Source organism: Streptomyces sp. QH1-20, assembly GCF_041283565.1.
Classification (GTDB): domain Bacteria; phylum Actinomycetota; class Actinomycetes; order Streptomycetales; family Streptomycetaceae; genus Streptomyces; species Streptomyces syringius.
In genome coordinates this window covers 5,830,001-5,945,343 of record NZ_CP166299.1, presented here as the reverse complement: position 1 = coordinate 5,945,343, position 115,343 = coordinate 5,830,001, and the positions used below count along the sequence as shown (strand labels likewise).

The window sequence follows — 115,343 nt, the reverse complement described above, 5'->3', positions numbered from 1 at the left end:
GCCCCCGCCGGCCGCCGGCATGACGGTCGTCGCGTCCGCGTCGCCCTCGGACCTGCCGTTTCGCCCTTCGCCGTCCGCTCGGTCGGTCGCGTTCCTGATGGCCCGGTCCGCGTGCCGCAGGGGGACCTGGCGCAGCCTCGGCTTCGCCGCCTGGACCGTCGCCTCGGTGATTTTCTCGCCGGTTCGCTTGAACAAGTGCTGGAAGATCGTGCCACCGGTGGTGGCGACCACGCTGACGACACCGGCACCGATAATCGTCCCGTATACACCGAGCTTGCCCGCGAGCAGCGCGGCGACGCACGCCGCGAGGGCGCTGCCGGCTACCTGCGCGACGCTCAGCTCCAGACGCTTGTTCTTCGGTTTTGCCTCGCTTTCGCCTTTGTCGTCCATCTCCAGCCTCTGTGTAGCCCTTTCATTCCTTCTGACAGACAGGACAGACTTCCGAGCGTAACGAACAGTTCCGATTCGGGCGATTGTGTGAACCTCACCACCTATGGGACAGCCGTACACACGAAGGGGCGCACTCAACTCCCTTGCCGGGGGTGAACTTCGATGGCGCGCCGATCCACCTCCAGTGGCCCGAATGGAGTACTGTGGCGAGCCCTGGCCCCGATTTATCCCGTCCGGCTGCCCGGGCCCAACGGGAGGGGCCCAGGCGGCACTCGCCCCGTCAACTCGGCAATGTTGTGGCAGGCTGCACCCGGGCAGGCCACACTCGACTAGCGGAAGCAGCGACGCACGTGACGTCGGCAGGCACCACCCGGGAGGTCCCCATGCCCGAACTGCGTGTCGTGGCCGTCTCCAACGACGGCACACGGCTGGTGCTCAAGGCTGCGGACAGCACGGAGTACACGCTTCCCATCGACGAGCGCCTGCGCGCCGCGGTGCGCAACGACCGTGCCCGTCTGGGACAGATCGAGATCGAGGTGGAGAGCCATCTCCGCCCCCGAGACATCCAGGCCCGTATACGTGCGGGCGCCTCCGCCGAGGAGGTCGCGCAGCTCGCCGGCATCCCGGTCGAGCGAGTCCGGCGCTTCGAGGGCCCTGTGCTGGCCGAGCGCGCGTTCATGGCCGAGCGGGCCCGCAAGACACCCGTCCGCCGCCCCGGCGAGAACACCGGCCCGCAGCTCGGTGAGGCCGTGGCGGAGCGGATGTCCCTGCGCGGGGCCGAGAAGGACACCGCGCAGTGGGACTCGTGGCGCCGCGACGACGGCACCTGGGAAGTCCTCCTCGTCTATCGCGTGGCCGGTGAGCCGCGCGCCGCGAGCTGGACGTACGACCCGCCCCGACGGATCGTCCAGGCGATGGACGACGAGGCACGGGCCCTCATCGGCGAGACCGATGACACGCCCGAGCCGAGCTTCCCGTTCGTCCCGCGCATCGCCCGGCTGCCCCGCGACCGACCGCTGGACCGGTCGCTGGACCGCCAGCAGTCCCCGCCGCCGTCGGACGCGGACGCCGAGTCCCCGGCCGAGGAGACGGTCAAGGAGCGGGACACCCTGACGAGCCTGCTCGAAGCGGTGCCCAGCTTCCGTGGCGACATGGTGGTGCCCGAGGCACCGTCGGTGGCTCCCGCGGTCCCGGCCGAGGGACCGCCCGACGAGGCGGAGGCCGCCGAGCCGCCCGCACCGGCGGCGAGCGCCGGCGCCGCGTACGCGGACGTGCTGATGCCCCGGTCGGTGGCCGGCCACCGGGACCGGCTGACCGGCACCACGGACCGTCAGGCGGAGGCGGACGGCGTCCGGCCGGGCCGCCGGGCGGCGGTACCCAGCTGGGACGAGATCGTCTTCGGCACCCGCCGCAAGAAACAGGAGTGAGCCCACTGCGGTGAGCCGCCGTCATCTCCCCCACCGAAGCGGGGGAGATGACGGCGGCTCACGCGCTCGCTCACCCACATGGCCGCCGTCCGATCGGTTCGTTTCCCGACGGATTCCGCGATCCACTTTCGCGATCGCCCAGGCCTATTTTCAGCCAACGGCCCGGGAGGCGGTCAGCCCGGCTGAGGGCCCGTCGCCACCGGGCGGCTGCCGTCCGCCGTCCACTCGCTCCAGGAGCCGACGTACAGCGCCGCCGGGATCCCGGCGACTGCCAGGGCCAGCACCTGCTGCGCCGCCGACACACCCGAGCCGCAGTAGACGCCCACCTCCGTGCCCGGCGTGGCGCCCAGCGCCGCGAACCGCCGGCTGAGCACCGCGGCGGGGTGGAAGCGGCCGTCCTCGGCAGCGTTCTCGCTCGTCGGGGCGGACACCGCGCCGGGGATGTGGCCGGCGACCCGGTCGATCGGCTCGACCTCGCCCCGGTAGCGCTCCCCCGCCCGGGCGTCCAGCAGCAGGCCCCGCCCGGCCAGCGCCGCCGCGCCGTCCGCGTCGAGGAGGATCGGGCGCGCACCGGGCTCGGGGACGAAGTCGCCCTCCGTCGCCGCCGGGATCTCCTTCGTCAGCGAACCGCCCCGGCTCGTCCAGGCGGCGAGCCCGCCGTCGAGCACCCGTACGGCCGGGTGTCCCGTCCAGCGCAGCAGCCACCAGGCGCGAGCCGCCGCCCAGCCCAACCCGCCGTCGTAGACGACGACCTCACGGTCCCGGCTCACCCCGGCCCGCCGCATCGCCGCCCCGAACGCGTCGATGTCCGGCAGCGGGTGCCGGCCCCGCTCCCCCGGTGCCCCGGCGAGCTCGGCGTCCAGGTCCACATAGACGGCGCCGGGCAGATGCCCGGCCTCGTACTCCGGGCGGCCGGAAGGCCGGCCGTGCTGCCAGCGGATGTCCAAAAGGGTCGGCGGCCGTTCTCCGGCCGCTGCGCTCACGAGTTGGTCTGCGGTGATGATGGCGTCCATGGCCGCCATTCTGGCGTAGTCGGCATTGCGCCGAATGGCCCTCTGGCCAGACCGCGCGAAGCTGATCGATACTGGACGCCCCTGACGCCGAAACGGATGCGCGGCTCGAAATCGGGCATTCTCCTGCGGGAACCCGGGGAATCCGGCGCGGCCGGGGGGTACGTCACCACAGGTGGTGCAAGCATCTGGTCGGGCCCCGTCCCATCCAGAGCGCCACCGACCGGCGCGGGCGCGCGGCCACCACGATGGTCCGAGGAGAGAGTGACGATGACCGAGGTATGGGGGTCCCCCCAGCAGAGCAAGGGGGAGGCTCGGCACACCCCAGGCACCCCATGCTGGACAAGCCTCCTGGTGCACGATCTGGAGGCTATCCAGGACTTCTACAGTGGTCTGTTCGGCTGGAGCTACTACAGCCCCGGACCACGCCAACTGGGCCCGTACGTCCGTGCGACGATCGACGGCCGCGATGTGGCCGGGATCGGCGAACTGCTGCCCGACCGCCGGCTGTCGACCACCTGGACGACCTATCTCGCCAGCGACGACGCGGACGCGAGCGCGGAGTGGATCCGCTGTTCCGGCGGCACGGTGGGCGTGGGCCCGCTGACCGCGGAGGACGCGGGGCGGCTGGTGCTCGCCTCCGACCCGGCGGGCGCGCCCTTCGGCGTCTGGCAGGGCCAGGAGCTGGTGGGCCCCGCGCTGGTGGGCGTGCCGGGCACGCCGGTCTGGCATGAGCTGATCACCTATGAGACCGCCGCCGTCGTGAAGTTCTACCAGGCCCTCTTCGGCTACGAGACGGTGTCGGCCGACCCGTTGGACACCGACTACCTCACCCTGCTCGTGGACGGCCGTCCGGTCGCCGCGATCCACGGCGTGGGGGCCGCCCTGCCGCGCCGCCGGGGCCCGCACTGGATGACGTACTTCGAGGTGGCGGACACCGATGCCGCCGCCCGGCGGGCGGACGAGCTCGGCGGCCGGGTGCTGCTGCCGCCTCAGGAGGGGCGGACCGGCCGGGTGGCCACGGTCGCGGACCCGGAGGGGGCCGTCCTCACACTCCTACGGACGACGCGTTAGCGCTCTCGTCCACGGGGTCCAGCGGCAGGACGTCGGGCGACAGGGCCGCGGCGCGGGCCGCGGCGGCCGTCAGCCGACGGCGGTGGTGACGGCGGCACAGCACCTCGTAACCCACCACGGTCTCCGGCTGGTTGACGTCGCCCACGACGACCTGCGCGCCTTCGACGACCATCTGTCCGCCGACCGTACGGGCGTTGTGGGTGGCACGCGCGCCGCACCAGCAGAGCGCCTCGACCTGGAGGACCTCTATCCGGTCGGCGAGTTCGACCAGGCGCTGGGAGCCGGGGAAGAGCCGGGTGCGGAAGTCGGTGGTGATACCGAAGGCGAAGACGTCGAGTTCGAGGTCGTCGACGATGCGGGCCAGCTGGTCGACCTGCTCCGGGGCGAGGAACTGCGCCTCGTCGGCGATGACGTAGTCCGCGCGGCCGCCGGCGGAGATGTGACCGACGATGTGCGCGTAGAAGTCGAAGCCCTCGCCCGCCTCGACGGAGTCGGTGACCAGACCGAGCCGGGAGGAGAGCTTTCCCTCACCCGCGCGGTCGTTCTTCGTGTAGATCATCCCTTGGAGCCCGCGGGTCGAGCGGTTGTGCTCGATCTGCAGAGCGAGGGTGCTCTTTCCGCAGTCCATGGTTCCGGAGAAGAACACCAGCTCGGGCATGGGAAAGCCAATGCCTTTCATTTGTCTCGGTCGTCGGCGGGCGGGGCGGTGCGGCGGGTCGGGGCTCGGGGGCGTACGGCGCGCGTGCGTACGGCTCAGGTACGTACTTCGAGGAGCGGCACGAGCTGCTCGACGGGCGTCATGGAACCGTGCAGACCGACCATCGCGGATTCGTTCGGCTCGGTCTCGGACGCGACGATCGCGATGTCGTCGCGGGCCGCGGCGACGACATCGCCGATCCGGGCGTACACCCGGTCGTCGACGCCCTCACCGGGCGGTCCGAACCAGCCGGCCTCGATGGCCTCGTCACGACCCGCCACCCACATCTGCTCGCCGAGCACCTCACGCCACACGGCGAGCACATCGTTGGCAGCGCCGGGCACGGCGTACACATGGCGGGCCCGGGCCTCGCCGCCGAGCAGGGCGACCCCGGCGCGCAGCTCCCAGTCCTCGTCGAAGTCGATGCGCGACTCCGGGTCGAAGGGGATGTCGATCATGCCGTGGTCGGCGGTGACGTACAGCGCCGAGCGGGGCGGCAGCTGCTCCGCGAGCCGCTGGGCGAGCCGGTCCACGTACATCAACTGGCCGCGCCACTCGTCGGAGTCGACGCCGAAGCGGTGGCCCTTGCCGTCGACCTCGCTGTAGTAGGTGTAGACGAGCGAGCGGTCGGCGGCGGCGAGCCGGTCGGCCGCGAGGTCCATCCGGTCCTCGCCGGAGAGCCGGCCGTGGAAGGTGCCGCCGCTCAGTGCGATCTTCGTCAGCGGGGTGTGCTGGAAGTCGGGCGCGGAGACCTGGCAGGTGTGCACCCCCGCGGCGTCCGCGAGTTGGAAGACGGTCGGGTACGGCTGCCAGACGTGCGGGTCGGTCCACGGCCGCCAGCGGAGCTGGTTCATCAGCTGCCCGGTGGCGGGGTCGGCGACGGTGTAGCCCGGCAGGCCGTGGGCCCCGGGCGGCAGCCCGGTGCCCACCGAGGCCAGTGAGGTGGCGGTGGTCGACGGGAAGCCCGCGGTCATGGGCTCGCCGGTGCCGTTCATGGACGTACCGAGCAAGGAGTGCAGGAAGGGCGCTTCCGCCGGGTGGGCGCGCAGCAGCTCCCAGCCCAGACCGTCGATGAGGAAGACACAGACCCGGTCGGCGGACGCCAGGTCCATGCCGGCGGGAAGACCGGGGACGCCCATGCCGGACGCGATGGTGGGCAGCAGATCGGCGAGCGAGCCGGTGCCGTAGCGCGGGAGCGGGGCGGAGCGGGGGTCGAGCGGGGCGGGCTCGTGCCAGGCGGAGCCCGCCGTCGTCAGGTGTGTCATCAGCGGGCGGTGGCCGCGGTCGCCTCGGAGAGCGCCTGGGCGAAGGCCAGGGTCTGGCGGACGGTGTCCGGACCGTCGCCCGCCTCGCTGACGCGCAGGCTCAGGTCGTCGGCGGTCGACGAGCCGGTGTAGCCGTGGTCGGCGTCGCAGTTGGGGTCGCCGCAGGCGGCGGGCTCCAGGTCGATCCGGGAGACCGCGCCCCAGCCGATGGTGAGGACGACCTCGCGCGGCAGGGTGCCGGGGGTGTACGACTCGGGGTTGGCGACGACGCGGCTGAGCACCACCGAGGAGATCCGGCCGATCTTCACGGACTCGGTCGAGGTGGTGGCGTACGGGGAGGGCGACGTGGCGTCGGCGGCCTGCTCGTCGGTGTGGCTGACGATGAAGCGCGTGCCGGTCAGGACGAGGACCGTGACATGGCGGCGGACCTCGTTCGAATCGAAGGTCGTCTCCTGGTGGACCAGGTACGAGGCGATCGGCTCCCCGCCCACGGCGGCCTCCACCGCCTCGGCCACGAGGGCCGGGTAGTAGCCGCTGCGCTCGATCGCCGCGCGCAGCCCCTGGGTCGTCGTACCGGTCTTCGCCATACGCCCATCCTACGGGGCGTACGGGGTCGCCTTGGCGCTTGGCCTCAGCGGCCCCTTGGCCCGAGGTCCACGGCTGTGGGCCGTCCTGCCGTCCGGCACCGCCGCGCGGTGCGGGTGCACACCCGCACCGCCTCAATACGCGGGCAGGCTGCGCGGGCCGAGGTCGGTGCGGGCCGGGGGCGGGGCGAGGCGCAGGGACGCCCCGAGCACATGGACGCCGTGCGGGGCGACGATCACGGGCTCCAGGTCGGCGCCCACGACCTCGGGGTGGTCGTCCACCAGGCGCGAGACGCGCAGCAGCAGCTCCTCGAGGGCTCCGGTGTCCACGGGGGCGGAGCCGCGCCAGCCGAAGAGCAGCGGCGCGGTACGGATCGAGCGGATCAGCTCGGCGACGTCCCGGTCGGTCGCCGGGACGAGGCGGTGGGCCGTGTCGCCGAGCAGCAGGGACGGCGCCCCCGCCAGCCCGAAGGAGAGCACCGCGCCGGCCGCCGGGTCGATCGCGGCCCGTACGACCGTGTCGACGCCGCGGGGGGCCATCGACTGCACCACCAGCCGGGTCTCCTCGGGCTTGCCGAGCAGCTCGGTCAACTCCGCGTAGGCCCTGCGCAGTTCCCCTTCGCCGCCCAGATCGAGCCGGACGCCGCCGAGGTCGGCGCGGTGGCGCAGGTGCGGGGCGGTGGGCTTGAGCGCCACGGGGAACCCGAGCCGGTGTGCCGCGCGGACGGCGCTGTCGGGGTCGGGCGCGGGCAGGGCGGGCAGCACGGCGATCCCGTACCGGGCGAGCAGCCGCTGGGTGTCGGCGGCGGACAGGGTGACGGCCCGGGCACCGCCGGGCGGCGAGGAGGCCGCGCCGTGGGCGGTCAGCAGCACGTCGATGTCGGCGGCCGCGCCGGCCTCGTCGATGTCGTCGTACTCGGGCACCCGGCCGGGCTCCGCGAGCTGCCGCCGCCATCGGGCGTACCGCGCGGCCTCGGCCAGTGCCCGGACGGCGCGCTCGGCCGCGGGGTAGGCGGGTATGCGCACGGCGGGCGCGCTGTCGGCGGGGCCGGGCGTCCGCTCCGGCTCCCCGGGGAGCACGGCGGGGGCGGCCGCCAGCGCCTCGGCGAGGCCCTCGATCTCCAGGTGGACGACGGTGACGGGCTTGGCGGCCGGGGACTGCGCGACGGCTTCCCGCAGGGCGGTGGCGAGATCGGCGGCGGAGGTGTCGCCCACCCAGGGGATCGCGGTGACCACCACCGCGTCGCTCCCGCCGTCCGCCAGGGCCTCGGCGAGGGCCGCGCGGAAGTCGGCGGGGCCCGCGGCCGTGGTGAGGTCGCGCGGGGGCAGCGGGCGCAGGCCTTCCGTGAGGCAGGCGTCGTAGGTGAGGAGGGCCAGCGACTCGGAATTGCCGAGGATGGCCACGCGGGGGCCCGCGGGCAGCGGCTGGGAGGCGAGGAGCAGCCCGGCGTCGGCGAGCTCGGTGACCGTGTCGACGCGTATGACGCCCGCCTGCCGCAGCAGGTCGGAGACGGTGGCGTCGGGGATGCGGGTGGTGGGGACGGCGTGCCCGGTGGGGGCCGCGCCGCCGTGGCGGGCGCCCTTGACGACGACGACCGGCTTACGGGCCGCGGTGCGCTTGGCGAGGCGGGTGAACTTCCGGGGGTTGCCGATCGATTCCAGGTACATGAGGGCGACGTCGGTGTCCGGGTCGTCGTGCCAGTACTGGAGGAAGTCGTTGCCGGAGACGTCGGCGCGGTTTCCCGCGGAGACGAAGGTGGAGACGCCGACCAGCCCGGCGGCGCGCCGGTGCAGCCCGGAGAGCAGGGCGATGCCGATCGCGCCGGACTGGCTGAACAGCCCGAGCCGCCCGGCAGCGGGCAGCTCGGGCGACAGGGAGGCGTTGAGCCGGACGCCCTCGGCGGTGTTGATGAGGCCGAAGGCGTTGGGGCCGATGATGCGCATGCCGTACGAGCGGGCCTGGCGGACCAGCTCGCGCTGGCGGGCGCGGCCGTCGGGGCCGCTCTCGGCGTATCCGGCGGAGAGGACGACGAGGCCCTGCACGCCGTGCTCGCCGCACTCGGCGACGACGGACGGCACCGCGGCGGCGGGCACGGCGACGACGGCGAGGTCGACGGGGTCGGTGATGTCGAGGACCGAGCGGTGGGCGGGGACGCCCTCGGGTTCGAGGACGGAAAGCCCTTCGGGGAAGGCCCGGTTGACCGCGTGCGCGCGGCCCGTGAAGCCGCCCGCCAGCACATTGCGCAGGACGGTGCGGCCCATGCCGCCCGCCTGGCGGCCCGTGCCGATGACGGCGACGGAGCCGGGGGCGAGGAGGCGCTGGACGGAGCGGGCCTCGGCGCGCTGCTCACGGGCCCGCTGGACGGCGAGGGACCGGTCGGTGGGCTCGAGGTCCAGCTCGAGCCGGACGACGCCGTCCTCGAAGCTGCGCTTCTGGGTGTAGCCCGCGTCCGTGAACACCTTGATCATCTTGGTGTTGGCGGGCAGCACCTCGGCGGCGAAGCGCCGGATGGAGCGCTCGCGCGCGACGGCCGCGATGTGTTCGAGCAGGGCGGAGGCGACACCGCGGCCCTGGTGGGCGTCCTGGACGAGGAAGGCGACCTCGGCCTCGTCGGCGGGGGCGGTGGCGGGCATGCCCCGGGCGTCGATGCGGTCGTAGCGGACGGTGGCGATGAACTCGCCCCCGACGGTGGCGGCCAGGCCCACCCGGTCGACGTAGTCGTGGTGGGTGAATCGGTGCACGTCCCGGTCGGAGAGCCGGGGGTAGGGGGCGAAGAAGCGGTAGTACTTCGACTCGTCCGACACCTGTTCGTAGAAGCTGACCAGGCGGCCCGCGTCGTCGGAGGTGATGGGGCGGACCTGGGCGGTGCCGCCGTCGCGCAGCACGACGTCGGCTTCCCAGTGGGTCGGGTACGCGTGCTCGGACGGCGTCTGCATGGGGTCAGCGTACGACCGGGCACCGACAGCGGTCCCGGCTCACCCCCCTGTGGCGAGGGCGGGGTGGGGCTGTTGTCACCCGGGAGGCGGCCGGGTGTCGTCCGGGATGCGAGAGAGGTGTCGCCCGCGGTGTCGTGGGGAGCACCACACCGGAGCACCGCCACCCCCGTGAGACACTGGTCTAGACAACCAATAGCGACTTGAAGGGCAACACCATGGTTGAGCGCCGCGTCAACGTCGGCTGGGCCGAGGGCCTGCACGCCCGCCCCGCGTCGATCTTCGTCCGTGCCGCGACGGCCGCCGGCGTCCCCGTGACGATCGCCAAGGCCGACGGCAGCCCCGTCAACGCCGCGTCGATGCTGGCCGTGCTGGGCCTGGGCGCCCAGGGCGGCGAGGAGATCGTCCTCGCCACCGAGGCGGAAGGCGCCGAGGCCGCGCTCGACCGTCTGGCCAAGCTGGTCGCCGAGGGGCTCGAGGAGCTCCCGGAGACCGTCTGATTCACCGCGCATCGCGCCCGGCGGGGCCGCGGCGGCCGATCGAGGCCGTCGCGGCCCCGCTCTTTTGCCGGTGCGGACCCGTTTGTTTTGCGCGGGCGCACGGGATCCGAGGCCGCACCCGGAAATACCCGCCGCTCGCTCTCGACGGCGCTTTGAATAGCGGATTCTTGTTAAGAGCGGGCGCTCACCGTGTTTACGGATTGTTTCGGATTTCTCACTCTCCCGGCCCGCCCCACGCTCACCGGCCGCCGCAGCCGGTATTCACCCGGCGGCCGGCCGGCCCGCGCCTCGGCCAGCGCCCGGGCCCGCTCCGCGTCGCCCCGGGCGACGGCGTCGACGAGGGCCCCGTGGACCTCCCAGACCTCGACGGGCCGCAGCGGGGTCTCCGGTGCGTAGACCCAGGCGATCTTGAGTCGTAGCTGAGTGAGCAGGGCGGCGAGGCTGGGGCTGCCGGAGGCCTGGGCGAGGGTCTCGTCGAACCAGTCGCCCAGAGGGCGCAGTTCCGCCGTACGACCGCCCCGGGCGCGCTCCTGCCCCAGCCTGACCAGTCCGCGCAGCACCTTCAGATGGGCCTCCGTGCGGCGCTGGGCGGCACGTGCGGCGCCGAGCGGCTCCAGCAGGGCGCGGACGTCGAGGAGATCGGCGGCCTCCCGCTCACTGGGCTCGGCGACACAGGCCCCGGCGTGCCGGCGGGTGGTCACGAACCCCTCGGAGGCGAGGGTGCGCAGGGCCTCGCGCACCGGCACCCGGGAGACGCCGTAACGGCGGGCCAGTAACTCCTCGATGAGCCGGCTGCCGGGCGGGTGGACCCCGGAGACGATGTCGTCGCGGATCGCCGCGCACACGGCGTGCGCGGAAATGCGGCTGCCTTCTCGCGCTGCTTCGCCATTGCCGGTCACGTAGGGCCCCGCATCAGTGAACCTCCGCCTTAATCCCCGCGAAACGCGGCCGATTGACGACTGTTCGGCGACTCTATGGCAATAGCCATGGATTTCCGATGGGAGCCGGGAATCCATGGCTATTTTTTGGCCAACGGGCCGGTGGATACGCCCGGTCGACGCACGTTGGGGCCCAACGCGAAGGCCCCGGCAGGAGCCGGGGCCTTCGCGTTGGCGATGAGTGCGGGGGCTTTGGCCCCGGACGCGTCGATCAGACGCTGACGCCGTGCGCGCGCAGGTAGGCGACGGGGTCGATGTCGGAGCCGTAGTCGGCACCCGTACGGGCCTCGAAGTGCAGGTGCGGGCCGGTGACGTTGCCCGTGGAGCCGGAGATGCCGATCTGCTGCCCCGCGGTGACCGCCTGGCCGGCGCTGACGCTGATCGAGGAGAGGTGGCCGTACTGCGTGTAGGTGCCGTCGTTGTGCTTGATGACGACGTTGTTGCCGTACGCACCGCCCCAGCCGGCCTCGACGACCGTGCCGGCGCCCACGGACTGCACCGTGGAACCCTCGGCGGCGTGGAAGTCGACGCCGGTGTGGCTGCCGGAGGACCACAGGCCGCTGGAGGCCTTGTAGGAGGTGGAGACGTAACTGCCGTCGATCGGGGAGACGTAGGCGTTGAGGCGCTTGCGCTCCTCGTCGCGGGCGGCGCGCTCCTTCTCGGCGCGCTCGGCCTCGGCCTTGCGCTTGGCCTCGTCCGCGCGCTGCTTGGCGTCCGCGGCCTTCTGCTTCGCGTCGGCCTCCGCCTTCAGCCGCGCCTCGGCCTCGTAGGCGGCGCTCTGCTGGGTGTCGGCCTGGGCGTCGATCCGGTCGGCCGTCTCGTCACCCATGACGACGGCCTGGGTGAGGCCGGTGTCCTGGACGCGCGGGGCGTCGTCGGTGGCGGCGATCGCCGGAGCGGCGAAGCCGGCGACCACACCGGTGGCGGTGAGCGTGGCGATGCCCGCCACGTTCGCGCTCACACGGACGGCGCGGCTCGGACGACGATGCTTGCCAGTGGCACCTATGAACGCCATGGGTGTGGCCATTCCTTTCCTTCCTTCTCGCCTACCGGGTTAGCTGACGGGTTCGGAGCAGGAAGGTCTCCTACGGCTCCCTCCGGGAAGGGACCCGATTCACCCCAGGGACTGTGGGTCCCCGGCTCCCCTGGCTCGCGCCATTGGGGACTCGGCGATGACTGACCGGTGCCGCGGATGCGACTCACATCTGACGGTCAGCCGGACTGACGCTAATCGGGGTGCGTTTCGATCGACAAACAGAACCGAGGTTTTGTGTCGTACGCCACACGCCAGACATGCAACCTCTCCTTCAAAACGGACATAAGGGAGGCACGCGAGCCCCGTTGGTCTCGCGTGCCTCCCTTATGCGCTTATCCACGGACCAGTTGGCCGGGCCATGCGGACGCTGCCGGAGCGAGCCGGCCGTGACCGGCCATCGCTCCGACGTGCCGTCAGCCCTGGACGACCGTCACCGCTCCGATGCCCAGCGCCTTGACCGGCTCCAGGATCTCCGAGGCGTCACCGACGAGAACCGTCACGAGGCGGTCGGCCGGGAACGCGCTCACGACGGCCGCGGTGGCCTCCACGGTGCCCGTCTCCGCGAGGCGCTCGTACAGCCGCGCCTGGAAGTCGTCGGGCAGGTGCTGCTCGACCTGGTCGGCGAGCGTGCCCGCGACGGCGGCGGCCGTCTCGTACTTGAGCGGGGCGACGCCCACGAGGTTCTGCACGGCGACGTCGCGCTCGGCGTCGGTCAGCCCCTCGGCGGCCAGGGTGCGCAGCACGGTCCACAGGTCGGCCAGCGCCGGGCCGGTGGACGCGGTGTCGACCGAGCCGCTGATGGCGAGCATCGCGGCGCCGGTGCCGTCGGGCGCCGAGCGGAGCACCTGGCCGAAGGAGCGCACGCCGTAGGTGTAGCCCTTCTCCTCGCGCAGGACGCGGTCCAGGCGGGAGGTGAGGGTGCCGCCGAGGCAGTACGTGCCGAGCACCTGGGCGGGCCAGACGCGGTCGTGCCGGTCGCCGCCGATCCGGCCGATGAGGAGCTGGGTCTGCACCGCTCCGGGGCGGTCGACGATCACGACGCGCCCGGAGTCGTCCGCGGTGATCGGCGGTACCGGCCGGGGTTCGGCGGCGGAGCCGGTCCACGCGCCGAGGGACTCGGCCAGCGCCTTGTCGAGGTCGACGCCGGTGAAGTCGCCGACGACCACGGCGGTCGCCGTGGCGGGGCGGACGTGCGCCTCGTAGAAGGCGCGGACGGCGGCGGCGTCGATGCGCTCGACGGTCTCCTCGGTGCCCTGGCGGGGGCGGGACATCCGCGACTCGGCGGGGAAGAGCTCCTTGGAGAGCGCCACGGCGGCCCGGCGGGCGGGGTTGGCCAGCTCGTGCGGGATCTCGTCCAGCCGGTTGCGGACGAGGCGCTCGACCTCGCCCTCGGGGAACGCGGGGGCGCGCAGGGCGTCGGCGAGCAGGCCGAGCGCCTTGGACAGCCGGGAGGCCGGGACCTCCAGCGAGACCCGGACGCCGGGGTGGTCGGCATGCGCGTCGAGGGTGGCCCCGCAGCGCTCCAGCTCGGCCGTGAACTCCTCGGCGGTGTGCTTGTCGGTGCCCTCGGACAGGGCACGCGCCATGATCGTGGCGACGCCGTCGAGGCCCTGCGGCTCGGCGTCCAGGGGCGCCGCGAGGTTGATCTCGACGGCGACGACCTGCTGGCCGGGGCGGTGGCAGCGCAGCACGGTGAGGCCGTTGGGCAGCTCACCGCGCTCGGGGGCCGGGAAGGCCCACGGGGTGGCCTCGCCGGGCTGCGGCCGGGGGTGGAACTCCATCGAAGGGCCTGCGGTCTGCGTGCTGCTCGCGGGTGCGGCGTCGCTCACTGGGCCGTCTCGCTTTCCGTTGCGTTTCCTGCGTTCTCGTCGGCCTCGGGGGCGGTCGGCTCGTACACCAGCACGGCGCGGTTGTCGGGACGCAGCCGGGCCGCGGCGACCTCCCGCACCTCCTCGGCGGTGATGTCCAGGACCCGGTCGACCGCACTGAGAGCGAGCTGCGGGTCGCCGAACAGGACCGCGTAGCGGCACAGTTCGTCCGCGCGGCCGCTGACGGTGGCGAGCCGGTCCAGCCACTCGCGCTCCAGCTGGGCCTGGGCGCGCTCCATCTCCTCCGGGGTCGGCCCCTCGGCGGCGAAGCGGGCCAGCTCCTCGTCGACGGCGGTCTCGATGTCGGGGACCTCGACGCCGCCGGACGTCTTGACGTCCAGCCAGCCGAGCGAGGGGGCGCCGGCGAGCCGCAGCAGGCCGAAGCCGGCGGCGACGGCGGTGCGGTCGTGGCGGACCAGGCGGTTGTGGAGCCGGGAGGACTCGCCGCCACCGAGGACGGTGAGGGCGAGGTCGGCGGCGTCGGCCTCACGGGTGCCGTCGTGCGGCAGACGGTAGGCGGCCATCAGGGCGCGGGAGGGGACCTCCTCGCGCACGACCTCGCGCAGCTGCTCGCCGATGACGTCGGGAAGGCTGCCGTCGCGCGGCGGCTGCTTGCCGTCGTGGGCGGGGATGGAGCCGAAGTACTTCTCGATCCAGGCGAGCGTCTGCTCGGTGTCGATGTCGCCGACGACCGACAGGACGGCGTTGCCCGGCGCGTAGTACGTGCGGAAGAAGGCGCGCGCGTCCTCCAGGGAGGCGGCGTCCAGGTCGGCCATCGAGCCGATCGGGGTGTGGTGGTACGGGTGGCCGTCGGGGTAGGCCATGGCCGTCAGCTTCTCGAACGCGGTGCCGTAGGGCACGTTGTCGTAGCGCTGGCGGCGCTCGTTCTTGACGACGTCGCGCTGGTTCTCCATCGACTCCTCGTCGAGGGCGGTCAGCAGCGAGCCCATCCGGTCGGCCTCGAGCCACAGCGCCAGCTCCACCTGGTGGGCCGGCATGGTCTCGAAATAATTGGTGCGCTCGAAGCTGGTGGTGCCGTTGAGCGAACCGCCCGCGCCCTGCACCAGCTCGAAGTGGCCGTTGCCCTTGACCTGCGCCGAGCCCTGGAACATGAGGTGCTCGAAGAGGTGGGCGAGGCCGGTACGGCCCTTGACTTCGTGGCGCGAGCCGACGTCGTACCAGAGGCAGACCGCGGCGACCGGGGTCAGATGGTCCTCGGAGAGCACCACCCGCAGGCCGTTGGCCAGGCGGTGCTCGGTCGCTGTCAGGCCGCCGGTACCGGCCTGTTGCGTGGCCGTGTGACCCATGGGCATGTACGTCCCTTCGATCGCTGGAAAAATCTCGCGCCGCCTCGCGGCGTCCGCCGCGGCGACTAGCGTGATGAACAGTTCTGTCACTGTATGCAAGCGCGCTGACATCTGGCGAAGTTCCCGTCACGGTGCGCTCTTACGGACGGGTCGCGGTCGGCGTTGTCAGTGGCGCGGTCCACAATGGTCGGCGTCAGACCCCCCACCTCGGCAATCGATCGAAGGAGCCGCAGCCGCGATGGCCCGCCGCAGCACGAAGACCCCGCCGCCGGACGACTTCGAGGAGCGCATCCTCGACATCGACGTCGTCGACGAGATGCAGGGCTCCTTCCTCGAGTACGCCTACTCGGTCATCTACTCGCGCGCTCTGCCCGATGCCCGCGACGGGCTCAAGCCCGTCCAGCGCCGCATCCTCTTCCAGATGAACGACATGGGGCTGCGCCCCGAGCGTTCGTATGTGAAGTGCGCCCGCGTCGTCGGCGAGGTGATGGGCAAGCTCCACCCGCACGGCGACGCGTCCATCTACGACGCCCTGGTCCGCATGGCGCAGCCGTTCTCCATGCGCGTGCCGCTGGTCGACGGGCACGGCAACTTCGGTTCGCTGGGCAACGACGACCCGCCCGCCGCGATGCGGTACACCGAAGCCCGCATGGCGGCGACGACGTCGCTGATGACGGAGTCCATCGACGAGGACACCGTCGACTTCACGCCGAATTACGACGGCAGCGAGCAGGAGCCGGTGGCCCTCCCGGCCGCCTATCCGAACCTGCTGGTCAACGGCGCGACCGGCATCGCGGTCGGCATGGCGACGAACATGCCGCCGCACAATCTGGGCGAGGTCGTCGCCGCCGCCCGGCACCTGATCAAGCACCCGGGCGCCGACCTCGACACCCTGATGCGGTTCGTCCCGGGTCCGGACCTGCCCACGGGCGGCCGGATCGTCGGGCTGAGCGGCATCCGGGACGCCTACGAGACCGGCCGCGGCACCTTCAAGATCCGTGCGACCGTCGCCGTGGAGAACGTGACGGCCCGCCGCAAGGGCATCGTCGTGACCGAACTCCCCTTCACGGTGGGTCCGGAAAAGGTGATCGCCAAGATCAAGGACCTGGTCGGCTCGAAGAAGCTCCAGGGCATCGCCGACGTCAAGGACCTCACCGACCGCTCCCACGGTCTGCGCCTGGTCATCGAGGTGAAGAACGGCTTCAACCCGGAGGCCGTGCTCGAGCAGCTCTACAAGCTGACGCCGATGGAGGAGTCCTTCGGCATCAACAACGTCGCGCTGGTGGACGGCCAGCCGTTGACGCTGGGCCTCAAGGAGCTGCTGGAGGTCTATGTCGACCACCGCTTCGAGGTCGTGCGCCGTCGCAGCGAGTTCCGTCGCGGCAAGCGGCAGGACCGGTTGCACCTGGTCGAGGGCCTGCTGGTGGCCCTCATCGACATCGACGAGGTCATCCGAATCATTCGATCGAGTGAGAACGCGGCGCAGGCCAAGGAGTCACTCGTCGCACGCTTCTCGCTCTCCGAGGTGCAGACGCAGTACATCCTCGACACCCCGCTGCGCCGTCTGACGAAGTTCGACCGCGTCGAGCTGGAGTCGGAGCGGGACCGGCTCACCACCGAGATCGAGGAGCTGACCCGGATCCTGGAGTCCGACGCCGAGCTGCGCAAGCTCGTCTCGGGCGAACTGGCGGACGTGGCGAAGAAGTTCGGCACCGACCGTCGCACGGTGCTGCTGCAGTCGGCGGGCTCGCCGGTCTCCGCGGTGCCGCTGGAGGTCGCGGACGACCCGTGCCGGGTGCTGCTGTCCTCGACCGGGCTGCTGGCCCGTACGGCCAGCGCCGAGCCGTTCGCGCACGAGAGCGACCACGGCGAGGTCAAGCGCGTCAAGCACGATGTGATCGTCTCGGCGGTCCCGGCGACCGCGCGGGCGGACGTGGGGGCGGTCACCTCGGCCGGGCGGCTGCTGCGGCTGCCGGTGATCGATCTGCCGCAGCTCCCGGAGACGGCGTCGGCGCCGAATCTGTCGGGCGGCGCGCCGGTCTCGGAGTTCCTGTCGCTGGAGGACGGCGAGCGGATCGTCTGCCTCACCACCTTGGACGAGTCCTCACCGGGGCTCGCGATCGGCACGGAGCAGGGCGTCGTCAAGCGCGTGGTCCCGGACTATCCGGCCAACAAGGACGAGCTGGAGGTCATCGGCCTCAAGGACGGTGACCGGGTCGTCGGCGCCGTGGAGCTGCGTACGGGCGAGGAGGACCTGGTCTTCATCACGGACGACGCCCAGTTGCTGCGCTATCCGGCCGGGCAGGTCCGGCCGCAGGGCCGGCCCGCGGGCGGCATGGCGGGGATCAAGCTCTCCGACGGGGCGAAGGTGATCTCTTTCACGGCCATCGACCCAGCGGGCGACGCCGTGGTGTTCACCGTGGCGGGCGCGCGCGGCACGCTGCTCGGCGCCTCGGAGACGACGGCGAAGATGACGCCGTTCGACCAGTACCCCCGAAAGGGGCGGGCCACGGGCGGCGTGCGCTGCCAGCGGTTCCTCAAGGGCGAGGACTGCCTGGTGCTGGCCTGGGCGGGCGCGTCGCCGGCCCGCGCCGCGAACGCGGCGGGAACCCCCGCCGAGCTGCCGGACCTCGACCCGCGCCGCGACGGCTCCGGCGTGGCGCTGGCGAAGCCGGTGGCCGTCGTGGCGGGGCCGGTGTAGCGGCCGGTCAGCCCTGCGCGTACCGCAGGACGCCCCACATGCCGTGCTCGTCGGCGGTGGCGGCGTCCTGCGGACCGGTCTCCCGGCAGGTCTCCAGCTCGCGCCGGAGCGCCTCGGCGTCGATGCCCGAGCCGATCAGCACCAGCTGGGTGAGGCGCTGCGCGCCGCGCGCCCAGGGCGCCGGGTAGAAGCGCAGGAAGCGGCCGACGGCGTGCACGGCGTACCGGTTGCGCGGGTCGGCCGCCCCGAAGTGGACGTAGCCCTTGATCCGGTAGAGCCCGTCGGGGCGGTTGTCGAGGAACGCCATGAGCCGGCGCGGGTTCATGGGCTCCTCGGCGGTGAAGGAGGCGCTGTCGTAGGCGGCGTGCAGATGCGCCGTGCGGTGGTGACGGCCGTGGCAGTCGTGCCCGTCGTGGCAGTCGTGCGGGTGGTCCTCGCCGCCGGTGTCGTCCCCGGTCCCGTTCTCGGCGTCGTACAGGTCCTCGAAGGAGAGCTGGCCGATCGTCTCGGCCTTGGGCTTACGGTCGAAGAACAGCTCGGGGTCGACCCGGCCGTGCGAGGCGGGGATGACGGCCGTGCCCTCGCACAGTCCGCCGAGCGTCTCCCGCACCCGGCCCAGCTCCGCCTCGGCCACCCGGTCGGCCTTGTTCAGCACGACGAGGTCGGCGAGGGCGAGGTGCCGGTCGATCTCGGGATGCCGGTCCCTGGTGGCGTCGAACTCCGCCGCGTCGACGACCTCGACCAGCCCGCCGTAGACGATGTGCGGGTTCTCGCTGGCGAGGACCATCCGGACCAGTTCCTGCGGCTCGGCCAGCCCGCTCGCCTCGATGACGATGACGTCCAGCCGGGCCGAGGGCCGGGTGAGCTTCTCCAGGAAGACGTCCAGCTCGCTCGCGTCGACGGCGCAGCACAGGCAACCGTTGCCGAGCGAGACGGTCGAGTCGACCTGCCCGGCGATCGCCATGGCGTCGATCTCGATGGAGCCGAAGTCGTTGACGATCGCACCGATCCGGGTGCCGCCGCTGTGTCGCAGCAGATGGTTGAGCAGGGTGGTCTTCCCGGAGCCCAGGAAGCCCGCGAGGACGACGACCGGGATCTGCGGACCCGCGGGCCGGGCGGTGCCACCGGCCGTGGGGGACCCGATCGGGTGATCCATACCGGCGGCGTCCGCCGTGTTCTCCTCGTGGGCCGGGTCGTTCGCCGTGCTGTCCGTACTGGCCGTGCTGTTCAAGGGGGTGGCGCCTCCATCACGCGTAGGGAGCGGCGGTGTCCGGCTTCCGCGCCGGGCGACTGCTCCGTACGCGGTCCGGGCACCGTTCACCCGCCCCAGGATATGAGCGTGCCGGACGGTCCGGGCCGGCAGCCGGTCCCCCGGCCCGCCAGGGCCCGTTCCGGCCCGTGCGCGCCGGGCGTCCCGGTGGTCGTATGCGTCAACACGGGCGGGCCGTCGCGCAACCCCACCCCGGGTCAGGTTAGGCTTACCTTCGTGAGCACGTGCGCTACCGCATCCCGCCTCCTGACCGAGCCGCTGGCCGGCACCGCCGCCACCGCGCCGACGTGGCTGCTGCTCGAGCAGCCCGGCCCGTGGGGTACGGACGCCCTCACCTCCAGCCACCTCGACCCCGTCGTCGGCCGGGCGCTCGACGCCGCCGCCGAGGGCACCGGCGTGCGGATCGCGCTGATCCGCCGCCCCGGGCGGCACGCCGACTGCCACGAACCGACCACGCAGCGGGTCTTCGTCGCCCACACCGCGCCGGGCCGTTCCTGGATCCGCACGACCGGTATCACCGACCCCGCGCGGCTGACGGAGCTGGACTTCGCCGCCCTCGGGGCGGGTGAGCACGGCGGGCTCTGGGAGCCCTACGCCGGGGACCCCCTCGCACTGGTGTGCACCAACGGCAAGCGTGACCGCTGCTGCGCCCTGCTCGGCCGCCCCCTCGCCGCCGAGCTGACCGCGTCCGGCGGGCTGGAGGTCTGGGAGGTCACCCACATCGGCGGGCACCGGTTCGCGCCGACCCTCTTCGTCCTGCCCTACGGGTACGCCTACGGGCGGGCGACCGCGCACGGCGTGAAGAACGCCCTCGCGGCGGCCCGGGACGGCCGCATCGCCATCGAGGACTGCCGGGGCCGCTCGGCCTGGGAGCGCCCCGCCCAGGCCGCCGACCTGGCAGTGCGGGAGCTGACCGGCGAGGAGGACGCGGACGCGCTGGACGTGGTGCGGACCGAAGGCGCCGCGCCGCTGTGGTTCGTGACCGTCGGCCACACCGACGGCCGCGCCTGGCGGGTCACCGTCGCGCAGGGCGCCGCCGAGCCGCCGCGGCCGGAGAGCTGCGGCAGGGCGCTCGGCAGCCCGGCCCGGATGGACGTGCTGTCGATCGACCGGCTGTCCTCGTGCGACGCCGCGCCGTCCCCCGCGGCCCGGGCGGGCTCGCCGTTGACCCTGTCCGTCAGCCGGCCTTCCTGACGAACTCGGTGGTGTAGGTCTGCTCCAGGTCCACCGAGGCGTTCTTCAGGCCGGGGTCGAAGGACTTGAGCACCGTGTGGACGGTCCTCGGCCCGTCGGCGGGCATCACGCCGTCCTCGGTGAACATCGGCAGCGTGCTCTCGATCGCGCGGACGTAGAGTTCCTTGCCGCCCTTGGCGTAGTCGGCGGGCATCTTGTCGGCGATCTCCTGGGGGGTGTGCGCCGCCATCCACTTGAGGGTCCTGACCATGGCGTTGGCGAGCTTCTGGACGGTCTCCTTGTGGCTCTGCACCCAACTGGTGTTCATGTAGAGGCTCGACGCGGGGTAGAGCCCGCCGAGCGCGGCCCGGGACCCCTCGGGGGTGCGCATGTCGACGAGGACCTTGCCGAGGCCCTGGGCGAGGACCTGTGCGACGGTCGGTTCGGTGGTCATGCCGCCGTCGATCGAGCCCCGCTGGAGCGCCGAGACGAAGGTCCGGCCCGCGCCGACGGCCACGGGGGTGATCTCGCTGACCTTCACCCCGTTCTTGACCGCCAGGTACTTCGTGAGGAAGTCGGTGGAGGAGCCGAGCCCGGTGACCCCGAGCTTGCGGCCCTTGAAGTCCCTGGGCGAGGTGACGTGGGCCGCGGCCTTCGTCGAGACGATCTCCACCTCCCCCGGCGTCCGGGCCAGTTGGACGACGGACTGCACCCGCTTGCCCTTCGCCTGGAGGTCGAGGGTGTGGTCGTAGAAGCCGACCACGCCCTGGACGTCGCCGGAGACGAGTGCGGTGGTGGCCTGCACGCCCGCGGGTTCGCTCAGGAGCTTGACGGTCACTCCCTCGTCCTGGAAGTAGCCCAGGCGCTGGGTGAGCACCGCCGGCAGGTAGACGACCTTGTCCAGGCCGCCGACCATGATCTTCACGGTGTCGCCCTTGACCGCCTCCCTGCGCCCGCCCGCCCCGTCCGACGACGATTCGTCGGCACAGCCGGCCAGAGCGAGACACAGCGCCCCCGCGACGAGCGTCGCGGAGACTTGGGTGAGCTTGCCGAACGTACGCATCATCGGTTCCTTTTGGTCAGGAGTGACGGTCGTGGCCGCCGGGGCATCGCCCGGGCTGCCGCTGTCCATCCGTCCGCCTCCGGCGTCGGCTCCTCCCTCCCGCGGTCACGGGCGGGGCCGGCACGGGCTGGAGGGTAGGTGTGGCCTGTGACACAGGGGCAGGCTTATGAGCAATCCGGGACTTGAGTGCAGAAACCCTGTTCTGCTCGTTTTGCTCGCGCTACCACAACGAATGCGACACGGGGGCTGGGCCGGGGGGCGGGGTCCCGCTACGTTCGACGCGGCCCACCGGTGCAGACCGCTGAAGCCGCAGCCCTGCTCCGCTACGGGGCGACGACACGAAAGGGACAACACACATGCGCCCCCGGTGGCCCCGCCGCGTCTTCGCCCAGGTCCTCCTCGTCCAACTGCTGCTCACCACCGGCGTCACCACGCTCGCCGCGGGCCTCTTCCTCGCGCCGCTCGGCTCCCAGCTGGACGACCAGGCCGAGCACCGGGCGCTGGCCATCGCGCAGACCACCGCCGCCCAGCCCGGTCTCGCCCGCGATCTGCTGTCCCATCGGCCGGCCCCCGGCGGCCCGGTGCAGGCCGGGGCCGAGCGCGTCCGGCGGGCCACCGGCGCGAGCTATGTCGTGGTGGTCGACAACCGGGGCATCCGCTACTCCCACACCACCCCCTCCGAGATCGGCCGGCACGTCAGCACCGACCCGGGCCCGGCCCTGACCGGGCGCGAGTGGACGGGCATCGAGCGCGGCACCCTCGGCCGCTCCGCGCGCGGCAAGGTGCCGCTGCGCGACCAGCGGGGTGACATCGTCGGCGCCGTCTCCGTGGGCATCGCCTACGGCAGCGTGCGCGCGCTGCTGCTGGACGCCGTGCCCGGGGTGCTGATGTACGCGGGCGCCGCGCTCGGCGTGGGCGCACTGGCCGCGGGCGCCGTCTCCTGGCGGCTGCGCAAGCGCACGCACGGCATCGAGCTCTCCGAGATATCCGCCCTGCTCGACGAGCGTGAGGCCATGCTGCACGGCATCCGCGAGGGGGTGCTCGCCCTCGACCGGCGCGGGCGGGTGCGGCTGGTCAACGACGAGGCGCAGCGGCTGCTCGGACTCGGCCCGGAGGCCACCGGACGCCCGCTCGACGACGTCCTGCCGCCCGGCCGGACCACCGATGTGCTGGCCGGCCGGGTCGCGGGGGCCGACCTGCTCACCGTCTGGGGCGGCCGGGTCCTGGTCGCCAACCGGATGGAGACGGCCGACGGCGGAGCGGTGGCGACGCTGCGCGACCGCACCGAGCTGGAGCTCCTCGGCCGGGAGCTGGACGGCATCCGGGGGCTGACCGAGGCGCTGCGCGCCCAGGACCACGAGCACGCCAACCAGCTGCACACCATCGTCGGACTGCTGGAACTGGGCCTGCACGAGGAGGCCGTGGCGTTCGTCGCGGAGGTCAGCGGCGCGCACCGGGCCACGGCCGAACAGGTCACCGAGCGGGTGCGCGAGCCGATGGTCAGCGCCCTGCTGGTGGGCAAGAGCGCGGTCGCGGCGGAACGGGGGGTGGCGCTGCGGCTGAGCGAGGCCACTCATCTGCCCCCGCGCGTGGTGGACTCGCGGGACCTGGTCACCGTGCTCGGCAATCTCGTGGACAACGCCCTGGACGCCGCCGGGACCGTACGCGACGGCGCGGCCGGCGGCCGGCCGGCCGCCGAGCCCTTCGTGGAGGTGGAGCTGCGGGCGGAGGGCTCCACGGTCGTCCTGCGGGTCTCGGACAACGGCCCGGGCGTCCCCGAAGGGGCCGCGGAGCTGGTGTTCACCGACGGCTGGTCCACCAAGGAGCCGCCCGCGCACCGCCGCCGCGGCCTCGGCCTCTCGCTCGTACGGCGGCTGGCCGAGCGGTACGGCGGCTCGGCCCGGGTGGGCGAACGGGACGGTGGCGGGGCGGTGTTCACGGTGGAGCTGCCGGAGGCCTTGCTGGAACTCGAAGGAGCGCGGCGGTGAGCCCGGTGACCGCGGTGACGGGGACCCATCACAGACGAAGAGCGAAGGGGTGAACCAGTGATCGAAGTCCTGGTCGTGGACGACGACTTCCGTATCGCCGAGATCAACGCCGCGTATGTCGCGCGCGTTCCCGGCTTCCATGTCGTGGCCAAGGCCCATCACGCGGCACAGGCCCTGGCCATGCTGGAGCGCGGAGGTATCGATCTGGTGCTGCTGGACCACTATCTGCCGGACGAGACGGGGCTCTCCCTGGTCCGCCGGATGCGGCAGCACGGCCACCTCACCGACGTGATCATGGTGACCGCCGCCCGTGACATCGCGACCGTGCAGACGGCGATGCGCTACGGCGCCCTGCAGTACCTGGTCAAGCCGTTCGCCTTCCCGGCGCTGCGGGTGAAGCTGGAGGCCTACGCACAGCTGCGCCGGACCCTCGACGACGCCGAGGAGGCGGGGCAGGACCAGGTGGACCGGATCTTCGGCACGCTGCGCACCGCCGCGACCGCCGCTCCCCTGCCCAAGGGCCACTCCGCGCCGACCGCCGAGCTGATCCGCCAGGTGCTCTCGGCCGCGGCGTGTCCCCTGTCGGCACACGAGGTCGCGGAGCGCTCGGGGCTCAGCCGCTCCACGGCGCAGCGGTACCTCAAGCGGCTGGAGGAGTCGGGCAGGCTCAGTCTCACCCTCCGGTACGGCGAGACGGGCCGCCCGGAGCACCGTTACGCGTGGGCGGCCCGCTGACCCGGCACCGGGCGGGCGCCCGCTCAGGCCGCCCCGGCGCCCGTCAGTGAGCGCACCTCGGCCTCGGCGTGGCCGGCCTCGTCGGCGGGTTCGGGTGAGGTGAGGGTGCCGAGCCAGCCGGCCAGGAAGCCGAGCGGCACGGAGACCAGGCCCGGGTTCTCCAGCGGGAACAGGGCGAAGTCGAGGCCGGGGAAGACCGCCCCCGGGCCGCCGGAGACGACCGGGGAGAGGACGACGAGTGCCAGGGCGGGGACGAGGCCCCCGTAGACGGACCAGACGGCGCCGCGCGTGGTGAACCGCCGCCAGAAGAGCGAATAGAGCAGCACCGGAAGGTTTGCGGAGGCGGCGACGGCAAAGGCGAGACCCACCAGGAACGCGACGTTGAGGTTCTGGGCGAGCAGCGCGAGGCCGATGGCCACCGCGCCGGTGGCGACCGCCGCGAGGCGTGCGACCGCGACCTCGCCGAGTGCCCCGCGGCCCGTCCGACGGCTCAGCGTGGCGTAGAGGTCGTGGGCGACGGACGCGGAGGAGGCGAGGGTGACCCCAGCGACGACCGCGAGGATGGTGGCGAAGGCGACGGCCGCGACGACGGCGAAGAAAATCGTTCCGCCGGTGGAGCCCGCACCGCCGCCGAGGTCGAGGGCGAGCAGCGGTACGGCCGTGTTCCCGGACGGGCCGGCGGCGCGCACGGCGTCGGTGCCGAGGACGGCCGCGGCTCCGAAGCCGAGGACGATCGTCATCAGATAGAAGCCGCCGATGAGGCCGATCGACCAGACGACCGACCGGCGGGCGGCGCGGGCGGTCGGTACGGTGGAGAAGCGCGAGAGGATGTGCGGGAGCCCGGCGGTGCCGAGGACCAGCGCGAGACCGAGGCTGATGAAGTCCAGTCGGGCCGTCCAGTCGCCGCCGTATTTCAAACCCGGCGCGAGGAAGTCCCGGCCGTGACCGCTGCGGTCGGCGGCCGTGGTGAGCAGGGCCGAGATGTCGCCGTGGAAGCGGATCAGTACGAGCGTGGTCAGCGCGATCGTGCCGCCCATCAGCAGGACGGCCTTGACGATCTGGATCCAGGTGGTGGCCCGCATGCCGCCGAGGGTGACGTAGAGGACCATCAGGGCACCGACGCCGATGACCGTCCAGGTGCGGGCCCGGCCGCCCGGGCCGCCCAGCAGCAGCGCCATCAGGCTGCCGGCCCCGACCATCTGGGCGACCAGGTAGACGACCGAGACGGTGACGGAGGAGATGCCCGCTGCCGTCCTGACCCGCGGTTCGCCCATCCGGGCGGCCAGGACGTCGGCGAGGGTGAACCGGCCGCAGTTGCGGACGAGTTCGGCGACGAGGAACAGCACGACGAGCCAGGCGACGAGGAAGCCGACGGAGTAGAGCATGCCGTCGTAGCCGTAGAGGGCGATGAGGCCGGAGATGCCGAGGAAGGAGGCGGCGGACATGTAGTCACCGGCGATGGCGAAACCGTTCTCCATGGGCGAGAACATCCGGCCGCCCGCGTAGAACTCCTCGGGTGAGCCCCGCCGCACCCGCCCGGCCCAGGCGCTGATGGCGAGGGTGACCACGACGATGACGCTGAACAGGCCCAGCGCCAGGCCCTGATGCGTGCCGGTCAACGCGTTTCCCCCCGCGCCGGCGGGACCGGGCCGTCCGCCCGCGCCGGGCGCTGCCGGGTCTCCAGCGCCACCGCCCAGCGCAGCTCCAGGGCCGCCGGGTCGCGGCGCAGCCGGGCGTGCCGGGCGTAGGCCCAGGTGAGCAGGAAGGTCGTGGCGAACTGGCCGAGCCCGAGGAGCATCGCGACATTGAGCGCGCCGGCCACGGGCCGGGCCATCAGGGCCGGGGCGGTGGTCGCCAGCACCAGATAACCGAGGTACCAGCCGAGGAAGGCGACGGTCACGGGGAAGGCGAACGCTCGGTAGCGGCCGCGCACGTCACGGAAGGCGGCACTGCGCTGGACCTCCCGGTAGACGCCCGAGGGATCGCGCGCGGCGCCCCGGTCCTCCTGGGGTGCGGGCGGCTCGCACGGCGTGGGGTCACCCTTCAGGCGAACCGTTCCGGCATCGCCTTCGTCGTCGTTCTCCACCGAACTCTCCTTGGTCGCCGCCCTCGTTGGCCGGGGCCCAAGAATGGCCAGAACACGGAGATCCGGATCCCCTCAATACCAGGACGTTCACCCCATCAGGTGACGGGGGCACCACGTGACGCGCCTCCGGCCGGAGAAAGAATCTCCGGCCGGAGGCGCAGTGGGCTGACGGCCCGCCCGGGTCAGGCGTCGATGCGCGAGCGGTCCAGGGTGGCGGCGGAGTTGGTGATGAACTCCTTGCGGGGCGCGACCTCATTGCCCATCAGCAGGTCGAAGGCGCGCTCGGCCGCCTCCAGGTCGCTGATGTTGATCCGGCGCAGGGTGCGGTGACGGGGGTCCATCGTGGTCTCCGCGAGCTGGTCGGCGTCCATCTCGCCGAGGCCCTTGTAGCGCTGGATGCCGTCCTTGTACGGCACCTTCTTGCGGTCCAGGTCCATCAGCGTCTGGCGCAGCTCGCTGTCGGAGTAGGTGTAGATGTATTTGTCCTGCCCCTTCTTGGGGCGGGTCAGCTCGATCCGGTGGAGCGGGGGAACGGCGGAGAAGACCCGGCCCTCCTCGACCATCGGCCGCATGTAGCGCTGGAAGAGCGTGAGCAGCAGACAGCGGATGTGCGCGCCGTCGACATCGGCGTCGGCGAGGAAGATGACCTTCCCGTACCGCGCGGCGTCGATGTCGAAGGTCCGGCCGGACCCGGCTCCTATCACCTGGATGATCGCGCCGCACTCGGCGTTCTTGAGCATGTCGGAGACCGACGACTTCTGGACATTGAGGATCTTGCCGCGGATCGGCAGCAAGGCCTGGAATTCGGAGTTCCGGGCCAGCTTGGCCGTGCCCAGCGCCGAGTCGCCCTCGACGATGAACAGCTCGCTGCGCTCGACGTCGTCACTGCGGCAGTCGGCGAGCTTGGCCGGCAGCGAGGAGGACTCCAGGGCGGTCTTCCGCCGCTGGGCCTCCTTGTGCTGCCGGGCGGCGATGCGGGTGCGGGCCGCGGCGACGACCTTCTCCAGGACGGCGCGCGCCTGCTGCTTGGCGTCGCGCTTGGTGGAGGCCAGGAACGCCTTGAGCTCCTTGGCGACCACGTTCGCCACGATCCGCGAGGCGGCCGAGGTGCCCAGGACCTCCTTGGTCTGTCCCTCGAACTGCGGCTCGGCCAGCCGGACGGTCACGACCGCGGTGAGCCCCTCCATGGCGTCGTCCTTGACGACGTCGTCCTCGGCGACCCGCAGCAGCTTGGACGAGCGCAGGACCTCGTTGACGGTCTTGGTGATCGAACGCTCGAATCCGGCCACATGCGTGCCGCCCTTGGGGGTGGCGATGATGTTGACGAAGGACTTCACGTTCGACTCGTAGCCGGTGCCCCAGCGCAGGGCGATGTCCACCCCGAGTTCGCGGGTGACCTCGGTGGGGGTCATGTGGCCGCGGTCGTCGAGGACCGGCACGGTCTCCTTGAAGGTGCCCTGCCCGGTCAGCCGGAGCACGTCGCAGACAGCCTTGTCCTGTGCGAGGTACTCGCAGAACTCGCTGATGCCCCCGTCGTAGCGGAAGGTCTCCTCGGTGGCGGTCTCGCTCTCGATCCCCCGCTCGTCGCGGACGACGATGGTCAGCCCCGGCACGAGGAACGCGGTCTGCCGGGCCCGCCCGTAGAGGTTCTCCAGGGAGAGCTTGGCGTCCTTGAGGAAGATCTGGCGGTCCGCCCAGTAGCGGACCCGGGTGCCGGTGCGGGTCTTGGGGACCTTCTTGCCCTTGAGGAGGCCGTTGGCCGGGTCGAAGGGCGCGTCCGGACCGGATTCGGTGAAGATGCCGGGGACGCCGCGCCGGAAGCTGATCGCGTGCGTTCTGCTGTTGCGGTCGACCTCGACGTCCAGGCGGGCGGAGAGCGCGTTGACGACGGACGCGCCGACGCCGTGCAGACCGCCGGAGGCCGCGTACGAGCCGCCGCCGAACTTTCCGCCGGCGTGCAGCTTGGTCATCACGACCTCGATGCCGGACAGCCCGGTCTTGGGCTCGACGTCCACGGGGATGCCGCGGCCGTTGTCCCGCACCTCCACCGAGCCGTCCTCGTGGAGGATCACCTCGATGCGGTCGCAGTATCCGCCGAGGGCCTCGTCGACGGAGTTGTCGATGATTTCCCAGAGGCAGTGCATCAGACCGCGGCTGTCGGTGGAGCCGATATACATTCCGGGGCGCTTGCGGACGGCTTCGAGACCCTCGAGGACGAGCAGGTGCCGCGCGGTGTAGTTGGATCCGTCCCGGTCTGCCCCGGTCAGCAACGCAGTGGACGGCACGGACGTTTCGGCGGTCACGCGGTTCGCTCCTCGCTGAATTTCTGTACTGGCCCGGGTACGGGCACAGTGGTGGCTCGGTCGCCGTTCAGAGGGTACCGAGGCCTGGTAGAGCCTTTGTGCCGCCACCCACGGGAGCGCCCATGCTAGTCCAGCTTCGCTCACCTGTTCGATACCCCGATGGAGTGACGTGCACATCACGTTCCCTTGGAGGCATGAACCATTTAGGCTCCGGGCACGTCCTCAAGAACAACCCGGCAAGCCGGCCGGGTGGACGAAAGACCCCCAGCGACGTGAAACCGTAAGCCCACGCAATACGGCTCATTCGCCGCCAACCGTCAAGATCCGGCCCACTCGGAAGGAACTTTCGAGGAAAAGCCACGAGCGGGAACGTTTTCGGCCTGGTTGGATGTTGACCCTGGTACGACAGCTCGTCGAGCTAGAGAAGAGGCGACGTGACTACTGTTCTGACCCCCGCGAGCCCGCTGACGGCCGCTGACCGCTGCGACCGGTGCGGCGCTCAGGCTTACCTGCGCGTCGTTCTCATGAGCGGCGGTGAACTGCTCTTCTGCGCTCACCATGGGCGCAAGTTCGAGCCAGAACTCAAGAAGATCGCCGCGGAGATACAGGACGAGACGGAGCGGCTGACCGCTGCCCCGGCGTCCGCGTCCGATGAGGACCGCTGAGTCCGCAGCGGATAGCTGACACATCGCATCCCACGACGAGCGAGGTCCGGCCATCCAGGGCCGGGCAGCCGCGGGCGGCCACCCCCACGGGGGAGGCCGCCCGCTCTCGTGCGTCCGGACACCCTCCGGGCACCCGCCCCGGCCGGGGGACGGGGATCGTGCGGCGCCAGGAGGCTCACTGCGGCCCCCGTTCGATCAGGCCCGTACCCTGCGGCGCGACGTCACCCGCAGGCCGCCAGGGCGGCCGTGAGGCGGCTTGCCGGGCGATCCGCGGCGGGAGCTGCGGGCCGGTCCGCAGCCGCACCTGCCGGGCACCCTCCGGAGGGGGTGCCGACTGAGCCTGCGGCGACGCCTGCTGGACCGGCTGCGGCGGGACCTGCTGGATCTGCTGGGCCGGCTGCGTCGTCGTCGGCGACAGGACGGGCGTCACCACCGCCGGCACGGCCGACGACGCGCCCTGCGGTGCGGCACCGCCCTTGTGGGCCGCCACCAGCGGCGCGACCGCCGACATCCGCGTGTACACACCGGGGTGCCCGGGCTGGGCGCAACCGCTCCCCCAGGACACCAGCCCGACCAGCTTTCCCCTGGCCACGAGCGGCCCGCCGCTGTCCCCCTGACAGGCGTCCCGCCCGCCTTCCGGCCGTCCCGCGCACAGCATCGAGGCCCGCCGGTACGCACCCTCCGGGCCGCCCGGATACGCCTGCTCGCAGAAGAGGTCGTCCAGGACGAACACGCCGGCCGCGCGCAATGTCTGCGCGTAGGTGCCGTTGCCGAGCATGTCGCCCCAGCCGTACACCTTGGCCGGCGTGCCGGGCCGATAGGCCGCGTCACCGGCCTGCGCCAGAGCGATCGGAGAATTCACCGGGGCCTGTTCCGCCAGAGTGAGTACGGCGACGTCCCCGGCGTTGGTCGCCGCGTCGAACGCGGGGTTGACCCAGGTGTCCCGCAGCGCCACCTCGGCGCCGCTCCCGCCGCGCAGATCACCGCGTCCCACGATGACCCGGAGGTCCTTCGCCTCGCCCACGTCGACGCCGAGCACCTCGTGACTGAGGCAGTGCGCCGCGGTGACGACCGTCGTACGGCTCACCAGGACCCCGCCGCAGAACTGCCCCGATCTCGCGGCACCGAACCGCTCACGGCTCGCCAGAGCGACCGCCCAGGGCGCCTCGGAGGCATTGACGGGCTGCCCTCCGATGACCACCCGGTCCGCGACAGCCGGACCGGGGGCCGCCAGCAGCAGCGCGACCGCGCCGGCGAGCGGGTAGCTCAGTGCACGCATACAGTTTCTCTCCTGACCCTGCGAAGTTGGTCGCATACACAGGGTCAAGCCGAATGGCATTCGGCGCATCCGGAAGAAAGACCGGTCGGCCGGAAAGCGCGGCGGTCCTGGCGGAGGAAAATGCCGCGAGGCCCGGCCCCTCTTCCGGGGTACCGGGCCTCGCGGCATTCGTTCCGCATTCCACCCGGCGCCCCGAGAAGGGGCCGGGTGGAGGGGGACGGATTAGTCCAGGTAGTCGCGCAGGACCTGCGAACGCGACGGGTGACGCAGCTTGGACATCGTCTTCGACTCGATCTGACGGATGCGCTCACGCGTCACGCCGTAGACCTTGCCGATCTCGTCGAGCGTCTTCGGCTGACCGTCGGTGAGGCCGAAGCGCATGGAGACCACGCCCGCCTCGCGCTCGCTGAGCGTGTCCAGGACGGAGTGCAGCTGCTCCTGAAGGAGCGTGAAGCTGACCGCGTCGGCCGGCACGACCGCCTCGGAGTCCTCGATGAGGTCACCGAACTCGCTGTCGCCGTCCTCACCCAGGGGGGTGTGGAGGGAGATCGGCTCACGGCCGTACTTCTGGACCTCGATGACCTTCTCGGGGGTCATGTCGAGCTCCTTGGCCAGCTCCTCCGGGGTGGGCTCGCGGCCCAGGTCCTGGAGCATCTGGCGTTGGACACGCGCGAGCTTGTTGATGACCTCGACCATGTGCACCGGGATACGGATGGTGCGGGCCTGGTCGGCCATCGCGCGCGTGATCGCCTGGCGGATCCACCAGGTCGCGTAGGTCGAGAACTTGTAACCCTTGGTGTAGTCGAACTTCTCGACCGCGCGGATCAGACCGAGGTTGCCTTCCTGGATGAGGTCCAGGAAGAGCATGCCGCGACCGGTGTAGCGCTTGGCCAGCGAGACCACCAGACGGAGGTTGGCCTCCAGGAGGTGGTTCTTGGCGCGGCGGCCGTCCTCGGCGATGATCTCCAGCTCACGCTTGAGCTTCGGCGCGAGCTTGTCGGAGTTCGCCAGCTTGTCCTCGGCGAACAGGCCGGCCTCGATGCGCTTGGCGAGCTCGACCTCCTGCTCGGCGTTGAGGAGGGGGACCTTGCCGATCTGCTTGAGGTAGTCCTTGACCGGGTCGGCCGTGGCACCGGCCACCGCGACCTGCTGCGCGGGGGCGTCGTCCTCGTCGTCGTCGGAGAGGACGAAGCCCTTGTTCTCGCCGGTCTCGTCCTCTTCGTCACCCTTGCCCGGGGTGGGGGTCTCCTCGACGATCTCGTCGTCGAGAAGCTCGTCGGCGTCCTTCTTGGAGGCGGTCTTCTTGGCCGCCGTCTTCTTGGCGGTGGCCTTCTTCGCCACCGTCTTCTTGGCCGTCGCCTTCTTGGCGGCGGTCTTCTTGGCGGGCGCGCCCATGGTCTCGTCACCCTCGTCGTCGCCGTACGCGCCACCCTGGGCGGACGTGACGGACGCGGAGGACGTGGACCTGGCCGTGACCGTCTTGGACGAGACGGCCTTGGTGGCGGTGCGCTTCGCCGGGCTCTTCGCTGCGACGCTCTTGCGGGTGCGCTTGGGCGCCTCTGCGGCACTGACCATCAGCGTCACACCCTCCTCGTCGAGGACCTGGTTGAGGCTGCGCAGAACATTCTTCCACTGGGTTGGCGGAATCTGGTCAGCCTCGAAGGCCCGACGCACGTCGTCGCCGGCGATCTGCCCCTCGGCCTTTCCCTGCTCGATGAGCGCCATCAGAGACTCGGATTCGGCGATCTCCGGCGGGAGCGTACGGGATGTGCTGGCCGACACGAACAACCTCTCGGAACGATGGAAACGGCTTCCGGCCCCGTCCGTAGCGGACCGGAGCCGACGACCGCCGGCAAGGATGAACCGACGGCGCGGGCGGGAGTGCAGAGCAACACAGCGCCTCGATCGAGGCCCGTATTCCCTCCGCGTCTGCCACCTCTTTAGTCATCGCGCTTCGCCGGACAGCGTTACGCCCAATCCTCGTGGCCCGAGTCACACCCCATACCGGAGCGAATAACCACTTAATTGGGCAGATCGCCCGGTTCCGTCGCGTCCCATCCCGGGGCCGGACCCGCGCCGGCCCTCCGCGAGGCCGCCCACCCGGCTCGCACGCACGGTCGTACGCGCGAGCCGCCACCGCGGCCCCGCGCGTACGGATCCGGCCGTACGACCCAGCCCGTACGGCCCCGTCCGTACGGCCCCGGTCCCGCGATCAGTGCTCGCGCGGGGCGGGCACCACGCGCTCGACGTCGGGGTGGGTGACGAGCAGCTGACGCATCGCGGCCTCCGCCCCGGCGGCGTCGCCCGCGCCCACGGCGTCCACGATCCGCAGGTGCTGGCTGACTCCGGTCTCGGTGGGGCGGTCGCAGCCGCTGACCGGGGCGCCCGAGACGTGCAGGGCGGCGGAGACGATGCCCGAGAGGTGCTCGAGCATGCGGTTGCCCGCGACCTGGAGGAGGAGGGAGTGGAACTCGGCGTCGGCGCGGGAGAAGGTGAGGGAGTCACCCTGGGCCAGCGCGTGGCCCATGATCTCGGCCATGTCGGCGAGGCGCTGCTGGACGTCCTCGCGCCCGTGTCCGGCCGCGAGCCGGGCGGCGAGCGGCTCGATGGTCCAGCGCAGCTCGCACAGCTCGCGGCGCTGGTCTTCCCGCTGGGGCCCGAAGGCCCGCCATTCGATGATGTCCGGGTCGAGGAGGTTCCAGTCGCTGACGGGGCGGACGCGGGTGCCGACGTTGGGCCGGGCGCTGACCAGACCCTTCGCTTCGAGGACGCGCAGGGACTCACGGACGACGGTCCGGGAGACCTCGAAGCGCTGCCCGATCTCCTCCGGGACGAGCGGGCGGTCGGCGCCCAGGTCGCCGGAGACGATCATCTGGCCCAGCTGTTGGACGAGCTGGCCGTGCAGCCCTCGGCCACGGCTGCCGGCCGCGCGGCGGCCGGCCCGGCTCAGCTCCGCGTCGCCGTCCCAGGCGGACGACGCCCCGCGGTCGACCCCGGGGGCCTCCGCGTAGGAGTAACGGTCAAGCTCGCCCGATCCTGCGAGGCCGGAGTCGGCGGGGCGAGCCGCGGTCATCATGGTGTGCGCAAGGGTACTCACGCATCCTTTGTCGGCGACACGTTGAGAGCCCTTGAGGTCTTTGGTGAAAAGCACACGAAAGGGTGATCGCGCATTACCTCACAATTGACGCTCAATCGGACGGAATCGGGCACTCTTCCCGAGAGGGCGAGTGCGGAGCGTGACGACAATTTGGCCGAGGCCGGGACGTGACCGCCCGGCATGATTACGGGGCGTGATCCCTCTGCGGGGGCGCGGGGCGGCGCGACGGCCGGGGCGACGGAGCGAGGCCTTTACCACGCGCGCCCGGTGCGGCAACTCGAGCGGGCCGACTGCCTCCGGAGCGGCTGACGCTTCCCGGCGGGCGATCGCCTCCGGCGCTCTCCCGCCGCCTCCGGCCACCTCCCACCGGAGCCGACCGGCCGGGCAGCGACCCCGCCGCCCGCCGCTCAACGCGGCCTGCCGCGGAACACGGTGAGCACGTACGCCCCCAGGAGAACCGCGAAGGACAGGGCCAGCGCCCAGCCGACGGGCTGGGACATCAGCCGCAGGGCCGCGGAGAGCGCCTGGTCCACCCCGGACGGCCACTGCACCAGGGCCGTCGCACGCAACCGCCCCGGGAGACCGATCAGGGAACGGGCCGTCGGATGGCTGAGCACCCCGCCCAGGACGGGCATCACGAGGGTGGGCACCGCGAGCACCGCCACCAGCCCGAGGGCGGTGGACCGGAACACCCCCGCGGCGAGCAGGCCGGCCCACGCACAGCCGAGGGTGAGCCCGGCCCAGCCGAGGAGCGTGAGGGCCCAGTCGGCCGGGAGGGCGACGGTCGGGTCTCCGAAGAGCAGCCTCAGGACCGCCGCGTCGAGGCCGAGGGAGACGAAGGCGAGCAGCAGGGCGGCCGTCGCCGTGACCGCGAGCTTGGCGGCGAGCAGCCCGAGGCGGCGGGGGACGGTGCCCTGGTCCGGCGCCAGCGCCGGGTAGCGGAACTCCTGACCGTAGGCGAGCGCCCCGAGCAGTCCCGCGCCGAAGGCGGCCGGAGGGAGTGGCAGCAGCGTCGGCCAGCCGGTCAGCAGGCGCAGCGCCGTGGTGCCGCTGGTGCGGGCGAGCAGCACGGAGGTCACGAGCGAGGCGGCGAGGGCGACGGCGCCGATGATCCAGCCGGTCCGCACGCCCGTGGCGCGGCGCAGCTCGTAGAGCAGCGGCCAGACGGGGCCGGGGGCGGGCAGCCTGGGCTGGAGGCGCGCCTGGGAGCGGGAGGTCGGCACGGGTGGGAGCGGGGGGCCGGCACCGGCGGCGGGTTCCGCGGCGGGGGCCGCGCCGGGCGCCGCTTCGGGTCCCCCGGCGGCCGCGGGGTCCGTGGGGCCGGGGCGGCGGCCGTCGGCACGGTGCAGGGGGGACACGGGGCCGGTGTCCCCGATCTCGTCGGCCAGGCGGTGCACGAGGATGCCGTGGCGGTAGGCGGTCTCACCGACGGCGGCGCAGCTGCTGCCGTAGACGCTGATCCGGCTGCCGCCCTCGTGCGTCACCTCCACGGAGGGTCCGTCGGGGGACGCGCGCACCACGTCGGCTTCGACGGTGAGGACGTGGGCGAGGCGGCTCGCGAAGGGCGAGTGGACGGCGACCCGGGGGCGCAGCCGGGTGCGGGCGAAGGCCGCGGCCTCCTGGTCGGCGACGAGCCGGCCCCGCTCGACGGTGACGACCTGGTCGCCGATGCGGGCCGCCTCCCGGGGGTCGCCGGAGGTGACGAGGACGGCACCGCCCTGGGCGGCGTAGCCGCGCAGCATGCCGTGCAGCCAGGCCGTCTCACGCGGCGAGAGGCCTTCGGCGGGTTCGTCGAGCAGCAGGGTGTGCGGGTCGCCGAGGAGGGCCGCGGCGAGGCCGAGACGGCGGTCCATGCCGAGGGAGAACTCGCCGATGCGCTGGTCGGCGAGGCCGCTGAGCCCGACGACCTCGAGGACGTCGTCGGCGCGCTCCGCGGGGACCCCGGCGGCGGCGCTGAGCATCCGCAGATGACCGCGGGCGGTACGGGCGGGGTGGCCGGGGACGTCGCCGAGCAGGACGCCGATCTCGCGGGTGGGGTGGGCGACCCTGTCGAGCGTGCGGCCGCGGAAGAGCGCGACCCCGCGCCCGGGGTCGAGCCGCAGCATGAGCCGCAGCGCGCTGGTCTTGCCCGCCCCGGGCTCGCCGAGCAGAACGGTGACCCGGCCGGGGCGGGCCTCGAAGGTGAGGTCGTTGACGGCGGGAGGGTGGTTGCGGCGGGGGGCGCTGGTCAGCCCGATGGCCTGGATCATGGCTTCTCCCGCAGGGCGTGAGACGGCTCGGCGCTGACACCCTGGGCTGCGGGGCGCGCGGAACGCTGGACGTACCGCAGCACCGTAACCCGATATGCCCGATTTGCTACGTACTGTAGGCATTTCCCGGTAGTCGTGTCCCACCCGGGACAGGGGCTACGGGCGCGCGACGTATCCCGCGACGGCGCACGGCGGCGGGGCAGGCAGAGGAGACTGACGGCAGCCGCCGCGGGCGACGGTCGGTCCGGGCTTCGCCTATGCCTCGGGTCGCAGCATCGGCGGGTTCAGCAGCGTGGCTCCGCCCGCCCGGAAGAGCTGTGCGGGGCGGCCGCCCTGACGGGTCGTCGTCCCGCCGGTGGGCACCAGGAAGCCGGGGGTGCCGGTGACCTTGCGGTGGAAGTTCCGCGGATCCAGGGCGACGCCCCACACCGCCTCGTAGACCCGGCGCAGCTCGCCGACGGTGAATTCCTGCGGGCAGAAGGCGGTGGCCAGCGAGGAGTACTCGATCTTGGAGCGGGCCCGCTCCACCCCGTCGGCAAGGATGCGGGCATGGTCGAAGGCGAGCGGCGCGGTCAGCTCCCCGTCGCGGCCGTAGCCGTCCTCCTGGTCCAGCAGGTCTCCCACGGGGGCCCACCGCACGCTGCGCGCGTCGCCGCCGGCGCGCGGGGCGGGCAGATCCGGCGCGAGGGCGAGGTGCGCCACGCTGACGACCCGCATCCGGGGGTCGCGCTTGGGGTCGCCGTAGGTGGCGAGCTGTTCGAGGTGCGCGGCGTTCGGGGGGATGGGCCCGGCCGGGTCGTGGGCATGCAGCCCGGTCTCCTCGGCCAGCTCACGGGCCGCCGCGGTCGCCAGGTCCTCGTCCCCCCTGACGAACCCGCCCGGCAGCGCCCAGCGCCCCTGGTAGGGGGGCTCGCCTCGACGGACGGCCAGCGCGCACAGCGCGTGGCGCCGCACGGTGAGCACGACCAGGTCGACGGTGACGGCGAAGGGCGGAAAGGCCGACGGGTCGTAGGGCATGAAGCGATCATAGTCGTCTGCTTGACGATAAACAGGGTCTTGTTCACTGTTCACCAACGACCCTTCGGACAGCCTGGCCCGCACCCGCGCTCACACCCCCAGTTGAAGACCGTCGGCGGCTTCCTCGACCATGCCGAGGCCGAGTCTGCTGATCCGCACGGCGAACGGCTGGTCGGCGACCCGCAGTCCGGTGAACCGCAGGGCGCCCAGCGGCGCGGTCCGTGGCGGGCGGACCGCCACGCTTCCCGCCGGCACGTCGGGGCGCACCCCGGCGAGAGTGGTCAGGAGCTGGACCGCGCCCGCCGCCGCGACTGCCGCGGGGCGGCAGGCCGCCGGATGCGGCAGTGGCACGCTGCCGGTCGTGCGCTGCTCCCCCGCGTACATCTCCGGCAGTCGGTATCCGAAGGCCTCGGCAGCATCGAGGGTGCCTCGCAGCAACCCGCCTGCTTCCTTCTCGAAACCTGCGACCGCCAGCCCGGCCACGGCCACGGCCGTCTCATGGACCCGCACGGCCCCGCTGCGGTGCCCGAAGGGATTGTGGCCAGGCTCCTTCGCCCCGAGGCTGCGCAGCCCCCAGCCCGAGTCGAGCGCCGGCCCGCCGAGCAGTCTGGCCAGCTGCTCGGTCTGCACCTTGTCGAGCAGCCCCGGGGCGTACTCACCGGCTCCGAGCAGGCCCGTGTCGAGCAGATGCGCGGCGGCGCACCCCAGCTGCGGTATCCGCCGGCCGTCCGGCGTCCGGGCCGCGACGGGGCGGCCGCCGCCCGGGTCCTCGGCCCAGAAATCGTCCCGGAAGCAGCGCCGCAGCTCGCCCGCCCAGTCCCGCCAGCGCTCCGCGCCGGGACGGCCGTACGCCTCCAGGAGGTCCGCGCCGAGCAGCGCGGCACGGTGCGCGTGCGCCTGCGTCTCGCAGCGGTACGGCCCGCCCGGCACGGGGTCCGCGAGGTAGCGGCCCTCCCCCACCGCCGTGCGCAGCCACCCCAGGCACCGCTCGGCGGTCGGCAGCAGGGCCTCGGTCTCCCGCTCGGCCAGCCCCCATCGCCGGGCCTCGGCGAGGACCACGGGGAACAGCAAGGTCGCCTCGACGCCCGTGCACCCGGGCGGCAGGTGCGCTCCCGCGTGCCGCAGCGCCCCGGGGATGCGGCCGCCGTCGCCATGCGGGCCGGGCAGTTGCGCGCGGGCCAGGGTGCGCAGCGTCCCCGCGGCGAGGCGCACCCCCAGGGGCAGGGTCATCCGGGCCGCCCACAGCGCCTCGGCCGGAGCGAGGTGACCGCAGCGCCAGGGGACGCCCGCGGCGAGGTGGACGTCGGCGGGCTGCCCCGGATCGCGGACCAACAGCGCGCGGAGATCGTCGAGACTGGCTTCCAGCAGGGCCGCCGCCCGCGGGTCGTCCCCCTCCGCCGCCGCCTCGCCCCAGGGCGCGGTGCCGCCGCGGCCCCGGGGGGCCGTGGCCCCGGTCGCCCGTGCACGTCCGGGCACATCCAGCGTGACGCGGAGCTCGATGCTCCGAGTGCCGCCGGGCGGCAGCTCCAGCTCCCAGCACAGCAGGCCGGCCGAGGCGAGGGAGTCCCCGGGCGCCGGGTCGGCGGTGACCATCACCTGGGTCCCCGCCGCCGACCAGCGCAGTCCGCCGGCGTGCACCGCGGCGGGGACCTCGGGTCCGGCCAGGCCCGAGGCGACCGCACCGAGCTCGGCGAGATCGGTACCCAGTGATACCTCGACACCCAGCTTCAGGGCCCGCGCGGCCGTGCTGCGCAGGGTGATCCGCTCGCATCCCTCGGCGTCCCGCAGCCGCTCGACGGTGACGGCCGGGTCGGGCCCCGCGTCGGCGACGGTCCGTACGGTGCCCACGAAGCGGGCCCGGGCGGCGGCGAGCAGCCGCCCCTGCACGGGCACCGGTTCGGCTCCGGCGACCCGAACCCGGCAGCGCGCCAGCAGCCGCCGCCCCGCGCGGTAGAAGCCGTCGAGTCCGTGCCCGGTCAGCTGTCCGTCCTCACCGGAGATCGCGAGAGCGGGCAGCGCCACACAGATCAGTGCGTTGTGCACGGGCTGCGGCCCTTGAGCACGCGCCGGGCGCGGGGTGGGGGGCGGGCGTCGTGTAGAGGCGGGGTTCGTGGCCGGGCCGGGGGTCGGGCTCGGGGTCAAGGTCGGATGACCATGGGGGACATTGCCGTGCATGTGTCTGCGCTCCCTGTGGACGTCGCGACCGGGCGACGGTCGGCTGCGGGGCCACCCAGGTGAACGGCGCGGGGGCCACGTAGGTCACGGGCCCCCGCCCCCACACGCTGGATCACTGTCGACCACGGGTCCCTCGGGGCCCGTTCCGCCGTCGCACCCGCGCCTTGCCGGCGGGCCCGTTCGCTCCGCCCGGGCCGGTGGGGCGGACACTCCCGGCGTTCCTGAGGGGGCCGGCCGCCCGGTCACCCGGACCGGCTTCGGCCGTGCCGGTGAGGGGCGGGCGCCGGCGCCGCCTGACCCGGGGCGCCCACTCCACGCCCCGGGCGTCACCTTCCGCGTCCGCGCTCCGGGCCCGGTCCGCTTCGGCGTGCGCGGCGGCGTGGACGGCACGGTCGGCGCGCTCGCGGCGCAGGCAGCGGCGCAGCGGCTCCGGGTCCATTCCCTCGTTGCAGGCGCGCTGCAGGAGCTGGGCGAAGAGATAGTCGGGGTCGGCCGCCAGGGCGCGGCTCAACGCGACCCGGGCCTCCGGCTGATCGCCGGTGGACCAGGCGACCCAGCCGGCGAGGGTGAGCGGCGCGGCCGCGTGCTCGACGTACGAGGACACACAGCGCCGGGCGAGGGCGCGCCAGAGGCGCAGCACCGTGGGCGCGAGGGGGCCCTCCATCCATTCCGCCGCCTGGTCCCGGGTGGCGCGGTCCTGGAGCCCGAGGATGATCGCGGCGGCTTCGTCATGGGCGAGGAGGGCGTCGTCCTGGGCGTCCGCCTCCGGCCGCCGGGCGTCCGGCGGGGCGGCGTGGAGTCGGTCCAGCACCAGCCGCGCCAGGCCCATCGTCTCCTCGCGGACCGTCTCGCAGTCCGTGCCGCGGAGGATGCGGGGCACGAGCTCGACGGCCGCGGCGTCCAGTGCCCGCTCCTGTTCCTCGGCCGGGGGGCCGGTGAGCGGGGCGAGCCGGGCTTCCATCTGGCGCAGGGACCCGCGCACCTGGATGCCGGCGTAGGCGGCGGCCGCCGCCATGACCGAGGTGCCGGGCACGGCCAGCGGCGTGCCTTCCGGCGGACAGCAGCGGGTGTCGGGGCAGCAGTAGGACCAGAAGCGGCCGTCGGAGATGCACAACGCCTCGTACACGGGCACGTCCAGCCCTCCGCACGCGAGGCGCAGGCATTGGGCAAGCGGACGCAGCCGCTCCATCACATCCCGCGCGGTCTCCCCGGGCCCGGGGTCCTGGCAGAGGAACAGGACGATGCCGTCGGGCCGGGCGCCGCGCTTGCTGCTGCCCGTGATGAGCGTCTCGGCGAGCTGGGTGCTGACCTCCGGCCATTCCTCGCGGGTCCGCGGAATGCCGAGCCTGAGCCGGCCGCCGAAGCGGCCGCGCTCGCCGTGCAGCGCGACCATGACGACGCTGTCGTCCGGAAAGAAGCCGAGGAGGTACGGCAGGGCGTCGGCCAGCTCGGCCGGGCTGCGGAGGCTGATCTGCTCCTGCGCCGGCACGGTGGGCGCGCCGGACGTGGTGGCGGAGGCGGCGGACGGGGTGGACGGGCGGGCTGATTCATCGCGCTTGGTCATGGCCCGAGACTCCCGCGGACTTGTCAGGGTTCGCCAGGCCTGTGGATAACTCCCGCATATTGTCCTACTAATCCTGTGGACAGTGTCGGAAGGGTTCCCGGTCCTTCAACGGGCTTCACCAGGCCTCGGGCGCTGCCAACCCTCCGCGTTCTCCACAGATCCCCGGTCCCGTTCGCGCATTGTCAGTGGGCTCGTGTTGCATGGGGGCATGAGCAACGAAGATCTCCGCGTCTCGGCCGACACCGTCCTGGCCCGCCTCGTCGGCGACAGCACGGGCACGGCGAAGCTCCGTGAGGATCAGTGGCGCGCGATCGAGGCGCTGGTCGCGGAGCATCGCCGCGCGCTCGTCGTGCAGCGCACCGGCTGGGGCAAGTCGGCCGTCTACTTCGTCGCCACCGCGCTGCTGCGCGAGCGCGGCAGCGGCCCGACGGTCATCGTCTCCCCGCTGCTCGCCCTGATGCGCAACCAGGTGGAGGCCGCCGCGCGGGCCGGGATCCACGCGCGCACGATCAACTCCGCCAATGTCGAGGAATGGGACACCGTCCAGGCCGAGATCGCCGCGGGCGAGGTCGACGTGCTGCTCGTGAGCCCCGAGCGGCTCAACAACCCCGACTTCCGCGATCAGGTGCTGCCCAAGCTCGCCGCCGCCACCGGCCTGCTCGTCGTCGACGAGGCCCACTGCATCTCCGACTGGGGCCACGACTTCCGGCCCGACTACCGCCGGCTGCGCACCATGCTGGCCGAGCTGCCCCCGGGCGTGCCCGTCCTCGCCACGACCGCCACCGCCAACGCCCGGGTCACCGCCGACGTCGCCGAGCAGTTGGGAACGGGCGAGGGCGCCGCTCAAACGCTCGTGCTGCGTGGCCCGCTGGACCGGGAGAGCCTGAGCCTCGGCGTCCTGCGGCTCCCCGACGCCGCCCACCGGCTGGCCTGGCTCGCCGACCACCTCGACGAGCTGCCGGGCTCCGGCATCATCTACACCCTCACGGTCGCCGCCGCCGAGGAGGTGACGGCCTTCCTGCGCCGACGCGGGCACACGGTCTCCTCCTACACCGGAAAGACGGAGAACGCCGACCGGCAGCAGGCCGAGGAGGATCTGCTCGCCAACCGGGTCAAGGCGCTCGTCGCCACCTCCGCGCTGGGCATGGGCTTCGACAAGCCCGACCTCGGTTTCGTGGTCCACCTGGGCTCGCCGTCCTCCCCCATCGCCTACTACCAGCAGGTGGGCCGCGCCGGCCGCGGCGTCAAGCACGCCGAAGTCCTGCTGCTCCCGGGCCGTGAGGACGAGGCGATCTGGAAGTACTTCGCCTCGCTCGCCTTCCCTCCGGAGGATCAGGTGCGCCGCACGCTGGACGTGCTGGCCGCCTCGGACCGGCCCGTGTCCCTTCCCGCCCTGGAGCCGCAGGTCGAGCTGCGGCGCTCCCGCCTGGAGACCATGCTCAAGGTCCTCGACGTGGACGGCGCCGTGCACCGCGTCAAGGGAGGCTGGACCGCGACCGGCCGGCCGTGGGCCTACGACGGCGAGCGGTACGCGTGGGTCGCGCGACAGCGCGAGGCCGAGCAGCAGGCCATGCGGGACTACGCCACCACGACCGAGTGCCGGATGGAGTTCCTGCGCCGCCAGTTGGACGACGAGCAGGCGGCCCCCTGCGGGCGTTGTGACAACTGCGTGGGCGCGCGGTTCACGGCCGAGGTCTCCAGCGTGGCGCTGGACGCCTCCCGCGGCGAACTGGGGCGCCCCGGTGTGGAGGTCGAGCCGCGGCGGATGTGGCCGACGGGCATGGCCGCCGTCGGCGTGGATCTCAAGGGCCGTATTCCGGCGGGCGAGCAGGCCGCCACCGGGCGGGCGCTCGGGCGGCTCTCCGACATCGGCTGGGGCAACCGGCTGCGACCGCTGCTCGCCCCGCAGACGCCGGACAGTCGGATTCCGGACGATGTGGCGGACGCGGTGGTGACCGTGCTGGCCGACTGGGCCAAGGGGCCCGGCGGTTGGGCGTCCGGCGCCCCCGACGCCCCTGCCCGTCCGGTGGGCGTCGTCACCCTCGCCTCCCGCACCCGCCCCCAGCTGATCGGGTCCCTCGGCCACCACATCGCCACGATCGGCCGGATGCCCCTGCTGGGCTCCGTCGAATACCGGGACGCGGCCACGGACACCCGGCTGCCGCGCACCAACAGCGCGCAGCGCCTGCGGGCGCTCGACGGGGCCCTGACGGTGCCCCCCGCGCTCGCCCAGGCGCTCGCGTCGGCGGACGGGCCGGTGCTGCTCGTCGATGACATGGCCGACACCGGGTGGACCCTCGCCGTGGCCGCGCGGCTGCTGCGCCGGGCCGGTGCCAAGGAGGTGTTCCCGCTGGTCCTGGCGGTTCAGGGGTGAACCGCCGCCGTCCGCGCGGCACACGGCGGGAATATAGGCGACGGACCGCCGGATAACGGTCGCCGACGCCAAGTGATCGTTGCCCGGTGACTGGTACAGCCGCGAGAATCGGTACCGGCTCCCGCTCCCGCTTCCACGGCTTCGCCGCGGACGGTTGTCGTGGTGCGCGCCCGTGCCTGACGCCCCACCGAGCCGTGGGCGCGCAGACGAAGGGAGAATCGTGGCCTTCGGTTTCGCCGCACCGCCGTCCGCCGATTCCGCTTCCCGGCTGGCGCGGCTGCTCGAGCCCGCCGAGTGGGCCGCTGCCGGGATCCCGCTGCTGCGCGATCCGCGTGAAGTCGTCACCGGGCTGTACACCCGCCACGCGCCGACACCGTCGACGGCCGTCATCGCCGTCCTGGACCCGGACGAACGCCTCGCGGCCAGCGCTTCCCTCGTCAGACAGCCGGCCGCGGTCGACGGATGGGAGCTCCGCAACGCCCTCCTCACCCGACTGCGCCAGGTGATCCCGCACGATCTGCGCCGCAGGACTCCGATCCGCACCGCCGTACTGCTCTACTGCCGTGAGGGCAGGGGCCATTGGACCGAGGAGGACGGCGCGTGGATGTGGGGACTGCGTGACGCATGCACGCTGCACGGGCTGCGCTGCGGCGCGTACATCACCCTGACGCGCGACGGGTGGCGGGTCCTCGGGGAGGGCCGTGCCGGGCGTCGACCACGCTCTCCGGCCCACGCGGCGGCACCCCTGAGCTCCGGCGGCGGAGCACCCGAGGCGCACCGCTACACGGCGGCCCGCTGAACGGCACGGCCGCGCGGGGCGGGGCCGCCCGGTCCACCCGGCGACGCGCCCGCTCCTCCGCGAGGACGGGACGCGAACACGGGATCCGTCGGCCACCGGCGCCTCCTCGACGGGGCGGGTGGCCGACGGGATCGAACGCTAGATGCCCGTGGAGAGAAGGGCGTTGACCCGCTGCGGGTCACCGCAGACGATCAGCAACGCACCGGCGCGAGCCATTGCCGCGGGCAGTGCGCCGGTCACCGCGGCGTCCGTGCCGCCGTTGACGGCGACGACCACGACCGGGCGGGTCGTGGCACGGTCCGCGTCGGCACCCGCGTAGAAGACATCGTCTCCGGCGTCGTGCTGCGCCCAGTACGACGCCTCGCCGAAGGACAGCTCGTGCGCTGCCCAGGGGTGCGGGTCGCCGGTGGTGAGCACCAGGATCTCGCCGGGCGCGCGACCGGTGTCGAGCAGCAGGTCGACGGCTTCGTCCGCCGCGTCCAGGGCGCCCTGCGCCGAGGCGGGGATCAGCTGGATCTGCGGGGTGGCCGCCGGGGCGGGCCGCGGGGCCCGTGCCGGTATCGAGGCGGCGGCCGGGGCGTCCGCCACCGTCTCGCGCGGGCTGCGCGGGGCGGGCACGGGTGCGCGGTTCGAGCCGGGGTTTCCGGGTCGCGCCGGGACCGGGCGGGGGCCGGGGCCAGGGACGGGTCGGGGGGTCTGCGTGGTCCGGCCGGCGGTCGGAACTGCGCGGGGACCCGGGACACTCTCGTGAATCTGAGGCTCCTCGGGGATGAGAGGCATGAGTTGATGTTTATCAAACGCCGGTGCGGGTCGCATCGGCGGGTGGCCGTAGGGGCCGCTCAGAAGTCGAAGCCGATCTGGCCTCCGGCCTCCAAGGCGACGGTTTCGGGGCTGATGCGCGGCCGTTTGAGGTGCTGCCACCGCGGCAGCGCGTCCAAGTAGGCCCAGGACATCCGGTGGTACGGAGTCGGGCCCAGCTCCTCCAGAGCGGCCCGGTGCACCGGCGAGGGGTATCCGGCGTTGTCACCGAAGCCGAAGTCCGCGTGGACGGCGCCCAGTTCGGCCATCATCGCGTCGCGCCGGACCTTGGCGATCACGGAGGCCGCGGCGACGACCACACAGGACTGGTCGCCCTTGATGACCGTACGGACCTTCCAGGGGTCGCCGAGGTAGTCGTGCTTGCCGTCGAGGATCACCGCGTCGGGCCGCACCGGCAGCGCGTCCAGAGCGCGGCACGCGGCCAGTCGCAGGGCCGCCGTCATCCCCAGCTCGTCGATCTCCTGAGGGGAGGCGTCACCGAGGGCGTGAGCGGTCACCCAGCTCTCCAGCTGCTGGGCGAGCGCGGTGCGCCGCTTGGGCGTCAGGAGCTTGGAGTCGGTGAGGCCGTCCGGCGGCCGGCGCAGCCCCGTGACGGCCGCGCAGACGGTGACCGGACCGGCCCAGGCGCCCCGGCCGACCTCGTCGACACCGGCGACGATCTTGGCTCCGGTCGTGGCGCGGAGCGAGCGCTCGACGCTGTGGGTAGGCGGTTCGTACGGCATGACGCTGTAAGCGTACGCCCCGGGGGCGGCACGCGGTGCGCCGCCCCCACTACCGCCCGTCAGCTCAGCGCGCGGCGGCCGGCAGCCAGTCGGGCAGGTCCTCGGTCCGGTGCAGCCAGTCGGCGGGCGGGGCGCCGCCCACCCCGGCCGCGACCACGCCGCCGGCGATCGCACAGGTGGTGTCCACGTCGCCGCCCGCCTGCGCGGTCGTCCAGAACACCTCCTCGAAGGAGCCGAGATGGCGGGCCGCCGCCCACAGCGCGAAGGGCACCGTGTCGTGGGCGCTGGTGCGCCGTCCGCAGCCGAGGACGGCCGCGACGGTGGTCGCGTCCCCGTAGTCGAGCATGTCGCGGGCGCGGCGCAGCCCCGCCTGCACGGCGCTGCGGGGCACCAGGGCGATCACACCGTCCAGCAGGGCGCCGGGGTCGACGGAGCCCGCCGGGTCGGCGGCGATCGCCGCGGCGGCGGCCACGGCCATGGACCCGGCGACCGCCTCGCGGTGCTGGTGGGTGGTGTAGGCCGAGATCTCGGCCTGGTGCGTGGCCTGCTCGGGGTCGTCCGCGTACCAGGCGCCCAGCGGGGCGATGCGCATGGCCGCGCCGTTGCCCCAGGAGCCCTGGCCCTGGAACAGCGCGGCGGCCAGCTCACGCCAGTCGCCGCCCTCCCTGATCAGCCGCAGCATCCGGTTGACCGCCGGACCGTAGCCGCGGTCGAAGTCGTGGTGCTGCGCGAAGGAGCGCGCGAGGGCGTCCTGGTCGATGCGGCCGTGCTCGGCGAGGACGGCCAGCACGGAGCAGGCCATCTCGGTGTCGTCGGTCCACTGCCAGGGGGCGGGCGGCAGCTCGCGACGCTTGAGGGACGGATAGTTGTCGGGGACGAAGAACTGGGAGCCGAGGGCGTCGCCCACGGCCAGCCCTCGCAGGCTCCCCAGGGCTCGGTGGAATCGGTCAGCGGTCATCGCAGCGAACTCTAACCGGTGAAGCCGTACGATTCGGGGGTGCACCAGCGCTCGAACGGCCGGTCCAGGTGATACCGGCCGTCGGGGCCGAGCAGCAGGGCGCGGCTCTCGGCGTTGCCCGGATTCGACAGGCATTCGAACTCGGCGACGGTCCAGTGCAGCCAGCGCATGCAGAACAGCCTCATGGTCAGGCCGTGCGTGACGATCAGGACGTTCGGCGGGTGCGCCGGGTCCTCGAAACTGCGCCAGAGGCTCTCCAGGAAGGCGCCCACCCGGTCGTAGACGTCCGCGCCCGATTCACCCTGGGCGAATCGGTAGAAGAAGTGCCCGTAGGCGTCGCGGTAGACCTTCTGCTTGCGTACGTCCTCGCGCTCCTGCCAGTTTCCCCAGTCCTGCTCGCGCAGCCGCGGCTCCTCACGGACCCGGACGAGGCGCGGGTCGAGCCCGAGGGCCTGGAAGGTCTGGTGGGTGCGGCGGTAGGGGGAGACATAGGCGGAGACCCGCTCGTCGCCGAAGAGCTCACGCAGCCGCACCCCGGCCTCCTCGGCCTGCTTGCGGCCCCTCTCGGTCAGGGACAGGGCATGGTCGGGTTCCCGTTCGTAGACGGTGTCGTCGACATTTCCTTCCGACTCTCCGTGTCGGATGAGAACGATGCGCCGGGGCCGTGACATGCCGCCACCCTAGATCGAGTACTGGCCACCCGCCCCGTCGAGGGGGCGGCGCTCCGGGAATCGGCAGGGACTCCGGAGCGCACAGCCCCGCGGGGGCCGCGCAGTATGTGACCGGCCCCGGAGCGGCCGGGACCGGGCGGTCACACCGTCCAGGACGGTTCTATCGCGACGATGTCGCCCGTGATGGCGGCCACGTCCGCCTCGGTCTGCGCCCGCAGGGCGAGCCGCTCCACCCGCTCGGTCCGGTACTTGCCGTGTTCGGCCTCGGAGTTCCACATCGACAGCACCAGGAATTCCTGGCCGGGCGCCTCGCCGAACACACCGCGCAGCATTCCCGGTGATCCGGCCATCGCCGGATTCCACACCTTCTCCTGCATGTGTGTGAAGTGCTCCACCCGGTCCGCGCGGATCCGGCAGTGGGCGAAGCGCACCACGTCAGCGTCGGAGAACTGCGGCCGGAAACCCACCTTCACGTCGAAGCGGTGCTCGAACAGCCTGACCTGGATGTCCTTGAACGTGCCGACCTGGGAGGCCGCCAGTCTGTCGTGCGAGCGCGCCATGAACGAGTCGTAGAAGGCGCGGCTCTCCCAGAAGCCGAAGAGGTGCGCCACATGCGGACGCCCACGGCTCCAGCCGCCGCCCTGCCCCCGGAATCCGGGCTCACCGAGCAACCCCGCCCATTTCCGCTGCCCCCGCTCGAACCCTCGGCGGTCCACCACGGTGCAGCGAATCCACTTGACCAGCACCGCGCCATCGTACGGCCCCGGCAGTGGCGCGTATCACGTACCGGAGGAGTACACCCGCGCGAGCGTCTCGGCGTCCGCCGCGCTCAGCTCGATCCGGAACTCCCGCGCCAGCACATCCGGCAACTCCTCCACCCCGACCTCGCACGTGTCACGCGAGCCGTCGGCGCGAGCGCGCGTCAGGACCCTGCCGACCAGATTCCGCCGGTGATCGGACTCCGTCTGCTGCACTACGGGCCGGGAGACGAAGGGTGAGCGCGGGTGCGTCGAGATGTAGTGGTTCATGACGGCGTAGTCGACGGGAAACCGCTCCTCCGGGCCGAACGCGTAGAGGTCGAACCAACCCTCCGGGTGGAGCGTGCGAAGGACGCGTACGTCCTTCTGTTCACGCGCGATTCCAAACGTCCAGTCTCCCTGGCGCTCGCGTATCCCGTCCCGGAACGCCAGCGGCTCCAGCAGCCCCTCGCCGCCGAACCCGACGTCGCACAGCCACTGCTCGCCGTCGGCCTCGACCTTGAGCGCCATATGGGTGGTGGCGCGTCGGCTGTCGCTGCCCATGCGGACCCGTGCCCCGAGCCCGGTGAAGGAGAAGCCGATGCGGTCGAGAGCGGCGGCCAGCAGCAGGTTCTGCTCGTAGCAGTAGCCCCCGCGGCGGCGCGTGACCATCTTGTCCTGCAGCGCCGGGACGTCGAGCAGGACGGGGCGGCCGAGCAGGATCTCCAGGTTCTCGAAGGGGAAGGCGGCCACATGCGCCCGGTGCACCGCCCGGAGCGTCGTCAGGTCCGCCCGCGGTGTGCCGGTGAATCCGATGCGTGCCAGGTAGCCGTCGAGGTCCAGCTCGTCGCCGCCCCACAAGGACTCGCCCATACCGCCGCTCACTCCTCTTGCCTGGTCGTCCGGCCAGTATTCATGATCGGAAATGACCGCTGACGATCGGCCCGGGTCGGAAGTGCCCAGCAGTCCCCGGCATGCCGAAGGGGAGCCGGCACCGGGCCGGCTCCCCTTCGGTTCAGGCGATCGTCAGCTGCAGCCGCTGGTCGAGCCGCAGCCCTCGCAGAGGTAGCAGCTGCCCGCGCGGCGCATCTTCGTGCCACAGGAGAAGCACAGCGGCGCGTCCGCGTTCAGGCCGAGCTGCATCTCCACCAGCTCGGTGGAGTTGTGGACCTGCTTCGGGGCCGGGACGACGGCCGCCGGCTGCGCCGGGGTCTCCGCCTTCGGGGCCTCGATGTGCCGCGGCGCGGACTGCGCCAGGCCCTCGACGTCGACATCGTCGTCGGACGGCTCGTACGAGCCGGTGTCCAGGTGACGCTGGCGCTCCTCGGCGGAGTGGATGCCCAGCGCCGAGCGCGTCTCGAAGGGCAGGAAGTCCAGCGCCAGGCGGCGGAAGATGTAGTCGACGATCGACTGCGCCATCCGCACGTCCGGGTCGTCCGTCATGCCGGCCGGCTCGAAGCGCATGTTCGTGAACTTCGAGACGTACGTCTCCAGCGGGACGCCGTACTGCAGACCGACCGAGACGGCGATCGAGAAGGCGTCCATCATGCCCGCGAGGGTCGAACCCTGCTTGGACATCTTGAGGAAGACCTCACCGAGACCGTCATCCGGGTAGGAGTTGGCGGTCATGTAGCCCTCGGCGCCACCCACGGTGAAGGAGGTGGTGATGCCCGGACGGCCCTTGGGCAGCCGCTTGCGGACCGGACGGTACTCGACGACCTTCTCCGCGGCGGGGGCGACGGCCTCGGGGGCCTTCGCCGCCTCCTTCTCCTTCTTCTTGGCGGAGAGCGGCTGGCCGACCTTGCAGTTGTCGCGGTAGATCGCGAGCGCCTTCAGACCGAGCTTCCAGCCCTCGAAGTAGACCTCCTCGACCTCCTCGACGGTCGCGGACTCCGGCAGGTTCACGGTCTTGGAGATCGCACCCGACAGGAACGGCTGCGCGGCGGCCATCATGCGCACGTGGCCCATGGCGGAGATCGCGCGCTCGCCCATGGCGCAGTCGAAGACCTCGTAGTGCTCGGTCCGCAGGCCCGGGGCGTCGATCACGTTGCCGTGCTCGGCGATGTGGGCGACGATCGCCTCGACCTGCTCCGGCTGGTAGCCGAGGCGCTTGAGCGCCTTGGGGACCGTGTTGTTCACGATCTGCATCGAGCCGCCGCCGACGAGCTTCTTGAACTTGACCAGGGCCAGGTCAGGCTCGACGCCCGTGGTGTCGCAGTCCATCATCAGGCCGATGGTGCCGGTGGGGGCGAGCACCGAGGCCTGGGCGTTGCGGAAGCCGTTCTGCCCGCCGAGGCGGACGACGTCCTGCCACGCCTCGGTCGCCGCGGCCCAGACCGGGGTGTCCAGGTCGTCCACGCGCTTGGCGGCGCCGTTGGCGTCCGCGTGCTGCTTCATGACGCGCTGGTGGGCGTCCGCGTTGCGGGCGTAGCCGTCGTACGGGCCGACGACCGCGGCCAGCTCGGCGGAGCGGCGGTAGGAGGTGCCGGTCATCAGCGAGGTGATGGCACCGGCGAGCGCGCGGCCGCCGTCGCTGTCGTACGCGTGGCCGGTGGCCATCAGCAGGGCGCCGAGGTTGGCGTAGCCGATGCCCAGCTGGCGGAAGGCGCGGGTCGTCTCGCCGATCTTCTCGGTCGGGAAGTCGGCGAAGCAGATGGAGATGTCCATCGCCGTGATGACCAGCTCGACGACCTTGGCGAAGCGCTCGGCGTCGAACGACTGGTTGCCCTGGTCGTCGTCGCTCAGGAACTTCATGAGGTTGAGCGAGGCGAGGTTGCACGAGGAGTTGTCCAGGTGCATGTACTCGGAGCACGGGTTGGACGCGGTGATCCGGCCCGTCTCCGGCGAGGTGTGCCAGTGGTTGATCGTGTCGTCGTACTGGATGCCCGGGTCGGCGCAGGCCCAGGCCGCCTCGGCCATCTTGCGGAAGAGACCCTTGGCGTCGATCTCCTCGATGACCTCACCGGTCATCCGGCCGCGCAGACCGAACTTCGAGCCGGCCTCGACGGCCTTCATGAACTCGTCGTTCACCCGGACGGAGTTGTTGGCGTTCTGGTACTGGACGGACGTGATGTCGTCGCCGCCCAGGTCCATGTCGAAGCCGGCGTCGCGCAGGGCGCGGACCTTCTCCTCTTCCTTCACCTTGGTCTCGATGAAGGCCTCGACGTCCGGGTGGTCGACGTCCAGGACGACCATCTTGGCCGCGCGACGGGTGGCGCCGCCCGACTTGATGGTGCCGGCGGAAGCGTCGGCGCCGCGCATGAAGGAGACCGGGCCGGAGGCGTTGCCGCCGGAGGAGAGCAGCTCCTTGGAGGAGCGGATGCGGGAGAGGTTCAGGCCGGCGCCGGAGCCGCCCTTGAAGATCATCCCCTCTTCCTTGTACCAGTCGAGGATCGACTCCATGGAGTCGTCGACGGAGAGGATGAAGCAGGCGGAGACCTGCTGCGGCTGGGCGGTGCCGACGTTGAACCAGACCGGGGAGTTGAAGCTGAAGACCTGGTGCAGCAGGGCGTAGGTCAGCTCGTGGTCGAAGATCTCGGCGTCCGCCGGGGAGGCGAAGTAACCGTGCTCCTCACCGGCCTTGCGGTAGGTGCGCACCACTCGGTCGATGAGCTGCTTGAGGCTCGACTCACGGTCCGGGGAGCCGACCGCGCCACGGAAGTACTTGCTCGTGACAATGTTGACCGCGTTCACCGACCAGGAGTCGGGGAACTCGACGCCACGCTGCTCGAAGTTGATCGAGCCGTCGCGCCAGTTGGTCATGACGACGTCACGACGCTCCCAGACCACCTCGTCGTAGGGGTGGACGCCGGGAGTGGTGTGAATGCGCTCGATGCGCAGACCCTTGGCACCCTTGTTTCCCTTGGAGCGGGAACCTCGTGCCGGGCCGCTCGTCGTCTCTGTCATGCCGCCTCCCTCTACGGGCAAAACGCCCTAATGCGCCCAATTCTTCCGTGGCGCGATGTGTGTCTTCCACCCGTGCGCGCGGGGCGCGCCGGGCTGATCCTGTGTTGGTCGCCGCTGCTAGTCGGCGGCCGCGGCGGGCGCGGGAACGTCGACGTCCTCGCCGCGGCCGACGGCGTCTGTCGCGGGCCGCTGCTCGCGGAGCTCCGCGACGGCGGCCTCGAAGTCCTCCAGCGAGTCGAAGGCCTGGTACACGGACGCGAACCGCAGATACGCGACCAGGTCGAGGTCCTTGAGCGGGCCGAGTATGGCGAGGCCGACGTCATGCGTGGAGAGCTCGGCGCTGCCCGTGGCACGCACCGCCTCTTCGACACGCTGGCCGAGCTGGGCCAGGGCGTCCTCGGTGACCGGGCGCCCCTGGCAGGCCTTGCGCACACCGGAGATGACCTTGTTGCGGCTGAAGGGCTCGGTGACCCCGCTCCGCTTGATCACCATGAGTGACGCGGTCTCCACGGTCGTGAAGCGACGGGAGCAGTCGGGGCACTGGCGGCGCCTGCGGATCGAACAACCGTCATCGGTGGTCCGACTGTCGACGACCCGGCTGTCGGGGTGCCTGCAGAAGGGGCAGTGCATGGCTCTCCACCCTCCTTCACCCTCGAGGAACCTCGAAAAAAGCTGTACACGATCTTCGGCTTCGGCGGGCCTCGTACAGGCCTCGTGAAGCAGCCCCCAGCATAGGCGATGGCCGCGACCGGAATGCACCAGGGCCACCTGCGGACCACTACTGGTGGGTGGCCGTCGCCATCAAACCACTAGATCTGGTGCCTGGCAGGCAAGCGCGCCGAGCGCGTGTCGCACCGCGGAGGACCGGCGCCGACACCGCCGGACAGGGCCCGGGGCGCGCGGAAGCGGCCCCGGACGAGCCCCCACGGGTCCACGAATGGCACACTGGCACCGGCGCACGGAACCGGCACCGGACGCCCTGGATCCGTCCAGGGCCGAGCCGTGCCGGGGGCGCCACGGCACAGGTCCGGAGCCCGACGACCGACGGCACTTTGGGACGCATTGCCCGGTCCGGCGATCCACGCGCCATCCGGTGGCCTTCGCACCGAAGGCTACCGCAATGGGCGAATTGATCTCCGCCTGTACACCTTCCCGTCTGATCACGTCAGGTAATCTGCGATATTTCACTCGAACGTGTGTTTGGCGCAACCTTTCGAAAGCAACTACCGTTGTCCAGCTAGGGAGAACATCTCGAGAGGGGCCGACGTGACCACCACCGCAGACAGCGCCACCATCACCGCCCAGGACCGCTCCCAGAGCCGACTCGACCAGGCACACCCGATGAATGACGCAGCCATGAACGCCGAGGGGCAGAAGCCGGCCCGCTCACTCCCGGGACGCCCACCAGGAATCCGGGCGGACAGCTCCGGGCTCACCGACCGGCAACGCCGCGTGATCGAGGTCATCCGGGACTCGGTCCAGCGCCGCGGCTACCCACCGTCCATGCGAGAGATCGGCCAGGCGGTGGGGCTCTCCAGCACCTCTTCCGTGGCCCATCAGCTGATGGCCCTGGAGCGCAAGGGATTCCTGCGACGGGATCCGCACCGTCCCCGGGCCTATGAGGTGCGCGGCTCCGACCAGCCGAGCTCCCAGCCGACCGACACGACCGGCAAGCCCGCCGCGTCGTACGTCCCCCTGGTCGGCCGGATCGCCGCCGGCGGTCCGATCCTCGCCGAGGAGTCCGTCGAGGACGTCTTCCCCCTCCCCCGCCAACTGGTGGGCGACGGCGAGCTGTTCGTGCTGAAGGTGGTCGGCGATTCCATGATCGAAGCCGCCATCTGTGACGGCGACTGGGTCACGGTGCGTCGTCAGCCCGTCGCGGAGAACGGCGATATCGTGGCCGCGATGCTCGACGGCGAGGCGACCGTCAAGCGCTTCAAGCGCGAGGACGGCCATGTGTGGCTGCTGCCGCACAACGCCGCCTACCAGCCCATTCCCGGTGACGAGGCCACCATCCTCGGCAAGGTCGTGGCGGTGCTGCGGCGGGTGTGAGTCCGCGAAGACCGGGCCCCGGAACCACTGCGCCGGTTCCGGGGCCCTGCTGTGTGCGCTCGCGCCCCGGCCTTCTCGGCCCGCGCTCCTACTTCTCGGCCGCCTTCGCCGCGGCGTCGATGGCCGCCAGTGAGCGGCGCGCCTGGTTACGGTCCGTGGTGTACCAGAAGTCCGGCATCGTGGCGCGCAGGAAGCTGCCGTAGCGCGCCGTGGCCAGCCGCGGGTCGAGCACCGCGACCACGCCACGGTCACCCGAGGCCCGTACGAGCCGGCCGGCCCCCTGTGCCATCAGCAGCGCGGCGTGCGTCGCCGCGACGGCCATGAAGCCATTGCCGCCCGCCTCTTCCACGGCCTTCTGCCGGGCGCTCATCAGCGGGTCGTCGGGGCGCGGGAAGGGCACCCGGTCCATGACGACGAGCTGGCAGTTCACCCCCGGCACATCGACGCCCTGCCACAGCGACAGCGTGCCGAACAGACATGTGCGGGCGTCGGCGGCGAAGGTCCGGATCAGCTCTCCCAGCGTCTCCTCGCCCTGGAGCAGGATCGGCAGATCGAGCCGGCCCCGCAGCTCCTCGGCCGCGGCCTTCGCGGCCCGCATGGAGGAGAACAGCCCGAGCGTCCGGCCGCCCGCTGCCTCCATCAGCTCGGCCAGCTCGTCCAGCATGTCGCTCCGGCTGCCCTCCCTGCCGGGCTGGGACAGATGCTTGGCGACGTAGAGGATGCCCTGCTTGGGGTAGTCGAACGGGGAGCCGACGTCCACGCCCTTCCACTGGGGGAGGTCGTCGCCCTCGATGCCCTCGGGGGCGAGGCCCAGGGAGGCACCGACGCCGTTGAAGTCGCCGCCGATCTTGAGCGTGGCCGAGGTGAGCACCACGGACCGCTCATTGAAGAGCTTCTCGCGCAGCAGACCGGAGACCGACAGCGGCGCGACGCGCAGGGACGCGCCGAAGCGGTCATGGCGCTCGTACCAGACGACGTCGTACTCGGAGCCCTCCACGATGCGCTCGGCCACCCCGTGAATGCTCTCCACGGCAGCCAGGGCCTGCTTACGGACCGCGTCCTCGTCCTGGACGGATTTGTCGCGGGTGTCGCCGATCGCCGAGATCACCGTGCGGGAGGCGTCGCGGAGTGCCATGAGGGCGTAGCCGAGGTCCTCCGGGATCTCCTCCAGTCTCCCGGGCAGGGCCAGCTCCATCAGCCGCTCGAAACTCTCGGCGGCGGTCTGCAGCGCGTCGGCGGCCTTCTCGTCGACGAGCTTGGCGGCCCGCCGCACAGCCCGGTTGACCTGGCCGGGAGTGAGCTCGCCGGTGGCGACGCCGGTGACCCGGGAGACCAGCTCATGGGCCTCGTCGACGATCAGCACCTCGTGGCTGGGGAGCACCGGGGCGCCCTCGATCGCGTCGATGGCGAGCAGGGCGTGGTTGGTGACCACGACGTCGGCGAGCTTGGCGCGCTCACGGGCCGCCTCGGCGAAGCACTCCGCGCCGTATGCGCACTTCGAAGCACCGAGGCACTCCCGGGAGGTGACCGAGACCTGGGACCACGCGCGGTCCGAGACGCCGGGCGTCAGATCGTCCCGGTCGCCGGTCTCGGTCTCGTCCGACCAGTCGCGCAGCCGCAGCAGGTCCTTGCCGAGCTTGCTGGACGGCGCCGCCGCCTCGAAGGGGTCAAACAACCCCTCCTCCTCTTCCTGCGGCACTCCTTCGTGGAGCCGGTGCAGGCACAGGTAATTCGACCGGCCCTTGAGCATGGCGAACTGCGGACGGCGGCGCAGCAGCGGATGCAGGGCGTCGACGGTCCGCGGAAGATCACGCTCGACGAGCTGGCGCTGGAGCGCGAGCGTCGCGGTCGCGACGACGACCCGCTCGCCGTGGGCGAGGGCAGGCACCAGATAGCCCAGGGACTTTCCGGTGCCGGTGCCGGCCTGCACGAGCAGATGGGTGTTGTCGTCGATGGCTTCGGCGATGGCTTCGGCCATGGTGACCTGGCCGGGGCGCTCACTGCCCCCGACGGCGGTGACGGCGGCGTGCAGCAGGTCGGCGAGGGAGGAGGAGGCAGTCATAGCTCTTCCAGCCTAAGGGGCGGCACTGACATCACCGTCCTCACGGAGTACGGAGTGAACGGAACCCTCATACGGCACGGCACGGCGCCCGCTTCACAGGACGTCGCGCAGGGAGCGGTCGCGGATCATCAGGGCCACGCGCTTGTCGGGCAGGTCGACTTCAGCGGTCAGCCGGAAGCCCGCGCCGAGGAAGGCGGCGACGCAGGGGGTGTTGCGCAGATCGGGCTCGGCGACGACCCGGCCGCAGGACGGCCGGTGGTCCAGGACGAGGTCGGCGACGGTGCGCAGCAAGGTCGTGCCCAGGCCCCGGCCCCGGTCGGCGACCTTGCCGATGAGCAGGTGCAGCCCCGTGTCGTGCGGCCGGGCCGGGTAATAGCGGGCGAGGGGATCGAGGTCGGCGCGATAGACCTCCCAGTAACTCATGGGCACCCCGTCGAGCACGCCGAGGCAGGGCACGCTGCGTCCGTCGCCGTCGAGCTGGGTGCGCAGATGGTCCTCGCTCGCGCTGTCGGGGCCGGCCAGGCCCCAGAAGGCCGCGACGGCCGGGTCGTTCATCCAGCGGGCGACGAGTCGCAGGTCGCGCTCGATCCGGACCGGTACGAGCTGGAAGGCGCCGGCGGGGGTGTCGACGGGGCCCCAGCCGGCGAGGCCGTCCAGCAGGTCGGGGTCCCGGGAGACGGGCGCCTCGGGGCGGTCGTAGGCGATGAGTTCGACGAATTCGTCGGAATGGCGCAGGTCGAGGGTGTCGGGGCCGGAGTCCGTGTCGGTATGGGCGTCAATGGGCGGCACAGCGTCGCTCTCCTCCTGGATGCCCCCGTGACTAGGTCCCCCCTGGGCCCCCTGAATCCCCTGGGCCTCATGGCTCTCTTCGCTCCCAGTAGCCCCACTGTCCTCAGGACTCCCGGGGCCCTCGGCGATCCTCCGTATCTCGACCGCCGCGGAGGCCCGCTGAGCCCCGTTCACCCCCGGGCCGGGGCGCTCGCCGCTCATCCGGCGGAGGTGACAAGGGGATTGGTGACGGTGACGTAGACGGATTGCGTGTCGACCGGGCCGACGAGTTCGTCGAGCCCGTGCAGCCGGGTCAGCAGGTTGGCCTTGCAGCTGAGAGTGGGGGACTCGAGCAGATGGGCCGCCAGGGGGGAGGGGTGGGAGGTGCGGCCCTCGCCCTTCGTCCTGGCGGCCCCCTGGAGGAAGCGGCGGAGCGCGGCCAGCAGGATCCGCTCGTCGGCCAGGCGCTGTGCGCCGAACGCGCCGATCAGACCGAGGATGTTGTTGATGCCGAGGTAGTAGGCGAACCGCTCGTCGGCGATGTCGTCGTCCACGAAGGTCTCGCTCTGCGCACCGATACCGGGGAGCCCGCGCTCGAGTGCCGGACGGTGGGACTCCCGGAAGTAGTAGCCCTGGTTGTCGCGGAACCGTCCGCCGACCGGCCAGCCGTCCCGGTCCAGCAGGACGAGGATGTTCTGCTGGTGCGCCTCCAGGGCGATGCCCGCCTCGCCGTCCAGCCAGAGCACGGGCCGTACGACCGCCTCCAGATAGCGCAGGAACCACTCCGCGGAGACCGCCCCGGCGGGCCGGCCGGTGCGCAGGGCGAGCCCCGCGACGATGTCGGCGAGCCGGGAGCCCATGGCCGAGCGCCCGTCCTGCCCACCTCGGTCCGGCCAGGGGCGCGGGGAGAGGAGGCCGGCCAGGCATACGGCGTCGTCGCCGGGGCCGAAGGGGTTGTGCCGGATGACGACGTCGAGGCCGGGCAGCGGTGTGCCGTCGGGCGCGTCGACCGCGAGCCAGGCCGGGTCGCGGACGATGTCGAAGCCGAGGCCGCCCGGGCAGGCCGCCCGCCAGCGCTCGGCGAGGCCGCTGCGCAGCAGGCGGTGCACCTCGACCCCGCGGTGCAGCTCCTTGCGGAGGTTCTCCCGGCGGCTGTTGGTGATGCGCACGCCGAGGGAGAGCTTCAGCATCGCGAGCGCACCGGAGCGGTAGACCGTCCGTACGGAGGAGGTCGGGGACCAGGGCTCGCCGCAGGGGCCGAGGTCGTGGAGCAGCCCGGCGTCGAACAGCCCGGCCACGCCGGGGCGGTTGCGGAGGTCGCGTGCCTGCCAGGGGTGCAGCGGCAGGGGCACCGTGTCCGTGGGGAGCCGCAGGTGGGGGCCGGCGAGCCGGGTGGCCAGGGCGGCGGCCTCCACGGCCCGGCCCCGCTCGGTCCACGCGGAGTCCGTGGCCAGCACGGAGCGGTGGACGGCCAGCCAGTGCAGGGGGAAGGAGCCCCGCATCTCCGGGGAGTAGAGCGGTGCCTCGGTTTCGGAGAAGCCTTCGCGGCTCTTGGGCGCGGGGTGCAGGGGATGCCCGAGGACGAGCGCCTGCTCGCCGTAGAGGAAGAGGTCTCCCCCGTCCGGGTCGGCGGGCCGGGCGCGCCGGTCGGCGACGAACGCGGCGGTGCGGCGGGCGGAGTCGGCGACCCGCCCGACGAGGTCGCCGCTGTCCCCGAGGGGCGGCCCGCCCTCGCGCGCGGCACGGTGGGCGACCTCGCGGCCGAGGAGGGCGGCGAGCGTGACGGCGTCGACGGACGGGGTGTCGGCGGGAGCGTCCGCCGACACGGGCGGGCCGAAGCGGTGCCAGCCGACGGCGGACCAGTGGACGACGGGGACGAGGAGGGCCGTACCGCTCGCGGGGAGCGGGATGTGCAGGGTGGGGCCGTCGGGGTGGGTGGCATCGGTCTCGCGCACCCAGCAGCGGAGCAGATTCTCCACGGTGGCGGCGTCACCGGCGACCCGCGGGTCGGGGTGCTCCAGCGGGTCGGCTCCGGCGGGGCGGCCGGGGTCCGGGATCACGCCGGGGCGGCCGCTCTGGTGCGGCACCGCGGGGACGTTTTCCTGCCGCGGGCCGGCTGCGCGGCCCTGGCCGGCAGTGGACGCATCGGTGTCGGGGGATGCGTTCATGCGCTGTGCGGCGTGCACCTCGGCGGTCAGGCCGGGAATGCGGCGCCTGCCTCCTTCGGCGTACTGGGGTGGTTCGACGGGCTGGGGTGCGAGGTGGTGCCGCGGGGAGGCGGCGCGCCCGGCGTCGCCCACCCGCCGGGGCTGCCCGGCGCACCGGCGTTCCCCGACGGGCCGCGAAACCTCGGGGTTCCGGGTCGCTCCAGGGGGCCGGGGCCGGGGTCCCGCTGGTGCGCGCCGTGCGAGACGGCCGCGACGGCGCCGGCGAAGCGGTCGAGCACCGCGTCCGCCTGCTCGTCCGTGATGGTCAGGGGTGGCAGCAGCCGGATCACGCTCGCGTACCGGCCGCCCAGTCCGACGATCAGACCGCGCCGTAGGCACTCGCGGCGCACCGCGGCGGCCGCCGCGGGTGCGGCCGCCAGTGGCGGACGGCTGCCTCCGGCGGCCGGGCCGGGCGCCCCGGGGTCGACGAACTCCACTCCGATCATCAGTCCGCGCCCGCGTACCTCCCCGATGTGGCCGCACTCCCCCGCCATCGCGCTCAGCCCGGCCAGCATCCGCTCGCCCAGCGCCGCGGCGCGCTCGGGGAGACGGTTCTCCCGGACGTACTTCAGCGTCGCGGCGCCCGCCGCCATGGCGAGCTGGTTGCCCTGGAAGGCCCCCGCGCGGTCGCCGGTCCGGCCGGCGTCCAGCTCCTCGCGGTGGACGATGGCGGCGAGCGGGAGGCTGCCGCCGATGGCGTCGGACAGGACCATGACATCGGGGACGACGCCGCTGTGCTCGACGGCCCAGAACGCGCCGGTCCGGCCCACCCCGGTGTGCGTCTCGTCGGCGATCAGCGCGATGCCGTGGGCCGCGGTCAACTCCCGCATCCGGCGCAGCCATCCGTCCGGCGCGGGGATCACCCCGCCCTCGCCCAGGACGGGTTCGACGAGCATCGCGGCCGGGCCGTCCCTCCGGCTCCCGCGGTGCTCCAGCAGGCTCTCCGCCCGGTCGGCCGCCAGCCGGGCGCCGTCCGCGCCGCCGGCCCCGAACGGACAGCGGTAGTCCTGCGGGTAGGGGAGCCGGATCACGCTCCCGCCCGGCGCGCCCGCGGCGATCTTGTCGTGGGCGCCGGTGAAGGCAAGCAGCCCGGTGCGCCCGGTGGCCTTCCGTACGAGCCCCAGCGCGGCCCGCACCGCGTCGGTGCCGGCCGGGCCGCAGAAGCGGATCCGCGCCGACCCGGCCCAGGCGCGCGGCAGCGTGGCGGACAGCTCCTCGGTGAAGGCGTCCCGCACGGGGGTGGCCTGGTCCATGACGTGCAGCGGCGCACCGGAGTCAAGGACGGAACGGATGGCTTCGAGCACGACCGGGTGGTTGTGCCCGAGCGCCAGCGAGCCCGCTCCGGAGAGGCAGTCCAGATAGCGTCGGCCGTCGGCGCCCTCGACGGTCAGCCCACGGGCGCGCACCGGCACGACGGGCAGCGAGCGGGGGTAGGTGCGGGCCGCGGATTCGCGGGCGGGCTGCCGTCGGGGGACCTCCTCGCGCGCCGACGGCCCCACGGGCGGTAGCTGGGTCAAGGCCACGGCTCTGGGTCCTCCTGCTGAACGCTGGTCGGCTGTCCCCCGTACGTACCAACGACGCCGCGGGCCACGGAACACGGCCCGAATCCAAGATCCTTCACGGCGGAACCAGGGACCCGCGATCATCCGTCTTCCACCACACCGGGCATAGTGTGGGGCCGCGCCCCGTCGCTGGGGCGGTGCATGACAAGTTCATCAGTGCCCGTGCCAACGGACGCATCGGCGCGCGACCGACGGGCGCTTTTCATGACAAGCAGAGATCAACCAGGGGGAGTCCACTCCATGTCACCCATACGCCGGCCGGCCTTGGCGGCCGCCGCTCTCACCGCCGCTCTGGCGCTGACCGCCACCGCCTGCGGGCCGTCCGACGACAAGGCCGCGGGCGGCGACACCAAGCCGAGTGCGACCGCGAGCCAGGCGAGCGACGACCTCCCCAGTCTGCCCAAGGGCATCCCCACGCAGGACCTGGAGAAGTGGAAGCAGAAGTGGAAGGAGGGGGCCTGGAAGAACTGGGACAAGGACCAGTGGATGCGTGAGGCCCGCGACTTCATCAACCCGATGATCAAGGAACACTGGAAGCCCGGCAACATGAAGGACGCCCGGGCCGGCGACAAGACGCTCGCGACCCAGGGCGCTCCGGGCACGGTCCCGGGCTCGGGCAGCAGCGACCAGGGCGTCACCGACCCGGAGCCGAGGCCGGTCACCGCGAAGGCCGTCAAGCTCCCCTACCGCCAGAACGCGGCCCCGGTCGGCAAGGTGTTCTTCGACGGTCCGCAGGGGCACATGGTCTGCTCCGCGACCGTCGTCAAGGACCCGGCCCACCCGGGCAAGTCCAACATGGTGTGGACCGCGGGTCACTGCGTGCACGCCGGACAGAAGGGCGGCTGGTACCGCAACATCGCCTTCGTCCCGTCGTACAACGACAAGGGTCTGCCCGCCTCGCAGGTCAACAGCGCGCCGATGCAGGACGTCGCCCCGTACGGCGTGTGGTGGGCGAACTGGGCGCAGACGTCCTCGCAGTGGATCGCGCAGGGCGCGGAGAGCGGTGGCGCGGGTGCGCCGTACGACTTCGCCGTGCTGCACGTCAAGCAGGAGACCCCCACGGGCAAGTCCCTGGAGGAGACGGTCGGCAACGCCCTCCCAGTCGACTTCAGCACCCCGCAGGTGAAGTCCATCCAGTCCATGGGTGCCTGGGGCTACCCGGCCGCGGCGCCGTTCGACGGTCAGAAGATGTACGACTGCATCGACCGGCCCGGCCGGCTCACCCTGCAGCCCGCGCAGCCGACCATGTACCGCATCGGCTGCACCATGACCGGTGGTTCGTCCGGCGGCGGCTGGTTCGCCAAGGGCGCCGACGGCAAGCTGGCGCTCGTCTCCAACACCTCGATCGGCCCGGCCGGCAACACCTGGCTGGCGGGTCCGCGCCTGGGCCCGGAGGCGAAGGGCGTCTACGAGGCGCTCAGCCGGAAGTTCGCCAATCAGTAGTCCGCGGCACCGCAGCGCGAAGGCCCGCCCCCGACGGTGTCGGGGGCGGGCCTTCGCTTTCGCCTGCGGAAAACGCCTCGCGTCAGCCGCGCGCGGCCGGTACGAACCGCTGGAGCTCGGCGGCGAGTTCCTCGTGGACGCGCGCCTTGAGCAGGGTGCCCTCCGGGGTGTGCTCCTCGGAGATCACCTCGCCGTCGGCGTGGGCCCGCGCGATCAGGGCACCGTGCGTGTAGGGCACGAGCGCCTCGATCTCGACGGCGGGCCGCGGCAGCTCGACGTCGATCAGCGCGAGCAGCTCCGCGATGCCCTCGCCGGTCCGCGCGGACACGGCGATCGAGTGCTTCTCGACCCGCAGCAGCCGCTGGAGGACCAGCGGATCGGCGGCGTCCGCCTTGTTGATCACTACGATCTCGGGCACGTCGACCGCGCCCACCTCGCGGATCACCTCGCGCACGGCGGCCAGCTGCTCCTCCGGCGCCGGGTGCGCGCCGTCCACCACGTGCAGGATCAGGTCGGAGTCCCCGACCTCCTCCATGGTGGAGCGGAACGCCTCGACGAGGTGGTGCGGCAGATGCCGGACGAACCCGACGGTGTCGGCGAGGGTGTAGAGCCGCCCGCTGGGCGTCTCGGCCCGGCGCACGGTCGGGTCCAGAGTGGCGAACAGGGCGTTCTCCACCAGGACACCCGCACCGGTGAGCCGGTTGAGCAGCGAGGACTTGCCCGCGTTGGTGTATCCGGCGATGGCCACCGAGGGGACCTTGTTGCGCCGGCGTTCCTGGCGCTTGATGTCCCGGCCGGTCTTCATCTCCGCGATCTCCCGGCGCATCTTCGCCATCTTCTCGCGGATACGGCGCCGGTCGGTCTCGATCTTGGTCTCGCCGGGACCACGGGTGGCCATGCCGCCACCGCCGCCGCCACCCATCTGCCGGGACAGCGAGGCACCCCAGCCGCGCAGGCGCGGGAGCATGTACTGCATCTGCGCGAGAGCGACCTGCGCCTTGCCCTCTCGGGACTTGGCGTGCTGGGCGAAGATGTCCAGGATGAGGGCGGTCCGGTCGACCACCTTCACCTTGACGACGTCCTCGAGGGCGATGAGCTGGCCGGGGCTGAGCTCGCCGTCACAGACAACGGTGTCGGCGCCGCTCTCCAGGACGATGTCGCGCAGCTCCCGCGCCTTGCCGGAGCCGATGAAGGTGGCCGGGTCCGGCTTGTCGCGGCGCTGGACGACACCGTCGAGGACGAGGGCGCCCGCGGTCTCCGCGAGCGCGGCCAGCTCCGCGAGGGAGTTGTCCGCGTCCTGGGCCGTGCCGGACGTCCAGACGCCGACCAGCACCACGCGCTCCAGGCGCAGCTGCCGGTACTCGACCTCGGTGACGTCCTCCAGCTCGGTGGAGAGACCCGCCACCCGGCGCAGTGCCGCGCGCTCGGAGCGGTCGTACTGATCGCCGTCTCGCTCCCCGTCGATCTCGTGGCTCCAGGCGACGTCCTCTTCCATCAGGGCGTCGGCCCGAAGGCTCTCCGGGAGGCTCTGCCGGTCCTGGTCCTGCGGAAGGGAAGAAGAGGAGGTCATTTGATCCTTTGCATCGTTGGGAAGTGCGGGCCCCGAGGTGTGGGGCCGCACCGTCGACAACGTCTGCGGGGCCCCGGAGATTCCCGGGGCCGGCAGCCTCGCCGACCCGTTGATGGTCCCATGCCGCCGCCGGGGCGTCACTCGGGTTTCTTGGCGGTCTTCCAGGTGGGGTGGCCCGGCATGGGCGGCGTCTTGGCCTCGTACAGCCAGGCGTGCAGGAACGGCTTCAGGTCCTGGCCGGAGATCTTGGAGGCGAGGGCGACGAAGTCGGCGGTGGTCGCGGTGGTGTCCCGGTGTCCGGCGACCCATGCGCGCTCCAGGCGGTCGAAGGCGGGTGCGCCGATCTTCTGCCGGAGGGCGTAGAGCACGAGGGCGGAGCCGTCGTAGACGACGGGCCGGAAGATGCTGATCTTCTTGCCCGGCACCGGGGCCTTGATCGCGGCGGGCGGACCGCCGTCGGCGCGCCAGGCGTCGGACTGCTCGTAGGCGAGGCGCATCCGGTCGACGAGCGGCTTGTCGGACTTCTCCTGGGCGTACAGCGCCTCGTACCAGGTGGCGTGGCCCTCGTTCAGCCAGAGGTCGGACCAGGTGCGGGGGCTGACGCTGTTGCCGAACCACTGATGGGCCAGCTCGTGCACCATGACCGCGTCGACGTACCAGGAGGGGAACGCGGCGTTCGTGAACAGGCCGCGCTCGAAGAGGGAGAGGGTCTGCGTCTCCAGCTCGAATCCGGTCGAGGCGTCGGCGATCAGCACGCCGTAGTTCTCGAAGGGGTACCTGCCGACCTTCTTCTCCATCCAGGCGAGGTGGCCGGGCGTCCTCGCCGTCCACTTCCGCAGCTGCTGCCGGTCGGCGGCGGGCACCACGTCCCGGATGGGCAGGCCGTGCGGGCCGGTGCGGGTCAGCACGGCGGAGCGGCCGATGGAGACCTGGGCGAGCTCGGTGGCCATGGGGTGGCCGGTGCGGTAGCTCCAGGAGGTGACCGCTCCCCTGGCTCTGCGCCCGGCGGGCAGCCCGTTGGCGACCACCGTCAGGTCCTTGGGCGCGGTGACGTGGAAGGTGAAGCGGGCCTTGTCCGAGGGGTGGTCGCTGCCGGGGAAGACCCGGTGGCCCGCGTCGGCCTGGTTGGCCATGACCAGCCCGTCCCCGGTGCGGACCCAGCCGCCGTCCCCGCTGCCGCGCGGATCACTGGTGTGCCGGACGGTCACGGTGAAGCCTCCGCCGCGCGGCAGGGCGACCCGCGGGGTGACGACCAGGTCTTCCTTGGCAGTCGCGAAGTCGGCCTGCAGGCCGTTGACCTCGACCGAGCCGACCGCGCCGTGGGTGAAGTCCAGATTGAAGCTGTCCAGGTCCGCGGTGGCCTCGGCCTCGATGACCGTGACGGCGTCGAGCGGCTTGTCGTTGCCGTGGTAGACGAAGCTGATGTCATAGGCGGCGATATCGAAGCCGGGGTTGCCGAGCTCCGGGAAGAGCCGGTCGCCGATCCCCCGTGCGGTGGGTGACGGCGGCGGGGCGGCTGCCCCGAGCAGGAGGGCCGCGACGGCGGCGGTCAGGGCTGCGCGGCGGCGTACGGACCGCCGGGGCTTCGGGGGACGTGCCCCGGGTGTGTGCGGCATGCGTCCACCGCTATCAGCGCGGAAGTCGCCGCGAGTGGCGCCACGGCACTTTCCCACCCGTACGAGCGGCCCGAAGGGCCGTACGGAGTGCCACCCCCGCCGGAGAGCCGCCCGCTCGGCCCAGCCGGCTCGTCACAGGGGCGCGGCCGCCACCGGCCGGCCGGCCCGCTCGACGTCGTAGACCCCCGGGACCCGCCGCATCGCGCGCATCAGCTCGGGCAGCCGCGCGGCGTCGGACAGCTGGAGCGTGTACGTATGGCGCACGCGCTGCTCGTGGGGCGGCTCGACGGCGGCCGAGATCACCGCCGCGCCCTCCGCGGCGATGGCCTCGGTCAGATCGGCGAGCAGATGCGGCCTGCTGAAGGACTCGGCGCGCAGGGTGACGCGGTAGTCACGAGCGCCCGCGCCGTCCGTGGACCGCCACCGCACGCCGACCGGGTCGCGCCCGGAGGTGACCATGCGGTCCACCGCGGGGCACTGGGCGCGGTGCACGGTCACGGCGCCGCCGCGCACGGTGAAGCCGGTGACCTCATCGGGCGGCACGGGCGTGCAGCAGCCGGCGAGGCGCACGTTGGCAGCCGCCAGACCGGCCTGCTCGGCGACGACGACGGGCCCCGCCGGGGCCGGGCCGACGGCCTTGGCGGCGGGCCGGGGCGGGCCCGGGGCGGGCGGGGCGGGCGGGGCCGTGGGCGGGGTGCCGGGGTCGGGCGTGGGGTGGGTGGCCAGCCAGCGGCCGATGGCGATCCGCGCGGCCGGGGTACGGGCGTGCTCCAGCCACTCCGGGGACGGTCCGGAGACGGTGTCGTGGGACATCAGCAGCTGGAGCGTGTCGCCGTCGCGCAGGACCGTGCTGAGCGTCGCCAGCCGGCCGTTGACGCGGGCGCCGATACAGCCGTGCGCGCCGTCGCCGTACTGGGCGTAGGCCGCGTCGACACAGCTCGCGCCCGCCGGGAGGCCGATCGTGCCGCCGTCGGCGCGGAAGACGGTGACCTCCCGGTCCTGGGCCAGCTCGTCACGGAGCGAGGTCCAGAAGGTGTCGGGGTCGGGGGTGGCGCGCTGCCACTCCAGGAGCCGGGAGAGCCAGCCGGGCCGGGTGGGGTCGACGCGCTCGCCGTCCGGGGCGTCGGGGGTCTCCGGGCCGGCGTAGGGATTGCCGAGGGCGATCACCCCGGCCTCGGCGACCCGGTGCATCTGGTGGGTGCGGATGAGGACTTCGGCGGCCTGGCCGTCCTCGCCCGCGACGGCGGTGTGCAGCGACTGGTAGAGGTTGAACTTCGGTACGGCGATGAAGTCCTTGAACTCCGAGATGAACGGGGTGAAGCAGGTGTGCAGCTCGCCCAGGACCGCGTAGCAGTCCGCGTCCTCGGTGACGAGGACGAGCAGCCGGCCCAGATCCGAGCCGGACGGCTCGCCGCGCTTGAGCCGGACCCGGTGCACGGAGACGAAGTGCCGCGGCCGGACGAGGACTTCGGCGGTGATGCCGGCTTCCCGCAGCACCGAGCGCACCCGGGCGGCGGTCGCCTGCAGGGGGTCGGTGCGGGTGGCGTGCGCGAGAACGAGGTCGCGGGTGCGGGCGTACTCCTCGGGGTGGAGGATCGCGAAGACCAGGTCCTCCAGCTCGGTCTTGAGGGCCTGCACGCCCAGCCGCTCGGCCAGCGGGATCAGCACATCGCGGGTGACCTTGGCGATGCGGACCTGTTTCTCGGGGCGCATCACGCCGAGCGTGCGCATGTTGTGCAGCCGGTCGGCGAGCTTGATGGACATCACACGGACGTCGTTTCCGGTGGCCACGAGCATCTTGCGGAAGGTCTCGGGCTCGGCCGCGGCGCCGTAGTCGACCTTCTCCAGTTTGGTGACGCCGTCGACGAGGAAGCGGATCTCCTCGCCGAACTGCTCCCGCACCTGATCGAGGGTCACCTCGGTGTCCTCGACGGTGTCGTGGAGGAGGGAGGCCGTCAAGGTCGTCGTCTCGGCGCCCAGTTCGGCGAGGATCAGGGTCACGGCGAGGGGGTGCGTGATGTACGGCTCGCCGCTCTTGCGCGTCTGGCCGCGGTGGGAGGACTCCGCGAGCACATAGGCCCGGCGCAGGAGGTCGAGGTCCGCGCCGGGGTGGTGCGCGCGATGGACCTTGGCCACGTGGTCGATCGCGTCGGGGAGGCGCCCCCGCGCCCCGGAACCGCCGAGCGCCGCGCGCCCCAGCCGTCTCAGGTCGATTCGGGGGCGGCCGCGCCAGCGGCCGAGAGCACCTTCATTCGTGGCGTCTGCGCTCATGGGCACCTCCGGCGGCATCGACCGGCGGTCGGCTCACGCCTCCAGACCGGTGCTTGATGCTACCGAGCCCATCACGCACCGCTCACCCGCTCTCGCCCAGAGTGAAACGGATCACCCATTCGAGCGAGCCCGCGTCCGAAAGCCCCCGCGAACGGGCACGGGGTGCGCGGCGGCGTGCTCAGCCGAGGACGGTCTCCAGCCAGGACGGGTCGAGCACGCCCTCCGCGACGATCACGGCGGGGCCGGTCATCTCGACCGTGCCGTCGGGGCTCTCGCTGATCACCAGACGGCCGCCGGGAAGGTCCACGGTGTAGGTGACGGGGTGGCCGAGGAGGGCGGGGTCCGCTCCGTCGCGGCGGGCGGTGGCCACCATCACGGCGCAGGCGCCCGTCCCGCAGGAGCGGGTCTCGCCGGAGCCGCGCTCGTGGACGCGCATCGCGACGTGCCTCGGCCCGCGGTCGACGACGAATTCGACGTTGGTGCCGTCCGGGTACGCGGAGGCGGGGCTGACAAGGGGAGCCGTGTACAGATTCCCGGCGTCGGCGAGGTCGTCGACGAAGGAGACGGCGTGCGGATTGCCCATGTTGACATTGCGGGCGGGCCAGTCGCGCTCGCCCACGGTGACCGTGACCCCGCCGTCCGGGAGCACCGCGCGGCCCATGCCGACGGTGATGTCGCCGGGGGTGCCGTCGGGGCCGTCCTTGGCGATGTGGGCGTGGCGGATGCCCGCGCGGGTGGCGATCGCGAGGTCGCCCTCCTCGGCGAGGCCGGCCCGCTGGAGGTAGCGCGCGAAGACGCGGACGCCGTTGCCGCACATCTCGGCGACGCTGCCGTCGCCGTTGCGGTAGTCCATGAACCACTCGGCCTCGTCGGCCATCGCGCGCGCCTCGGGGTGCGCCGCGGACCGTACGACCCGCAGCACGCCGTCAGCGCCGATGCCGGCCCGTCGGTCGCACAGCCGGGCGACGGCGGCCGGGGCCAGCTCGAGCCGGCCGTCGTGGTCGGGGATGATCACGAAGTCGTTCTCGGTGCCGTGACCCTTGAGGAAGGCGATCTGCGCTGTGCTCACGCCTTCGATGGTACGGGGCACCGGTGACAGCGCCCGCGACCAGGGGTGATCGCACGGGAGGGCACGGGGCGGCGGCTCCCCGCTACCTCAGGCGCGCCACGCGCCAGACGGCGAGGACGACCAGGAGGGCGACCACGGCCGTGTAGAGGGCCACGTACCGCCAGTCCGGCCGGCGCCCGGAGCCCCGCTGCGGCAGGCCGGGCCAGGTGTAGCCCACCCGGCGGGCCGCCATCACGCCCCAGCCCGCGGCGCAGCAGCTGATGAGCAGGCCGAGCATGGCGACGACCGGCCCGCCGTCGCCGAATTCGAAGGCGAGCGGGAAGGCGAACATCAGCGAGCCGATAGCTGCGAGCATGACAATCGGAGCGAGCTGCCAGACGCGCAGCCTCCGCTGCGGGCGCAGCTCCCGGAAGGACGCGGGTGCGGCACTGTCGGGTGCGGCGTCCTCGGTGTCCTCGGGGCCGTCCGGAGTCAGCGCCTCCGGCTCGCCGGGCGGCGGCTGCTGCGGTCTGTCGCGAGGACCGGCCTCCATCGCCACGCGCCCTCCCAACTCGGACTTCACGGCTCGATCGAGCTCGATGATGGCACGCTCGCACGGTCCCGAACGGCGTGCGGAGCGTCCCGATGCCATCACGTGATCAGGCTGTGACCGCCCGTTCGACCAACCCCAGTGCTTGCCCGGTGAGTTCCGCCCGCCGGTCGGCCGCGCCGCTGAGCCAGTGCACGCGCGCGTCCCGCCGGAACCACGAGTCCTGACGCCGGGCGAACCGCTTGGTGGCGCGGACGGTCTCGGTCCGCGCCTCCTCCTCGGTGCACTCCCCCGCCAGGAAGGCGAGCACCTGCTGGTAGCCGAGCGCGCGGGGCGCCGTGAGCCCCTCGCGCAGTCCCTCGCGCTCCAGCGCGCGCACCTCGTCGACGAGCCCGGCTTCCCACATACGGTCCACGCGCACGGTGATCCGCTCGTCCAGCTCGGGGCGCTCGACGTCGACGCCGATCTGGAGGGCGTCGTACACGGGCTTCTCGCCGGGCAGGTTGGCGGTGAAGGGCTTGCCGGTGAGTTCGATGACCTCCAGGGCGCGCACGATGCGCCGGCCGTTGCCGGGCAGGATCGCCCGGGCGGCGGCCGGGTCGGCGGCGGCGAGCCTGGTGTGCAGGGCGCCGGGGCCCAGCTCCGCCAGCTCCGCCTCCAGCCGGGCGCGTACGGCGGGGTCCGTGCCGGGGAAGTCGAGGGCGTCGATGGTGCCCTTGATGTAGAGCCCGGAGCCGCCGACGAGCACCGGGGTGCGGCCCTCGGCGAGCAGCCGGTCGATCTCGGCGCGGGCCAGCCGCTGGTACTCGGCGACGCTCGCGGCCTGGCGCACGTCCCAGATGTCGAGCAGGTGGTGCGGCACCCCCTGGCGTTCCTCCATCGTCAGCTTGGCGGTGCCGATGTCCATGCCGCGGTAGAGCTGCATGGAGTCGGCGTTGACGACTTCGCCGCCCAGGTGCTGGGCGAGGGCGACGCCGAGATCGGACTTGCCGGCGGCCGTGGGTCCGACGACGGCGATGACCCGCGGTGCGGGAACTGCGTTTTTCACTGCACCAGTCTCGCAAACCTTGGGCTCGCCCCTCGAACGAGCGACGTGACGCGACGCGGCCGGGTTCGTTGCCTGTTGCGAGGTTCCGACGGCCGGTTCACGGGTCGGTGCCCGGTAGCGGCGCAATGGGACGCTCCGGGCGACGCGGGATTTCGCTCACACCAGTAAGGTAATGGAGTAGATATGGGCGTGTTTTCAAGGTTTCGCCGTAAGGCGTCCGAAGCGTCAACCGAAGAGGCTGCGGCTGCCACTCTGACGGCGGAATCGGCCGACGCCGAGGAGACGGCCGAGGCGAAGGCGGAGGAGTCCGCCGAGGCCGGCGCGGAGGACGAGGCGGCCGAGGGAGTCGAGATCCCCAAGCAGCAGTCCGCGGAGAAGGCTGCCGACAGCGAGGCCGGTGAGGGCGCCCGTAAGTAGCGTATCGACGAGGAATATCAGGGAGTGCCCGTGAGCCTGTTCGACAATCTCATAGCCAAGCTCGGCCCGGTGAAGGGCAAGGTCGGTGATCTCGCGCAGCAGCACGGGGACAAGATCGGGCTCGGGCTGGAGAAGGCCGCGCAGGTGGTCGACTCGCAGACCAAGGGCAAGTACAGCAGCCAGATCCGGACCGGCACGGCCAAGGCGAAGGACGCCCTCGGCCGGCTCTCCGAGAAGGACGCCAAGGGCGGCGGTACGGGTTCGTCGGGCTCCTGACACCTCGTCGGCGACCGGCCGCGGAGCGTCTCGCTCCGCGGCCGTCGCCATGCGGCCCGAATATGAGGGGCCACCGGCGGGCCAGGACAGGCCCTAGGACCAGGACGCCACGAAGTACCCCACGCCGTAGGGCGCGTCGTCGTACAGCAGCTCCCCGGCCAGTCCGGCGCCCTCGGCGGCGCCCGCGAGCACCTGCCAGGAGACGCGACCGACGGCCTTCACCTCCCGGGCCAGCTCAGCGTCGAGCGCGGCGATCGCGGTGGTGTCGGCGGAGCCGAGCGCCTGAGCCGCCCCCGCGTCGAACGCGGCGGCCCGTTCGTCGAGATACCCCGGCGCCTTGAGGGTGCGGCAGGCGCTGCCGTCGCCCATCGCCAGGACCGCGACCCGCTCGGCCCCCGCGGCCAGCTCCCGCCCGGTCTCCAGGCATCGCGCGGTGTCCAGCGGCTCGGCCACGCCCAGGCCCTCGACCGGCGCGGTGGACCAGCCCGTACGGCCCAGCAGCCAGGCGGCCACGGCGAGGGACTGCGGCAGTGGCCGCTCCCCCGCCAGCTCACCCTGGCCGAGTCGTACGTCGACGTCGACGCCGACGCCGAAGCCGCGGAACGATCCCGCCGCGCCTTGCGGGTACGGGCCGGGGGCCGCGGCGGGGCCGACGACGACGAGCCGGTCGGGGCGGGCGGCGGCGAGTACGGCCACGGCGTCCAGGCACGCGGCCCGCAGGGCGTCCAGTTCGGGTGCGGCCCCGGCGGCGACCTCCGGGACGAGCAGCGGCGGACAGGGGCAGACGGCGGCGGCGACAAGCATGATCCGCAGCCTAGTGGGCGACGGGCCCGGGTCGCGGCGGGCACTCGGCGCACCCGGGACGTCCTTTGTCCCGGACGGCGCGGGGGCGGCCGGAGCCGCCCCCGGGCCGCGTCAGACGATGCTGCAGCCGCCCGTCGGCGCGGGCAGCGGGGCCGGGGCACCGATGCCCGGCAGGCCCAGCATGACGCCCGCCTTCTCGGCCGGGGCGGCGGTGCGCTTCTCCCACGCGTCGCCCGCGCGCGTGCGGCGCACGCCCGTGGTGGGGCCCTCGGCCAGCAGGTGGTGCGGCGCGGCGTAGGTGATCTCGACGGTCACCACGTCGCCCGGGCGCACCGGCTGCTCGGGCTTGGTGAAGTGCACGAGGCGGTTGTCGGGCGCGCGACCGGAGAGACGGTGCGTGGCGCCGTCCTTGCGGCCCTCGCCCTCGGCGACCATGACCTCCAGGGTGCGGCCGACCTGCTTCTTGTTCTCGCTCCAGGAGATCTCCTCCTGGAGGGCGACGAGGCGTTCGTAGCGCGCCTGGACGACCTCCTTGGGGATCTGCCCCTCCATGTCGGCCGCCGGCGTGCCGGGGCGCTTGGAGTACTGGAAGGTGAAGGCGTTCGCGAAGCGGGCCTCGCGCACGACGTGCATGGTCTGCTCGAAGTCCTCCTCGGTCTCGCCGGGGAAGCCCACGATGATGTCGGTGGAGATCGCGGCGTCCGGCATCGCGGCCCGGACCTTCTCGATGATCCCGAGGAAGCGCTCCTGCCGGTACGACCGGCGCATCGCCTTGAGCACGGTGTCCGAACCGGACTGCAGCGGCATGTGCAGCTGCGGCATCACGTTCGGCGTCTCGGCCATGGCGGCGATGACGTCGTCGGTGAAGTCACGCGGGTGCGGGGAGGTGAAGCGGACGCGCTCCAGGCCCTCGATCGCGCCGCAGGCGCGCAGCAGCTTGGAGAACGCCTCGCGGTCACCGAGGTCCGAGCCGTACGCGTTGACGTTCTGGCCGAGCAGGGTGATCTCGGAGACGCCTTCGGAGACCAGCGTCTCGACCTCGGCGAGGATGTCGCCGGGCCGGCGGTCCTCCTCCTTGCCGCGCAGCGCCGGGACGATGCAGAAGGTGCAGGTGTTGTTGCAGCCGACGGAGATGGAGACCCAGGCGGCGTACGCGGACTCGCGGCGGGTCGGCAGCGTGGAGGGGAAGGCCTCCAGCGACTCGGCGATCTCGACCTGTGCCTCTTCCTGGATGCGGGCGCGCTCCAGCAGGACGGGCAGCTTGCCGATGTTGTGCGTGCCGAAGACGACATCGACCCACGGGGCCCGCTTGACGATGGTGTCGCGGTCCTTCTGGGCCAGGCAGCCGCCGACGGCGATCTGCATGCCGGGCCGCTTCGTCTTCATCGGGGCCAGCCGGCCGAGGTTGCCGTACAGCTTGTTGTCGGCGTTCTCCCGCACCGCGCAGGTGTTGAAGACGACGACGTCGGCATCTCCCTCCGCGGTGCCCTCGGGCGCGCGGACATAGCCCGCGTCCTCCAGCAGGCCGGACAGCCGCTCGGAGTCATGGACGTTCATCTGGCACCCGTAGGTGCGCACCTCGTATGTCTTCGCACTCATCTCAATCGACCAGGGTACGGGGTCGCTCGGACAACCCGCCCCCTCCCCGCGCGGTCCGGGCCGGGGCCGGGCGGGCGGCGGGGGCCGTGATGGTCCCCGATGGTCACGGTTTGGGGCCTGGTCCGTATCCACTCGGGCTGGCAGTATCCGCACCCATGGCTCCCCGACTCCCGCACGTCGATCGGTGCCGTGCCCTGCGAGCGGGCGCGGTGGCCGCCGTCGTGCTCGCGCTCCTGGCCTGGTGGCTGGTGCCGTTCGACGGCGAGACGTCGCCGAGCGGTCGGATGTCGTTCGCGACCGGGGTGCCGACCGGGGTGTACGCGAAGTACGGCGCTCTCCTCCAGGAGGATCTGGCCCGCGATCTTCCCGATCTGGAGGTGCGGCTCCGGGAGAGCCAGGGGTCCTTGGACAATCTGCGGCAGCTCACGGCCGGCAAGGCCGACTTCACCCTGGCCACCGCGGACTCGGTCGCGACCTACCGTGCCTCGGGGCAGGAGGGGGCGCGATCGCTGCGCGCCTGCGCCCGGCTGTACGACGACTACATGCAGCTGGTGGTGGAGAAGAAGTCGACGGTGGGGTCCGCGCGGGACCTCAAGGGCAAGCGGGTCGGCGTGGGCACGGACGAGTCGGGGGTCCAGCTGATCACCCGGCGGCTGCTGCGGGCCGCGGGGGTCGATTTCGACAAGGACATCACCCCGGTGCGGGTGGGCATCGACCAGATGCCGGGCCTGCTGGAGAAGGGCGACATCGACGCCTTCTTCTGGTCCGGCGGATTGCCCACCAATGCCGTGCAGACCCTCGGCCGGCGGATGGAGATCCGTCTGGTGCAGCTCGGTGACCTGATAGCGCCGCTGCACGCCCTCGGCGGGAACACGCGCTACTACCGAGCGGCCGTCATGCCCGCGGACGCCTACCCGGAGCTGCGCGCCACGCAGGCCGTCAAGACGATCGCCGTGGCGAATCTCCTGGTCACCATGGACCACGCCGACCCCGATCTCACGGAGCGGATCACCCGCTCGGTGATACACAGCCGCGACCGGATCGGCGTCAAGGTCCACGCGGCGCAGAAGGTGGACCTGCGGACGGCGGTCTTCACCGATCCGCTGCCGCTGCACGCGGGCGCGCGGCGCTACTACCTGTCGGTCAAGCCGTAGGGCGCCCGCGCGTCGCGCCCTGAGCGGGCCCCTCAGGCCCTGGCGGGACGGCCGCCGGGCTGGCCGGCCCGTGTGCTCTTCGGTGTCGCCTTGTTGTCGCCGCCGCCGTCGCGCGGCACCGCGATCGTCGCCCGCAGTCCGTTGGGCTCGTTCGGCGCGTACGAGAGGGTGGCGCCGCCCGCCGCGAGGAGGGCGCGGCTGATGGACAGGCCGAGGCCGGAGCCGGAGACGTTCTGGTGGCGGTTGCTGCGCCAGAAGCGGTCGCCGATCCGGCCGATCTCGTCCTCGGTGAGTCCGGGACCGCCGTCGGCGACCGTGATGCCGATGCTGTCGCCGCCGACCTCGACGGTGACGTCCACGCGTGCGTGCGCGGGCGTGAACTTCAGGGCGTTGTCCACCACCGCGTCGAGCGCGCTGGAGAGCGCGATCGGGTCGGCCCAGCCGGTCACGGCGGCCGGGCCGCTGTAGGTCAGGGTGACCTGCTCCCGGTCGGCGACCGGGGACCAGGAGCCCACCCGGTCGGTGACGATCTCGGCTATGTCGGTCAGCTGGAGGTCGCTCTCGGCGTGCTCGGCGAGGGCCAGGTCCAGGAGGTCGTCGAGGACCCGGGCGAGCCGCTTGCCCTCGGTGCGCACCGAGGCGATCTCCTCGTGGCCGTCGGGGAGGTCGAGGGCGAGCAGTTCGATACGCAGCAGCAGGGCGGCGAGCGGGTTGCGCAGTTGGTGCGAGGCGTCGGCGACGAAGGCGCGCTGCTGCTCCAGGACTTCTTCGACGTTGTCGGCCATCTCGTTGAACGAGCGGGCCAGGCGGCGCAGTTCGGGTGGTCCGCTGGAGACCGCGACGCGGGAGTTCAGCGCTCCGGTGGCGATGCCGTGCGCGGCCACGTCGAGGGTCCGCACGGGCCGCAGTACCCAGCCGGTGAGCCGGAAGGCGGCTCCCACGGCCAGTAACATCGCCGCCGTCTCGCCCGCCGCGAGCAGCAGCCAGGAGTGCAGGATGCGCGAGCGCAGTTTCCCCGTGGGCGAATCGGTGACGACGACCGCGACGACGTCACCGTCGCGGATGACGGGCGAGGCCACGGCGAGCCGGCCGCCCCGCCAGGGCAGGACCTGAGCGGGGTCATGGCTGCGGCGCCCGGCGAGCGCCTCCTGGAACGCCTGTCGGCCCTCCCCTTCGGGTGGTACGGACCAGCCCGCGGGGGCGACAGCCATGGCCCGCTCGTCGCGGTAGAAGACGCCTACGCGTATGTCGTACAGATCCTCGTAGCGGGCGAGTTCGGACCGCAGGGTCGTCAGCCGCTCGTCCGCCTCGTCCGCGGGCCCGAACTGCCGGGTGGTGACGAACTGGGCGAGGGCCGCGAACCGGGCGGTGTCGTCGATCCGGTCGACCACCACCCGCTGCTGCTGGACCGCGGCCATGCCCGCCCCGAGCGGGAAGCCCAGGGCCAGCAGGACGCCCGCCATGAGGACGATGAGCAGCGGGAGGAGTCGGGTGCGCACAGGCTCATACTGCCGTCAGACGGCCGGAACGACGATTTTGTAACCGACGCCGCGGACCGTTTCGATGAGGGCGGGCATGCGCAACTTGGCCCGCAGTGAGGCCACGTGCACCTCAAGAGTGCGCCCGGTTCCTTCCCAACTGGTCCGCCACACCTCGCTGATGATCTGCTCGCGGCGGAAGACGACGCCCGGGCGCTGGGCGAGCAGCGCGAGCAGATCGAATTCCTTGCGGGTGAGCGGGACGGTGGAGCCGCTCACGGAGACGTGGCGGTTGGGAAGTTCGATGGTCAGGGCCCCGAGCCGCAGCGCGCACGGGGAGTCGCTCTCGTGCGGCTCGCCGGGGATGTTGTCGGCGGGCGGGGTGCGCCGGGCGACCGCGTGGATGCGGGCGAGCAGCTCACCGGTGTCGTAGGGCTTGACCACGTAGTCGTCCGCGCCGAGGTTCAGGCCGTGGATCTTCGAGCGGGTGTCGGCGCGGGCGGTCACCATGATCACGGGAGTGCTGGTGCGCTTGCGGATCTTGCCGCACACCTCGAAACCGTCCTGGTCGGGCAGGCCGAGGTCGAGCAGCACGACGCCGAAGGGCGCGCGCTCGGCCGGCAGCAGGGCCTGCAGGGCCTCTTCCCCGCTACGGGCGTGCGTGACCGCGAAGCCGTGCCGGGCCAGTACCGCGGACAGGGCCGCGGCGACGTGGTCGTCGTCCTCTACGAGCAGGAGTCTCATCGGCCCCCCTCCGGGCGGCAGTGGTGTGACACCGCTGTGGTGTGACACCGCATCCACGCCGATGGACGCCCCGCGCGTCAAGGGGGTTCCGGCCGAGAAGGGGTTTCCGTTATGGACCCGGTACGCCCGCGCGTCCCGCGCGTGGCCCCGGAGGACCCCTTCACACGGAGTGTCCGTTCGAGTCCGTATCGTTATGCTCAATTTCCGCTCAGATGTAATGACGCTGGTCGTCACGGCTCATTAGGGTCCACCCCAATCGAGGAGGACGGAGCGAGAACGCCGATGAGCGAAGTATCGGTGACCAAGGACGCGACCCCCGTCGCGGACGCACTGGTCGTCCTGAACAACGTCAACAAGCACTTCGGCGCGCTGCATGTGCTCCAGGACATCGACCTGACCATCGCGCGCGGCGAGGTAGTCGTCGTCATCGGGCCCTCGGGGTCCGGTAAGTCGACCCTGTGCCGGACGATCAACCGGCTGGAGACCACCGACTCCGGCACGATCAGCATCGACGGCAAGCCACTGCCCCAGGAGGGCAGGGAGCTGGCACGGCTGCGCGCGGATGTGGGCATGGTCTTCCAGTCCTTCAACCTCTTCGCGCACAAGACCGTGCTGGAGAACGTGACGCTGGGCCAGGTCAAGGTCCGCAAGACGGACCGCAAGACGGCTGAGACGAAGGCCCGTTCGCTGCTCGACCGGGTCGGCGTGGGCGCCCAGGCGGACAAGTACCCGGCGCAGCTCTCCGGTGGCCAGCAGCAGCGCGTGGCGATAGCCCGGGCGCTGGCCATGGACCCCAAGGTCATGCTCTTCGACGAGCCGACCTCGGCCCTGGACCCGGAGATGATCAATGAGGTGCTGGAGGTCATGCGGCAGCTCGCGGCGGACGGCATGACGATGGTCGTCGTCACGCACGAGATGGGCTTCGCGCGCTCCGCCGCGAACCGTGTCGTCTTCATGGCGGACGGGAAGATCGTCGAAGAGGCGCGCCCGGACCAGTTCTTCGCCAACCCGCGCAGCGACCGGGCGAAGGACTTCCTGTCGAAGATCCTCCACCACTGATCGAATCCGGCCGCGCTTCGCGGACCGCCTTTTACCCCTACCCCCTTTCCCCCGCCGGGCCGCCGGCGGTTCCGACCACCGCGGACACCCGCAGACGCAAAGGATGTTCACCATGAAGCTCCGCAAAACCGCCGCAGCGGCCGCCGTGGTGCTGGCGCTCACCGCGTCCGCGACCGCCTGCGGCAAGTCGGGCAGCCCCGACGACAAGGGTGACAAGGCCAGCGGCGGCGCGTCGGCGCCGACCCTGCCGACGTACAAGGTGAACTCCGCGGCCGATGTGAAGGGCTCGCCCGTCTTCGAGAAGATCAAGGGCAAGAAGATCACCATCGGCACCAAGGCCGACCAGCCCGGCCTCGGTTTCGAGAACCCCGGCACCAAGAAGCGCTCCGGCTTCGATGTGGAGATCGCCCGCATGATCGCGGCCGACCTCGGCTTCGACGAGGCGCACATCGAGTTCAAGACGGTCCCCTCCGAGGCCCGTGAGACGCAGATCGCCAGCGGTGGCGTGGATCTGTACGTCGGTACGTACACGATCAACGACGAGCGCAAGAAGCAGGTCGGCTTCGGCGGCCCGTACTACATCGCCGGCCAGGACCTGCTGGTGAAGGCCGACAGCGACATCAAGGGCCCGGACGACCTCAAGGGCAAGAAGGTCTGCTCGGCGACCGGCTCCACGCCGCTCAAGCGGATCAAGGAAGCCAAGTACGGGGTGGGCGAGGCCAAGGCGCAGCAGGGCTACCAGCTCTGTGTGCAGGACCTGGTCAACGGCTCGGTCGACGCCGTCACCACGGATGACTCGATCCTCAAGGGCTACGCCGCGGAGAACAAGGGCGCCCTGAAGGTCGTCGAGAAGCCGTTCTCCAAGGAGCCCTACGGCGTCGGCCTGAAGAAGGACGACAAGGCGCTGCGCGACGCGGTCAACAACGCCCTCGAGGCGCACATGAAGAACGGCGACTGGAAGAAGGCGTACGACGCCACGCTCGGTCTCTCCGGGGCCGCCGCCCAGACCCCGCCCGCGGTCGACCGCTACTGACCAGCGGTGCCTGATCGGTGCCGCGCCGGCGAGGTCCGGCCCCCGGGGTGACCCGGGGGCCGGACGGCCCGGCGCGGCTGCCCGCCACGCGATTTCCGGAGAAGTGACTTGAACGTTCTGTCGGACAACTTCGCGATGTTCCGCGAAGGTTTCCTCGGCACCGTCGAGCTGACGGCGCTGAGCGCGGCGCTCGCCCTGGTGCTGGGCACCCTGATCGCGGCGTTCCGCGTTTCTCCGGTGCCCGCGCTGCGAATATTCGGCACGGCCTGGGTGACGCTGTTGCGCAACACCCCGCTGGTGCTGCTCTTCCTCGCCGTCACCCTGGGGCTGCCCGCGCTCGGCCTCAAGGGCTGGGACTCCTTCTGGCTCGCCGTCATGGCGCTGGGCTGCTACACCTCGGCGTTCATCTGCGAGGCCATCCGGTCCGGCATCAACACGGTGCCGGTGGGCCAGGCCGAGGCCGCCCGCTCGATCGGTATGACCTTCAACCAGACCCTGGGCCAGATCGTCCTGCCGCAGGCGGCCCGGACGGCGATTCCGCCCATCGGCAGCCTGATGATCGCCCTCGCGAAGAACACGGCGATCGCCTCGGGCTTCAACGTCACGGAGCTCGGCTCGGTGCAGAAGACCCTCAACGCCGCCTCGGGCTATGACATTTACGTGATCTTCCTGTGGATCGCGGTCTGCTACATCATCATCACTTTCACGATCAGCGGTCTCTTCCGACTGCTGGAGAACCGGCTGGCGGTGGCCCGATGACCTCGAGCGTCCTGTACGACGTACCGGGCCCCAGGGCCAAGGTCCGCAACCGGGTCTACGGCGTCCTGTCCACCGTCGCCATCCTCGGCCTGATCGCCTTCATCGGCTACAAGCTCGACTCCACCGGCCAGTTCCAGGCGGGCCTGTGGGACGACTACGAGTACGCCGACACCCAGCAGCGGATCCTCGACGGTCTGCTGACGACGCTGAAGACGTTCGCGATCGCCGCGGTGCTCTCCGTGGTGCTCGGCACCGTGCTCGCGGCGGGCCGGCTCTCCGACCACAAGCCCGTGCGCTGGGCGGCCACCACGGTCGTGGAGTTCTTCCGCGCCATGCCGCTGCTCATCATGATCTTCCTGCTCTACGCGGCGGTCTTCACCTCCGAGCCGATGTGGGCCCTGGTCATCGGTCTGACCCTGTACAACGGCTCGGTGCAGGCGGAGATCTTCCGGTCCGGCATCAACGCCGTGCCCCGGGGGCAGAGCGAGGCGGCGTACGCGATCGGGCTGCGCAAGACCCAGGTGATGACGGGCGTTCTCGTCCCGCAGGCCGTCCGCTCGATGCTGCCGTCGATCATCAGCCAGCTCGTGGTGACCCTCAAGGACACCTCGCTGGGGTTCATCATCCTGTACGAGGAGCTGCTGTTCGTCGGCAAGGCGTTCGCCCAGCAGACCCCGCCCGTGAACGGCGTCTACGCCTTCATCCCGATGGTGATCGTCTTCGGTTCGATCTACATCGTGCTCTGTCTGGCCCTGTCCTCCGTCGCCACGTGGGTCGAACGGCGCACTCAGCGCTCGCGCAAGGGCTCCCCTCCCGCGATGCCCGCCAACGACCCGAGCGTCACCAACGGAATGGGGGGCGCCGGGGGCCAAACGGCCTAGACCGGTGCCGGGCGGCTCCGGCGCGTGTCGCCCCAAGGCCGACCGCATGACACGACGGTGACGCCCCGTCGGCCCGATCGGGCCGACGGGGCGCACGCGTTCCGGCGCGCCGCGGCGAACGTCATGGTCACTTGACGCAAGCACCCGCAATGGGTTGCATACGTTCTGTGATCGCGCACCGTGTTCCCCCCGGCTGTCCCCCGATGACCCGTACGCCCCGTACGGGCGGTACGCACCGCGCGCCCCGCCACGGGATCGCCGGTCCTCACGGGTGGGAAGGAGCCGTGCCGTGGACCCGGTGATCATCGTCGGGGCCGGCCCGGTCGGCCTCACCCTGGCCCTCGCCCTGACCCGGCACGAGGTGCCCGTCGTCGTCCTCGAGGAGGGGCCTGCGGGCCGCGCCGAGGGAGCGGACCCGTCCGGTGCGACCGGTGGCGCGGACCTCGACGACGAGCGCCTGGCCCGTACGGCCGTGCTGCGACCGGACACCGCCCGGATGCTGGAGCGGCTGGGCTGCGCCACCGGGGACGGCGCGCGGTGGACCGGCTGGCGCACGGTACGGCGCCGCGCCGTGGTCACCCAGCTGACGTTCCGGGAGCGCGAGGGCTTCGAGCACGTCAAACAGCCCGGTCGCTTCGGCGACTTCGAGGAGGAGCCGGGTGAGCCGTCCCCGCTGCACCTGCCGCAGTACGCGCTGACCCGCGGACTGCGTGCCGCACTCGCCCGCGAGCCGGGGGCACGGATCGTCGGCGGCAGCCGTCTGGACACCCTGGAGCAGGACGGCTCCGGGGTCACCGCGCACACCCGGGGCGCCAACGGCGCGACCTGGCGCGGGAGTTATCTGGTGGGCTGCGACGGCGCCCGTTCCGTCGTCCGCAAACTGCTGGGCGTGCGCTTCCCCGGCCGCACGGCCGTGGAGCGGTACGCGGTCGCCGCGCTCCGTGCCGAGTTGCCCTGGCCGGGCGAAGCGGTGCTGCACCGCGCGCCGCCGCACGGCGGCGGCGAGGTGACGGCCCGTCCGTTGCCGGACGGGGTCTGGCGGCTCGACTGGCTGCTGCCGCCGGGCCGCGATCTCGTCACCCCGGACCTGCTGATCGCGCGGGTACGCGATTCCCTGTACACGTGGTGCGGAGAAGTGCCGCCGTACGAGCTCCTGGACACCGGGGTGCACGCCGTGCACCACCGGCTCGCCCGCCGCTGGCGCACCGGCCGGGCGTTCCTCGCCGGGGACGCGGCGCATCTGCTCGGCGCTCTCGGCACCCAAGGGCTCGACGAGGGGCTGCGGGACGCCGACAACCTCGCCTGGAAGCTGGGCCTGGCCTGGCACCAGGGCGCCTCGGACGCCCTGCTCGACAGCTACCAGGCGGAGCGGCGCGGTGCGATCGGTGCCCGGCTGCGCGCCGCGGACCGGGTGCTGCCGCCGGTGCGCGGCGCGGGTGGCTGGCGCGCGGTACGGCGAACGGTGGTGCCGGGCGCGGCCCGAGGGCACGACGGGCTGCTCGGGGACGGGCACTTGGGGCGCGGACCGCTGGGCGCGCCCTACGTGTACACCCGTACGCCCCTGGCCCCGGCCGCGCCTCCCGCGGGCACCGTCCCGGTGGGGACGGCCGTGGGGGCGCCGGTGGTGGACATCCCGGTGACCGCTCCGGACGGTTCGGACGCCCGGCTGCGGGACCGGCTGGGCGGCGGTCTGCTGGTGGTGCTCGTCGCCCCCGGCACGGGCGTGTGGGAGCGGCGGCACTGGCTGGGCGCCGGGCTCATGCCACGGCTCGCGGCGGCCGTCTGCGCCCTGCCGATGCCTGCCGAACTACTGGTCACCGAGGGGTATCCGGGAGCCGCGGCGCACACGGTGCTACTGGTGCGGCCGGACGGGCATCTGGTCGCGGCGCTGGCCGGGGTGCGTCCGGCGGAGCTGTACGCGTGCGCGGACGCGGTGCGTGGCGGCGCGGTGGGGACACCCGATGTGCGTGAGACGGGAGCGGCCGGTGGTGGCACGGAGATCGCCGGGATGACCGGGGGCGCCGGGGGCGCGATGGCCGAGGGACCCACGGAACGCGCTGGCCGGGCCGGACGGGTGGGGCAGGCCGGTCGGGCGGGGCTCGCGGGGGCACCCGACGGAGCGGCCAGTGAAGCTACGGCCAATCGTTGACCCGTCCGGACCATCGTGGTTGACTCCGGAGCGTGACTGAGAGCGGCGCGCGATTCTGGCGGAGGGTCCATCTGGACCTGGTCCGCTATGCGGGCTGCGTCTGTCGTCCGTCCTGCTGATCCGCTGTCTCTTTCGCGCGACCGTCTTCCCGCCACTGTCTGCGGCACGTCGCGCGCTCCTTCGCGATCCCTCAGGATGGTCCCCCTGTGTCTTTCCCCGTCGACGCGTCCGCGCTTCCTGCTTCCGACACCTTCGCCGCGTCTTCCGCTGCTTCTTCCCGGGGCTCCGTTCCCTGCGCTGTTTCCTCTTCCGAAGCCCCCGCGCCTTCGGCAGCCGATCTTCTGCGCTTCGCCCGCCGTACGGCTTCCGACTCCGCGCTCGTCGCCTCGCTCCCCCTCGATCCCGAGGGCCGTACCTGGATCCGGCTGGAGGGGCCGGGCGGAAGTGAGGCCTGGCTGATCGGGTGGCCGCCCGGCACCGGCACGGGCTGGCACGACCACGGGGGCTCGCACGGAGCCTTCGCGGCGGCGGCGGGACGGCTGACCGAACAGTCGCTGGCCGCCCAACTGCCCACCGAGGGCTGGAAGGTGCTGGAACTGGCGGACGGCGTCGACCGTCAGCGGCAGCTCGCCGACGGACAGGGCCGGGCCTTCGGACCGCACCATGTGCACCAGGTCTTCAACGCCTCCGCCGAGGAGCACGCGGTGTCCGTGCACGCCTACTACCCACCGCTACCGATGATGCGGCGCTACAGCCGGGTGGGACAGGTGCTGCGGCTCGAGCAGGTCGAGTGGGCGCAGGAGTGGGCATGAGGATCGAGGAGCTGCTGGCCGCCGCCCGCGCGGACCTCGACCGCCTCGACCCGGCCCAGGCCGCCGAAGTGCAGGCCGCGGGCGGTCTGCTGGTCGACATCCGCTACGCGGCGCTGCGGGAGCGGGACGGGACCATCCCCGGGGCGCTCGTCGTGGAGCGCAATGAGCTGGAATGGCGGCTCGACCCGGTCTGCGAACACCGGGCGGCGGAGGCGAGCGGTCACGACCTGCGGGTGGTCGTGATCTGCGACGAGGGATACGCCTCCAGCCTGGCCGCCGTCTCCCTGCGTCGGCTGGGTCTGCGCCACGCCACGGACCTGGTGGGTGGTTTCCAGGCCTGGCGGGCGGCGGGACTCCCGGTGGCACCCTGACGGCAGGCGTGGCCGTGACGGCCTGCCCCTGCGCGCCATCTCTTCGGGCCGGCGCTCTCGGGCCGGTGCTCTCGGGCCGGCCACGTCCCCACCGGGTCGGGACCCACCCGTCGGTCAGTCCTCGGGCAGATACTGGTCCAGCAGCTCGGGGTCGTCGCCCTCCTCCGCCAAGGCCTGGCGCACCACGCGCAGGGCGAGGCCCTCGGCATACCCCTTGCGGGCCAGCATCCCGGCGAGGCGTCGGAGCCGCTTCTCCCGGTCCAGGCCGCGAGTGGCCCGCAGCTTGCGCTCGACCAGCTCCCGGGCCGTGCGTTCCTCCTGCTCGGAGTCGAGCTGCCCGACGGCCTCGTCGATCACCGCGGAGTCCACGCCCTTGGTGCGCAGCTCCCGCGCCAGGGCGCGGCGGGCCAGCCCCCGGCCGTGGTGCCGGGACTCCACCCAGGCATCGGCGAACGCAGCGTCGTCGATCAGCCCCACATCCTCGAACCGGGACAGCACCTCCTCCGCCACCTCGTCGGAGATCCCGCGCTTGGCCAGCGCGTCCGCCAGCTGTTTACGGGTCCGCGGCGATCCGGTGAGCAGGCGCAGACAGATCGCCCGCGCCTGCTCCTCCGGCCGCTGCGGCGCCCCGTCCCCGGCCCTCGACGAGGAAGGGGGGCCGCCGTCCATGTGATCGTCCGCGCCCAGGTCCGGCCGGTCTCCCCCGGCCTGAGGCCGGGGGCGATACCCCCATCGCTGTGTCACGGTCTAGCTCTTGGCCGCCGTGGCCTTGGCCGCCTTGCCCGTGGACTTCGCCGCGGGGGCCGGCACCGACTTGGCGGGCTCGCCGGCGGCGTCCGGACCGGGCTCGGTTGCCGGAGCCTCGGGGCGCACGCCCACGCCCAGCTTCTCCTTGATCTTCTTCTCGATCTCGTTGGCGAGGTCGGGGTTGTCCTTCAGGAAGTTACGGGCGTTCTCCTTGCCCTGGCCGAGCTGGTCGCCCTCGTAGGTGTACCAGGCACCGGCCTTGCGGACGAAGCCGTGCTCCACGCCCATGTCGATCAGACCGCCCTCGCGGCTGATGCCCTGGCCGTAGAGAATGTCGAACTCGGCCTGCTTGAAGGGCGGCGCGACCTTGTTCTTGACGACCTTCACACGGGTGCGGTTGCCGACGGCCTCGGTGCCGTCCTTGAGGGTCTCGATCCGGCGGATGTCCAGTCGCACCGAGGCGTAGAACTTCAGCGCCCGGCCACCGGTCGTCGTCTCCGGGGAGCCGAACATGACGCCGATCTTCTCGCGGAGCTGGTTGATGAAGATCGCGGTGGTCTTGGACTGGTTGAGCGCGCTGGTGATCTTACGGAGGGCCTGGCTCATCAGTCGGGCCTGGAGGCCGACGTGCGAGTCGCCCATCTCGCCCTCGATCTCCGCACGCGGCACCAGGGCGGCGACGGAGTCGATGACGATCAGGTCGAGGGCACCGGAGCGGACCAGCATGTCCACGATTTCCAGCGCCTGCTCGCCGGTGTCCGGCTGGGAGAGGATGAGGTTGTCCGTGTCGACGCCGAGCGCCTTCGCGTACTCCGGGTCGAGCGCGTGCTCCGCGTCGACGAAGGCGACCGTGCCGCCCGCCTTCTGCGCGTTGGCCACGGCGTGCAGGGTGAGGGTGGTCTTACCGGAGGACTCCGGTCCGTACACCTCCACGACACGGCCGCGCGGCAGTCCGCCGACGCCGAGGGCGACGTCGAGAGCGGTCGACCCGGTGGGGATGACCTCGATGGGGTCGTTGGGCCGGTCGCCGAGGCGCATCACCGCACCCTTGCCGAATTGGCGTTCAATCTGTGCGAGTGCGGCGTCCAGCGCCTTCTCGCGGTCGGTTCCTGCCATGGGTTCCACCCGGTTTGCTTGAGTCGATCGCTTCACGTCCACGACGCTAACGCCTGCCACTGACAATCGGCCCGGGCGTCGTCCTGGCCTGTGGATAACTCGCCTCTTCCAGCGTCCGTCATCAGGCCCGGAACCCCATAAGAATGGATGTTCGATTTTGGTGTCAAGCGCGCCCCTTCACCCGCGTGTCACCACGCGTCAGCGCCCGCGCCACGCCCTGAACAGCCGCCCCAGAACCGAATCCCCGGGGCCTCGGCGCGGCCGCCGGCCGTGCACCCGCGGGTCGTCCGTGACGTCGTAGCGCTTCACGTACGCGCCGAGGAAGGCCTGGAGCGTCGCGGTCGCCGGGATGGCGATCAGCGCGCCCACCGCGCCGAGCAGCGCGGTGCCCGCGACCACCGAGCCGAAGGCGACGGCCGGGTGCAGATCGACGGTCTTGGCGGTGATGCGCGGCTGGAGCAGGTAGTTCTCGAACTGCTGATAGACCACGACGAAGCCGAGCACCCACACCGCGTACCAGGGGTTCACCGTGAAGGCGATCAGCATCGGGAGCGCACCCGCCAGGTAGGTGCCGATGGTCGGGATGAACTGGGAGATGATCCCGACCCAGCACGCGAGCGCCGGGGCGTAGGGCACTCCGAGGACCTGCAGCAGGACGTAGTGCGCGCCGCCGGAGATCAGTGCCATCAGAGCGCGCGAGTAGAGGTAGCCGCCGGTCTTGTCGACGGCGATCTCCCAGGCACGCAGCACCTCGGCCTGCCGGGTGGGCGGCAGCACGGAGCACAGGGCCCGGCGCAGCCGGGGCCCGTCGGCCGCGAAGTAGAACGAGAAGAGCAGCACGGTCAGCAGCTTGAACAGGCCGCCCAGGACCGTGGTGGAGATGTCCAGGACACCGGCGGCGCTGTTCTGGACGTACTTCCGCAGCCAGTCCGAGTGCAGCAGGCTGTCCTGCACCTCGACCCGGGAGAGGTCGGTACGGAACGTCCGGTTGATCCAGCTGATCACGGAGTCCAGATAGGCGGGGAAGTTCTCCACCATGGTCACGATCTGGTCGGCGAGCACCGACCCCATGAGCGTGAAGAAGCCCGCGAAGGCGCCGATCACCCCGAGGTAGACCAGGCCCGTCGCGAGTCCCCGGCGCATGCCGCGCGCGGACATCCGCGCCACGGCCGGTTCGACGGCGAGCGCGAGGAAGAACGCGATCAGGATGTTGAGCAGCAGGCCGATGAGCTGGTGGAACGCCCAGCTGGCCAGCTGGAAGCAGGCGTAGAGGGCGAGCGCCGCCAGCATCGCCCGGGGCAGCCAGCGCGGCATGCCGACGCCGGAACTGCCACCGGCACCGGTGTCGGGCGGAGGCGGTGGGGCATGGTCCGGGGCGGTGTCGTCTGTGGCTGCCACGGGGCAAGTGTCACCCATACGGCCAGCCGGAAAACCGGGCGGCGCGCGGCCCGGGAGCGCACACCCGGGTATCGCGGGTGGGTTCCGGCCGCGGCGGGGGCGTCAGCGCATGTTCTCGGGGATGTCCAGGGCCCTGCACACTCCGCGCCATACGTCCTTGGCGCTCCAGCCCGCGTCGAGCGCCTGGTGCACGGTCCTCCCGCCGAGCTCGGACATCACATGATCGCGTGCGAAGGAGTCGGCGTACGCCGCGCCGAAATAATCGCCCATCCGCTGCCAGAAGACCGTCAACCGCATGCGCCCAGTATCCCGCCCCTGAGAGTGCTGCCGGGCACGAGCCGCTGACCGGTGCCGCTTTCCGCCCTTACGGTCTGGGCATGGCCCGATCCGGAGCATCCCCCGTAGTCCGTGCCGAACAGTTTCTCTGGCTGACCGCCCGCGTCCTCGAGCAGCGCAGATTCGCGTTCCACTTTCTGGACGGCGGCCCCGACGCCGTGGAAGCGGCCCTCAATGCCTATCTGGGTGACGACGGCGGCTACGGCCACGCCCTGGAGCCCGATCTGCGCGGGCCGGTGAGCCAGCCCCTGCACACCGCGCACGCGTTGCGCGTGCTCGACGAGATCGGCCGCTGCGGCGACCGGCGGGTGGAGCGGGTGTGCCGCTATCTGACGGCGATCTCCACCGCGGACGGCGCGCTGCCGGCCCTGCATCCGTCGCTGCGCGGCTATCCGGCCGCTCCTTGGATCCCGATCGTGGACGACCCGCCCAGCGATCTGCTCGCCACCGGTCCCGTGGTGGGCCTGCTGCACCGGAACGCGGTCTGGCACGCGTGGCTGTTCCGGGCCACCGACTTCTGCTGGGCCGCTGTCGACGCCCTCGGACAGGGCGCGAAAACTCACCCGTACGAGGTCGAGGCGGCCGTCGCCTTCCTGGACGGCGTCCCCGACCGTGCCCGCGCGGAGGCGGCGGCGGAGCGGATCGGCCGGGTCGTACGGGAACAGCGGCTGGCCGTCCTGGATCCCGAGCACCTGACGGAATACCCCGTGCCCGACGGCTACGCGCCCGGCGAGCACCATTTCCCGCACGATTACGCGCGGAACCCGGACTCGGTGGCCGCCGCCTGGTTCACCGACGCGGAGCTGCGGCGGTCGCTGGATTTCCTGGCCGCCTCGCAGGAGGACGACGGCGGCTGGCCGATCCGCTGGCGGGAGTGGGCGCCGGGCACGCGCCTTGAATGCCGCCCGATGGTGACCATCACCGCGCTGCTCACTCTGCGGGCGTACGGACGCGCCGTGTAGCCGAAGCGCCCCCGCCCGGGCCCCGCACACGGGCACCAGCGCCCCGGATCCCCGGCTTCCCCTTCGACGGAGGCCCGGCTGACCTGCGGATCCGGGGCATTGTCAGTGGGGCGGTACAGGATGGGGGCATGGCGGACGACATGGCGGCAGCTCCGGCCGGGGACCCGGCTTCGGCCCTCTCGGCGTTCTCCCCCGCGACCCGGGCCTGGTTCACGGGGGCCTTCACCGCGCCCACGGCCGCGCAGGCGGGGGCCTGGCGGGCGATCGACGAGGGGTCGGACGTGCTGGTCGTCGCGCCGACCGGATCCGGCAAGACGCTGGCCGCCTTCCTCGCCTCGCTGGACCGGCTGGCGAGCTCCCCGCCGCCCGCCGAGCCCAGGAAGCGCTGCCGGGTGCTGTACGTGTCCCCGCTCAAGGCGCTCGCGGTGGACGTCGAGCGGAATCTGCGCAGTCCGCTCACCGGTATCCGCCAGGAATCCGTGCGGCTGGGGCTGCCCGAGCCGGAGATCCGGGTCGGGATCCGGTCCGGCGACACCCCGCCCGCCGAGCGCCGGGCACTCGTGACCCGCCCGCCGGACATCCTGATCACCACGCCCGAGTCGCTGTTCCTGATGCTCACCTCCGCCGCCCGGGACGCGCTGGCGGGCGTGGAGACGGTCATTCTCGACGAGGTGCACGCCGTCGCCGGGACCAAGCGGGGCGCGCACCTCGCCCTGTCCCTGGAGCGTCTGGACACGCTGCTCGCCCGGCCCGCCCGCAGGATCGGCCTGTCCGCGACGGTACGGCCGGTGGACGAGGTGGCGCGCTATCTGTCGCCGCAGCGCAGGGTCGAGATCGTCCAGCCGCCGTCCGGCAAGGAGTTCGACCTCTCGGTGGTCGTTCCGGTCGAGGACCTCGGCGAGCTGGGGGCCTCCCCCGTCCAGGAGGGGGACGCCAAGGAGAAGCCGTCGATCTGGCCCCATGTGGAGGAGCGGATCGCCGACCTGGTCCAGGCCCACCGTTCCACGATCGTGTTCGCCAATTCCCGGCGGCTCGCCGAGCGTCTGTGCAACCGTCTCAATGAGATCGCGTACGAGCGCGCCATGGGCGAGCCCCTGCCGGACCACCACTCCCCCGCCGAGCTGATGGCCCAGTCCGGGGCGGCCAAGGGGGCGTCGCCGGTGCTCGCCCGCGCCCACCACGGGTCGGTCTCCAAGGAGCAGCGGGCCCTGGTCGAGGAGGACCTCAAGGCGGGCCGGCTGCCGGCCGTCGTGGCGACCTCCAGCCTGGAGCTGGGCATCGACATGGGCGCGGTGGACCTCGTCGTCCAGGTCGAGTCACCGCCCTCGGTCGCCTCCGGTCTCCAGCGCGTCGGGCGTGCCGGACACCAGGTCGGCGCCGTCTCGACCGGTGTGGTCTTCCCCAAGTACCGGGGCGACCTGGTGCAGGCTGCCGTGGTCACGGAGCGCATGCGCGAGGGGGCCATCGAGTCCCTGCGCGTGCCCGCCAACCCGCTGGACGTGCTCGCCCAGCAGATCGTCGCCATGGTGGCCCTGGACACCTGGGACGTGGAGGAGTTGCTGGCCGTGGTGCGCCGGGCCGCGCCCTTCGCCGCACTGCCCGAGTCCGCGTACACGGCGGTGCTCGACATGCTCGCCGGACGCTATCCGTCGGACGCCTTCGCGGAGCTGCGGCCGCGGCTGGTCTGGGACCGCGTGGCCGGTACGGTCACGGGGCGCCCGGGGGCGCAGCGGCTCGCCGTCACCTCGGGCGGCACCATCCCCGACCGGGGCCTCTTCGGGGTCTTCCTGGCGGGCTCGGACCCCAAGAAGGGCGGCGGCCGGGTCGGTGAGCTGGACGAGGAGATGGTCTACGAGTCGCGGGCGGGCGATGTGTTCACGCTCGGGACCACCTCCTGGCGGATCGAGGACATCACCCGCGACCGTGTCCTGGTCACGCCCGCGCCGGGGGCCGCCGGCCGGCTGCCGTTCTGGAAGGGCGACCAGCTGGGCCGCCCGCTCGAACTCGGCCGGGCGCTGGGCGCGTTCCTGCGCGAGGTCGGCGGGCTGACGCCCGAGGCGGCCCGCGCGCGGCTGGACGCCGCCGGGCTCGACACCTGGGCGGCGGACAACGTCCTGTCCTATCTCGACGAGCAGCGCCGCGCCTGCGGCCATGTGCCGGACGACCGGACGATCGTCGTCGAGCGGTTCCGCGACGAGCTGGGCGACTGGCGGGTCGTCGTCCACTCCCCCTTCGGCGCCCAGGTCCACGCCCCCTGGGCGCTGGCCCTCGGGGCCCGGCTCACCGAGCGGTACGGCATGGACGCCCAGGTGATGCACGCGGACGACGGCATCGTGCTGCGGCTCCCCGACGCGGATCTCATGGGCCTGGATCTGCTGGACGCCGACCCCGCCCGCCCCGGCACGGAGTTCGACAGCGAGCAGTCCCCGGTCGGGGTCGCGGACGTCACGTTCGACAAGGGCGAGATCGATCAGATCGTCACCGACCAGGTCGGCGGATCGGCCCTCTTCGCCGCCCGGTTCCGCGAGTGCGCGGCCCGCGCCCTCCTGCTGCCGCGCCGCAGCCCCGGCAAGCGCACCCCGTTGTGGCAGCAGCGTCAGCGCGCCTCCCAGCTCCTCCAGGTCGCGGGGGAGTTCGGCTCGTTCCCGATCATCCTGGAGGCCGTCCGCGAATGCCTCCAGGACGTCTTCGACGTCCCCGGCCTCACCGAGCTGATGGGGGACATCGAGGCCCGCCGGGTCCGGCTGGTGGAGGTGACGACCCCTGAGCCGTCACCCTTCGCCCGCTCGCTGCTCTTCGGCTACGTCGCCCAGTTCCTGTACGAGGGCGACTCCCCGCTCGCGGAGCGCCGCGCCGCCGCGCTCTCCCTCGATTCGCGGCTGCTGGCCGAGCTGCTGGGCCAGGCGGAGCTGCGCGAGCTGCTCGACGCGGAGGTGCTGGCCGAGCTGGAGAGCGAGCTGCGGTGGCTGACCGAGGACCGCCGGGTCAAGGACGTCGAAGGTGTCGCCGATCTGCTGCGGATCCTCGGCCCCCTGACCGACGGCGAACTGGCCGAGCGCGGCGCCGACCCCGGGTGGGCCAAGGAGCTGTCGGACGCCCGTCGCGCCCTGCGCGTCCGCATCGCCGGCCAGGACCACTGGGCGGCCGTCGAGGACGCCGGCAGGCTCCGCGACGCCCTGGGGACGGCACTGCCCGTCGGGGTCCCCGAGGCCTTCACCGAGCCGGTCAAGGACCCCCTCGGCGATCTCCTCGCCCGCTTCGCCCGCACGCACGGCCCCTTCACCTCGGCGCAGGCCGCGGCGCGCTTCGGCCTCGGTCCGGCGGTGACCGACGGGGCGCTGCAGCGCCTCGCCGCGAGCGGGCGCGTCGTCCAGGGCGAGTTCCACCCCGCCGGTATCGGCCAGGAGTGGTGCGACGCGACGGTCCTGCGCAGACTGCGCCGCCGCTCCCTCGCGGCCCTGCGGCACGAGCTGGAGCCGGTGCCGCCCGCCGCGCTCGCCGCGTTCCTCCCCCAGTGGCAGCACATCGGCAGCCACAGCCTGCGCGGCACCGACGGTCTGGTGCGTGCCATCGAGCAGTTGCAGGGAGCGCCGGTCCCCGCCTCCGCCCTGGAGAAGCTGGTGCTGCCCGCCCGGGTGACGGACTACTCCCCGGCGATGCTCGACGAACTCACCGCGGCGGGCGAGGTCGTCTGGGCCGGCGCGGGAGCGCTCCCCGGGAAGGACGGCTGGGTCGCCCTGCTGCCCACCGACGCGGCACCGCTGCTGCTGCCGGCCCCGCACCCGCTGGAGATCACGCCCGTGCACCAGGCGGTGCTCGACGCGCTGTCCGGGGGCTACGGCCTGTTCTTCCGCCAGATCGCCGATCAGGTCCGCGCCGCGGGCCACGCCCCGGCCGAGCCCGGTGGCTCGGACGCCCACATCGCCGATGCCGTCTGGGACCTCGCCTGGTCCGGTCGGCTCACGAACGACACCCTCGCGCCGCTGCGCTCCCTGCTCGGCTCCGGACGTACGGCCGGGTCCACCGCGCACCGCGCCAAGCGCGCGGTGCCGCGCGGGCGGTACGGCTCGTTCACCGGCCGCGCGGGCCTGACCGGGGGTGCGGGACGCCCCACGGCCTCGCGCGGTGGCCCCCCGACGGTCGCGGGCCGCTGGTCCCTGCTCCCCGAGCGCGAGCCGGACCCCACCCACCGGGCGCACGTCCTGGCCCGCACCCTCCTCGACCGGCACGGCGTGGTGACGCGGGGAGCGGTGGCCGCCGAGGGAGTGGAGGGCGGCTTCTCCGCCGTCTACCGCGTCCTGTCCGTCTTCGAGGAGAGCGGGCAGACCCGTCGCGGGTATGTGGTCGAAGGCCTGGGCGCCGCGCAGTTCGCGATGGAAGGCGCCGTCGACCGGCTGCGCGCCGTGAGCACCGCCCGCGAGCGGGCGGGCGGTGCCGAGCACGCGGGGAGTCCGGGGAGCCCCGATGCCCCTTGGGCGCCGCCTGCACCCACCGGCCCGGCGGCGCGCGGCGCCCGGCGGCGCGCGGTCGTGCTCGCGGCCGCCGATCCCGCCAACGCCTACGGCGCCGCGCTCCCCTGGCCCGAGCCGCCTCCCGGCGCGTCCCACAAGCCCGGGCGCAAGGCCGGTTCCCTGGTCGTCCTCCTCGACGGCGCACTCGCCCTGTACATGGAGCGCGGCGGCAAGACCCTCCTCGCATGGCCCCGGGATGAGGACGCCGAGGCGGCGAGCAGCGACGACCCCGGGCTGCGGGAAGCGGCGGCGGCCCTGGCCGAGGCGGCCCGCGCGGGCGCGCTCGGCACGGTCACGGTCGAGCGGATCAACGGCTCCCCCGCGCTCACCTCCCCGCTCGGAGCCCTCCTGGAGTCCGCGGGCTTCCACGCCACCCCCCGGGGGCTGCGACTGCGCGCCCCCTGACGCCGGCAACGCCGCCTCAGCCCCCGGTCAGGGCCGACGCGCCTTCCCCGCCGCACAGCCCGGCCCCGACCGGCCCTGTCCCCGTCGACGCGGCATCATGGTGCACATGCCCGAAGGAGACACCGTCTGGCGCGCCGCTCGGCATCTCCACCGCGCCCTGGCCGGCGAGCCCCTTGTACGGTCCGATCTGCGGGTCCCCCAGCTCGCCACCGTCGATCTCACCGGCCGCCGTGTCACTGAGGTCGTCCCCCGAGGCAAGCATCTCCTCACCCGCGTCGAGGGCGGTCTCACCCTCCACTCCCACCTCGGCATGGACGGCGCCTGGCGGATCTACGACCCCGGCGAGCGCTGGCAGGGCGGCCCGCAGCACCAGATCCGCGCCGTCCTCGCCAACGCCGCGCACTCCGCTGTCGGTTACCGGCTGCCTGCCCTGGATCTGCTGCGCACCGCCGACGAATCCACCGTCGTCGGCCATCTCGGTCCCGACCTCCTCGCACCCGACTGGGCCCGGGAGCATCAGGAGGAAGCGGTCCGCCGTCTGCTCGGCGACCCGGCCCGCACTGTGGGTGAGGCCGTGCTCGACCAACGCAACCTCGCCGGCGTGGGCAATGTCTACAAGTCGGAGCTGTGCTTCATGCTCCGCCTCTCCCCCTGGCTGCCGGTGGCCGAAGTCCCCTCCGCCGAGCGCTTGGTGGCCCTCGCCAGAAAGCTGCTGGACGTCAACAAGGCCCGTAGCGCCCGCGTCACCACGGCCGACCCGCGCATCGACCACCGGCTGTGGGTGTACGGGCGGGCCGGACGGCCCTGCCGCCGCTGCGGTACCCCGATCCGCGTGGCCGACCAGGGTCCGGTGGGCCAGGAGCGCCCCACGTACTGGTGCCCGCGCTGTCAGCCGGGCCCCGAGCCCACCCGGCACCACTGATTGACGACCCGTCAGTTCTGGTCGTACGGTCCGGGCATGCCCCTCACGGCGTACGACCTCACCGGCCGCACCGCCCTCGTCACGGGGGCAGCGAGCGGCATCGGACGTGCGTCGGCACTCCTCCTCGCGGAGGCCGGGGCCTCGGTGCACTGCGCCGACCTGGACGAGAAGGGCGCACGGCGCACGGCCGCACGGATCATCGAGGGCGGCGGCAGGGCGCGCGCCCATGTACTCGACGTCGCCGACTCCGCCCGGGTCGCGGCCACGGTCGCGGAGACGGTCCGGGCCGACGGCCGGCTCGATGTCATGGCCACCATCGCGGGCGTCATGCACCGCGGCGGCGTCCTGGACACCTCCGACGCGGAGCTGGACCGGATACTGGCCGTCAATTTCAAGGGAACGCTCTACGGCTGCCGGGAGGCGGCCCGCGCGATGATCTCCCTCGGTACCCGGGGCAGCATCGTCACCATGGCTTCCGGGGCCATCGACACCGGCGCTCCGGGGCTCTTCGCCTACAGCGCGTCCAAGGCCGCGATCGTCCAGCTCACCAGGACGCTCGCCACGGAAGTCGGCCCGCACGGCATCCGCGTCAACGCGGTCGCCCCCGGCTGGGTCCGCACGCCCATGACCGACCGGCACGGCGATCCGGAGCAGGCACAGGCCGAACGCCCCATGATCCGACTGTCCCCCTTGGGCCGAGTGGGTGAACCCGAGGAGATCGCGCACGCGGTTCTCCACCTGGCGTCGGACGCCTCGTCGTTCACGACCGGCCAGATCCTGCGCCCCAACGGCGGGGTGGCCATGCCCTGGTGACGCCCTGGGCGGCTGGCCCGGTGACGCCCTTGCCGTCCTTGGTGACTGCCTTGGTGACGGTCCTGGCGACTGCCCGGGTGAGCTGCTCACCCCAGACGGCCCACCGGCCCTTGCGCCTCGCCGTCCGCGCCCACGGCACGCAGTGCACGGGCAACAGACTCAGCCCCCAGCCACCGGCCACGACCAGCCCCTCGACGGGCCCTGCCCGCTCCGGCTGCGCGAGCAGCCGGAACACCGCCCACCACCACACTCCACCGAGGGCGAGCGCGATCGCCCAGCCGACTACCCCGAGGGTCCGGCAGAACGGCGCCGCCGAACGGCAGAAGCCCCAGAAGTCCCGCCAGGCCATCGCTGCCTCCTTCGGCCGACGCTAGACCGGGCACTCACCGCCACGGCAGAGCGCACCGGGGATCGAGAACGGCGCACGCGGAATGCCCGTACGCGCCCCACCGAGCCGGCGTCGTCAGTCGGACTCCCCCCGCGACCGGGCCAGCTCCTCCTCCAGCTCGGCGATCCGGCGATCACGCCGGTGCAGGTCGACGATGACCCGCTGTTCCCCGTCGTGCATGCCCTGCTGGTACACCGTCCGCACGAAGGCACCGGCTGCTGTCTGATCGAGGTCCGTGACCACCATCAGCTCTTTCGTGAAGCGGATCACAGGGTGCTCGTCCATCCCTCAAGGAGACCGCGCCCGCGCCGCCTCCGCCACCGGAGGCCGAAAAGGCCCCCCACAAAAGCCACGGAAGGCCCCGGACCGGCTGCCGGTCCGGGGCCTTCCCGTGTTTCACCACGGGCGGTCAGGCGTTCTCCGCCTGGAACATCCAGTGGTGCTTCTCGAGGTCTCCCGTGAGACCGATGAGCAGGTCCTGTGTGACCGGGTCGGGGTCACCGGTCGCCTGGACGCGCTCACGCATGCGGGTGATCACCGCACCGAGCGCGGAGACGAGGATCTGCACCGCCCTCGTGTCCTTGTTCCAGCCGTCGCCGACCGCGTCGATACCGCTGGTCTTGGCGACGGTCTCGGCCCGCCCGTCCGGGGCGACGCCGAGGGCCGAGGCACGCTCCGCGACCGCGTCGGCATGCAGCCGGGCGCTCGCGACGACCTCGTCCAGCTGCAGATGGACCGAGCGGAAGCGGGGGCCCACGACGGTCCAGTGGACCTGCTTGGCCACGAGCGAGAGGTCCACCAGGTCGACGAGCGCCCCCTGGAGGGCATCACCGACGGTCTTGCGGTCCTGCTCGGACAACGGGCTCTTCACGACAGACATCCGCGTTCTCCTCTTCGACTGTCCGGTCTGTTCGATCCCCGTTCATCCACCATGGCACACAGGTGCCGAAGGGGCGGAAAACGCAGGATCCCGGTCAGATTCCTGACCGGGATCCTGGACGGGAAACACACAATTCCCGGACTTGCCTCAGGCCGCGACCACGTCCACGGCCTCCGCGGGAGCCTTGATGGTCACACGCTCCCCCGGCACGCCCGTCACAGACGTCACGGACACCGAATTGAACATCGGCCGCATCGGCGCGGGTACCGGCTCACTCGCCGCCGCCGACTGCGCCAGCTCGGCGAGCGACAGTTCGTCACTCACCTCACGCATGACCTCGGACATCCGTACGTCCAGAGCGTCGCAGATTGCGGAGAGAAGCTCGGAGGACGCCTCTTTCTGCCCCCGCTCGACCTCGGAGAGGTAACCGAGCGAGACCCGGGCGGATGAGGAGACCTCGCGCAGAGTGCGGCCCTGGCGCTGGCGCTGCCGACGCAGCACGTCACCCAGCAGGCGACGGAGCAAAATCATCGGTGGCTCCCTCCTTGGACCGCGAATCCGGATCCTTCACGCCCCACCGTACCGCCTCCGGCTGCGGCCGTGCGGGGAGCTATGTCGTGTTCACTCAGGGCTGCAAACATCCATTCCCCCCGTTGTGTTCCGTATCCTTTGCCCCCGCGTTCTCTGCCAGTTCGCCCAGCAGCAGGGCGAGAGCCGCCCGTACGCTCTCGGTCCGGATGCGCGCCCGGTCGCCGTCCAGCGACAGCTCACGCACCACACCCGCACCGACCGGACCCGCCACGGCGACGAAGACCGTGCCGACGGGCTTGCCGTCCTGGGTGTCCGGTCCGGCGACGCCGGTGGTGGCGACGCCCCAGTCGGCGCCGAGCAGACGCCGCACACCGCGGGCCATCTGCCGGGCCACCTCCGCGTCGACGGCCCCGCGCTCGTCGAGCAGTTCCCCGGCCACGCCCAGCACATCGCGCTTGACGTCGGTGGCGTACGCGGTGACCGATCCCAGCACCGCGCGGGAGGCGCCCGGCGCGGCGGTCAGCTCCGCCGTGAGCAGGCCGCCCGTGAGGGATTCGGCCGCTGCCACGGTCCAGCCCCGCCCGATCAGCGCCCCCAGCACCGCGGTGGCCCCGCCGTCGCCCTCCGTGCCCGTCGGGCCACTCGGCCTTTCGGGACTCATCGCGCGGTTCCCCGGCCGGCCCGGCTCATCTCGATCGCCTGCTTCACGTAGTCGAGCCCGGTCAGCACGGTCAACACCACGGCGACGGCCATCACCCAGAAGCGCATCGTGGCCAGGGGCCCGGTCAGCGCCAGGATGTACATCCCGACGGCCACGCCCTGAGCGAGCGTCTTCATCTTGCCGCCGCGGCTGGCCGGGATCACCCCGTGCTTGATCACCCAGAACCGCATCAGCGTGATGCCGACCTCGCGGAAGAGGATCACGCCCGTGACCCACCACGGCAGGTCGTCCAGGACCGACAGGCAGATCAGCGCGGCGCCCATGATCGCCTTGTCCGCGATCGGGTCGGCGATCTTCCCGAAGTCGGTGACCAGGTTGTACATCCGGGCCAGATGCCCGTCGAACAGGTCCGTGATCATGGCGACGGCGAACGCGGCCCAGGCGAAGGAACGCCAGGCCGGGTCATAACCGCCGTTGTGCATCATCAACAGGACGAACCCGGGCACGAGGAGCAGCCGCACCATGGTGAGGATGTTGGCGATGTTCCACAACCCGGCCGGCCGCACGGCCGTCGCCGGGGCGGGGCCTCCCGCGGCGGAGGCCGGGGCTCGGGTCATCTGCCGGCCTCCTCGGTACACCCTCCGTCACCGAGTACCTCGGCGATGAGGTCCACGCCCTCCGTCGCCACCACCTTGGCCGTGACCATCCGGCCGGGCACCAGCTCCCGGTCGGTGGTGAGCAGGACCTGGCCGTCGGTCTCGGGCGCCTGGTGGGCGGCCCGGCCGATGACGCCGTCCTCCTCGTCCACGCGGTCGACGAGCACCTCGAGGGTCTCTCCGAGCCGCTCCTCGGCGCGCTGCGCGGTCAGCTCCTCGGCGAGCCGCGAGATGTGCGCCAGGCGCTCGGCGACCACGTCGGGGTCGACCTTGTGCTCGTAGGTGGCCGCCTCCGTGCCGTCCTCGTCGGAGTAGCCGAAGACGCCGATGGCGTCCAGCCGGGCCCCGGCCAGGAAACGCTCCAGCTCGGCGACGTCCTCCTCGGTCTCACCGGGGAAGCCGACGATGAAGTTCGAGCGGGCACCGGCCTGCGGGGCCTTGGCGCGGATCTGGTCGAGCAGCTCCAGGAAGCGGTCGGTGTCGCCGAAGCGGCGCATCGCGCGCAGCACGCCGGGGGCCGAGTGCTGGAAGGAGAGGTCGAAGTAGGGCGCGACCTTCTCGGTCGAGGTCAGCACGTCGATCAGGCCCGGCCGCATCTCGGCGGGCTGGAGGTAGCTGACCCGGATCCGCTCCAGGCCGTCCACGGCCGCCAGCTCCGGCAGCAGCGTCTCCAGCAGCCGGATGTCGCCGAGGTCCTTGCCGTACGAGGTGTTGTTCTCGGAGACCAGCATGACCTCCTTCACGCCCTGCTCCGCGAGCCATCGCGTCTCGCTCAGCACGTCGGAGGGACGGCGGGAGATGAAGGACCCGCGGAAGGAGGGGATGGCGCAGAAGGAGCACCGGCGGTCGCACCCGGAGGCGAGCTTCACGGAGGCGACGGGGTTGGAGCCGAGTCTGCGGCGCAGCGGGGCCCGGGGCCCGGAGGCCGGGGCGACGCCCTCGGGAAGGTCCGCCGGGGCGGTCTCCAGGGCGTCCTGGGCCTCCTGCGCGTGCCCGGGCAGGGCGACGTCCGCGCTCTGCCGGGCTGCGGGGCTGATCGGCAGCAGCTTGCGCCGGTCACGCGGGGTGTGGGAGGCGTGGACGCCACCGGAGAGGATGGTCTGGAGCCGGTCGGAGATGTCGGCGTAGTCGTCGAAGCCGAGCACTCCGTCGGCCTCGGGGAGCGCCTGGGCGAGCTCCTTGCCGTACCTCTCGGCCATGCAGCCGACGGCCACGACGGCCTGGGTGCGGCCCTGATCCTTGAGGTCGTTGGCTTCGAGGAGGGCGTCGACGGAGTCCTTCTTGGCGGCTTCTACGAAGCCACAGGTGTTGACGACGGCCACATCGGCATCGGCGGCGTCCTCGACGAGGTCCCAGCCATCCGCCGCCAAGCGGCCTGCCAGCTCCTCCGAGTCCACCTCGTTACGGGCGCAGCCAAGTGTGACAAGAGCGACGGTACGGCGTTCGGGCATAGGGCTCAGCCTACTTTGTCCCGGCACCACATCCGTTGCCACGTGTCCCCCGAGTGCGGAGAGCCTGGTCACCCGAAGGCTCGCCGCACAGGGTCGGCCGACCATGTTTACGCTGGTCAGCCCGTTTCGGGGTCACCCTTGGTGTAGCTCAGACGCTGAACCTGTCCGTCGTCACCCAGATCCTTGACCTCCTTGCCGTTCACGAACAGTTGCACGGCCCCGGCATTGCCCAGCACCAGGTCGATCCGCTTGTTGTCGGTGAAGGTCTTGGAAGCGCCCCGCTTGAGCACGCCCTCCTCGATCAGCTTGCCGTTGTGGTCCTTGGCGGACATCCACGTCTGGCCGTTCTCGGCGGTGAGCTTGACGGTGACCTTGTTGGCCGGGACGCCCGCGATGGCGCTGTCGGACGGTTCCGGTTTGGGGTCGGCGGGCTTGCTGGGGGCGGCCTCGGGGCTCTTCGGCGCGGGCTGCTTGCCGGAGGCCGTGTCGGCCGCGACGGAGCTGCTGTGACCACCCTTGCCGCCGCCGTTGAAGAGCGTGAAGCCGACGAAGCCGACGACGGCGACGATGGCGGCCACCATCGCGGCCGTCCAATTGGGCCGCCGGCGCTCGGGCCGCAGCCGCTCGGCCTCGAAGAGGGGGGCGGCGGGGGTGGGCGCGGGGCGGCCGCCGTGCTCGGCGTCGTACTGCGCGACGAGCGGGGCGGGGTCCAGGCCGACGGTCTGCGCCAGCACGCGGATGTGCCCCCGGGCGTAGACGTCGCCGCCGCAGCGGCTGAAGTCGTCCTGTTCGATGGCGTGCATGATCGGGATGCGCACGCGGGTGGTCGTGCTGACCTCGTCGACGGTCAGACCGGCGCTGATGCGGGCCTGCTGGAGGGCGCGGCCGATCGAGGGCCGGTCGTCCGCGGGGGAGTTGCCGATGGACACGTGGGCGCCTTTCGAGCGTGTAGCCACCTGCTGGAGGTTCAGTCTAGGGGGGATCCGAAAGGGTCGGGCAAGCGGGAAGCCGGACTTTGTACGCCATCGGAATGTTCTGCCGGGCCGGGCGTGGGACCTCCGGCGAACCGGGTGGTGGGACGCCCTGCGGAGCATCATCGCTCCCCCCTCTCCCTCAACGGGACCCGTCGCCGGGGGAAACGGTTGACCGGCTCGTTTTTCCGGTTTTCCGGCCGGCTAACCCTGGCCGTCCCCGCGGATCACCGCGAGCACGCCGTCGAGTTCCTCGGGCTTGACGAGCACGTCGCGCGCCTTGGAGCCCTCGCTCGGGCCCACGATGTTGCGCGACTCCATCAGATCCATGAGTCTTCCCGCCTTCGCGAAGCCCACACGCAGCTTCCGCTGGAGCATCGAGGTCGAGCCGAACTGGGTGGAGACGACCAGCTCGGCGGCCTGGCAGAGCAGATCGAGGTCGTCGCCGATGTCCTCGTCGATCTCCTTCTTCTTCGCCGTCCCCACGGTGACGTCGTCCCGGAAGACCGGCGCCATCTGGTTCTTGCAGTGCTGCACGACGGCCGCGACCTCGTCCTCGGTGACGAAGGCGCCCTGCATACGCACGGGCTTGCTCGCCCCCATCGGCAGGAACAGGCTGTCGCCCTTGCCGATGAGCTTCTCGGCGCCCGGCTGGTCGAGGATGACCCGGCTGTCGGCGAGCGAGGACGTGGCGAAGGCGAGCCGGGAGGGCACGTTCGCCTTGATCAGACCAGTGACGACGTCCACGGACGGGCGCTGGGTGGCGAGCACGAGGTGGATGCCGGCGGCACGGGCGAGCTGGGTGATGCGGACGATGGCGTCCTCGACATCACGCGGGGCGACCATCATCAGGTCCGCCAGCTCGTCCACGATGACCAGCAGGTACGGGTACGGCTGCAGCTCGCGCCCGCTGCCTTCGGGGGGCTTGACCTTCCCCTTGCGGATGGCGTCGTTGAAGTCGTCGATGTGCCGGAAGCCGAAGGCCGCCAGGTCGTCGTAGCGCAGGTCCATCTCGCGAACGACCCACTGCAGGGCCTCGGCGGCCCGCTTGGGGTTGGTGATGATCGGGGTGATCAGGTGCGGGATGCCCTCGTAGGCGGTCAGCTCGACGCGCTTGGGGTCGACGAGGACCATCCGGACGTCGTCCGGGGTCGCTCTTATCATCACCGAGGTGATCAGGCAGTTGATGCAGGACGACTTTCCGGAGCCGGTGGCTCCGGCGACCAGGACGTGCGGCATCTTCGCGAGGTTGGCCATCTCGTAGCCACCCTCGACGTTCTTGCCGAGGGCGACCAGCATCGGGTGGTCGTCCTCGGCCGCCGCGGCGAGCCGCAGCACATCGCCGAGGTTGACCATCTCGCGGTCGGTGTTCGGGATCTCGATGCCGACCGCGGACTTGCCGGGGATGGGGCTGATGATGCGCACGTCCGGGCTGGCGACGGCGTAGGCGATGTTCTTGGTGAGCGCGGTGATCCGCTCGACCTTGACGGCGGGGCCCAGCTCCACCTCGTAGCGCGTGACCGTCGGGCCGCGGGTGAAGCCGGTGACCGCGGCGTCGACCTTGAACTCCGCGAAGACGTTGGACAGGGAGGCCACTATGGCGTCGTTCGCGGCGCTGCGCGTCTTGCCGGGGCCGCCGCGCTCCAGCAGGTCCAGCGACGGCAGCGAGTAGGTGATGTCGCCCGCGAGCTGGAGCTGCTCGGCCCGCGCCGGGAGCCCGGGGGCGGGCTCGGGTGCCGGCTTGGTGAGGTCGGGCACGCTCCCGGTGGCGCTCTCCCCGCCCGCGGGTACCGCGTCGGCCTTTCCGCCGGACGCCGCCTTCCCGGTGCCGCGCGCGGTCGGAACCGCACCCGTCCGCTCCCGCTCGGCGGCGACGGCGCTGCTGAGCCCGGCGACGAGCGGCGACGGCTGCACACCGTGCAGCACGGCCCCGTCGAGCGAGGCCGCGGCGGCGGCCGCCACGTCCACCGCGTCCATGGGCCGGTCGCCCGGCGGCTCCACGGGTGTCCTGCGCGGCTTGCGGCGCTTGCTCAGCGCCTCTTCCTCGGCGCGCTCCGCGTCCGTGCCGCTCTCGGCCGCGGCCCGGTCCGCGGCGGTGCGTCGGGGCCGCCGCGCCGGTGCCTCGCGCCATTCGTCGTCGTACTCCCCCGAGTCGTACGTCCCGGACGCGAACGGATCGTGCTCCTCCGGTTCCGCTTCGACCAGGCCGAGCCGGATGCCGAGCAGCCGCAGCCGCTGCGGGATGGCGTTGACGGGCGTGGCCGTGACGACCAGCAGCCCGAAGAGGGTGAGCAGCACGAGCAGCGGTACGGCCAGCACCTCGCCGACGGTGAAGAGCAGCGGCTTCGCGGCGGCCCAGCCGATCAGACCGCCGGCGTCCTGCAGGGCCTCGGCGCCCTCGCCCCGGCCGGGCGACCCGCAGGCCACGTGGACCTGGCCGAGAACACCGACGACCAGCGCGGAGAGGCCGATGACGATGCGGCCGTTCGCCTCGGGCCGCTCGGGGTGGCGGATCAGCCGGACGGCGATGACGCCGATCAGTATCGGCACGAGCAGATCGAGCCGGCCGAAGGCACCGGTGACGAGCATCTTCACCAGGTCCCCGACCGGGCCTTCGAGGTTGGACCAGGTGCCGGCCGCGACGACGAGGCCGAGGCCGAGGAGGAGCAGTGCGAGCCCGTCCTTGCGGTGCGCGGGGTCGAGCCCCTTCGCGCCCCGCCCGACGCCGCGGAACACCGCGCCCACGGTGTGCGCCAGCCCGAGCCACAGGGCCCGTGCGAGGCGGTAGAGACCGCTGGTCGGGGAGGACGCGCGCTTGGGTGCCGCCTTGGCCGCGGCCTTCTTCGCGGGCTTCCGCGCGGGCGCCGCGGCCTTTTTGGCGGGCTTGGCGGGTGCGTTGCCCGCCGGCTTCGGCGGTGCCTTCTTCGCGGGTGCCTTCTTGGCCGCGCTCCCGGGGCGTCCGGCGCGCTGCTTCGAGGTGCCCGCCGTGCTCTGGGAACCCTTGCCGGACGTACGTGAGGCCATGGAGCCGAGATTACCGTCGTCGGGCGCGAGGGACACGTGCGCCCGGGCCTTCACCCATTCGTGTCGTCCCCCAGTGATATCGGGGGTGACGCTGCGTCAAAGGCCGGGCGGGCCCAGCGAGGACTCGCATGGGTCCCCGCACCGGCCGCCGGCCCGTGCTTCGGGGGCGTGACGCGCAGGGGCCGGAGAGGTCAGCTCGGCGCGGGCAGCGCGCTCGCCCCGCCGCCGGTGCCGGGCTCCAGCGCGTCCAGGGCCCGGCGCAGCCCGGTGAGCTTGCGCTCCAAGTGGGCGGCGGTGGCGACAGCGGCCGCGTCCGCGGACTCGTCGAGCTGTTTGGAGAGCGCCTCGGCCTGCTCCTCGACGGCGGCGAGCCGCGCGGAGAGTTCGGCGAGCAGCCCGGCGGGCTCCTGCGTCTCCGTCACCCCACTGCGGCCGGACTGGCCGTCGAGCTGGAGTCGCAACAGGGCGGCCTGCTCGCGCAGCTGGCAGTTCTTCATGTACAGCTCGACGAAGACCGAGACCTTGGCGCGCAGCACCCACGGGTCGAAGGGCTTGGAGATGTAGTCCACCGCGCCCGCGGCGTAGCCGCGGAAGGTGTGGTGCGGGCCGTGGTTGATGGCGGTGAGGAAGATGATGGGAATGTCCCGGGTCCGCTCCCGCCGCTTGATGTGCGCGGCGGTCTCGAAACCGTCCATGCCCGGCATCTGGACGTCCAGCAGGATCACTGCGAAGTCGTCCGTCAGCAGCGCCTTGAGCGCTTCCTCCCCTGACGATGCCCGTACCAGTGTCTGATCGAGCGCCGAGAGGATCGCCTCCAGCGCCAGCAGATTTTCCGGCCGGTCATCGACCAGGAGGATCTTGGCCTTCTGCACCATGCCCCGTCCTCCTCGCCCCGGCTTGGGGTCTCCCCGGCCCGAAGAGCCAGGGGAAGCACCGGGCGCCGCCCCAGGGGACGACTCCCTTGCGCCGCCCGTCCTTGTGCCGGTCATCGTAGCCGTACCCCGCCTGTCACCACACCCTGTCACCGCGATGTCACAGTGCACGTAGCAGAAACGCGGTGGGAGACCAGAAGGTTCCCCGAATACCGCGCTCCCACACGTCTTTGAGCACAGTCAGTCAGCAGACGCACAAAGAGTGACCAACCACCTGTCACTCAGCGCGCATCCACTGCTCCATCACCGTCAGCAGATGATCCGTGTCGACCGGTTTGGTGACATAGTCCGACGCCCCGGCATCGATGCTCTTCTCCCGGTCGCCCTTCATCGCCTTCGCCGTGAGCGCGATGATGGGCAGCCCCGCGAACTGCGGCATCCTGCGGATCGCCGCCGTCGTGGCATAGCCGTCCATCTCCGGCATCATGATGTCCATGAGCACCAGCACCACGTCGTCGTGCTGCTCGAGGACCTCGATGCCCTCCCGGCCGTTCTCCGCGTAGAGCACCGACAGCCCGTACTGCTCCAGCACGCTGGTGAGCGCGAAGACATTACGGATGTCGTCGTCGACGATCAGCACCTTCTCGCCGCTGAAGCCACCGCTGAAGCCGCTCGGCGCCGCATCCCGGCCCTCGCTCGGCGCCTCGTTCAGCCACGGCTCCTGCTGTGGGGACGCCGGCACGGGCGGAGCCTGCGGCGGCTGCGCCCCCGGGCCCGCCTCCTCGGCCCGTCCGGGCAGGGCCGGCCACGCCGCCCCCGCCGCCTGGGCCGCGCGCTGGCGGCGCAGAAGCAGCCCGGCGGCACCGCGCGCGGGCAGCTCGGCCCGGCCGTCACCGCCCGCGAGCTCGCTCCCCGCCATCAGCGCCTGCTGGCCGGCGGCCTGGCCGCCCGGTGCGAGCGGGTAGCCCTGCGGCGGCAGCTCGCCGGAGGTGAGCGGCAGATAGAGCGTGAAGGTGGAGCCGCGCCCGGGCTCGCTCGCCGCGTGGATCTCGCCGCCGAGCAGGCGCGCGATCTCCCGGCTGATGGAGAGCCCGAGCCCGGTGCCCCCGTACTTGCGGCTGGTGGTGCCGTCCGCCTGCTTGAACGCCTCGAAGATGACCCGCATCTTGCTGGCCGCGATACCGATGCCGGTGTCCGTGACGGAGAAGGCGATCAGATCGCCGTCGGCCTCGCGCAGCGAGCCCGCCTCCAGCAGCTGCTCGCGAATGGTGTCCGGGACATCGGCGCCGGCCGGCCGGATGACCAGCTCGACCGCGCCCGTGTCCGTGAACTTCACCGCGTTCGACAGCAGATTGCGCAGCACCTGCAGCAGCCGCTGTTCGTCGGTGTGCAGCGTCGCCGGCAGCTCCGGCGAGACGCGAACGGAGAAGTCGAGCCCCTTCTCCGCCGTCAGCGGCCGGAAGGTCGCCTCGACGTAGTCGACGAGCTGGACCAGGGCGATCCGGGTCGGGCTGACGTCCATCTTGCCCGCCTCGACCTTCGACAGGTCCAGGATGTCGTTGATCAGCTGGAGCAGATCGGAGCCCGCTCCGTGGATCGTCTCGGCGAACTCGACCTGCTTCGGGGAGAGATTGCCTTCCGCGTTGTCGGCGAGCAGCTTGGCGAGGATCAGCAGCGAGTTGAGCGGCGTGCGCAGCTCGTGCGACATGTTGGCCAGGAACTCGGACTTGTAGCGCATGGAGACCGCGAGCTGCTCGGCGCGCTCCTCCAGCACCTGCCGGGCCTCTTCGATCTCGGTGTTCTTGACCTCGATGTCGCGGTTCTGCCGGGCCAGCCGCTCGGACTTCTCCTCCAGTTCGGAGTTGGAGATCTCCAGCTCCTTCTGCCGGTTCTCCAACTCCAGCGACCGCTCGCGCAGTTGCTCGGCGAGCTCCTGCGACTGCTTGAGCAGCACCTCGGTCTTGGTGTTGACGCTGATGGTGTTGACGCTGGTGCCGATCATCTCGGCGATCTGGTTGAGGAAGTCCTTCTGGATCTGGGCGAACGGCTGGAAGGACGCCAGCTCGATCACACCGAGGATCTGCCCCTCGAACAGCACCGGCAGCACGATGACGTGCGCCGGCGGCGCCTCCCCCAGCCCGGAGGCGATCTTCAGATAGCCCGGCGGCACGTTCTCCACCAGGATGGTGCGCTTCTCCTGCGCCGCCGTCCCGATGAGCGTCTCACCGGGCCGGAAGGAGGTGGGCATCGAGCCCATCGAGTAGCCGTAGGAGCCGAGCATCCGCAGCTCGTACGCGTCCTCCTCGCCCTCGCTCTCCGGCAGGCCGGTCGGCATCGCGAGGAAGAAGGCACCGTGCTGCGCGGAGACCACGGGGGTCAGCTCGCTCATGATCAGCCCGGCGACGTCCTCCAGATCGCGGCGGCCCTGCATCAGACCGGAGATGCGGGCGAGGTTGCCCTTGAGCCAGTCCTGTTCCTTGTTGGCGAGGGTCGTCTCACGCAGGTTGGCGATCATCGTGTTGATGTTGTCCTGGAGCTCCAGGATCTCGCCCGCCGCGTCCACGTCGATCTTGAGGTTGAGGTCACCGCGGGTCACCGCGGTGGCGACCTCGGCGATGGCCCGGACCTGACGGGTCAGATTGCCCGCCATCTCGTTGACCGACTCGGTCAGGTCACGCCAGGTGCCGTCGACGTCGCGCACCCGGGCCTGGCCGCCCAGCTGCCCCTCGGTTCCCACCTCGCGGGCGACGCGGGTGACCTGGTCGGCGAAGGACGACAGCTGGTCGACCATCGTGTTGATGGTCGTCTTCAGCTGGAGAATCTCACCGCGCGCGTCGATGTCGATCTTCTTGGTGAGATCGCCCTGGGCGATGGCGGTGGTCACCATCGCGATGTTGCGGACCTGGCCGGTGAGGTTGGACGCCATCGAGTTCACGGACTCGGTGAGGTCCTTCCACGTACCGCTGACGCCCGGTACCCGGGCCTGGCCGCCGAGGATGCCGTCGGTGCCCACCTCACGCGCCACGCGCGTGACCTCGTCCGCGAAGGACGACAGCGTGGTCACCATGGTGTTGACGGTGTCGGCGAGCTGCGCCACCTCGCCGCGGGCCTCGACGGTGACCTTCTTGGTCAGATCGCCGTTGGCGACCGCGCCCGCGACCTGCGAGATGTTCCGCACCTGGCTGGTCAGGTTGTTGGCCATCAGGTTGACGTTGTCGCTGAGGTCCTTCCAGATGCCGGTGACGTCCCGCACCCGCGCCTGACCACCCAACTGGCCTTCCGTGCCCACCTCGCGGGCGACCCGGGTGACCTGCTCGGCGAAGTCCGACAGCTGGTCGACCATCGTGTTCACGGTGGTGACGAGTTCGAGGATCTCGCCCTTCGCGTCGACGGTGATCTTCTTCGACAGATCGCCCTTGGCCACGGCGGTGGTGACCTCGGCGATGTTGCGCACCTGCGAAGTCAGGTTGTTGGCCATGAAGTTGACGGACTGGGTGAGGTCCTTCCAGGTGCCGGAGACGCCCTGCACCTCCGCCTGGCCGCCCAGGATGCCCTCGGTGCCCACCTCGCGCGCCACGCGCGTGACCTGGTCGGCGAAGGACGACAGCTGGTCGACCATCGTGTTGAGGGTGTTCTTCAGCTCGAGGATCTCGCCGCGCGCATCGACATCGATCTTCTGCGACAGATCACCGCGCGCCACCGCCGTGGCGACCTGCGCGATGTTACGGACCTGGGCGGTCAGATTGCCCGCCATCCCGTTGACCGAGTCCGTCAGATCGCGCCAGACACCGGCCACGCCGGGCACCTGCGCCTGGCCGCCGAGACGGCCGTCCGTACCCACCTCGCGGGCGACGCGGGTCACCTGCTCGGCGAAGGCCGAGAGCTGGTCGACCATCGTGTTGATGGTGTTCTTCAGCTCCAGGATCTCGCCGCGCGCATCGACATCGATCTTCTGCGACAGATCACCGCGCGCCACCGCCGTCGTGACCTGCGCGATCTGCCGCACCTGCGAGGTGAGGTTGCCGGCCATGAAGTTGACCGAGTCGGTCAGCTCCTTCCAGGTGCCGCTGACGCCGTCCACCCGGGCCTGGCCGCCGAGCCGTCCCTCCGTGCCGACGTCCCGCGCCATCCGCGTGACCTGGTCGGCGAAGGACGACAGCTGGTCCACCATCGTGTTGACGGTGTTCTTCAGCTGGAGCATCTCGCCGGACACATCGACGGTGACCTTCTGCGACAGGTCGCCGTTGGCGACCGCCGTCGTCACCTGCGCGATGTTGCGGACCTGTCCGGTGAGGTTACGGAAGGCGGTGTTCACCGAGTCGGTGAGGTCCTTCCACGTCCCCGCCGCACCCGGCACCTGCGCCTGACCGCCCAGCTCGCCCTCGACACCGATCTCCCGTGCCACCCGCGTCACTTCGGCGCCGAAGGACTGGAGCTGGTCGACCATGGTGTTGACGGTGTTCTTCAGTTCCAGCATCTCGCCGGACACATCGACGGTGACCTTCTGGCCGAGGTCGCCGTTGGCGACCGCCGTCGTCACCTGCGCGATGTCCCGGACCTGCGTGGTGACGTTACGGAAGGCGGTGTTCACCGAGTCGGTGAGGTCCTTCCACGTCCCCGCCGCACCCGGCACCTGCGCCTGGCCACCGAGCAGACCCTCGGCGCCGACCTCGCTGGCGACCCGGGTCACCTCGTCGGCGAAGGTGCGCAGGGTCTCCGTCATCTGGTTGATCGTCTCGGCGAGCTGCGCGACCTCGCCGCGCGCGCTGACCGTGACCTTCTGCGACAGGTCGCCGTTGGCGACCGCCGTCGTCACCTGCGCGATCCCACGGACCTGGGCCGTCAGATTGCCGGCCATCAGATTGACCGAGTCGGTGAGGTCCTTCCAGACGCCCGCCACGCCGGGCACCTGCGCCTGGCCGCCCAGCTCGCCCTCGGTGCCCACTTCCCGCGCGACGCGGGTGACCTCGGAGGCGAACGAGGACAGCTGGTCGACCATCGTGTTGACGGTGTTCTTCAGCTCCAGCATCTCGCCGGCCACGTGCACGGTGACCTTGCGGGACAGGTCGCCCTTGGCGACCGCCGTCGTCACGAGCGCGATATCACGCACCTGGGCGGTCAGCCGGGACGCCATGGTGTTGACGGAGTCCGTGAGGTCCTTCCACGAACCCGACATTCCGCGCACCCGGGCCTGGCCGCCTAGCTTCCCCTCGGTCCCGACCTCGCTCGCCACCCGTGTGACCTCGTCGGTGAACGCCGACAGCTGGTCCACGAGACCGTTGACCGTGCGGCCCACCTTGAGGAACTCACCGCGCAGCGGGTGCGCCGAGCCGTCCGCACCCTGCGAGCGCAGGTCCATCCGCTGTTCCAGATCGCCCTCGGCGACCGCCGACAGCACCCGGCCCACCTCGGACACCGGCCGCACCAGGTCGTCCACCAGGGCGTTCGAGGCATCGATGGCCGCGGCCCACGCGCCCTCGCAGGCGCCGACCTCCAGCCGCTCCGTGAGTTTTCCCTCACGCCCGACCACCCGGCGCACCCGCGCCAGCTCGCCGGTCAGCTGCAGATTGCGGTCCGCGACTTCATTGAAGACCGCGGCGATCTCGGCCATCGCACCGTCACCCGAGACCGTCAGACGCTTACGGAAGTTCCCGTCCCGCATCGCCGCCAGGGCCGCCAGTAGCCGGTTCAGCGCCGCCGTATCCACTTGCGTCGTCCCATTGGTCCGGGATCGTCCGCCTTTCGCGCGCGTGCTCACGCCCCGCGCCGCTGCGCCAGACTCCACCGTGTCCCTCCCGCAGGGTCGATCATCCTTGTCGGGCCTACCTCAGCTTCCCAGTCTTTCACCCCGGCCCGCAGAAGAGGTTGCCAGTTGGAGCGTAACCACACCCCGGAGAAGTCGTTGAAGAATACGGGGCAGGGGCTGCCCACCGTCACGGCCATAAGTCCGGCGAAAGCCCTGGCCAAGGGGGTCGTCACCATAAGTGTCCCGGCGCGCACCGCGCCGGACGCCCCTTTCTGCCGCCGATCACGGCGCGGGGTTTGAGTGGGCCGTGCGGGGGGATACGCAAGGTCGTCGGATCGCGTCCACTCCCACGTCCTTCCCGACGCCATCCCTGCCTCCGTTTCCGAAATACACGACTCTGTTCCACATCGCCCGGGCCGACGGTTTAGCCTGGCGAACGAATCGAGGCCATCGGAAACGGGCACAGGACTCGGGGGAGCGATGAGAGGCCAATGGGGAGTGCTGTGATCACCGCGCGGGCTGCCGCCACTTTCGAGCCGGTCGGGCGCTCGGTAGCCTCCGCCCGTTCCTTCGTCCGGGACACCCTCCAGGGGTGGGGCTTCCCCGACGTCATCGACGACGCCGTCGTCCTCACCAGCGAGCTCGTCACCAACGCCGTGGTCCACGCCGGTACCGCCGCCGACGTCCTGTGCGTCCGCCTGGACACCGGGGTGCGGGTGGAGGTCGCCGACCGCTACCCCGAGCGCGAGCTGCCGCTGCAGAGCCCCGGCCGTCACTTCGGCGGCGTCGACCGCGAGGGGGGCCGGGGGCTGTTGCTGTGCTCCGCCCTCGCCGGCCGCTGGGGCGTCGAGTACAGCGCCACCCACAAGAAGGTGTGGTTCCAGCTCGACCTCCCCGACCGCCCGGCCGGCACCCGCTCCGCGGGCCCGGCGCTGCCCGTCGAGGCCCTGCCGCTGGCCGACGCCCGGGTGCGCGTCGCCGTCATCCAGATCGACCGCGCCGGCGGCATCAGCGCCTGGAACGACGACGCCCAGGATCTCTTCGGCTTCCCCGCCGACCAGGTGATGGGCAAGCCGCTCACCGACTTCGCCGCCTGGCCGCACACACCCGGCACCTCGACGGGCATCGCCGACGCCCTGCTCCTCTCCCGCTGGGAGGGCTCCTACGGCATAAGGGGCGAGGACGGCCGGATCGTCCCCGTCTACGCCTCCCACCTGCGCGTCCGTGACAACGTGGGCGCCCCCTCCACCGTCTGTCTGCTCGTTCGCGACGAGGAGCGCGCGGTGCTGCAGAGCCCGCAGCGCTCCCCCGTCACCGACTCCTCCTCCAACGACCGGGGCACCGCCACCGACCCGTTCGAGGTCTTCATCGGCTCCCCCGCCCCGGACGACCTCGACGGCCTTCTCCAGCGCACCGTCGAGCGGGCCCGTGACATGCTCGACGGCGACTCCGCCTATCTGCTGCTCGCCACCGACGACGAGACGGAGCTGGAGGTCCGCGCCTCCACCGGTCTGCCGTCCGCCCGCCAGCGGTTCGCCCGCGTGCCCGTCGAGGCCGGCACGGGCCGCTACGGCTCGGCCCGGATGCCCGCCGTCCACGACGACCTCAGTGCCGTCCCGGGCGCCGTCCCGCTGCTCGCCAACACCGGCATGCGCTCGGTCGTCACCGTGCCCCTGAAGGTCGAGGGCCGCCTCACCGGCTCGCTCGGCGTGGCCGCCGAGGCCCCCGGTCGCTACGGCAACGAGGAGGCACTCCGCCTCCAGTTCGCCGCCGACCGCATCGCGCTCGCCGTCGAGTCCGCCCGCCTGGGCGAGCTGGAGCGACTGCGCCGCGGTTCGCTGTCCTTCCTCGTCGAGGCCTCCGACCTGCTCGCCGGCACCCTGGACCGGGACCAGACGCTCGCCCTGATGGCCCAGATGACCGTCCCGACCCTCGCCACCTGGTGCGCCGTCTACACCATCGCCGACCAGTCCTCCGAGCCCGAGCTGTCGTATGTGCTCCACGAGGACGAGGACCGCATCGACGGCCTCAAGGCCCTGCTGTCCAAGGTCGCCCCGCCCGACCCGGTGCCCACCCCCGGCGCCCGGATCTGGACCGCCCCCTCCGAGGCGGCCCACTCCGCCGCCCTGCGCAGCTCGCTGCGCAGCCTCGGTCTCGGTGACGCCGGCGGGCACACCCCCGGCCCCGGCACCTCGCTCGCCACAGCGGCGGCCGTCGGCGGCGAGACCGTCGTGCTGCCCCTGGTGGCCCGCAACCGCGTCATCGGCATGCTCACCCTCGGCAAGCCGACCGACGACCACTTCCGTCAGGAGATCCTGGAGCTCGCCGAGGACCTCTCCCGCCGAGCGGCCCTCGCGCTGGACAACGCACGCCTCTACAGCGAGCGCACGGCCATCAGCCAGTCCCTCCAGCGCAGCCTGCTGCCGCCCGAGCTGCCGGATGTCCCGGGCGTCGAGGTCGAGGTCATCTACCGCGCGGCGGGAGAGGGCAACGAGGTCGGCGGCGATTTCTACGACCTCTTCCCCATCCGCGACGGCGCGTACGGCTTCGCGATCGGCGATGTCTGCGGGACGGGCCCGGAGGCCGCGGCCGTCACCGGCCTGGCCCGGCACGCGCTGCGTCTCCTCGCCCGTGAGGGCTTCGGCGGCCCCGCGGTCCTGGAGCGGCTGAACGCCGCCATCCTCGACGAGGGCGCCCGCAGTCGTTTCCTCACGCTGCTCTACGGGGAGCTGTGGCCCCAGCACGACGGCAGCGCGGTCCTCAAGGTCGTCTGTGCCGGGCACCCGCTGCCGCTGCGTCTTCGCCAGGACGGCACGGTCGAGCCGGCGGCGACCCCGCAGCCGCTGCTGGGCGTCATGGAGGACCTCGAGCTGTACGAGCAGACGATCACTCTCGACCCCGGGGACGTCCTGCTGTGTGTCACGGACGGCGTCACCGAGCGCCGTGAGGGTTCGCGCATGCTGGGCGACGACGGTCTGACGGATGTTCTGACCACGTGTACGGGACTCACCGCGGGAGCGGTGGCGGCGCGCATCCTCCGTGCGGTGGAGCGCTTCGCCGCGGAACCCGCCTCGGACGACATGGCGATTCTCGCCATGCGCGTTCCGGAGCCGCAGGATTCCTGACCGGGCCGGGGGGCACCCCCCGGCCTTCCGAACTGCGCGTACGAGAAAGGCCCCCGCCATCAGGCGGGGGCCTTTCTCTGTATGAGCCCCAATACGGAATCGAACCGTAGACCTTCTCCTTACCATGGAGACGCTCTACCGACTGAGCTATTGGGGCCGGTGCAACGAGATAAAGCATACCCGACTCTCGCACGTGCTTTTGACCATCCGTGCGTGTGGCCATCCGCGCTGTGGACCGGCTAGGCGGCCATGGGCAGCAGACCGCCGAGCGCGTTGCACGCCGATACCACCCGTTGCAGTTCCCGCCGTGTCATCCCCGCGTCGATGGGCAGCGCGAGGCACTCGTCGGCGGCCCGCTCCGTCTCCTCCAGCCACAACTCCCGCCTGAACGCCGGTGTCCGGTGGACCGGTGTCTGTACGGGCACCTGGCATCGCACTCCCCGGGCTCGTAGGGCCCGCGCGAACGCGTCCCGGTCCGGCCGGCCGTTTCCGGGCACGCGCACGACGTACGAGTGGTAGCGGTGCTCCACACCGGGTGCCGTGGGCGGCGTCAGAACTCCCGTCAGGCGGGCGTCCAGATAGGCGGCGTTGGCCTGTCGGGCGGCGAGGGAGGCCCGGGTGGCGTCGTGCTCGGCCGTGTCCTCCTGGTCGCTTCCGTCGTGTTCGATGACGAGCAGGCCGTGTGCGCGGGCGACGGCCCGCAGCCCGGCGTGGTCCACGGGGTGTCCGAAGAGGGGTACGGGCACGATGACCGCGGTTCGCGAGGTCACCGCCCTGGTGACGGCGGCCGGATCGAGGCAGAAGCTCCGCGGGTCGATGTCCGCGAAGACGGGCAGTGCCCCGGCCGCCCGAACGGCCTCGGCCGCCTCCGTGGTGGCGTACGAGGGCACGATGGCCTCGGCGCCTGATCCGACCCCTGCCGCTGTCAGCAACTCCGCAGTCCCCATACCTGCGGATGGTGGCGGCGCGACGTGAACGCGGGGTGACGCTCCGCACCGCATCGGGAAAACAAAAAAGCTCTGTTATCTGAACCGAAGTTCAGATAACAGAGCTTTTTTGAATAATTGTTCGGCGGCGTCCTACTCTCCCACACGGTCCCCCATGCAGTACCATCGGCGCTGAAAGGCTTAGCTTCCGGGTTCGGAATGTAACCGGGCGTTTCCCTAACGCAATGACCACCGAAACTCTATGAAATTAACCAACCGGAACACAACACGGTCGTTACTTCAGAACCTACACAGTGGACGCGAGCAACTGAGGACAAGCCCTCGGCCTATTAGTACCAGTCAGCTCCAACCGTTACCGGTCTTCCACACCTGGCCTATCAACCCAGTCGTCTACTGGGAGCCTTAACCCCTCAAAGGGGGTGGGAATACTCATCTCGAAGCAGGCTTCCCGCTTAGATGCTTTCAGCGGTTATCCCTCCCGAACGTAGCCAACCAGCCATGCCCTTGGCAGGACAACTGGCACACCAGAGGTTCGTCCGTCCCGGTCCTCTCGTACTAGGGACAGCCCTTCTCAATATTCCTACGCGCACAGCGGATAGGGACCGAACTGTCTCACGACGTTCTAAACCCAGCTCGCGTACCGCTTTAATGGGCGAACAGCCCAACCCTTGGGACCGACTCCAGCCCCAGGATGCGACGAGCCGACATCGAGGTGCCAAACCATCCCGTCGATATGGACTCTTGGGGAAGATCAGCCTGTTATCCCCGGGGTACCTTTTATCCGTTGAGCGACGGCGCTTCCACAAGCCACCGCCGGATCACTAGTCCCGACTTTCGTCCCTGCTCGACCCGTCGGTCTCACAGTCAAGCTCCCTTGTGCACTTACACTCAACACCTGATTGCCAACCAGGCTGAGGGAACCTTTGGGCGCCTCCGTTACTCTTTAGGAGGCAACCGCCCCAGTTAAACTACCCACCAGACACTGTCCCTGATCCGGATCACGGACCCAGGTTAGACATCCAGCACGACCAGAGTGGTATTTCAACGACGACTCCACACACACTGGCGTGCATGCTTCACAGTCTCCCACCTATCCTACACAAGCCGAACCGAACACCAATATCAAGCTATAGTAAAGGTCCCGGGGTCTTTCCGTCCTGCTGCGCGAAACGAGCATCTTTACTCGTAGTGCAATTTCACCGGGCCTATGGTTGAGACAGTCGAGAAGTCGTTACGCCATTCGTGCAGGTCGGAACTTACCCGACAAGGAATTTCGCTACCTTAGGATGGTTATAGTTACCACCGCCGTTTACTGGCGCTTAAGTTCTCAGCTTCGCCTGGACGAATCCAAGCTAACCGGTCCCCTTAACGTTCCAGCACCGGGCAGGCGTCAGTCCGTATACATCGCCTTACGGCTTCGCACGGACCTGTGTTTTTAGTAAACAGTCGCTTCTCGCTGGTCTCTGCGGCCACACCCAGCTCAGAGGGTAAACCTCATCACCAGACATGGCCCCCCTTCTCCCGAAGTTACGGGGGCATTTTGCCGAGTTCCTTAACCATAGTTCACCCGAACGCCTCGGTATTCTCTACCTGACCACCTGAGTCGGTTTAGGGTACGGGCCGCCATGAAACTCGCTAGAGGCTTTTCTCGACAGCATAGGATCATCCACTTCACCACAATCGGCTCGGCATCAGGTCTCAGCCTTAATGTGTGACGGATTTGCCTATCACACGGCCTACACCCTTACCCCGGGACTACCACCGCCC

Annotated in this window: 87 protein-coding genes, 1 tRNA gene, 2 rRNA genes, 1 pseudogene and 1 riboswitch (2 of these 92 running past the window's edge); of the genes and pseudogenes, 28 read left to right on the top strand and 63 right to left on the bottom strand. The window is 71.9% G+C overall.

Translation table 11 applies throughout. From position 1 onward, the window contains the following. Nucleotides 1-390, bottom strand: partial view of a hypothetical protein gene (locus tag AB8O64_RS26965; RefSeq protein ID WP_370421814.1) — the start only. It extends 774 nt beyond the left edge of the window; the window shows 390 of its 1,164 coding nt (coding positions 1-390); its start codon is at nucleotides 388-390; the stop codon falls past the left edge of the window. A 350-nt stretch (nucleotides 391-740) separates the two neighbouring features. On the opposite strand from AB8O64_RS26965, the gene sepH reads away from it, so the two are divergent. Next, nucleotides 741-1,817, top strand: coding sequence for a septation protein SepH (sepH, locus tag AB8O64_RS26960; protein WP_365369306.1), 1,077 nt, complete (start codon nucleotides 741-743; stop codon nucleotides 1,815-1,817). Nucleotides 1,818-1,990: 173 nt separating this feature from the next. Here the strand turns inward: sepH and AB8O64_RS26955 are convergent, their stop codons facing one another. Next, the gene (locus AB8O64_RS26955) at nucleotides 1,991-2,830 is read right to left on the bottom strand and encodes a sulfurtransferase (RefSeq protein ID WP_370421811.1); all 840 of its coding nucleotides are present in this window, start codon (nucleotides 2,828-2,830) and stop codon (nucleotides 1,991-1,993) included. A 267-nt stretch (nucleotides 2,831-3,097) separates the two neighbouring features. On the opposite strand from AB8O64_RS26955, the gene AB8O64_RS26950 reads away from it, so the two are divergent. After that, on the top strand, nucleotides 3,098-3,901 hold the full coding sequence (locus AB8O64_RS26950; RefSeq protein ID WP_370421809.1) for a VOC family protein: 804 nt from the start codon (nucleotides 3,098-3,100) through the stop codon (nucleotides 3,899-3,901). On the opposite strand, the gene AB8O64_RS26945 is transcribed toward AB8O64_RS26950, so the two are convergent. The 4 genes from AB8O64_RS26945 to AB8O64_RS26930 all read right to left on the bottom strand — a co-directional run bounded on the left by AB8O64_RS26945 (nucleotide 3,876) and on the right by AB8O64_RS26930 (nucleotide 9,384). Continuing rightward, nucleotides 3,876-4,559 (bottom strand): thymidine kinase, encoded by a 684-nt coding sequence (locus AB8O64_RS26945; RefSeq protein ID WP_130881790.1) that lies wholly within the window; start codon nucleotides 4,557-4,559, stop codon nucleotides 3,876-3,878. The two genes, AB8O64_RS26950 and AB8O64_RS26945, sit on opposite strands and share 26 nt — an antisense overlap. Before the next feature lie 95 nt (nucleotides 4,560-4,654). Further along, complete coding sequence (locus tag AB8O64_RS26940) at nucleotides 4,655-5,863, bottom strand: alkaline phosphatase family protein (protein WP_370421807.1); 1,209 nt, start codon at nucleotides 5,861-5,863, stop codon at nucleotides 4,655-4,657. Continuing rightward, complete coding sequence (locus tag AB8O64_RS26935) at nucleotides 5,863-6,450, bottom strand: DUF5998 family protein (protein WP_370421805.1); 588 nt, start codon at nucleotides 6,448-6,450, stop codon at nucleotides 5,863-5,865. Before AB8O64_RS26935 ends, AB8O64_RS26940 begins: the two co-directional genes overlap by 1 nt. A gap of 132 nt (nucleotides 6,451-6,582) precedes the next feature. Next, nucleotides 6,583-9,384 carry a GNAT family N-acetyltransferase gene (locus AB8O64_RS26930; RefSeq protein ID WP_370421804.1) on the bottom strand — a complete coding sequence of 934 codons (2,802 nt, stop codon included), beginning with the start codon at nucleotides 9,382-9,384 and terminating at the stop codon, nucleotides 6,583-6,585. Between the two features lie 215 nt (nucleotides 9,385-9,599). Here AB8O64_RS26930 and AB8O64_RS26925 point away from each other — a divergent pair, with 215 nt between their 5' ends. Further along, entirely contained in the window at nucleotides 9,600-9,881 is a 282-nt protein-coding gene (locus AB8O64_RS26925) for an HPr family phosphocarrier protein (RefSeq protein WP_130881794.1), read from the top strand. 170 nt (nucleotides 9,882-10,051) lie between these two features. Here AB8O64_RS26925 and AB8O64_RS26920 read toward each other — a convergent pair whose 3' ends face one another. The 4 genes from AB8O64_RS26920 to AB8O64_RS26905 all read right to left on the bottom strand — a co-directional run bounded on the left by AB8O64_RS26920 (nucleotide 10,052) and on the right by AB8O64_RS26905 (nucleotide 15,036). Then, on the bottom strand, nucleotides 10,052-10,780 hold the full coding sequence (locus AB8O64_RS26920) for a GntR family transcriptional regulator (protein WP_370421802.1): 729 nt from the start codon (nucleotides 10,778-10,780) through the stop codon (nucleotides 10,052-10,054). Between the two features lie 250 nt (nucleotides 10,781-11,030). After that, nucleotides 11,031-11,834, bottom strand: coding sequence for a peptidoglycan DD-metalloendopeptidase family protein (locus AB8O64_RS26915; protein WP_356453412.1), 804 nt, complete (start codon nucleotides 11,832-11,834; stop codon nucleotides 11,031-11,033). A 13-nt stretch (nucleotides 11,835-11,847) separates the two neighbouring features. Next, nucleotides 11,848-12,001: riboswitch (cyclic di-AMP (ydaO/yuaA leader) on the bottom strand. Between the two features lie 267 nt (nucleotides 12,002-12,268). After that, entirely contained in the window at nucleotides 12,269-13,636 is a 1,368-nt protein-coding gene (locus tag AB8O64_RS26910; protein WP_370423977.1) for a M16 family metallopeptidase, read from the bottom strand. Nucleotides 13,637-13,680: 44 nt separating this feature from the next. After that, nucleotides 13,681-15,036, bottom strand: coding sequence for a pitrilysin family protein (locus tag AB8O64_RS26905; protein ID WP_130881797.1), 1,356 nt, complete (start codon nucleotides 15,034-15,036; stop codon nucleotides 13,681-13,683). A gap of 232 nt (nucleotides 15,037-15,268) precedes the next feature. Here AB8O64_RS26905 and AB8O64_RS26900 point away from each other — a divergent pair, with 232 nt between their 5' ends. Then, nucleotides 15,269-17,731, top strand: a complete 2,463-nt coding sequence (locus AB8O64_RS26900; RefSeq protein ID WP_356453347.1) for a DNA topoisomerase IV subunit A — start codon at nucleotides 15,269-15,271, stop codon at nucleotides 17,729-17,731. Between the two features lie 7 nt (nucleotides 17,732-17,738). Here AB8O64_RS26900 and AB8O64_RS26895 read toward each other — a convergent pair whose 3' ends face one another. After that, a complete protein-coding gene (locus tag AB8O64_RS26895) occupies nucleotides 17,739-18,887 on the bottom strand; it encodes a GTP-binding protein (protein WP_370423976.1) in 1,149 nt (382 codons plus the stop codon). 330 nt (nucleotides 18,888-19,217) lie between these two features. On the opposite strand from AB8O64_RS26895, the gene AB8O64_RS26890 reads away from it, so the two are divergent. Beyond that, entirely contained in the window at nucleotides 19,218-20,195 is a 978-nt protein-coding gene (locus AB8O64_RS26890) for a sucrase ferredoxin (protein WP_370421800.1), read from the top strand. Here the strand turns inward: AB8O64_RS26890 and AB8O64_RS26885 are convergent. Then, the gene (locus AB8O64_RS26885; RefSeq protein WP_370423975.1) at nucleotides 20,179-21,237 is read right to left on the bottom strand and encodes an ABC transporter substrate-binding protein; all 1,059 of its coding nucleotides are present in this window, start codon (nucleotides 21,235-21,237) and stop codon (nucleotides 20,179-20,181) included. The genes AB8O64_RS26890 and AB8O64_RS26885 overlap by 17 nt on opposite strands. A 356-nt stretch (nucleotides 21,238-21,593) precedes the next feature. Between AB8O64_RS26885 and AB8O64_RS26880 the strand changes: the two genes are divergently transcribed. Then, nucleotides 21,594-23,225 (top strand): ATP-binding protein, encoded by a 1,632-nt coding sequence (locus AB8O64_RS26880; RefSeq protein WP_370421799.1) that lies wholly within the window; start codon nucleotides 21,594-21,596, stop codon nucleotides 23,223-23,225. A gap of 57 nt (nucleotides 23,226-23,282) precedes the next feature. After that, nucleotides 23,283-23,960, top strand: coding sequence for a response regulator (locus tag AB8O64_RS26875; protein WP_356453351.1), 678 nt, complete (start codon nucleotides 23,283-23,285; stop codon nucleotides 23,958-23,960). A 23-nt stretch (nucleotides 23,961-23,983) separates the two neighbouring features. On the opposite strand, the gene AB8O64_RS26870 is transcribed toward AB8O64_RS26875, so the two are convergent. The 3 genes from AB8O64_RS26870 to AB8O64_RS26860 form a co-directional block, all read right to left on the bottom strand. After that, on the bottom strand, nucleotides 23,984-25,579 hold the full coding sequence (locus tag AB8O64_RS26870; RefSeq protein ID WP_370421797.1) for a cation acetate symporter: 1,596 nt from the start codon (nucleotides 25,577-25,579) through the stop codon (nucleotides 23,984-23,986). Beyond that, nucleotides 25,576-26,046 (bottom strand): DUF485 domain-containing protein, encoded by a 471-nt coding sequence (locus AB8O64_RS26865; RefSeq protein ID WP_370421795.1) that lies wholly within the window; start codon nucleotides 26,044-26,046, stop codon nucleotides 25,576-25,578. The genes AB8O64_RS26870 and AB8O64_RS26865 overlap by 4 nt, the downstream gene beginning before the upstream one ends. Nucleotides 26,047-26,228: 182 nt before the next feature. Next, complete coding sequence (locus AB8O64_RS26860; protein ID WP_370421794.1) at nucleotides 26,229-28,349, bottom strand: type IIA DNA topoisomerase subunit B; 2,121 nt, start codon at nucleotides 28,347-28,349, stop codon at nucleotides 26,229-26,231. Nucleotides 28,350-28,783: 434 nt separating this feature from the next. Between AB8O64_RS26860 and AB8O64_RS26855 the strand changes: the two genes are divergently transcribed. Further along, entirely contained in the window at nucleotides 28,784-29,014 is a 231-nt protein-coding gene (locus tag AB8O64_RS26855; RefSeq protein WP_130881806.1) for a hypothetical protein, read from the top strand. 478 nt (nucleotides 29,015-29,492) lie between these two features. On the opposite strand, the pseudogene AB8O64_RS26850 reads toward AB8O64_RS26855, so the two are convergent. The 7 genes and pseudogenes from AB8O64_RS26850 to AB8O64_RS26820 form a co-directional block, all read right to left on the bottom strand. Continuing rightward, nucleotides 29,493-30,293: pseudogene (locus tag AB8O64_RS26850) on the bottom strand (serine protease); the annotation flags it as partial. 222 nt (nucleotides 30,294-30,515) lie between these two features. After that, nucleotides 30,516-32,075 (bottom strand): RNA polymerase sigma factor, encoded by a 1,560-nt coding sequence (locus tag AB8O64_RS26845; RefSeq protein WP_370421792.1) that lies wholly within the window; start codon nucleotides 32,073-32,075, stop codon nucleotides 30,516-30,518. A 430-nt stretch (nucleotides 32,076-32,505) separates the two neighbouring features. Further along, on the bottom strand, nucleotides 32,506-33,444 hold the full coding sequence (locus AB8O64_RS26840; protein WP_370421790.1) for a FadR/GntR family transcriptional regulator: 939 nt from the start codon (nucleotides 33,442-33,444) through the stop codon (nucleotides 32,506-32,508). A gap of 353 nt (nucleotides 33,445-33,797) precedes the next feature. Continuing rightward, on the bottom strand, nucleotides 33,798-35,639 hold the full coding sequence (locus tag AB8O64_RS26835; protein ID WP_370421788.1) for an ATP-binding cassette domain-containing protein: 1,842 nt from the start codon (nucleotides 35,637-35,639) through the stop codon (nucleotides 33,798-33,800). Between the two features lie 255 nt (nucleotides 35,640-35,894). Then, nucleotides 35,895-36,656, bottom strand: a complete 762-nt coding sequence (locus tag AB8O64_RS26830) for an NUDIX domain-containing protein (protein WP_370421786.1) — start codon at nucleotides 36,654-36,656, stop codon at nucleotides 35,895-35,897. A gap of 90 nt (nucleotides 36,657-36,746) precedes the next feature. Continuing rightward, nucleotides 36,747-38,831 carry a glycogen debranching N-terminal domain-containing protein gene (locus AB8O64_RS26825; RefSeq protein ID WP_370421785.1) on the bottom strand — a complete coding sequence of 695 codons (2,085 nt, stop codon included), beginning with the start codon at nucleotides 38,829-38,831 and terminating at the stop codon, nucleotides 36,747-36,749. A gap of 112 nt (nucleotides 38,832-38,943) precedes the next feature. After that, complete coding sequence (locus tag AB8O64_RS26820) at nucleotides 38,944-40,395, bottom strand: DUF4192 domain-containing protein (protein WP_370421783.1); 1,452 nt, start codon at nucleotides 40,393-40,395, stop codon at nucleotides 38,944-38,946. A gap of 208 nt (nucleotides 40,396-40,603) precedes the next feature. Here AB8O64_RS26820 and AB8O64_RS26815 point away from each other — a divergent pair, with 208 nt between their 5' ends. Beyond that, nucleotides 40,604-42,769, top strand: coding sequence for a RecQ family ATP-dependent DNA helicase (locus AB8O64_RS26815; RefSeq protein WP_370421781.1), 2,166 nt, complete (start codon nucleotides 40,604-40,606; stop codon nucleotides 42,767-42,769). A gap of 220 nt (nucleotides 42,770-42,989) precedes the next feature. Then, a complete protein-coding gene (locus tag AB8O64_RS26810) occupies nucleotides 42,990-43,568 on the top strand; it encodes a hypothetical protein (protein ID WP_370421780.1) in 579 nt (192 codons plus the stop codon). A gap of 138 nt (nucleotides 43,569-43,706) precedes the next feature. Here the strand turns inward: AB8O64_RS26810 and AB8O64_RS26805 are convergent, their stop codons facing one another. The 8 genes from AB8O64_RS26805 to nrdR all read right to left on the bottom strand — a co-directional run bounded on the left by AB8O64_RS26805 (nucleotide 43,707) and on the right by nrdR (nucleotide 52,011). Further along, nucleotides 43,707-44,348: a hypothetical protein gene (locus AB8O64_RS26805; RefSeq protein ID WP_370421779.1), complete on the bottom strand. Its 642-nt coding sequence runs from the start codon at nucleotides 44,346-44,348 to the stop codon at nucleotides 43,707-43,709. Nucleotides 44,349-44,407: 59 nt separating this feature from the next. Beyond that, nucleotides 44,408-45,109: a ribonuclease HII gene (locus AB8O64_RS26800; protein ID WP_356453364.1), complete on the bottom strand. Its 702-nt coding sequence runs from the start codon at nucleotides 45,107-45,109 to the stop codon at nucleotides 44,408-44,410. A gap of 64 nt (nucleotides 45,110-45,173) precedes the next feature. Continuing rightward, nucleotides 45,174-46,067, bottom strand: a complete 894-nt coding sequence (locus AB8O64_RS26795) for an ADP-ribosylglycohydrolase family protein (protein ID WP_370421778.1) — start codon at nucleotides 46,065-46,067, stop codon at nucleotides 45,174-45,176. 11 nt (nucleotides 46,068-46,078) lie between these two features. Continuing rightward, entirely contained in the window at nucleotides 46,079-46,738 is a 660-nt protein-coding gene (locus tag AB8O64_RS26790; protein WP_356453366.1) for a histidine phosphatase family protein, read from the bottom strand. A gap of 140 nt (nucleotides 46,739-46,878) precedes the next feature. Continuing rightward, nucleotides 46,879-47,484 carry a YdbC family protein gene (locus AB8O64_RS26785; protein ID WP_370421777.1) on the bottom strand — a complete coding sequence of 202 codons (606 nt, stop codon included), beginning with the start codon at nucleotides 47,482-47,484 and terminating at the stop codon, nucleotides 46,879-46,881. A 33-nt stretch (nucleotides 47,485-47,517) separates the two neighbouring features. Beyond that, complete coding sequence (locus AB8O64_RS26780; RefSeq protein ID WP_370421776.1) at nucleotides 47,518-48,348, bottom strand: arylamine N-acetyltransferase; 831 nt, start codon at nucleotides 48,346-48,348, stop codon at nucleotides 47,518-47,520. Nucleotides 48,349-48,501: 153 nt separating this feature from the next. Beyond that, a complete protein-coding gene (locus AB8O64_RS26775) occupies nucleotides 48,502-51,381 on the bottom strand; it encodes a vitamin B12-dependent ribonucleotide reductase (protein WP_370421774.1) in 2,880 nt (959 codons plus the stop codon). Nucleotides 51,382-51,498: 117 nt separating this feature from the next. Further along, nucleotides 51,499-52,011 (bottom strand): transcriptional regulator NrdR, encoded by a 513-nt coding sequence (gene nrdR, locus AB8O64_RS26770; protein ID WP_130881822.1) that lies wholly within the window; start codon nucleotides 52,009-52,011, stop codon nucleotides 51,499-51,501. Nucleotides 52,012-52,647: 636 nt separating this feature from the next. Between nrdR and lexA the strand changes: the two genes are divergently transcribed. Continuing rightward, complete coding sequence (lexA, locus tag AB8O64_RS26765; protein WP_130881823.1) at nucleotides 52,648-53,433, top strand: transcriptional repressor LexA; 786 nt, start codon at nucleotides 52,648-52,650, stop codon at nucleotides 53,431-53,433. An 88-nt stretch (nucleotides 53,434-53,521) separates the two neighbouring features. On the opposite strand, the gene AB8O64_RS26760 is transcribed toward lexA, so the two are convergent. The 4 genes from AB8O64_RS26760 to AB8O64_RS26745 form a co-directional block, all read right to left on the bottom strand. Beyond that, on the bottom strand, nucleotides 53,522-55,495 hold the full coding sequence (locus tag AB8O64_RS26760; protein ID WP_370421772.1) for an ATP-dependent DNA helicase: 1,974 nt from the start codon (nucleotides 55,493-55,495) through the stop codon (nucleotides 53,522-53,524). A gap of 93 nt (nucleotides 55,496-55,588) precedes the next feature. After that, complete coding sequence (locus tag AB8O64_RS26755) at nucleotides 55,589-56,284, bottom strand: GNAT family N-acetyltransferase (RefSeq protein ID WP_370421771.1); 696 nt, start codon at nucleotides 56,282-56,284, stop codon at nucleotides 55,589-55,591. A gap of 197 nt (nucleotides 56,285-56,481) precedes the next feature. Beyond that, entirely contained in the window at nucleotides 56,482-58,431 is a 1,950-nt protein-coding gene (locus AB8O64_RS26750; protein WP_370423974.1) for an IucA/IucC family siderophore biosynthesis protein, read from the bottom strand. Nucleotides 58,432-58,457: 26 nt separating this feature from the next. Continuing rightward, complete coding sequence (locus AB8O64_RS26745; RefSeq protein ID WP_370421769.1) at nucleotides 58,458-59,993, bottom strand: aminotransferase class III-fold pyridoxal phosphate-dependent enzyme; 1,536 nt, start codon at nucleotides 59,991-59,993, stop codon at nucleotides 58,458-58,460. Nucleotides 59,994-60,272: 279 nt separating this feature from the next. Here AB8O64_RS26745 and AB8O64_RS26740 point away from each other — a divergent pair, with 279 nt between their 5' ends. Next, nucleotides 60,273-61,475, top strand: coding sequence for a hypothetical protein (locus AB8O64_RS26740; protein ID WP_356453375.1), 1,203 nt, complete (start codon nucleotides 60,273-60,275; stop codon nucleotides 61,473-61,475). Between the two features lie 82 nt (nucleotides 61,476-61,557). Here the strand turns inward: AB8O64_RS26740 and hflX are convergent, their stop codons facing one another. The 6 genes from hflX to miaA form a co-directional block, all read right to left on the bottom strand. Continuing rightward, on the bottom strand, nucleotides 61,558-63,045 hold the full coding sequence (gene hflX / locus AB8O64_RS26735) for a GTPase HflX (RefSeq protein ID WP_356453376.1): 1,488 nt from the start codon (nucleotides 63,043-63,045) through the stop codon (nucleotides 61,558-61,560). 137 nt (nucleotides 63,046-63,182) lie between these two features. Continuing rightward, nucleotides 63,183-64,661, bottom strand: a complete 1,479-nt coding sequence (locus AB8O64_RS26730; RefSeq protein WP_370421768.1) for a M1 family metallopeptidase — start codon at nucleotides 64,659-64,661, stop codon at nucleotides 63,183-63,185. A 132-nt stretch (nucleotides 64,662-64,793) separates the two neighbouring features. Further along, nucleotides 64,794-66,932, bottom strand: a complete 2,139-nt coding sequence (locus tag AB8O64_RS26725) for a bifunctional (p)ppGpp synthetase/guanosine-3',5'-bis(diphosphate) 3'-pyrophosphohydrolase (RefSeq protein WP_370421766.1) — start codon at nucleotides 66,930-66,932, stop codon at nucleotides 64,794-64,796. 178 nt (nucleotides 66,933-67,110) lie between these two features. Further along, nucleotides 67,111-68,001 (bottom strand): diaminopimelate epimerase, encoded by an 891-nt coding sequence (gene dapF / locus AB8O64_RS26720; protein ID WP_370421765.1) that lies wholly within the window; start codon nucleotides 67,999-68,001, stop codon nucleotides 67,111-67,113. A gap of 82 nt (nucleotides 68,002-68,083) precedes the next feature. Further along, a complete protein-coding gene (locus tag AB8O64_RS26715; protein WP_370423973.1) occupies nucleotides 68,084-68,533 on the bottom strand; it encodes a hypothetical protein in 450 nt (149 codons plus the stop codon). A 106-nt stretch (nucleotides 68,534-68,639) separates the two neighbouring features. Continuing rightward, on the bottom strand, nucleotides 68,640-69,578 hold the full coding sequence (gene miaA / locus AB8O64_RS26710; RefSeq protein ID WP_370421763.1) for a tRNA (adenosine(37)-N6)-dimethylallyltransferase MiaA: 939 nt from the start codon (nucleotides 69,576-69,578) through the stop codon (nucleotides 68,640-68,642). Nucleotides 69,579-69,761: 183 nt separating this feature from the next. On the opposite strand from miaA, the gene AB8O64_RS26705 reads away from it, so the two are divergent. Continuing rightward, nucleotides 69,762-69,995 carry a gliding motility protein gene (locus AB8O64_RS26705; protein WP_356453381.1) on the top strand — a complete coding sequence of 78 codons (234 nt, stop codon included), beginning with the start codon at nucleotides 69,762-69,764 and terminating at the stop codon, nucleotides 69,993-69,995. Between the two features lie 30 nt (nucleotides 69,996-70,025). Next, nucleotides 70,026-70,271, top strand: a complete 246-nt coding sequence (locus tag AB8O64_RS26700; protein ID WP_356453382.1) for an antitoxin — start codon at nucleotides 70,026-70,028, stop codon at nucleotides 70,269-70,271. A 93-nt stretch (nucleotides 70,272-70,364) separates the two neighbouring features. Here AB8O64_RS26700 and AB8O64_RS26695 read toward each other — a convergent pair whose 3' ends face one another. Then, nucleotides 70,365-71,075 (bottom strand): class III extradiol dioxygenase subunit B-like domain-containing protein, encoded by a 711-nt coding sequence (locus AB8O64_RS26695; RefSeq protein ID WP_370421762.1) that lies wholly within the window; start codon nucleotides 71,073-71,075, stop codon nucleotides 70,365-70,367. Nucleotides 71,076-71,186: 111 nt separating this feature from the next. Continuing rightward, nucleotides 71,187-72,674: a tRNA (N6-isopentenyl adenosine(37)-C2)-methylthiotransferase MiaB gene (miaB, locus tag AB8O64_RS26690; protein ID WP_365212085.1), complete on the bottom strand. Its 1,488-nt coding sequence runs from the start codon at nucleotides 72,672-72,674 to the stop codon at nucleotides 71,187-71,189. Nucleotides 72,675-72,829: 155 nt separating this feature from the next. On the opposite strand from miaB, the gene AB8O64_RS26685 reads away from it, so the two are divergent. Continuing rightward, a complete protein-coding gene (locus AB8O64_RS26685; protein WP_370421761.1) occupies nucleotides 72,830-73,828 on the top strand; it encodes a TAXI family TRAP transporter solute-binding subunit in 999 nt (332 codons plus the stop codon). Between the two features lie 32 nt (nucleotides 73,829-73,860). Here the strand turns inward: AB8O64_RS26685 and AB8O64_RS26680 are convergent, their stop codons facing one another. Next, complete coding sequence (locus tag AB8O64_RS26680) at nucleotides 73,861-75,327, bottom strand: ATP-binding protein (RefSeq protein WP_370421760.1); 1,467 nt, start codon at nucleotides 75,325-75,327, stop codon at nucleotides 73,861-73,863. A 15-nt stretch (nucleotides 75,328-75,342) separates the two neighbouring features. Next, entirely contained in the window at nucleotides 75,343-76,050 is a 708-nt protein-coding gene (locus AB8O64_RS26675; protein ID WP_370421759.1) for a response regulator transcription factor, read from the bottom strand. Between the two features lie 282 nt (nucleotides 76,051-76,332). Between AB8O64_RS26675 and AB8O64_RS26670 the strand changes: the two genes are divergently transcribed. The 8 genes from AB8O64_RS26670 (at nucleotide 76,333) to AB8O64_RS26635 (ending at nucleotide 83,114) form a co-directional block, all read left to right on the top strand. After that, complete coding sequence (locus AB8O64_RS26670) at nucleotides 76,333-77,109, top strand: amino acid ABC transporter ATP-binding protein (protein ID WP_184738659.1); 777 nt, start codon at nucleotides 76,333-76,335, stop codon at nucleotides 77,107-77,109. Between the two features lie 112 nt (nucleotides 77,110-77,221). Beyond that, nucleotides 77,222-78,142, top strand: coding sequence for a glutamate ABC transporter substrate-binding protein (locus tag AB8O64_RS26665; RefSeq protein WP_356453389.1), 921 nt, complete (start codon nucleotides 77,222-77,224; stop codon nucleotides 78,140-78,142). A 108-nt stretch (nucleotides 78,143-78,250) separates the two neighbouring features. Beyond that, complete coding sequence (locus AB8O64_RS26660; protein ID WP_130881842.1) at nucleotides 78,251-78,901, top strand: amino acid ABC transporter permease; 651 nt, start codon at nucleotides 78,251-78,253, stop codon at nucleotides 78,899-78,901. Continuing rightward, nucleotides 78,898-79,782 carry an amino acid ABC transporter permease gene (locus tag AB8O64_RS26655; protein ID WP_370421758.1) on the top strand — a complete coding sequence of 295 codons (885 nt, stop codon included), beginning with the start codon at nucleotides 78,898-78,900 and terminating at the stop codon, nucleotides 79,780-79,782. Before AB8O64_RS26660 ends, AB8O64_RS26655 begins: the two co-directional genes overlap by 4 nt. 289 nt (nucleotides 79,783-80,071) lie before the next feature. Beyond that, on the top strand, nucleotides 80,072-81,931 hold the full coding sequence (locus AB8O64_RS26650) for an FAD-dependent oxidoreductase (protein ID WP_370421756.1): 1,860 nt from the start codon (nucleotides 80,072-80,074) through the stop codon (nucleotides 81,929-81,931). 32 nt (nucleotides 81,932-81,963) lie between these two features. Then, the gene (locus tag AB8O64_RS26645; protein WP_324606970.1) at nucleotides 81,964-82,050 is read left to right on the top strand and encodes a putative leader peptide; all 87 of its coding nucleotides are present in this window, start codon (nucleotides 81,964-81,966) and stop codon (nucleotides 82,048-82,050) included. A gap of 87 nt (nucleotides 82,051-82,137) precedes the next feature. Next, on the top strand, nucleotides 82,138-82,743 hold the full coding sequence (locus AB8O64_RS26640; protein WP_356453392.1) for a cysteine dioxygenase: 606 nt from the start codon (nucleotides 82,138-82,140) through the stop codon (nucleotides 82,741-82,743). Next, nucleotides 82,740-83,114 carry a rhodanese-like domain-containing protein gene (locus tag AB8O64_RS26635; protein WP_365369180.1) on the top strand — a complete coding sequence of 125 codons (375 nt, stop codon included), beginning with the start codon at nucleotides 82,740-82,742 and terminating at the stop codon, nucleotides 83,112-83,114. The genes AB8O64_RS26640 and AB8O64_RS26635 overlap by 4 nt, the downstream gene beginning before the upstream one ends. Nucleotides 83,115-83,228: 114 nt before the next feature. Here the strand turns inward: AB8O64_RS26635 and recX are convergent, their stop codons facing one another. From recX to AB8O64_RS26615, 4 genes are all read right to left on the bottom strand, one after another. Next, nucleotides 83,229-83,783, bottom strand: coding sequence for a recombination regulator RecX (recX, locus tag AB8O64_RS26630; RefSeq protein WP_361927021.1), 555 nt, complete (start codon nucleotides 83,781-83,783; stop codon nucleotides 83,229-83,231). A gap of 78 nt (nucleotides 83,784-83,861) precedes the next feature. Then, the gene (gene recA, locus AB8O64_RS26625; RefSeq protein WP_130881848.1) at nucleotides 83,862-84,977 is read right to left on the bottom strand and encodes a recombinase RecA; all 1,116 of its coding nucleotides are present in this window, start codon (nucleotides 84,975-84,977) and stop codon (nucleotides 83,862-83,864) included. Between the two features lie 198 nt (nucleotides 84,978-85,175). Continuing rightward, complete coding sequence (locus AB8O64_RS26620; RefSeq protein ID WP_370421754.1) at nucleotides 85,176-86,375, bottom strand: AI-2E family transporter; 1,200 nt, start codon at nucleotides 86,373-86,375, stop codon at nucleotides 85,176-85,178. A 102-nt stretch (nucleotides 86,376-86,477) separates the two neighbouring features. Continuing rightward, on the bottom strand, nucleotides 86,478-86,672 hold the full coding sequence (locus AB8O64_RS26615) for a DUF3046 domain-containing protein (protein ID WP_356453395.1): 195 nt from the start codon (nucleotides 86,670-86,672) through the stop codon (nucleotides 86,478-86,480). 80 nt (nucleotides 86,673-86,752) lie between these two features. Here AB8O64_RS26615 and AB8O64_RS26610 point away from each other — a divergent pair, with 80 nt between their 5' ends. From AB8O64_RS26610 to AB8O64_RS26595, 4 genes are all read left to right on the top strand, one after another. Then, the gene (locus AB8O64_RS26610; RefSeq protein ID WP_370421752.1) at nucleotides 86,753-87,673 is read left to right on the top strand and encodes a hypothetical protein; all 921 of its coding nucleotides are present in this window, start codon (nucleotides 86,753-86,755) and stop codon (nucleotides 87,671-87,673) included. Between the two features lie 128 nt (nucleotides 87,674-87,801). Continuing rightward, on the top strand, nucleotides 87,802-92,589 hold the full coding sequence (locus AB8O64_RS26605; RefSeq protein ID WP_370421750.1) for an ATP-dependent helicase: 4,788 nt from the start codon (nucleotides 87,802-87,804) through the stop codon (nucleotides 92,587-92,589). A 106-nt stretch (nucleotides 92,590-92,695) separates the two neighbouring features. Beyond that, entirely contained in the window at nucleotides 92,696-93,511 is an 816-nt protein-coding gene (locus tag AB8O64_RS26600) for a DNA-formamidopyrimidine glycosylase family protein (protein WP_370421748.1), read from the top strand. 36 nt (nucleotides 93,512-93,547) lie between these two features. Continuing rightward, nucleotides 93,548-94,324, top strand: coding sequence for an SDR family NAD(P)-dependent oxidoreductase (locus AB8O64_RS26595; protein ID WP_370421746.1), 777 nt, complete (start codon nucleotides 93,548-93,550; stop codon nucleotides 94,322-94,324). On the opposite strand, the gene AB8O64_RS26590 is transcribed toward AB8O64_RS26595, so the two are convergent. The 11 genes from AB8O64_RS26590 to AB8O64_RS26540 all read right to left on the bottom strand — a co-directional run bounded on the left by AB8O64_RS26590 (nucleotide 94,272) and on the right by AB8O64_RS26540 (nucleotide 109,543). Beyond that, on the bottom strand, nucleotides 94,272-94,673 hold the full coding sequence (locus tag AB8O64_RS26590) for a hypothetical protein (protein WP_370421745.1): 402 nt from the start codon (nucleotides 94,671-94,673) through the stop codon (nucleotides 94,272-94,274). The genes AB8O64_RS26595 and AB8O64_RS26590 overlap by 53 nt on opposite strands. 114 nt (nucleotides 94,674-94,787) lie before the next feature. Beyond that, nucleotides 94,788-94,997 (bottom strand): hypothetical protein, encoded by a 210-nt coding sequence (locus AB8O64_RS26585; protein ID WP_356453401.1) that lies wholly within the window; start codon nucleotides 94,995-94,997, stop codon nucleotides 94,788-94,790. Nucleotides 94,998-95,121: 124 nt separating this feature from the next. Further along, nucleotides 95,122-95,592, bottom strand: coding sequence for a Dps family protein (locus AB8O64_RS26580; RefSeq protein ID WP_370421744.1), 471 nt, complete (start codon nucleotides 95,590-95,592; stop codon nucleotides 95,122-95,124). 147 nt (nucleotides 95,593-95,739) lie between these two features. Next, nucleotides 95,740-96,123: a helix-turn-helix domain-containing protein gene (locus AB8O64_RS26575; RefSeq protein ID WP_086566431.1), complete on the bottom strand. Its 384-nt coding sequence runs from the start codon at nucleotides 96,121-96,123 to the stop codon at nucleotides 95,740-95,742. A gap of 94 nt (nucleotides 96,124-96,217) precedes the next feature. Then, a complete protein-coding gene (locus AB8O64_RS26570; RefSeq protein ID WP_365212047.1) occupies nucleotides 96,218-96,784 on the bottom strand; it encodes a nicotinamide-nucleotide amidohydrolase family protein in 567 nt (188 codons plus the stop codon). Further along, nucleotides 96,781-97,401 carry a CDP-diacylglycerol--glycerol-3-phosphate 3-phosphatidyltransferase gene (gene pgsA, locus AB8O64_RS26565; RefSeq protein WP_370421743.1) on the bottom strand — a complete coding sequence of 207 codons (621 nt, stop codon included), beginning with the start codon at nucleotides 97,399-97,401 and terminating at the stop codon, nucleotides 96,781-96,783. The genes AB8O64_RS26570 and pgsA overlap by 4 nt, the downstream gene beginning before the upstream one ends. Next, nucleotides 97,398-98,891, bottom strand: a complete 1,494-nt coding sequence (gene rimO, locus AB8O64_RS26560; protein WP_370421742.1) for a 30S ribosomal protein S12 methylthiotransferase RimO — start codon at nucleotides 98,889-98,891, stop codon at nucleotides 97,398-97,400. The genes pgsA and rimO overlap by 4 nt, the downstream gene beginning before the upstream one ends. 116 nt (nucleotides 98,892-99,007) lie before the next feature. Beyond that, entirely contained in the window at nucleotides 99,008-99,820 is an 813-nt protein-coding gene (locus tag AB8O64_RS26555; protein ID WP_370421741.1) for a helix-turn-helix domain-containing protein, read from the bottom strand. Between the two features lie 246 nt (nucleotides 99,821-100,066). After that, nucleotides 100,067-102,886 carry a DNA translocase FtsK gene (locus tag AB8O64_RS26550; RefSeq protein ID WP_370421740.1) on the bottom strand — a complete coding sequence of 940 codons (2,820 nt, stop codon included), beginning with the start codon at nucleotides 102,884-102,886 and terminating at the stop codon, nucleotides 100,067-100,069. A gap of 191 nt (nucleotides 102,887-103,077) precedes the next feature. Further along, nucleotides 103,078-103,761 carry a response regulator gene (locus AB8O64_RS26545; RefSeq protein WP_356453408.1) on the bottom strand — a complete coding sequence of 228 codons (684 nt, stop codon included), beginning with the start codon at nucleotides 103,759-103,761 and terminating at the stop codon, nucleotides 103,078-103,080. Nucleotides 103,762-104,035: 274 nt separating this feature from the next. Continuing rightward, entirely contained in the window at nucleotides 104,036-109,543 is a 5,508-nt protein-coding gene (locus AB8O64_RS26540) for a HAMP domain-containing protein (protein WP_370421739.1), read from the bottom strand. A gap of 452 nt (nucleotides 109,544-109,995) precedes the next feature. Between AB8O64_RS26540 and AB8O64_RS26535 the strand changes: the two genes are divergently transcribed. Then, entirely contained in the window at nucleotides 109,996-112,629 is a 2,634-nt protein-coding gene (locus tag AB8O64_RS26535; RefSeq protein ID WP_370421738.1) for a SpoIIE family protein phosphatase, read from the top strand. Between the two features lie 84 nt (nucleotides 112,630-112,713). On the opposite strand, the gene AB8O64_RS26530 is transcribed toward AB8O64_RS26535, so the two are convergent. From AB8O64_RS26530 to AB8O64_RS26515, 4 genes are all read right to left on the bottom strand, one after another. Further along, nucleotides 112,714-112,786, bottom strand: a tRNA-Thr gene (locus AB8O64_RS26530). A gap of 82 nt (nucleotides 112,787-112,868) precedes the next feature. Beyond that, entirely contained in the window at nucleotides 112,869-113,576 is a 708-nt protein-coding gene (locus AB8O64_RS26525) for a DegT/DnrJ/EryC1/StrS family aminotransferase (RefSeq protein ID WP_370421737.1), read from the bottom strand. 119 nt (nucleotides 113,577-113,695) lie between these two features. After that, nucleotides 113,696-113,812, bottom strand: a 5S ribosomal RNA gene (rrf, locus tag AB8O64_RS26520). A 73-nt stretch (nucleotides 113,813-113,885) separates the two neighbouring features. Further along, nucleotides 113,886-115,343 (bottom strand): 23S ribosomal RNA (locus AB8O64_RS26515) (it continues 1,666 nt past the right edge of the window).

Bases quoted from the DNA above. Each gene is read 5' to 3' on its own strand.
- AB8O64_RS26820 (WP_370421783.1), bottom strand. From the start codon at position 40,395: ATGACCAAGCGCGATGAATCAGCCCGCCCGTCCACCCCGTCCGCCGCC.
- AB8O64_RS26900 (WP_356453347.1), top strand. From the start codon at position 15,269: ATGGCCCGCCGCAGCACGAAGACCCCGCCGCCGGACGACTTCGAGGAG.
- AB8O64_RS26725 (WP_370421766.1), bottom strand. From the start codon at position 66,932: ATGAGCGCAGACGCCACGAATGAAGGTGCTCTCGGCCGCTGGCGCGGC.
- AB8O64_RS26905 (WP_130881797.1), bottom strand. From the start codon at position 15,036: ATGCCCATGGGTCACACGGCCACGCAACAGGCCGGTACCGGCGGCCTG.
- AB8O64_RS26885 (WP_370423975.1), bottom strand. From the start codon at position 21,237: ATGCGTACGTTCGGCAAGCTCACCCAAGTCTCCGCGACGCTCGTCGCG.
- AB8O64_RS26815 (WP_370421781.1), top strand. From the start codon at position 40,604: ATGAGCAACGAAGATCTCCGCGTCTCGGCCGACACCGTCCTGGCCCGC.
- recX (WP_361927021.1), bottom strand. From the start codon at position 83,783: ATGGACGGCGGCCCCCCTTCCTCGTCGAGGGCCGGGGACGGGGCGCCG.
- AB8O64_RS26825 (WP_370421785.1), bottom strand. From the start codon at position 38,831: ATGCACGGCAATGTCCCCCATGGTCATCCGACCTTGACCCCGAGCCCG.
- AB8O64_RS26750 (WP_370423974.1), bottom strand. From the start codon at position 58,431: ATGAACGCATCCCCCGACACCGATGCGTCCACTGCCGGCCAGGGCCGC.
- AB8O64_RS26955 (WP_370421811.1), bottom strand. From the start codon at position 2,830: ATGGACGCCATCATCACCGCAGACCAACTCGTGAGCGCAGCGGCCGGA.
- AB8O64_RS26950 (WP_370421809.1), top strand. From the start codon at position 3,098: ATGACCGAGGTATGGGGGTCCCCCCAGCAGAGCAAGGGGGAGGCTCGG.
- AB8O64_RS26805 (WP_370421779.1), bottom strand. From the start codon at position 44,348: ATGCCTCTCATCCCCGAGGAGCCTCAGATTCACGAGAGTGTCCCGGGT.
- miaB (WP_365212085.1), bottom strand. From the start codon at position 72,674: ATGAGTGCGAAGACATACGAGGTGCGCACCTACGGGTGCCAGATGAAC.
- AB8O64_RS26525 (WP_370421737.1), bottom strand. From the start codon at position 113,576: ATGGGGACTGCGGAGTTGCTGACAGCGGCAGGGGTCGGATCAGGCGCC.
- AB8O64_RS26930 (WP_370421804.1), bottom strand. From the start codon at position 9,384: ATGCAGACGCCGTCCGAGCACGCGTACCCGACCCACTGGGAAGCCGAC.
- AB8O64_RS26545 (WP_356453408.1), bottom strand. From the start codon at position 103,761: ATGGTGCAGAAGGCCAAGATCCTCCTGGTCGATGACCGGCCGGAAAAT.
- AB8O64_RS26830 (WP_370421786.1), bottom strand. From the start codon at position 36,656: ATGCCCTACGACCCGTCGGCCTTTCCGCCCTTCGCCGTCACCGTCGAC.
- AB8O64_RS26925 (WP_130881794.1), top strand. From the start codon at position 9,600: ATGGTTGAGCGCCGCGTCAACGTCGGCTGGGCCGAGGGCCTGCACGCC.
- AB8O64_RS26575 (WP_086566431.1), bottom strand. From the start codon at position 96,123: ATGATTTTGCTCCGTCGCCTGCTGGGTGACGTGCTGCGTCGGCAGCGC.
- recA (WP_130881848.1), bottom strand. From the start codon at position 84,977: ATGGCAGGAACCGACCGCGAGAAGGCGCTGGACGCCGCACTCGCACAG.
- AB8O64_RS26655 (WP_370421758.1), top strand. From the start codon at position 78,898: ATGACCTCGAGCGTCCTGTACGACGTACCGGGCCCCAGGGCCAAGGTC.
- AB8O64_RS26835 (WP_370421788.1), bottom strand. From the start codon at position 35,639: ATGATCCAGGCCATCGGGCTGACCAGCGCCCCCCGCCGCAACCACCCT.
- pgsA (WP_370421743.1), bottom strand. From the start codon at position 97,401: ATGACCCGAGCCCCGGCCTCCGCCGCGGGAGGCCCCGCCCCGGCGACG.
- AB8O64_RS26535 (WP_370421738.1), top strand. From the start codon at position 109,996: ATGGGGAGTGCTGTGATCACCGCGCGGGCTGCCGCCACTTTCGAGCCG.
- AB8O64_RS26670 (WP_184738659.1), top strand. From the start codon at position 76,333: ATGAGCGAAGTATCGGTGACCAAGGACGCGACCCCCGTCGCGGACGCA.
- AB8O64_RS26730 (WP_370421768.1), bottom strand. From the start codon at position 64,661: ATGCCGCACACACCCGGGGCACGTCCCCCGAAGCCCCGGCGGTCCGTA.
- AB8O64_RS26740 (WP_356453375.1), top strand. From the start codon at position 60,273: ATGTCACCCATACGCCGGCCGGCCTTGGCGGCCGCCGCTCTCACCGCC.
- AB8O64_RS26795 (WP_370421778.1), bottom strand. From the start codon at position 46,067: ATGACCGCTGACCGATTCCACCGAGCCCTGGGGAGCCTGCGAGGGCTG.
- AB8O64_RS26915 (WP_356453412.1), bottom strand. From the start codon at position 11,834: ATGGCGTTCATAGGTGCCACTGGCAAGCATCGTCGTCCGAGCCGCGCC.
- AB8O64_RS26580 (WP_370421744.1), bottom strand. From the start codon at position 95,592: ATGTCTGTCGTGAAGAGCCCGTTGTCCGAGCAGGACCGCAAGACCGTC.
- AB8O64_RS26605 (WP_370421750.1), top strand. From the start codon at position 87,802: ATGGCGGACGACATGGCGGCAGCTCCGGCCGGGGACCCGGCTTCGGCC.
- AB8O64_RS26550 (WP_370421740.1), bottom strand. From the start codon at position 102,886: ATGGCCTCACGTACGTCCGGCAAGGGTTCCCAGAGCACGGCGGGCACC.
- AB8O64_RS26910 (WP_370423977.1), bottom strand. From the start codon at position 13,636: ATGGAGTTCCACCCCCGGCCGCAGCCCGGCGAGGCCACCCCGTGGGCC.
- hflX (WP_356453376.1), bottom strand. From the start codon at position 63,045: ATGACCTCCTCTTCTTCCCTTCCGCAGGACCAGGACCGGCAGAGCCTC.
- AB8O64_RS26635 (WP_365369180.1), top strand. From the start codon at position 82,740: ATGAGGATCGAGGAGCTGCTGGCCGCCGCCCGCGCGGACCTCGACCGC.
- AB8O64_RS26935 (WP_370421805.1), bottom strand. From the start codon at position 6,450: ATGGCGAAGACCGGTACGACGACCCAGGGGCTGCGCGCGGCGATCGAG.
- AB8O64_RS26615 (WP_356453395.1), bottom strand. From the start codon at position 86,672: ATGCGGTTGACGGTCTTCTGGCAGCGGATGGGCGATTATTTCGGCGCG.
- AB8O64_RS26790 (WP_356453366.1), bottom strand. From the start codon at position 46,738: ATGTCACGGCCCCGGCGCATCGTTCTCATCCGACACGGAGAGTCGGAA.
- AB8O64_RS26600 (WP_370421748.1), top strand. From the start codon at position 92,696: ATGCCCGAAGGAGACACCGTCTGGCGCGCCGCTCGGCATCTCCACCGC.
- AB8O64_RS26570 (WP_365212047.1), bottom strand. From the start codon at position 96,784: ATGAGTCCCGAAAGGCCGAGTGGCCCGACGGGCACGGAGGGCGACGGC.
- AB8O64_RS26585 (WP_356453401.1), bottom strand. From the start codon at position 94,997: ATGGACGAGCACCCTGTGATCCGCTTCACGAAAGAGCTGATGGTGGTC.
- AB8O64_RS26880 (WP_370421799.1), top strand. From the start codon at position 21,594: ATGCGCCCCCGGTGGCCCCGCCGCGTCTTCGCCCAGGTCCTCCTCGTC.
- AB8O64_RS26715 (WP_370423973.1), bottom strand. From the start codon at position 68,533: ATGGAGGCCGGTCCTCGCGACAGACCGCAGCAGCCGCCGCCCGGCGAG.
- AB8O64_RS26705 (WP_356453381.1), top strand. From the start codon at position 69,762: ATGGGCGTGTTTTCAAGGTTTCGCCGTAAGGCGTCCGAAGCGTCAACC.
- AB8O64_RS26695 (WP_370421762.1), bottom strand. From the start codon at position 71,075: ATGCTTGTCGCCGCCGCCGTCTGCCCCTGTCCGCCGCTGCTCGTCCCG.
- AB8O64_RS26610 (WP_370421752.1), top strand. From the start codon at position 86,753: ATGGCCCGATCCGGAGCATCCCCCGTAGTCCGTGCCGAACAGTTTCTC.
- AB8O64_RS26675 (WP_370421759.1), bottom strand. From the start codon at position 76,050: ATGAGACTCCTGCTCGTAGAGGACGACGACCACGTCGCCGCGGCCCTG.
- AB8O64_RS26895 (WP_370423976.1), bottom strand. From the start codon at position 18,887: ATGGATCACCCGATCGGGTCCCCCACGGCCGGTGGCACCGCCCGGCCC.
- AB8O64_RS26940 (WP_370421807.1), bottom strand. From the start codon at position 5,863: ATGACACACCTGACGACGGCGGGCTCCGCCTGGCACGAGCCCGCCCCG.
- AB8O64_RS26665 (WP_356453389.1), top strand. From the start codon at position 77,222: ATGAAGCTCCGCAAAACCGCCGCAGCGGCCGCCGTGGTGCTGGCGCTC.
- AB8O64_RS26760 (WP_370421772.1), bottom strand. From the start codon at position 55,495: ATGACTGCCTCCTCCTCCCTCGCCGACCTGCTGCACGCCGCCGTCACC.
- AB8O64_RS26685 (WP_370421761.1), top strand. From the start codon at position 72,830: ATGGCTCCCCGACTCCCGCACGTCGATCGGTGCCGTGCCCTGCGAGCG.
- AB8O64_RS26775 (WP_370421774.1), bottom strand. From the start codon at position 51,381: ATGACAGAGACGACGAGCGGCCCGGCACGAGGTTCCCGCTCCAAGGGA.
- nrdR (WP_130881822.1), bottom strand. From the start codon at position 52,011: ATGCACTGCCCCTTCTGCAGGCACCCCGACAGCCGGGTCGTCGACAGT.
- rimO (WP_370421742.1), bottom strand. From the start codon at position 98,891: ATGCCCGAACGCCGTACCGTCGCTCTTGTCACACTTGGCTGCGCCCGT.
- AB8O64_RS26945 (WP_130881790.1), bottom strand. From the start codon at position 4,559: ATGCCCGAGCTGGTGTTCTTCTCCGGAACCATGGACTGCGGAAAGAGC.
- AB8O64_RS26590 (WP_370421745.1), bottom strand. From the start codon at position 94,673: ATGGCCTGGCGGGACTTCTGGGGCTTCTGCCGTTCGGCGGCGCCGTTC.
- AB8O64_RS26780 (WP_370421776.1), bottom strand. From the start codon at position 48,348: ATGGGCGAGTCCTTGTGGGGCGGCGACGAGCTGGACCTCGACGGCTAC.
- AB8O64_RS26595 (WP_370421746.1), top strand. From the start codon at position 93,548: ATGCCCCTCACGGCGTACGACCTCACCGGCCGCACCGCCCTCGTCACG.
- AB8O64_RS26800 (WP_356453364.1), bottom strand. From the start codon at position 45,109: ATGCCGTACGAACCGCCTACCCACAGCGTCGAGCGCTCGCTCCGCGCC.